At 69.2% G+C, this 115,032-nt stretch carries 89 protein-coding genes, 23 pseudogenes and 2 riboswitches (1 of these 114 only partly in view); of the genes and pseudogenes, 48 read left to right on the top strand and 64 right to left on the bottom strand.

Translation table 11 applies throughout. The features are described from left to right. Positions 1-348: the 5' portion of an AAA family ATPase gene (locus tag ACQY0Z_RS33100; RefSeq protein WP_439813433.1), read on the bottom strand. Its footprint begins 1,173 nt before the window's first position; the window shows 348 of its 1,521 coding nt (coding positions 1-348); the start codon lies at positions 346-348; its stop codon lies beyond the left edge, outside the window. Positions 349-618: 270 nt separating this feature from the next. Between ACQY0Z_RS33100 and ACQY0Z_RS33095 the strand changes: the two genes are divergently transcribed. The 3 genes from ACQY0Z_RS33095 (at position 619) to ACQY0Z_RS33085 (ending at position 3,664) form a co-directional block, all read left to right on the top strand. Then, complete coding sequence (locus ACQY0Z_RS33095; protein WP_189906057.1) at positions 619-1,224, top strand: Rv1733c family protein; 606 nt, start codon at positions 619-621, stop codon at positions 1,222-1,224. 58 nt (positions 1,225-1,282) lie between these two features. After that, entirely contained in the window at positions 1,283-2,635 is a 1,353-nt protein-coding gene (locus tag ACQY0Z_RS33090) for a nicotinate phosphoribosyltransferase (protein ID WP_439813432.1), read from the top strand. Between the two features lie 120 nt (positions 2,636-2,755). Continuing rightward, the gene (locus ACQY0Z_RS33085) at positions 2,756-3,664 is read left to right on the top strand and encodes a pyridoxamine 5'-phosphate oxidase family protein (protein WP_439813431.1); all 909 of its coding nucleotides are present in this window, start codon (positions 2,756-2,758) and stop codon (positions 3,662-3,664) included. On the opposite strand, the gene ACQY0Z_RS33080 is transcribed toward ACQY0Z_RS33085, so the two are convergent. Further along, the gene (locus ACQY0Z_RS33080; protein ID WP_439813430.1) at positions 3,633-4,295 is read right to left on the bottom strand and encodes a CBS domain-containing protein; all 663 of its coding nucleotides are present in this window, start codon (positions 4,293-4,295) and stop codon (positions 3,633-3,635) included. The two genes, ACQY0Z_RS33085 and ACQY0Z_RS33080, sit on opposite strands and share 32 nt — an antisense overlap. 96 nt (positions 4,296-4,391) lie before the next feature. On the opposite strand from ACQY0Z_RS33080, the gene ACQY0Z_RS33075 reads away from it, so the two are divergent. After that, positions 4,392-5,267: a universal stress protein gene (locus tag ACQY0Z_RS33075; protein ID WP_439813548.1), complete on the top strand. Its 876-nt coding sequence runs from the start codon at positions 4,392-4,394 to the stop codon at positions 5,265-5,267. 47 nt (positions 5,268-5,314) lie between these two features. Next, positions 5,315-7,723: a glycoside hydrolase family 65 protein gene (locus ACQY0Z_RS33070; RefSeq protein ID WP_439813429.1), complete on the top strand. Its 2,409-nt coding sequence runs from the start codon at positions 5,315-5,317 to the stop codon at positions 7,721-7,723. On the opposite strand, the gene ACQY0Z_RS33065 is transcribed toward ACQY0Z_RS33070, so the two are convergent. After that, complete coding sequence (locus tag ACQY0Z_RS33065; protein WP_189906044.1) at positions 7,714-8,358, bottom strand: MBL fold metallo-hydrolase; 645 nt, start codon at positions 8,356-8,358, stop codon at positions 7,714-7,716. The two genes, ACQY0Z_RS33070 and ACQY0Z_RS33065, sit on opposite strands and share 10 nt — an antisense overlap. An 81-nt stretch (positions 8,359-8,439) precedes the next feature. Between ACQY0Z_RS33065 and ACQY0Z_RS33060 the strand changes: the two genes are divergently transcribed. The 3 genes from ACQY0Z_RS33060 (at position 8,440) to ACQY0Z_RS33050 (ending at position 12,077) form a co-directional block, all read left to right on the top strand. Next, on the top strand, positions 8,440-8,865 hold the full coding sequence (locus ACQY0Z_RS33060; protein ID WP_439813428.1) for a MarR family winged helix-turn-helix transcriptional regulator: 426 nt from the start codon (positions 8,440-8,442) through the stop codon (positions 8,863-8,865). Between the two features lie 175 nt (positions 8,866-9,040). Then, complete coding sequence (locus tag ACQY0Z_RS33055) at positions 9,041-9,343, top strand: DUF1540 domain-containing protein (protein WP_198427692.1); 303 nt, start codon at positions 9,041-9,043, stop codon at positions 9,341-9,343. Between the two features lie 28 nt (positions 9,344-9,371). After that, positions 9,372-12,077, top strand: coding sequence for a cation-translocating P-type ATPase (locus ACQY0Z_RS33050; protein WP_439813427.1), 2,706 nt, complete (start codon positions 9,372-9,374; stop codon positions 12,075-12,077). Positions 12,078-12,139: 62 nt separating this feature from the next. On the opposite strand, the gene ACQY0Z_RS33045 is transcribed toward ACQY0Z_RS33050, so the two are convergent. The 7 genes from ACQY0Z_RS33045 to ACQY0Z_RS33015 all read right to left on the bottom strand — a co-directional run bounded on the left by ACQY0Z_RS33045 (position 12,140) and on the right by ACQY0Z_RS33015 (position 21,134). Then, complete coding sequence (locus ACQY0Z_RS33045; protein WP_210637602.1) at positions 12,140-12,772, bottom strand: YceI family protein; 633 nt, start codon at positions 12,770-12,772, stop codon at positions 12,140-12,142. A 175-nt stretch (positions 12,773-12,947) separates the two neighbouring features. Further along, positions 12,948-13,862 (bottom strand): YceI family protein, encoded by a 915-nt coding sequence (locus tag ACQY0Z_RS33040; RefSeq protein WP_439813426.1) that lies wholly within the window; start codon positions 13,860-13,862, stop codon positions 12,948-12,950. Between the two features lie 673 nt (positions 13,863-14,535). Continuing rightward, on the bottom strand, positions 14,536-15,867 hold the full coding sequence (locus ACQY0Z_RS33035; RefSeq protein WP_189906034.1) for a PP2C family protein-serine/threonine phosphatase: 1,332 nt from the start codon (positions 15,865-15,867) through the stop codon (positions 14,536-14,538). A 1,151-nt stretch (positions 15,868-17,018) separates the two neighbouring features. After that, positions 17,019-17,171: a hypothetical protein gene (locus ACQY0Z_RS33030; RefSeq protein WP_189906032.1), complete on the bottom strand. Its 153-nt coding sequence runs from the start codon at positions 17,169-17,171 to the stop codon at positions 17,019-17,021. Positions 17,172-17,437: 266 nt separating this feature from the next. After that, positions 17,438-18,301 carry an RNA-binding protein gene (locus tag ACQY0Z_RS33025; RefSeq protein ID WP_439813425.1) on the bottom strand — a complete coding sequence of 288 codons (864 nt, stop codon included), beginning with the start codon at positions 18,299-18,301 and terminating at the stop codon, positions 17,438-17,440. A gap of 652 nt (positions 18,302-18,953) precedes the next feature. Next, a complete protein-coding gene (locus ACQY0Z_RS33020; RefSeq protein WP_189906028.1) occupies positions 18,954-20,312 on the bottom strand; it encodes an MFS transporter in 1,359 nt (452 codons plus the stop codon). A gap of 156 nt (positions 20,313-20,468) precedes the next feature. Continuing rightward, on the bottom strand, positions 20,469-21,134 hold the full coding sequence (locus tag ACQY0Z_RS33015) for a TetR/AcrR family transcriptional regulator (RefSeq protein WP_381729504.1): 666 nt from the start codon (positions 21,132-21,134) through the stop codon (positions 20,469-20,471). Between the two features lie 163 nt (positions 21,135-21,297). Between ACQY0Z_RS33015 and ACQY0Z_RS33010 the strand changes: the two genes are divergently transcribed. From ACQY0Z_RS33010 to ACQY0Z_RS32995, 4 genes are all read left to right on the top strand, one after another. Continuing rightward, positions 21,298-22,173, top strand: coding sequence for a shikimate dehydrogenase (locus ACQY0Z_RS33010; protein WP_439813424.1), 876 nt, complete (start codon positions 21,298-21,300; stop codon positions 22,171-22,173). Positions 22,174-22,187: 14 nt separating this feature from the next. After that, on the top strand, positions 22,188-24,002 hold the full coding sequence (locus ACQY0Z_RS33005; protein ID WP_439813423.1) for a bifunctional sugar phosphate isomerase/epimerase/4-hydroxyphenylpyruvate dioxygenase family protein: 1,815 nt from the start codon (positions 22,188-22,190) through the stop codon (positions 24,000-24,002). Positions 24,003-24,956: 954 nt separating this feature from the next. Further along, the gene (locus tag ACQY0Z_RS33000) at positions 24,957-25,334 is read left to right on the top strand and encodes a DUF2267 domain-containing protein (protein WP_189906021.1); all 378 of its coding nucleotides are present in this window, start codon (positions 24,957-24,959) and stop codon (positions 25,332-25,334) included. A 326-nt stretch (positions 25,335-25,660) separates the two neighbouring features. Further along, on the top strand, positions 25,661-25,867 hold the full coding sequence (locus ACQY0Z_RS32995) for an ATP-dependent DNA ligase (protein WP_381728910.1): 207 nt from the start codon (positions 25,661-25,663) through the stop codon (positions 25,865-25,867). 606 nt (positions 25,868-26,473) lie between these two features. On the opposite strand, the gene ACQY0Z_RS32990 is transcribed toward ACQY0Z_RS32995, so the two are convergent. Continuing rightward, on the bottom strand, positions 26,474-27,457 hold the full coding sequence (locus tag ACQY0Z_RS32990; RefSeq protein ID WP_189906019.1) for an alpha/beta fold hydrolase: 984 nt from the start codon (positions 27,455-27,457) through the stop codon (positions 26,474-26,476). A gap of 472 nt (positions 27,458-27,929) precedes the next feature. Beyond that, positions 27,930-28,322, bottom strand: a pseudogene (locus tag ACQY0Z_RS32985) (telomere-associated protein Tap); the annotation flags it as partial. 265 nt (positions 28,323-28,587) lie between these two features. Beyond that, positions 28,588-28,784, top strand: a riboswitch (cobalamin riboswitch). A 173-nt stretch (positions 28,785-28,957) separates the two neighbouring features. Here ACQY0Z_RS32985 and metE point away from each other — a divergent pair. After that, positions 28,958-31,273, top strand: a complete 2,316-nt coding sequence (metE, locus tag ACQY0Z_RS32980; RefSeq protein WP_439813547.1) for a 5-methyltetrahydropteroyltriglutamate--homocysteine S-methyltransferase — start codon at positions 28,958-28,960, stop codon at positions 31,271-31,273. Between the two features lie 343 nt (positions 31,274-31,616). Here metE and ACQY0Z_RS32975 read toward each other — a convergent pair whose 3' ends face one another. From ACQY0Z_RS32975 to ACQY0Z_RS32915, 13 genes and pseudogenes are all read right to left on the bottom strand, one after another. Beyond that, positions 31,617-31,790: a hypothetical protein gene (locus ACQY0Z_RS32975; protein WP_381728290.1), complete on the bottom strand. Its 174-nt coding sequence runs from the start codon at positions 31,788-31,790 to the stop codon at positions 31,617-31,619. Between the two features lie 210 nt (positions 31,791-32,000). Then, positions 32,001-32,259, bottom strand: a pseudogene (locus tag ACQY0Z_RS32970) (3-oxoadipyl-CoA thiolase); the annotation flags it as partial. Between the two features lie 280 nt (positions 32,260-32,539). Beyond that, positions 32,540-33,616 (bottom strand): MSMEG_0565 family glycosyltransferase, encoded by a 1,077-nt coding sequence (locus ACQY0Z_RS32965; RefSeq protein WP_439813422.1) that lies wholly within the window; start codon positions 33,614-33,616, stop codon positions 32,540-32,542. A 39-nt stretch (positions 33,617-33,655) separates the two neighbouring features. Then, complete coding sequence (locus ACQY0Z_RS32960) at positions 33,656-34,492, bottom strand: carbon-nitrogen hydrolase family protein (RefSeq protein ID WP_189906014.1); 837 nt, start codon at positions 34,490-34,492, stop codon at positions 33,656-33,658. Continuing rightward, a complete protein-coding gene (locus ACQY0Z_RS32955) occupies positions 34,489-35,355 on the bottom strand; it encodes a carbon-nitrogen hydrolase family protein (RefSeq protein ID WP_439813421.1) in 867 nt (288 codons plus the stop codon). The genes ACQY0Z_RS32960 and ACQY0Z_RS32955 overlap by 4 nt, the downstream gene beginning before the upstream one ends. Beyond that, on the bottom strand, positions 35,352-36,797 hold the full coding sequence (locus tag ACQY0Z_RS32950; RefSeq protein WP_439813546.1) for an MSMEG_0567/sll0787 family protein: 1,446 nt from the start codon (positions 36,795-36,797) through the stop codon (positions 35,352-35,354). Before ACQY0Z_RS32950 ends, ACQY0Z_RS32955 begins: the two co-directional genes overlap by 4 nt. A 2-nt stretch (positions 36,798-36,799) precedes the next feature. Further along, complete coding sequence (locus tag ACQY0Z_RS32945; RefSeq protein WP_189906066.1) at positions 36,800-37,858, bottom strand: MSMEG_0568 family radical SAM protein; 1,059 nt, start codon at positions 37,856-37,858, stop codon at positions 36,800-36,802. Positions 37,859-37,925: 67 nt separating this feature from the next. Then, complete coding sequence (locus tag ACQY0Z_RS32940; protein WP_189906010.1) at positions 37,926-38,456, bottom strand: MSMEG_0572/Sll0783 family nitrogen starvation response protein; 531 nt, start codon at positions 38,454-38,456, stop codon at positions 37,926-37,928. Positions 38,457-38,507: 51 nt separating this feature from the next. Beyond that, positions 38,508-39,323: an amidohydrolase family protein gene (locus ACQY0Z_RS32935; protein WP_439813420.1), complete on the bottom strand. Its 816-nt coding sequence runs from the start codon at positions 39,321-39,323 to the stop codon at positions 38,508-38,510. A gap of 14 nt (positions 39,324-39,337) precedes the next feature. Further along, positions 39,338-40,654, bottom strand: a complete 1,317-nt coding sequence (locus tag ACQY0Z_RS32930; protein ID WP_439813419.1) for an MSMEG_0569 family flavin-dependent oxidoreductase — start codon at positions 40,652-40,654, stop codon at positions 39,338-39,340. Beyond that, positions 40,651-40,956, bottom strand: coding sequence for an MSMEG_0570 family nitrogen starvation response protein (locus tag ACQY0Z_RS32925; protein WP_381728301.1), 306 nt, complete (start codon positions 40,954-40,956; stop codon positions 40,651-40,653). Before ACQY0Z_RS32925 ends, ACQY0Z_RS32930 begins: the two co-directional genes overlap by 4 nt. Positions 40,957-41,074: 118 nt before the next feature. Further along, positions 41,075-41,584: pseudogene (locus ACQY0Z_RS32920) on the bottom strand (amidohydrolase family protein); the annotation flags it as partial. Positions 41,585-41,599: 15 nt separating this feature from the next. Continuing rightward, a complete protein-coding gene (locus ACQY0Z_RS32915; protein ID WP_439813418.1) occupies positions 41,600-41,899 on the bottom strand; it encodes a hypothetical protein in 300 nt (99 codons plus the stop codon). A 303-nt stretch (positions 41,900-42,202) separates the two neighbouring features. On the opposite strand from ACQY0Z_RS32915, the pseudogene ACQY0Z_RS32910 reads away from it, so the two are divergent. The 3 genes and pseudogenes from ACQY0Z_RS32910 to ACQY0Z_RS32900 all read left to right on the top strand — a co-directional run. After that, positions 42,203-43,012: pseudogene (locus ACQY0Z_RS32910) on the top strand (IS5 family transposase). A 50-nt stretch (positions 43,013-43,062) separates the two neighbouring features. Beyond that, a protein-coding gene (locus tag ACQY0Z_RS32905; protein WP_439813417.1) for an IS5 family transposase occupies positions 43,063-43,880 on the top strand; the annotation gives its coding sequence in 2 pieces (ribosomal slippage) (positions 43,063-43,405 and positions 43,405-43,880; 819 coding nt in all). Next, positions 43,844-44,388: pseudogene (locus ACQY0Z_RS32900) on the top strand (transposase family protein); the annotation flags it as partial. The gene ACQY0Z_RS32905 and the pseudogene ACQY0Z_RS32900, both read left to right, overlap by 37 nt. Here ACQY0Z_RS32900 and ACQY0Z_RS32895 read toward each other — a convergent pair. Further along, positions 44,372-45,286, bottom strand: coding sequence for an RHS repeat-associated core domain-containing protein (locus ACQY0Z_RS32895; RefSeq protein ID WP_439813545.1), 915 nt, complete (start codon positions 45,284-45,286; stop codon positions 44,372-44,374). The pseudogene ACQY0Z_RS32900 and the gene ACQY0Z_RS32895 overlap by 17 nt on opposite strands. A gap of 391 nt (positions 45,287-45,677) precedes the next feature. Then, positions 45,678-45,941 (bottom strand): hypothetical protein, encoded by a 264-nt coding sequence (locus ACQY0Z_RS32890; protein ID WP_189906000.1) that lies wholly within the window; start codon positions 45,939-45,941, stop codon positions 45,678-45,680. 245 nt (positions 45,942-46,186) lie between these two features. On the opposite strand from ACQY0Z_RS32890, the gene ACQY0Z_RS32885 reads away from it, so the two are divergent. The 6 genes and pseudogenes from ACQY0Z_RS32885 (at position 46,187) to ACQY0Z_RS32860 (ending at position 53,006) form a co-directional block, all read left to right on the top strand. After that, entirely contained in the window at positions 46,187-50,560 is a 4,374-nt protein-coding gene (locus ACQY0Z_RS32885) for a hypothetical protein (RefSeq protein WP_439813416.1), read from the top strand. A gap of 190 nt (positions 50,561-50,750) precedes the next feature. Further along, positions 50,751-50,897 carry a hypothetical protein gene (locus ACQY0Z_RS32880; RefSeq protein WP_189905996.1) on the top strand — a complete coding sequence of 49 codons (147 nt, stop codon included), beginning with the start codon at positions 50,751-50,753 and terminating at the stop codon, positions 50,895-50,897. Then, positions 50,894-51,406 (top strand): hypothetical protein, encoded by a 513-nt coding sequence (locus tag ACQY0Z_RS32875; protein ID WP_189905994.1) that lies wholly within the window; start codon positions 50,894-50,896, stop codon positions 51,404-51,406. The genes ACQY0Z_RS32880 and ACQY0Z_RS32875 overlap by 4 nt, the downstream gene beginning before the upstream one ends. Before the next feature lie 170 nt (positions 51,407-51,576). Beyond that, positions 51,577-51,753, top strand: a pseudogene (locus ACQY0Z_RS32870) (transposase); the annotation flags it as partial. A 129-nt stretch (positions 51,754-51,882) separates the two neighbouring features. Beyond that, positions 51,883-52,398, top strand: coding sequence for an SMI1/KNR4 family protein (locus tag ACQY0Z_RS32865; protein ID WP_189905992.1), 516 nt, complete (start codon positions 51,883-51,885; stop codon positions 52,396-52,398). Positions 52,399-52,489: 91 nt separating this feature from the next. After that, a pseudogene (locus tag ACQY0Z_RS32860) lies at positions 52,490-53,006 on the top strand (hypothetical protein). Here the strand turns inward: ACQY0Z_RS32860 and ACQY0Z_RS32855 are convergent. After that, positions 52,939-53,754, bottom strand: a pseudogene (locus ACQY0Z_RS32855) (IS5 family transposase). The pseudogenes ACQY0Z_RS32860 and ACQY0Z_RS32855 overlap by 68 nt on opposite strands. A 702-nt stretch (positions 53,755-54,456) precedes the next feature. Here ACQY0Z_RS32855 and ACQY0Z_RS32850 point away from each other — a divergent pair. Beyond that, positions 54,457-54,939 (top strand): transposase, encoded by a 483-nt coding sequence (locus tag ACQY0Z_RS32850; RefSeq protein ID WP_210634903.1) that lies wholly within the window; start codon positions 54,457-54,459, stop codon positions 54,937-54,939. An 8-nt stretch (positions 54,940-54,947) separates the two neighbouring features. On the opposite strand, the gene ACQY0Z_RS32845 is transcribed toward ACQY0Z_RS32850, so the two are convergent. Then, the gene (locus ACQY0Z_RS32845; protein WP_210634902.1) at positions 54,948-55,415 is read right to left on the bottom strand and encodes an SUKH-3 domain-containing protein; all 468 of its coding nucleotides are present in this window, start codon (positions 55,413-55,415) and stop codon (positions 54,948-54,950) included. Positions 55,416-55,673: 258 nt separating this feature from the next. Next, positions 55,674-55,759: riboswitch (ZMP/ZTP riboswitch) on the top strand. 21 nt (positions 55,760-55,780) lie between these two features. Here ACQY0Z_RS32845 and ACQY0Z_RS32840 point away from each other — a divergent pair. Next, positions 55,781-56,647, top strand: a complete 867-nt coding sequence (locus ACQY0Z_RS32840) for a bifunctional 5,10-methylenetetrahydrofolate dehydrogenase/5,10-methenyltetrahydrofolate cyclohydrolase (RefSeq protein ID WP_189906969.1) — start codon at positions 55,781-55,783, stop codon at positions 56,645-56,647. A gap of 145 nt (positions 56,648-56,792) precedes the next feature. Then, positions 56,793-57,307 (top strand): annotated as a pseudogene (locus ACQY0Z_RS32835) (transposase); the annotation flags it as partial. 265 nt (positions 57,308-57,572) lie between these two features. Here ACQY0Z_RS32835 and ACQY0Z_RS32830 read toward each other — a convergent pair. From ACQY0Z_RS32830 to ACQY0Z_RS32810, 5 genes are all read right to left on the bottom strand, one after another. Continuing rightward, a protein-coding gene (locus tag ACQY0Z_RS32830; protein WP_439813415.1) for an IS3 family transposase occupies positions 57,573-58,765 on the bottom strand; the annotation gives its coding sequence in 2 pieces (ribosomal slippage) (positions 57,573-58,495 and positions 58,495-58,765; 1,194 coding nt in all). 342 nt (positions 58,766-59,107) lie between these two features. Continuing rightward, positions 59,108-61,201: a TerD family protein gene (locus ACQY0Z_RS32825; RefSeq protein ID WP_210635315.1), complete on the bottom strand. Its 2,094-nt coding sequence runs from the start codon at positions 61,199-61,201 to the stop codon at positions 59,108-59,110. A gap of 343 nt (positions 61,202-61,544) precedes the next feature. After that, a complete protein-coding gene (locus ACQY0Z_RS32820; protein WP_019527507.1) occupies positions 61,545-62,213 on the bottom strand; it encodes a nucleotidyl transferase AbiEii/AbiGii toxin family protein in 669 nt (222 codons plus the stop codon). Positions 62,214-62,218: 5 nt separating this feature from the next. Continuing rightward, entirely contained in the window at positions 62,219-62,611 is a 393-nt protein-coding gene (locus tag ACQY0Z_RS32815; protein WP_189906971.1) for a hypothetical protein, read from the bottom strand. Positions 62,612-63,857: 1,246 nt separating this feature from the next. Continuing rightward, positions 63,858-64,292, bottom strand: coding sequence for an arsenate reductase ArsC (locus tag ACQY0Z_RS32810; protein WP_439813414.1), 435 nt, complete (start codon positions 64,290-64,292; stop codon positions 63,858-63,860). A gap of 91 nt (positions 64,293-64,383) precedes the next feature. On the opposite strand from ACQY0Z_RS32810, the gene ACQY0Z_RS32805 reads away from it, so the two are divergent. The 3 genes and pseudogenes from ACQY0Z_RS32805 to ACQY0Z_RS32795 all read left to right on the top strand — a co-directional run. Beyond that, positions 64,384-64,692 (top strand): ArsR/SmtB family transcription factor, encoded by a 309-nt coding sequence (locus ACQY0Z_RS32805; RefSeq protein WP_210634899.1) that lies wholly within the window; start codon positions 64,384-64,386, stop codon positions 64,690-64,692. Continuing rightward, on the top strand, positions 64,689-65,807 hold the full coding sequence (gene arsB, locus ACQY0Z_RS32800) for an ACR3 family arsenite efflux transporter (RefSeq protein ID WP_439813413.1): 1,119 nt from the start codon (positions 64,689-64,691) through the stop codon (positions 65,805-65,807). The genes ACQY0Z_RS32805 and arsB overlap by 4 nt, the downstream gene beginning before the upstream one ends. 3 nt (positions 65,808-65,810) lie before the next feature. Beyond that, positions 65,811-66,037 (top strand): annotated as a pseudogene (locus ACQY0Z_RS32795) (pyridine nucleotide-disulfide oxidoreductase); the annotation flags it as partial. Here ACQY0Z_RS32795 and ACQY0Z_RS32790 read toward each other — a convergent pair. Further along, positions 66,034-66,943, bottom strand: a pseudogene (locus tag ACQY0Z_RS32790) (IS5 family transposase). The pseudogenes ACQY0Z_RS32795 and ACQY0Z_RS32790 sit on opposite strands and share 4 nt — an antisense overlap. 393 nt (positions 66,944-67,336) lie before the next feature. Here ACQY0Z_RS32790 and ACQY0Z_RS32785 point away from each other — a divergent pair. Further along, positions 67,337-67,633, top strand: coding sequence for a transposase (locus ACQY0Z_RS32785; RefSeq protein ID WP_439813544.1), 297 nt, complete (start codon positions 67,337-67,339; stop codon positions 67,631-67,633). Here ACQY0Z_RS32785 and ACQY0Z_RS32780 read toward each other — a convergent pair. The 9 genes and pseudogenes from ACQY0Z_RS32780 to hxlA (ACQY0Z_RS32740) all read right to left on the bottom strand — a co-directional run bounded on the left by ACQY0Z_RS32780 (position 67,593) and on the right by hxlA (ACQY0Z_RS32740) (position 75,437). Beyond that, on the bottom strand, positions 67,593-68,246 hold the full coding sequence (locus tag ACQY0Z_RS32780) for a GOLPH3/VPS74 family protein (RefSeq protein WP_439813201.1): 654 nt from the start codon (positions 68,244-68,246) through the stop codon (positions 67,593-67,595). The genes ACQY0Z_RS32785 and ACQY0Z_RS32780 overlap by 41 nt on opposite strands. 215 nt (positions 68,247-68,461) lie before the next feature. Continuing rightward, positions 68,462-68,881, bottom strand: coding sequence for a YkvA family protein (locus ACQY0Z_RS32775; protein ID WP_019527501.1), 420 nt, complete (start codon positions 68,879-68,881; stop codon positions 68,462-68,464). Continuing rightward, positions 68,878-69,528 (bottom strand): Chromate resistance protein ChrB, encoded by a 651-nt coding sequence (locus ACQY0Z_RS32770; RefSeq protein ID WP_381728493.1) that lies wholly within the window; start codon positions 69,526-69,528, stop codon positions 68,878-68,880. The genes ACQY0Z_RS32775 and ACQY0Z_RS32770 overlap by 4 nt, the downstream gene beginning before the upstream one ends. A gap of 517 nt (positions 69,529-70,045) precedes the next feature. After that, a pseudogene (locus ACQY0Z_RS32765) lies at positions 70,046-70,861 on the bottom strand (IS5 family transposase); the annotation flags it as partial. A gap of 657 nt (positions 70,862-71,518) precedes the next feature. Further along, positions 71,519-72,372: pseudogene (locus tag ACQY0Z_RS32760) on the bottom strand (formate dehydrogenase accessory sulfurtransferase FdhD). A 571-nt stretch (positions 72,373-72,943) separates the two neighbouring features. Continuing rightward, positions 72,944-73,096, bottom strand: a complete 153-nt coding sequence (locus ACQY0Z_RS32755; RefSeq protein ID WP_019527496.1) for a hypothetical protein — start codon at positions 73,094-73,096, stop codon at positions 72,944-72,946. A 173-nt stretch (positions 73,097-73,269) separates the two neighbouring features. Further along, on the bottom strand, positions 73,270-73,878 hold the full coding sequence (locus ACQY0Z_RS32750; protein WP_189906983.1) for a GPR1/FUN34/YaaH family transporter: 609 nt from the start codon (positions 73,876-73,878) through the stop codon (positions 73,270-73,272). Positions 73,879-74,262: 384 nt separating this feature from the next. Next, the gene (locus ACQY0Z_RS32745; RefSeq protein ID WP_106432553.1) at positions 74,263-74,544 is read right to left on the bottom strand and encodes a hypothetical protein; all 282 of its coding nucleotides are present in this window, start codon (positions 74,542-74,544) and stop codon (positions 74,263-74,265) included. 263 nt (positions 74,545-74,807) lie between these two features. Continuing rightward, positions 74,808-75,437: a 3-hexulose-6-phosphate synthase gene (gene hxlA, locus ACQY0Z_RS32740; protein WP_020700116.1), complete on the bottom strand. Its 630-nt coding sequence runs from the start codon at positions 75,435-75,437 to the stop codon at positions 74,808-74,810. A gap of 245 nt (positions 75,438-75,682) precedes the next feature. Here hxlA (ACQY0Z_RS32740) and rpe point away from each other — a divergent pair, with 245 nt between their 5' ends. Further along, positions 75,683-76,363 (top strand): ribulose-phosphate 3-epimerase, encoded by a 681-nt coding sequence (gene rpe, locus ACQY0Z_RS32735; RefSeq protein ID WP_439813543.1) that lies wholly within the window; start codon positions 75,683-75,685, stop codon positions 76,361-76,363. 585 nt (positions 76,364-76,948) lie between these two features. On the opposite strand, the pseudogene ACQY0Z_RS32730 reads toward rpe, so the two are convergent. The 5 genes and pseudogenes from ACQY0Z_RS32730 to ACQY0Z_RS32710 all read right to left on the bottom strand — a co-directional run. Further along, positions 76,949-77,137 (bottom strand): annotated as a pseudogene (locus ACQY0Z_RS32730) (IS5/IS1182 family transposase); the annotation flags it as partial. A gap of 57 nt (positions 77,138-77,194) precedes the next feature. After that, positions 77,195-77,263: pseudogene (locus ACQY0Z_RS32725) on the bottom strand (hypothetical protein); the annotation flags it as partial. A 191-nt stretch (positions 77,264-77,454) separates the two neighbouring features. Beyond that, positions 77,455-78,105: pseudogene (locus ACQY0Z_RS32720) on the bottom strand (transposase); the annotation flags it as partial. Positions 78,106-78,458: 353 nt separating this feature from the next. Further along, positions 78,459-78,647 (bottom strand): hypothetical protein, encoded by a 189-nt coding sequence (locus ACQY0Z_RS32715; RefSeq protein ID WP_019527355.1) that lies wholly within the window; start codon positions 78,645-78,647, stop codon positions 78,459-78,461. Further along, the gene (locus tag ACQY0Z_RS32710) at positions 78,640-80,088 is read right to left on the bottom strand and encodes a DNA-binding protein (protein ID WP_189906880.1); all 1,449 of its coding nucleotides are present in this window, start codon (positions 80,086-80,088) and stop codon (positions 78,640-78,642) included. Before ACQY0Z_RS32710 ends, ACQY0Z_RS32715 begins: the two co-directional genes overlap by 8 nt. Positions 80,089-81,365: 1,277 nt before the next feature. On the opposite strand from ACQY0Z_RS32710, the gene ACQY0Z_RS32705 reads away from it, so the two are divergent. After that, positions 81,366-81,821 carry an MSMEG_3727 family PQQ-associated protein gene (locus ACQY0Z_RS32705; RefSeq protein ID WP_019527357.1) on the top strand — a complete coding sequence of 152 codons (456 nt, stop codon included), beginning with the start codon at positions 81,366-81,368 and terminating at the stop codon, positions 81,819-81,821. A 16-nt stretch (positions 81,822-81,837) separates the two neighbouring features. Next, on the top strand, positions 81,838-83,517 hold the full coding sequence (locus ACQY0Z_RS32700) for a PQQ-dependent dehydrogenase, methanol/ethanol family (protein ID WP_019527358.1): 1,680 nt from the start codon (positions 81,838-81,840) through the stop codon (positions 83,515-83,517). Positions 83,518-83,922: 405 nt separating this feature from the next. Here the strand turns inward: ACQY0Z_RS32700 and ACQY0Z_RS32695 are convergent, their stop codons facing one another. Then, positions 83,923-84,234, bottom strand: a complete 312-nt coding sequence (locus ACQY0Z_RS32695; protein ID WP_051101727.1) for a hypothetical protein — start codon at positions 84,232-84,234, stop codon at positions 83,923-83,925. Between ACQY0Z_RS32695 and ACQY0Z_RS32690 the strand changes: the two genes are divergently transcribed. After that, positions 84,233-84,733: a helix-turn-helix domain-containing protein gene (locus tag ACQY0Z_RS32690; RefSeq protein WP_439813202.1), complete on the top strand. Its 501-nt coding sequence runs from the start codon at positions 84,233-84,235 to the stop codon at positions 84,731-84,733. The two genes, ACQY0Z_RS32695 and ACQY0Z_RS32690, sit on opposite strands and share 2 nt — an antisense overlap. A 50-nt stretch (positions 84,734-84,783) precedes the next feature. After that, positions 84,784-85,077: a transposase gene (locus tag ACQY0Z_RS32685; protein WP_254588152.1), complete on the top strand. Its 294-nt coding sequence runs from the start codon at positions 84,784-84,786 to the stop codon at positions 85,075-85,077. 53 nt (positions 85,078-85,130) lie between these two features. Here ACQY0Z_RS32685 and ACQY0Z_RS32680 read toward each other — a convergent pair. Next, a pseudogene (locus ACQY0Z_RS32680) lies at positions 85,131-85,513 on the bottom strand (integrase core domain-containing protein); the annotation flags it as partial. A gap of 572 nt (positions 85,514-86,085) precedes the next feature. Between ACQY0Z_RS32680 and ACQY0Z_RS32675 the strand changes: the two are divergent. Next, positions 86,086-86,391 (top strand): annotated as a pseudogene (locus tag ACQY0Z_RS32675) (ATP-binding protein); the annotation flags it as partial. A 91-nt stretch (positions 86,392-86,482) separates the two neighbouring features. On the opposite strand, the gene katG reads toward ACQY0Z_RS32675, so the two are convergent. Next, a complete protein-coding gene (gene katG, locus ACQY0Z_RS32670; RefSeq protein ID WP_439813203.1) occupies positions 86,483-88,720 on the bottom strand; it encodes a catalase/peroxidase HPI in 2,238 nt (745 codons plus the stop codon). Between the two features lie 213 nt (positions 88,721-88,933). Continuing rightward, entirely contained in the window at positions 88,934-89,485 is a 552-nt protein-coding gene (locus ACQY0Z_RS32665) for a manganese efflux pump MntP (RefSeq protein ID WP_026244199.1), read from the bottom strand. A 1,311-nt stretch (positions 89,486-90,796) separates the two neighbouring features. Here ACQY0Z_RS32665 and ACQY0Z_RS32660 point away from each other — a divergent pair. Continuing rightward, a pseudogene (locus tag ACQY0Z_RS32660) lies at positions 90,797-91,107 on the top strand (IS30 family transposase); the annotation flags it as partial. Between the two features lie 275 nt (positions 91,108-91,382). Here ACQY0Z_RS32660 and ACQY0Z_RS32655 read toward each other — a convergent pair. From ACQY0Z_RS32655 to ACQY0Z_RS32625, 7 genes and pseudogenes are all read right to left on the bottom strand, one after another. Continuing rightward, a complete protein-coding gene (locus tag ACQY0Z_RS32655) occupies positions 91,383-91,985 on the bottom strand; it encodes a nitroreductase family protein (RefSeq protein WP_019527362.1) in 603 nt (200 codons plus the stop codon). A 152-nt stretch (positions 91,986-92,137) separates the two neighbouring features. After that, the gene (locus tag ACQY0Z_RS32650; protein WP_019527363.1) at positions 92,138-93,517 is read right to left on the bottom strand and encodes an ATP-dependent 6-phosphofructokinase; all 1,380 of its coding nucleotides are present in this window, start codon (positions 93,515-93,517) and stop codon (positions 92,138-92,140) included. 209 nt (positions 93,518-93,726) lie between these two features. Then, positions 93,727-94,647: a class II fructose-bisphosphatase gene (gene glpX, locus ACQY0Z_RS32645; protein ID WP_205526756.1), complete on the bottom strand. Its 921-nt coding sequence runs from the start codon at positions 94,645-94,647 to the stop codon at positions 93,727-93,729. Positions 94,648-94,873: 226 nt separating this feature from the next. Next, a complete protein-coding gene (gene hxlB / locus ACQY0Z_RS32640; RefSeq protein WP_439813542.1) occupies positions 94,874-95,461 on the bottom strand; it encodes a 6-phospho-3-hexuloisomerase in 588 nt (195 codons plus the stop codon). A 660-nt stretch (positions 95,462-96,121) separates the two neighbouring features. Then, the gene (gene tkt / locus ACQY0Z_RS32635) at positions 96,122-98,191 is read right to left on the bottom strand and encodes a transketolase (protein WP_037954398.1); all 2,070 of its coding nucleotides are present in this window, start codon (positions 98,189-98,191) and stop codon (positions 96,122-96,124) included. A 355-nt stretch (positions 98,192-98,546) separates the two neighbouring features. After that, positions 98,547-99,176, bottom strand: a complete 630-nt coding sequence (gene hxlA, locus ACQY0Z_RS32630; protein ID WP_020700116.1) for a 3-hexulose-6-phosphate synthase — start codon at positions 99,174-99,176, stop codon at positions 98,547-98,549. A 279-nt stretch (positions 99,177-99,455) separates the two neighbouring features. Next, positions 99,456-100,035, bottom strand: a pseudogene (locus ACQY0Z_RS32625) (IS5/IS1182 family transposase). 438 nt (positions 100,036-100,473) lie between these two features. Between ACQY0Z_RS32625 and pqqB the strand changes: the two are divergent. The 6 genes and pseudogenes from pqqB to ACQY0Z_RS32595 form a co-directional block, all read left to right on the top strand. Then, entirely contained in the window at positions 100,474-101,370 is an 897-nt protein-coding gene (pqqB, locus tag ACQY0Z_RS32620; protein WP_439813204.1) for a pyrroloquinoline quinone biosynthesis protein PqqB, read from the top strand. Beyond that, entirely contained in the window at positions 101,367-102,062 is a 696-nt protein-coding gene (pqqC, locus tag ACQY0Z_RS32615; protein WP_019524875.1) for a pyrroloquinoline-quinone synthase PqqC, read from the top strand. The genes pqqB and pqqC overlap by 4 nt, the downstream gene beginning before the upstream one ends. After that, positions 102,062-102,337: a pyrroloquinoline quinone biosynthesis peptide chaperone PqqD gene (pqqD, locus tag ACQY0Z_RS32610; protein ID WP_019524876.1), complete on the top strand. Its 276-nt coding sequence runs from the start codon at positions 102,062-102,064 to the stop codon at positions 102,335-102,337. Before pqqC ends, pqqD begins: the two co-directional genes overlap by 1 nt. Positions 102,338-102,342: 5 nt before the next feature. Continuing rightward, the gene (gene pqqE / locus ACQY0Z_RS32605) at positions 102,343-103,458 is read left to right on the top strand and encodes a pyrroloquinoline quinone biosynthesis protein PqqE (protein WP_439813541.1); all 1,116 of its coding nucleotides are present in this window, start codon (positions 102,343-102,345) and stop codon (positions 103,456-103,458) included. A 24-nt stretch (positions 103,459-103,482) separates the two neighbouring features. Then, positions 103,483-106,005 carry an aminopeptidase N gene (gene pepN, locus ACQY0Z_RS32600; protein WP_205526131.1) on the top strand — a complete coding sequence of 841 codons (2,523 nt, stop codon included), beginning with the start codon at positions 103,483-103,485 and terminating at the stop codon, positions 106,003-106,005. Between the two features lie 112 nt (positions 106,006-106,117). Continuing rightward, positions 106,118-106,921 (top strand): annotated as a pseudogene (locus ACQY0Z_RS32595) (integrase core domain-containing protein); the annotation flags it as partial. Positions 106,922-107,176: 255 nt separating this feature from the next. Here ACQY0Z_RS32595 and ACQY0Z_RS32590 read toward each other — a convergent pair. From ACQY0Z_RS32590 to purU, 3 genes and pseudogenes are all read right to left on the bottom strand, one after another. Next, a complete protein-coding gene (locus tag ACQY0Z_RS32590; protein WP_189906816.1) occupies positions 107,177-107,806 on the bottom strand; it encodes an MBL fold metallo-hydrolase in 630 nt (209 codons plus the stop codon). Continuing rightward, entirely contained in the window at positions 107,806-108,891 is a 1,086-nt protein-coding gene (locus ACQY0Z_RS32585) for an S-(hydroxymethyl)mycothiol dehydrogenase (protein WP_439813205.1), read from the bottom strand. The genes ACQY0Z_RS32590 and ACQY0Z_RS32585 overlap by 1 nt, the downstream gene beginning before the upstream one ends. A 70-nt stretch (positions 108,892-108,961) precedes the next feature. Further along, a pseudogene (gene purU / locus ACQY0Z_RS32580) lies at positions 108,962-109,138 on the bottom strand (formyltetrahydrofolate deformylase); the annotation flags it as partial. 281 nt (positions 109,139-109,419) lie between these two features. Here purU and ACQY0Z_RS32575 point away from each other — a divergent pair. The 3 genes and pseudogenes from ACQY0Z_RS32575 to ACQY0Z_RS32565 all read left to right on the top strand — a co-directional run. Beyond that, positions 109,420-109,665 (top strand): annotated as a pseudogene (locus ACQY0Z_RS32575) (IS5/IS1182 family transposase); the annotation flags it as partial. Between the two features lie 415 nt (positions 109,666-110,080). Then, positions 110,081-111,088 (top strand): LysR substrate-binding domain-containing protein, encoded by a 1,008-nt coding sequence (locus tag ACQY0Z_RS32570; protein ID WP_026243827.1) that lies wholly within the window; start codon positions 110,081-110,083, stop codon positions 111,086-111,088. A 98-nt stretch (positions 111,089-111,186) separates the two neighbouring features. Then, positions 111,187-112,164, top strand: a complete 978-nt coding sequence (locus tag ACQY0Z_RS32565) for a class I fructose-bisphosphate aldolase (RefSeq protein WP_026243828.1) — start codon at positions 111,187-111,189, stop codon at positions 112,162-112,164. A 4-nt stretch (positions 112,165-112,168) separates the two neighbouring features. Here ACQY0Z_RS32565 and ACQY0Z_RS32560 read toward each other — a convergent pair whose 3' ends face one another. After that, on the bottom strand, positions 112,169-112,321 hold the full coding sequence (locus ACQY0Z_RS32560) for a hypothetical protein (RefSeq protein WP_439813206.1): 153 nt from the start codon (positions 112,319-112,321) through the stop codon (positions 112,169-112,171). A gap of 99 nt (positions 112,322-112,420) precedes the next feature. Between ACQY0Z_RS32560 and glpX (ACQY0Z_RS32555) the strand changes: the two genes are divergently transcribed. The 3 genes from glpX (ACQY0Z_RS32555) to ACQY0Z_RS32545 all read left to right on the top strand — a co-directional run. Beyond that, positions 112,421-113,383 (top strand): class II fructose-bisphosphatase, encoded by a 963-nt coding sequence (glpX, locus tag ACQY0Z_RS32555; RefSeq protein WP_439813412.1) that lies wholly within the window; start codon positions 112,421-112,423, stop codon positions 113,381-113,383. Positions 113,384-113,498: 115 nt separating this feature from the next. Beyond that, on the top strand, positions 113,499-114,584 hold the full coding sequence (locus tag ACQY0Z_RS32550) for an HAD-IIA family hydrolase (protein ID WP_439813208.1): 1,086 nt from the start codon (positions 113,499-113,501) through the stop codon (positions 114,582-114,584). 121 nt (positions 114,585-114,705) lie between these two features. Further along, on the top strand, positions 114,706-115,032 hold a 327-nt coding region (locus ACQY0Z_RS32545), incomplete at its 3' end, for an RpiB/LacA/LacB family sugar-phosphate isomerase (RefSeq protein ID WP_439813411.1).

Raw genomic sequence — 115,032 nt, 5'->3', positions numbered from 1 at the left:
GACGACCCGCAGCACGTCGTCGACGTCCGCCCCCTCCCGCACCAGGCGGGACAGACGCCGCTCCGCGGGCATCCGGCGCATCACCACGAGCGGCTCCGGGTCCCGGGCGCCGGGCTCGCGCAGCTCACCGAGGCCCAGATAGACGTCGGGGGAGAAGCGGCGGTTGAGCTCCACCTCCCGCTCGCACGCCGTCCGGCGCGCCGGCACCGTCGTGTAGTCCAGGAAACCGAGGTCGACGGGCTTCTTCAGCTTGTGGACGCGGTCCCCCGCGAAGAACAGGACCGCGGTGTGCGTCTCGCACACCTCCGCACGGGGGCGGTCCGGCCCGGTGGTGACGATGGGCCACATGGCGGTACCCTCCGGCTCGTTCGCTGGCTGGTGGCACGAAGGACGCGGATCCCGCGCGCCTCACCGGCACACGTAACGTCCTCCACTTCGAGAAGTACCGCGGCCCGCCCCCCGCCGCCTACGGGCCCCTCGGCCTCCGCGCCCCGCCGACCGGGGACGGCGAGGCGCCCCGTCCGGGGACCTTCGGCCCTGTGCCCCGTAAGCCCACTTCCCTCAGGCTGGAAGAAGGACGAGGGGGACCGGCCGGCGACGACCTGCTGGAGGCGAGTCATGAGCGCACGCGATCCGCGTCCGTCCTCCGGACCGCCGCCGTCGCACCCGGACCGCACACCCGGGACGGCGAACCCGCTGCGGCGTCGGACCGACCGGCTCGAGTCCTGGCTCAGCTGCGTCCTGCTGCTGATCCTCGCCCTGGGCCTGCCCGCGGCCGCCCTGAGCGCGGGACAGAGCGCCTACCGGTCGGGACTGCGGACCGTGCAGACGCAGTCGGCCGAGCGGCAGCAGGTGGACGCCACGGTGCGGTCGGTCGACGAGAACGTCGGCGCCACGGCGAAGGAACAGGCGCGGATCCGCTGGACCGACGACGACGGCACCGTGCGGACGGGCAGCACCCCGGTGAAGGCCGACACACGCGAAGGCTCCACCGTGCGGGTGTGGGCGACCCGCGACGGCGACGTCACCGGGCCCCCGATGACCAGGAACCAGGCCGTCACCACCGGCTGGTTCGCGGGCGGCGCGGCGGCGGCCGGCGTGGGCGCCGCGGTGTACGTGGCGCACGTGGGCGCGCGCCACGCCCTGGACCGCAGGCGGTACGCGCGGTGGGACGCCGAGTGGGAGCGGGTCGAACCCCTGTGGGCGGGCCGCTTCCACCGGTGACACGAGAACGGCCGCGTCCGGTGAAAGAACCCCCGGACCGGCGGAAGAGGCGATGCACATGTCCGACGCCAGGACCACGGACCTGTACGAGGTCACGATGGCCATGTCCTACCTCCAAGAGGGCATGACCGCACCCGCGACGTTCAGCCTCTTCGCCCGCGACCTGCCGCCCGGACGCGGCTTCCTGGCCGCGGCGGGACTGGAGTCCGCCCTCGACCACCTCTCCGGCCTGCTCGTCGGCCCCGACGACGCGGAGGCGTTCGCCGACGCGCTGCACCGGCCGCTGCGCGACCTCCAGCCCCTGCTGGGCCTCGAGCTCACCGGTGACGTACGGGCCGTCCCCGAGGGCCGGACCGTCCTGGCCGGGGAGCCCCTCCTGGAGGTGACCGCGCCCCTGCCCGAGGCGCAGCTCGTCGAGACGTACGTGCTCAACCAGCTCAACCACCGGACCACCCTCGCGTCCAAGGCCGCACGCTGCGTCCTCGCCGCGGGCGGGCGCCCGGTGGTGGACTTCTCGCTGCGCCGCACGCACGGCACCCGGTCCGGGTTCGAGGCGGCGCGCGCGGGCGCCATGGCCGGCTTCGCCGGCACCAGCAACGTGGCCGCCGCCACCGCCCTCGGCATCCCCGCCGCGGGCACGATGGCCCACTCCTACATCGAGGCGTTCCCCACCGAGGAGGACGCCTTCCGCGCCTTCGCACGCGCCCACCCCGGCCCCGTGACCTTCCTGGTGGACACCTACGACACCGAGGAGGGCGTCCGCACCGCGGCACGCGTCCTGCGGGACCTCGGCCCGGCGGTCCACGACGCCGGTTCCGCGGTACGGCTCGACAGCGGCGACCTCGGCGCCCTCGCTCGACACGCCCGAACCCTGCTCGACGACGCGGACCTGCCCGGCGTACGGATCACCGCGAGCGGAGGCCTGGACGAGTACGCGGTGGACGAACTGGTCGCCTCCGGCGCGCCGATCGACACCTACGCCGTCGGCACCCGCGTCGGCGTGTCGGCCGACGCGCCCTACCTCGACACCGCCTACAAGATGGTCGAGTACGACGGCCGTCCGGTGATGAAACTGTCGTCCGCGAAGGTCACCGCGCCCGCGCCCAAGCAGGTGTTCCGCGGCCCCGGATACGCCGACGTGATCGCCCTGGCCGGCGAACCGGCCCCCGACGGCACGGAACCGCTGCTGGAGACGGTCATGCGCGACGGACGGCGCACCCGCCCCCGCGCCACGCTCGCCCAGTGCCGCGACCGTCTCTCCGCCGACCTGGCCGCACTGCCGCCGGAAGCCCGCCGGATCAGGGAGCCCGTCCCCCCGCGCGCGTCGGTCTCCGGGCAGCTCGGAGACCTCACGGCGCGCGTCCGGCGCGCGCTGGAGGAACGGACCAGGGCGGCCGCCGGCCTGCCGTGACACACACGGGCGGACACGACCCGCCCGCGGGCCACGGCCGTACAGCGGCCGTGCCGTGCGACGGCGTACCGCCCGTGGCACGTTGGAAACAGGACCACTCCGGGAAGAGGGGCAGCGCTCATGCACGCTCACCTCGGCGACCGGCTCGTCGTCGAAAGCCCGACCACCGGCGTCGTCAGGCGCGACGGAGAGATCGTCGGACTCCACCACGAGGACGGAACACCCCCGTACGACGTGCGCTGGTCGGACACGGACGACGTGACGCTCGTGTTCCCCGGCCCCGACGCGCACATCCAGCACCTGGAAGCGGAAGGGGACGAGGCGCCCTCCCGGACCGGCACCGGCGAACAGAACGCCGCGCCCGGCACGCCCAACCCCGGCGACGTCGGCCGCCGCGTGGCGGAGGAACGCCGCCGCCGCGGGCTCAGCCGCGAGGAGACCGCGCGCCGCGCCCGCATCTCGCCCCAGTACCTGGCGTACATCGAGGAACAGCCCGCCGAACCGGCCACGGCGACCCTCCTCGCCCTCGCCGGCGCGCTCGGCACCACCGCCGCCGCGCTCCGCGGGGGAGGCGTCGACCGGCCGCCCGGCCAGGGCCACGCCCTGCTGCACCCGCGGCTGGACGACCTCGACGAGAAGGAGTGCCGGCGGCTGCTGTCCACGCACGGCGTGGGACGCGTCGCCGTGACGGCGCCCGACGGGCACCCCGCGGTCGTCCCGGTCAACTACGAGGTCGTGGACGACGCGATCGTCTTCCGCACCAGGCCCGGTTCCCTGCCCGCCGCGGCGGCCGGGAACGAGGTCGCCTTCCAGGTCGACCACGTCGACGAGGCGATGAGCGAGGGCTGGAGCGTCCTCGCCGTCGGCCCCGCCACCACCGTCACCGACCCCGACGCCGTACGGGGCCTCGCCCGGCGCGCCCACACCGAACCGTGGGCGGGCGGGACACGCGACGAATGGGTGTCCATCAGGCCGACGCGGCTCACCGGCAAGCGCATCACTCCGGCCGGCCGGCCGGCTCACCGGTGAGCCGGGGCTCGACGCCCACGACGCCCTCCACGGCCCGCGCGAGCCGCACGGCGAGGGAGATGAGCGAGGTGTCCCGGATGTGCTCCTCCAGGGTGACGACCCCGTCCCTGACGTGCACACGGACACCGTGGCTGAGGGCCGGGAACAGGGACGACACCACCGTGCGGCGGACCTCCTCCTCGATCTCCTCGTCCGGGCGCAGGAACACCTTCAGCAGGTCCGCGCGGCTCACCACGCCCCGCAGCCTGCCGCCGTCGTCGACCACCGGCAGCCGCTTCACCCGACGGACCGCCATGATCCGGGCCGCCTGCGCCGGTGTGGCGTCCGCGCGGACCGTGACCCCCGGGGCGCTCATCAGGTCACCCGCCGTCACACCCCCGGCGTTCGCCACGCCGTCCGGGCGCCGGCCCTGCTCCACGAGGCGCGGCGCGCTGTCGTGGCACTCCTCCTTCGGCAGCAGGTCGGCCTCGGAGACGACGCCGACGACATGTTCCTCCCGGTCGCGGACCGGCATCGCGCTGGCCTTCCACCGCCGCACGGTCCGCGCGATCTCCTTGAACGAGGTGTCCCACCCCACGGCGACGACCGTCCGGGTCATCACGTCGCTGGCGGTGTGCGGGGTGACCGGCACCGTGTTCCTCCTCGGGCCGGCGTGCCTGCCTGCGGCCGTTCACCTCCACGATCGACCGGAAACGCAGCCGTGCAACCCCGGAAGGCGGTGGTGACCGTGAAGCTCCCCCTGGTGGTGGGCGTCGACGGATCGGGCTCCAGCATGGAGGCGGTCGACTGGGCCGTGGACGAGGCCGCCCGTCTCGGACTGCCCCTGCGGATCGTTCACGCGTCGCTGTGGGAACGGTACGAAACCCGCGTGCCGTCCTTCGCCACCGACCGCCCCGCCGAGAAGATCATGGCCGACGACATCGTGGCGGCCGGCGCCGAGCGCGCCCGCCTGCGCCGCCGGGACCTGGACATGACGGCCGGCGTCGTCGACGAGGACGCGGTGTCGGCGCTCCTGCACGCGGCCCGTGAGGCGTCCGCCCTGGTCACGGGTTCCCGCGGACGCGGCGGCATCGTGGGGATGCTCCTCGGCTCGGTGAGCCTCACGGTGGCCGCCCGTTCCGTCTGCCCGGTGATCGTGGTGCGCGGCGAGGAACGGAACCGCCAGGGCGGTTACGGCCGTGTCGTGGTGGGCGTCGCCGACCCCACGCAGAGCTCGGCCGCCGTACGGTTCGCCCTCCGCGAGGCCGAGGCGCGCGGCTGCGCCCTGGACGCCGTACGCGCCTGGCGCCGCCCGGCCCACGAGCACGTCGACCACCCGCTGGTCGTCGACGACGCGGCGGGCGTACGGGAGGAGCACGCCTCCGCGCTGCTCACCGACGCGCTCGCCGAGGCGGTCCGCGAGCATCCCGGGACCGACGTGAACCGGCGGACGGTCGAAGGCCCCGCCCACCATGTGCTCCAGGAGGTCTCCACCCACGCCGACCTGCTGGTCGTGGGGGCGCGGCGGCGCCACGGCCGTCTCGGGCTGCAGCTCGGCCGGGTGGCCCACGCGCTGCTGCACCACGCCGCGTGCCCCGTGGCCGTCGTCCCCCAACGGAGCTGACCGGTAACGGCGTTGCCGCGCGCCCCGCACAACCGGGGGAGGACAGCATGTCGGAGTGGACCTGGGAGTACGAGGGGTACGTCCCGGGCGGGGAACGGCTGCGGGAGTCGCTCTGCACGCTCGGCAACGGGTGCTTCGCCACCCGGGGCGCCGTGCCCGAGAGCCGGGCGGGCCTGCTGCACTACCCCGGCACCTACGCCGCCGGCGTGTACAACCGCCTCGAGTCCACCGTCGCGGGACGCCAGGTGGTCAACGAGGACATGGTGAACCTCCCCAACTGGCTGCCGCTGCGCTTCCGTCCGCGCTTCCCCGACGGGGCGACGGGCCCCTGGTTCTCCCCGGACACCCGGCACCTGCTCGACCACCGGCACACCCTGGACCTGCGCCGGGCCGTCCTCACCCGCAGATTCCGCTACCAGGCGCACGGGGCGGGCGTGCTGGAGGTGGAGCAGGTCCGCCTGGTGCACATGGTGGACCCGCACCTCGCCGCGCTGCGGACCGTCGTCACGGCCGAGGACTGGACCGGGGAGATCGAGGTGGAGTCGGCCCTCGACGGCGACGTCACCAACAGCAACGTCCGCCGCTACCGGTCGCTGGCCCGCCACCACCTGGTCCGCATGCACACCGGCGCCTCCGCGCCGGACACGGCCTGGCTGAACTGCCGCACGAGCGCCTCCGACATCGGCATCGCCATGGCCGCCCGCACGGTCACCTCCGAACCGGCCACGACGTCGGAGATCCGTCCCTCCCACCGCAGGGTCGTGCACCGGCTGGTCGTGCCGGTCGGCCCCGGCCGGCCCGCCGTCGTCGACAAGAAGGTGGCCCTGCACACCTCCCGCGACCGGGCGATCGCCGGCCCCCTCGGCGCGGCGCTCGACCGCGTGGCCGCGGCCGACGACCTCCCGGCGCTCCTCGCCTCGCACACCACGGCATGGGCGCGCCTGTGGCGCGGCGCCGACATCCGCGTGCCGGGCGAGGCGGGCCGCATCCTGCGACTGCACCTGTTCCACGTTCTGCAGACGCTGTCGCCCAACACCGCCGACCTGGACGTGGGGGTACCCGCACGGGGTCTGCACGGGGAGGCGTACCGGGGGCACGTCTTCTGGGACGAGCTCTTCGTCCTGCCGTACCTCAACCTGCACTTCCCGGAGGTCTCGCGGGCCCTGCTCGACTACCGTCACCGGCGCCTGCCGAGAGCCTGCCGGGCCGCGCGCGCGGCGGGCCGCAGCGGGGCCATGTACCCGTGGCAGTCCGGCAGCGACGGCCGTGAGGAAACTCAGCAGCTGCACCTCAACCCGCGGTCGGGCCGCTGGCTGCCCGACCACTCCCACCTCCAGCACCACGTCGGCTCGGCGATCGCCTACAACGTGTGGCAGTACTGCGAGGCCACCGGCGACACCGAGTACCTGCACACCAAGGGTGCCGAGATGCTGCTGCAGATCGCCCGCTTCTGGGCGGACGGCGCCGAGTACGACCCCGGCACCGGCCGCTACCGCATCCGCGGCGTGGTCGGCCCCGACGAGTACCACGACCGCTATCCGGACGCCGACCGCCCCGGCCTGGACGACAACACGTACACCAACGTCACCGCCGCCTGGGTGCTGTGCCGGGCGCTGGACCTGGTGCGGCGCGTCCCGGCCTGGCGGCGCGAGGAACTCTTCGAACGCATAGGCCTGGACGCCGGTGAACTCCCCGAGTGGGAGGAGGTCTCCCGCAAACTGCGCGTGCCGTTCCACCAGGGTGTCATCAGCCAGTTCGACGGCTACGGCGACCTCGCCGAGCTGGACTGGGACGCCTACCGCGCCCGCTACCCCGGCATCCGGCGTCTCGACCGCATCCTCGAGGCCGAGGGCGACTCCGTGAACCGCTACCAGGCGTCCAAGCAGGCCGACGTCCTGATGCTCGGCCATCTCTTCTCACCCGCCGAACTGCACGGCCTGTTCGAGCGGTTGGGCTATGACCTCGACGACGCGACGTGGCGCAGGACCGTCGACCACTACCTGCGGCGCACCAGCCACGGCTCCACCCTCAGCGGCCTCGTCCACGGCCTCGTCCTCGCCCGCGCCCGACGGGCCGACGCATGGCGCTACGTCCGTGAGGCACTGGAGGCCGACATCGCCGACATCCAGGGTGGCACCACGGGCGAGGGCATCCACCTCGGCGCCATGGCGGGCACCCTCGACCTGGTGCAGCGGGGGCTGACCGGCCTGGAGACCCGCGAGGACGCCCTCCGCCTCGACCCGGTCCCGCTGCCCGCCCTGTCGGAGTACAGCTTCTCCCTGCGCTACCGCGGCCACTGGGGCATCGGCGTGCGCCGCCGCGAGGGGGAGATCGAGATCGAGGTGCCGGAATCGGAGGAGTCACCGATCCGCGTGGTCCTGGCCGGGCGCACGGTGACGGTGGCACCGGGGGAGACCCGGACCCTCACCGAAGACGCGGGGGAGTCTCAGACCTGAACGGTGGCACCGGGCTCAAGGTGCTCGACGGGGATGCCGGTCAGCCCGTTCTCGCCGAGCAGACGGGCGGTGGACTGCCGGCCCAGCTCGCTGAGCATGAGTTCGTGGATCTCGACGACACGCTCGGGCTTGACGGCGCGGACGTAGTCGGCGGCCTCGCCGAGCTTCGTCCAGGGACCGCTGGTCGGCAGCAGCAGGGTGCGCACGGGGGCGTCGGGCACGCAGTAGGCGTCGCCGGGATGGTGGACGGCGCCGTCGTCCAGGAGGTAGCCGACGTTGTCGGGGCACGGGATGTCGGGGTGGATCCGCGCGTGCAGGTGGCCGTGCACGCCGACGGCGACGGACCCGACGCGGAAGGTGTCACCCGCGGCGACGACGTGCACGCGCCCGTCATGGCTGCCGAGGGCGGCCGCGACGGCGGCGGTGCCGTAGACGTGCAGGCCGGGCCGCGCCTCGAGAGCGGCGGCGACGACCTGTTCGTCGAAGTGGTCGAAGTGTTCATGGGTGATCAGCACGGCGTCGGCCTGGGCGACGGCTTCGGCCGCGTCCGGCGTGAACGTGCCGGGGTCGACGACCAGACGGGTGCCGTCCTTCTCGAGGGAGACGCAGGCATGGGCGTGCTTGGTGAGCTTCATGGGGCCTTCCGGACCGTCGTCGGCACATATCTACAACAAGACTGTACAACTCGATTGACATAAACAGGTAAAGTGACGGTCATGGACGACAGACATCTGGCCGAGGAACTCCGCCTGACCGTCGGCCGGCTCGTACGCACGGTGCGTGCCGCCGACACGATGCCGCCAGGCGAGTCCGCCGTCCTCGGCTACTTGGACCGCGGCGGCCCCATGACCACCGCCGAGATCGCACAGCAGCGCGGAGTCACGCACCAGTCGGCCGCCAAGACCGTCAAGGACCTCCTGGCCCAGAACCTCGTACGGACCGAGGCCCACCCCGGCGACGGCCGCAAGCTGCTGCTCCACCTCACGCAGGCGGGCCGAGACCGTCTGGCCGAGGAACGCCGACGGCGCGCCGACTGGCTCGGCGCCGCGATCAGCGACGTCCTCGACGCCGACGAACGCAGGACGCTCGAAGCGGCGCTGCCCCTGCTGTCACGCCTGAGCACCCACCTCGACGGCAAGTAGCCCGCGGGGCTCCGGCCGCCGCCCCTCCTGCGGACGTGCGCACCCCTGCGCCGTCGCGGACAGTGGAAGACAGGAAAGGAGCGCTCCGAGGATGTCGCGAGCGGCCGGCCCGAAGGGATGTCGTGCCGCGAGTCCCCGGACGCTCCGCACGATCTCACGAGAAGGGCGATCCGCCATGGCAGCAGCACCCGTCATGCAACTGCCCGTCATCAGCGAATGCGCGGCCGAGGGCTGCGCCTACAACCACGACCACACGTGCCACGCCGCGGCGATCACCGTCGGGGACCTCGACAGTCCCGTCTGCGACACGTTCATGGGCGCCGACCTCGAGGGCGGTGAACCGTCGACCACCGGCAGGGTCGGCGCGTGCAAGATGGCCGACTGCCGCCACAACGACGGACTCGAGTGCCACGCCCCGGCCATCACCGTGGGCTACGAGGACGAGCAGGTGGACTGCCTGACCTACGCACGGAAGTGAGACCGGCACGTCGGACCACGTGAGGCGCGTGAGCGAGCGGCCGTCCCCTCCGTACGACGGGCCACCGTCGCGCACGCCTCCGGCAGAAGGGCTGTCGTCCGCCGAGGCCGCGCGCCTGCTGACCCGCCACGGCCCGAACGCGCTCCCGGAGGAGCCGCGCACACCCGTGTGGCGGCGGGTGCTGCAGCAGCTGCGCGACCCGCTGATCCTCGTGCTGCTGGTGGCCGCGGTCCTCACGATCGCCACCGGCGACCTCTCCGACGCCGCCGTGATCCTCTTCGTCATCGTGGTCAACACCACGGTGGGCGTCGTGCAGGAGGTCCGGGCGGAACAGGCCGTACGCGCCCTGTCGGCCCTGAGCGCACCGACCGCGAGAGTCGTACGCGACGGCGCGGAACGCTCCCTTCCGGCGGCCGAGGTGGTACCCGGTGACGTCGTCCTGCTGGCCGAGGGTGACATCGTGCCCGCGGACGGCGACGTCGTGCCCGCGGACGGCGACGTCGTGGCCGCGGCGGCCCTGCTGACGGACGAGTCCTCGCTGACGGGCGAGTCCGTTCCGGTGGAGAAAGCGCCGGGCGGGGATGCCGACGGGGATGCGTCGAGGGGCAGGGTGTCGGCGGGCACGGTCGTCGTCCACGGGCGGGGCCGGGTCGTCGTCACGGCCACGGGGTCCGACAGCGCGCTGGGCCGTATCACGGGGCTGATGCGGACCGCGCCCGGTCCGACGCCGCTGCAGCGAAGGCTGGCCCAGTTCGGCCGCGTACTGGCGGCCGTGATCGTGGCGCTGTGCGCGCTGGTTCTGGCCCTGGGCCTGCTACGCGGACAGCCGGTGGAGCTGATGATCGTGGCCGCGATCAGCCTGGCGGTCGCCGCCGTCCCGGAGTCGCTGCCCGCCGTGGTCACGCTCGCGCTCGCCCTGGGGGCGCGGCGGATGGCGGACCGGCACGCGATCGTGCGCCGGCTGCCGGCGGTGGAGACGCTGGGCTCGGTCACGGTGATCGCCACCGACAAGACGGGCACGTTGACCGAGGGCCGTATGGCGGCCGAACGGCTGTGGACGCCGGCCGGGGAGGCCACGGTCTCGGGCACCGGGTACGAGCCGAGGGGCCGGGTCGTCCGGGGCGGCCGCACGGTGACGGCCGGCGACGCCCCCGACCTGGCGGCACTCCTGAGCACGGCGATGCTGTGCAACGACGCGGCGCTGGAGCCGTCGCCGCAGGGACAGCCGGGGGAGGGGCAGCCGGGGGAGGGGGAGTGGAAGGCGCTGGGCGACCCCACCGAGGCGGCCCTGCTCGTGGCGGGAGCACGGCTCGGCCTGGAGCAGGCGGCGCTGCTGCGGGAGTGGCCGCGCATCGCGGAGATCCCGTTCGACAGCGGGCGTAAACGTATGACGACGGTCCACCGCGGGCCCGACGGGACGGTCAGGGTGGCGTGCAAGGGGGCGCCGGAGGCGTTGCTCCGTCCGTCCATCCTGGCGGACGGCCCGGACCTGCTCGCCCGGGCGGCGACCCGGGCGGAGAAGCTGGCGCGGGACGGCTACCGCGTACTCGCGGTGGCCACGGCCGACCACCCGGGCGCACAAGAACCCACCGGCGCCTGGGAATCCGGCCTGACCCTGCTGGGCCTGGTCGGCATCCTGGACCCGCCGCGCACCGCGTCGGAGCCGACGATCACCGCGTGCAGGAACGCCGGCATCGTCCCCGTACTCATCACCGGCGACCATCCGCTGACGGCACGGGCGGTGGCCGCGCGCCTGGGCATCACCACGGGCCGGGACGACGAGATCACGACGGGGCAGCACATCCGGGAGGGCACCGCGGGCGCACTGAGCGACGTCCGCGTGTACGCCCGCACCACGCCGGAGCAGAAGCTGGACATCGTCGAGGCCTGGCGGGGCGCCGGCCAGGTGGTGGCGATGACGGGCGACGGGGTCAACGACGGCCCGGCCCTGCGCCGCGCCGACATCGGGGTCGCGATGGGGCGGCGCGGCACGGAGGTGGCCCGTCAGGCGGCCGACCTGGTCCTGGCCGACGACAACCCGGCCACGATCGTGTCGGCGGTCGAGGAGGGGCGCCGGGTGTACGACAACGTGCGCCGCTTCCTGCTCTACGGCCTGGCCGGCGGCATGGCCGAGATCGTGGTCATGCTCCTGGGCCCGTTCCTGGGCATGCCGCTGCCTCTGCTGCCGGCGCAGATCCTGTGGATCAACCTGCTGACGCACGGCCTGCCGGGCGTGGCCCTGGGCGCGGAGCCGGTCGCTCCCGAGGCGATGCGCCGCCCGCCCCGGCCGCCGGAGGAGAGCGTGCTGGGAGCGGGGCTGTGGCCTCGGGTCCTGCTCCTCGGGGCGTTCATCGCGGTGGTGACGCTGGTGGTCGGAGTCTGGGCGAGGGAGACGGACCGCCCCTGGCAGACGATGATCTTCCTGGTGCTGGGCGCGACCCAGATGGGCGTGGCCCTGGGCTCCCGTGTCCGCCCCGGCACACTGGCCAACCCCTTCCTCCTGGCGGCCGTGGGCACGGCCTTGGCCCTGCAGGTGGCCGGCGTGTACGTGCCGTTCCTGCAGGACCTGCTGGGCACGGAGCCGCTGTCGCCGGGCGACCTGGCGATCGCGTGCGCGCTGTCGGCGCTGGGTTATGCGGTGATGCGTGTGCAGAGGCGTTGGTGGCCGGAGCGTCACGGGGGCGTCACGCGGCCACGGAACGGGCCGTCACGGCACGCGTCCCGCGCGACGTGACCGGCCCGCGTCCCCGACCCCCCTTGAGCGGTCCTGGCGATGCCGGGGCTGCTGATGACTGCTTACGACGCCAACCGGACCGCGGAGATGTCGAACTGAAGGCGCACCTTCTCGCTCACCATGGTGCCGCCCGCCTTGAGACGCTGGTTGTAGACCAGACCCCACTCGGTGCGGTCGATCGTGGTGGTGCCGTCGAAGCCGGTCCGCTCGTAACCGAACGGATCCACGACCGAGCCGAGGTAGTCGAGCTGCAGTTCCACAGGCCGGGTGACGTCGCGGATGGTCAGATCCCCGGTCATGCGGAAGGTTTCCCCGCCCTCGTGGACGGTGGAGGTGCTCCGGAACACCATCTCCGGGTAACGGCGCGCGTCGAAGAAGTCGCGGCCGACGAGGTGCGCGTCCCGTTGTTCCACGCCGGTGTCGACGCTGGCGACCCGGATGACGAGTTCGGCCCGCGACTGGGAGGGCCGCGCCCCGTCGAAGTAGAGCGTGCTGTCGTAGTCGGTGAAGGCGCCTCGAACCGTCGTCACCATGGCGTGCCGCACGGAGAATCCGATTCGGCTGTGCGGGCGATCGATGGTCCAGTGCCCGGTCAGGGCGCGCAGCGCGGGATCGAGCGCGGGCTCCGCGGCGGCGGTGCCGAAGGCCGGGGCCGGCTCGACGACGGCGGACTGGCGACGGCTGAAGATGTTCATGCTCTTGAGCCCTTTCTCATCTGATCGCTCGGTGCTGAGGTCGGCTGTGCGGCTGCGGGACCGACTCGATGCGGGGGGTGCTCTGCGGGATCAGCCCGGAACCGTGCCCCTCTCGGGACCAAGGGGAGGCCAGGGCGGGACCGCAGCGCCCACGTCAGACGCCTCCGTGTGCGGTCTACTCCGGGGGCGTGGGGGTGTCGTGGGTGCGGTACATCGCCTGTACGTCCAGTTCCAGCTGGACGGTGGGGCCGACGACGGCGATGCCGCGGGCCAGCATGGAGCGCCAGTTGAGGGTGAAGTCCTCGCGGTGCAGTTCCGCCTTGGCGAGTGCCGCGCAGCGCAGTTCCTGGTCGTAGCCGCCGTTCACCGTCCCGAGGTAGGTGGTGCCGAGGCCGACGGACCGGCTGGTGCCGTGCATGGTGAGCGTGCCGTGCAGAGTCCACTTGGAGCCGCCGCGGTGAGCGAACCGGGTGCTGGTGAAGTCGATGTACGGGTAGCGCTCGACGTCCAGGAAGTCGGCGGAACGCAGGTGGTTGTCACGGGTGTTGTTGCCCGTGGTGATGCTGGAGGCGTCGATGCGCACCGAGACACGGGAGTCGTCCATGTTCGGCGCGATGCGGATACTGCCCTGGAAACGGGTGAACCGGCCGTGGACATGGGCCATGCCCACGTGCTTGGCGATGAACCGGATCGCGGTGTGCGGAGGGTCGAACAGCCAGGTGCCGGCTGTCGGAAGCTCCAGCTGGCGGGCGTGCTGGAGTGTGACACGCTCCGGCGCCAGGGCCACTCCGGCGGCGATGTCGAGGTTCTGGCGGGAGGGCGACAGGCCCTCGGCCATGGTCATCACGCTGTAGGAGCCCGGGGGCAGCGTCGCCATGAAGTATCCGTAGGGATCCGTGGTGCCATGGGTCACCACCCGGTGGCTGTCCAGCGCGGTCACGGTGACGTCGGCTCCGCCCAGGGGCTGTCCGAAGGGATCGACGACCTCGAAGCCGAACGCGCCCGCGGCAGGCGGCAAGGGGACCGAGAAGCTCGGTCCGGCACCGGAGCCACTGCGGGAGCGCCGCCGTCGGAGCAGGCCGAGAGCCATGGAGTTCACCTTTCTTCATGTGCATCCCCATCGCGCGGCCGGTCAACGGGTTGTGTTCGCGATCGTCAAGGATCACCGGCAACGGGTGGACGGACAGAGCGACGCGAGTCCATAGATGATCATAAAGTCGTCCGCGACCAGGTGACTCGCCCCACTGTCGACGCAGTTCAGCCTCTGGCTGGTCGATGTGGGTGCACAATTCAACACATCGACGGGTCATATCCACCCGCCTCGGCCCTGCTGCTTTGCAGGCACGCTGTGGTGAAGGGCACAACAGATGACAGCGATATTCACAAGGCGTCCGCTGTTCCGTCACGGGCCTGACGCAGGAGGCGGGCAGCGCGTGAAGGTGCCGGCTGGGCAGGCGTGGTGACAGGCGCGGCCGAGCCGGCCCCCGGGCCGCCACGCGCCGGCCCGAAAGACCGTCCACGACCGGGGCCAGGCATGGCAGCCCGAACCAGCGCCACCGGGACGGGAGGGAGGACCGGACGGCGGGTTGGGGCTGGTCCTCAACCCTCAACGCCCGCTGATGGACGCCGCGGTGAACCAGCTGCGTCCGCAAGATTTCGAGGCCCTTCCCCCTCCTCGGTTCGCCCGGTCTCGCCGGCAAGGCGTGGGGGGCGAGCGGCTCGCCCCCCGGCCGGTAGTGCATGTGTGTCCCCCCCGGCGGGGGTCAACTGTGGTCCGGGCTCGGGGAGATGCGGGCGGCGAGGAGTGCGACGTCGTCCTCGAACGTTCCGGCGCGGGCGCTGATGAGGGCGTCGACGAGGTCGGGGAGGGATTCGCCGACACGGGTGGCTGCGATGCCGGCGGCTTCGGCCATGCCGGCGTCGAGGGATGCGCCGCGCTGTTCGACCAGGCCGTCGGTGTGCAGCAGCACGGTGGTTCCAGCAGGGAGGTGCTGTTCGTGGTCGCGGCGGGGGATGTCGGGGTCGACGCCGAGCGGCAGGCCGGTGTCGGCGTGCAGGTAGGAGGCTTCGTGGCCCGGGGTGACCAGGAGAGGAGGAAGGTGGCCGGCGCTGGCCCATCGCAGGCGGCGGCCGGTGCCCTCGGGTTCGAGACGGGCGATGATGACGGTGGCCATCGGGCCGCCGTGCAGTTCGTGCAGGACGGAGTCCAGGCGGTGCAGGATGCGGCTGGGCGGTTGCTGCTGGTCGAAGGCGATGACCCGGAGCATGTTGCTGATCTGGCTCATCGCTGCCGCGGCGGGGACGCCGTGCCCCATGACGTCGCCGAGTATCAGGCACGGCACGCGATCGGGCATCCGGATGAAGTCGTACCAGTCACCCCCGACCCGCGGCGCCTCGGTGGACGGCTGGTAGTACGCGTGCAGCTCCAGGCCGTCCACACTCGGCGTCTGCGGTAGTAGGCGCCGCTGGAAATCCTCGATCCCTCGGCACAGCCGCTCGTACAGGCGTGCGTTCTCGATCGCCACACCGGCCGCACTCGCCAGACCGGTGACGACGGCCTCGTCGTCGTCCGTGAACGCGCCGCCGCCGGCCTTGTCCGTCAGGTAGAGGTTTCCGTAGACCGTGTTGCGGACCCGGATGGGCACCCCCAGCAGGGTGGTCATCCGCGGGTGGCCCTCGGGGAAACCGGCGGCCTGGGGGTGCTTCGCCAGGTCCTGCACGCGCAGCGGCCGGGGATCACGCACCAGGGTGCCGAGCAGACCGGTGCCGTGCGGGAGGGTGCCGCCGAGACAAGCGGTCAGGTCCGCGCCGACCCCGGACGTGAGCAGGTCCGTGAACCCGCCGTCCGGCCCGAGGACGCCCAGGGCCCCGTAGCGGGCGCCGACCAGGCGCCGCGCGGTGCCGATGATTTTGTGCAGGACGAGGTTGAGGTCCAGCTCCCGACTGATCAGAAGGACCGCGTTCAGCAGATCCTGCACCCGCCCGTGCGCTTGGGGGACCTGCTGAAGGTCCTGCGCCAGCTGGTCCAGATTCTTCTCGTTCAGGCCGTTCGTCGGCGGGACGAAGTCGTCATGGCTCTTGTCCTGCGGGCTCATGCGCCGCTCCTTCCTTCGCATACGGGTGAAGCCCTGCCTGCTGCCTTCGCGAGGGCCCGGCCCGCACACGCCACCGCCCGGAACCGTGCCAAGGAGGGAGCGGGTGCGGATCAGGTCTCGCTGCACGGCGATGGGCGACTACGGCAAGATCAATCGCAGCGGTCATGGTCGGCGGCCCGTAGACCACGGCGAGCATCGCCAGACAATCGATGTTGGGTTCCTCCGCCTTCTCGTGCCGGCGGCGGTCCGTGCCACCACTGATCTCCCGCGCTGCGGTGTCGACGGCGGGCCAGTAGCGGCAGTCGCCGTAGCGCAGCCACGGCCCGGACCTTCACACGCCCGCCCCGCGTCAGGTGATCAGGTTCTCCGACACCCGGGAACAGATCGTGACCACGGGGAGGCAGCCGGTCGGCCCCATCGTCGATCACGCATGTCTTTCCTCCTTGGCGACCAGTGCCTTCCACGCGTGTGGAGAAGCCGGCCCCTTCCACGCTGAAGGGTCATACGTCCCGTCGCGGCGAGCAGAGGGGTGTGCGGGTGGACGAGGGCCTGAACCTGGGGCGGCCACGCCATGTCGTGGGCCGCACCGACTGTGATGAGCGCGCCGTTCCCGCTCGGATCGTCCACAGCCCCGGCGGGAAGCGTTTCAGTTGTGATGCCCCGATCCGCCCGCCGGGCCGCGATACTCCTGGACGGCCAGGGGAAACCGGCTCACCCGACCACCGCAGTCGGTGTGCCGACTCCCTGGAAACGCGGAGGAGCCACGCTCATGTTCATCAGTTTCCCCCACCATCCCTCGTGCAGCGACTCACTGCCTCGTGTGGATCTCCGCCGCACGGCGGCTGTACGCGGGGTCGCCGAGGACCGCCGGCTGCGGCCGGCCGGATACGAGTTCTACCGTTTCGGTGGCCGGGAACTCACCCAGCCCCACGCCGAACGGCTGGTGGGGGCACGGCACCGGATGCCTGCCTCCTGGACCGGCGTCATCTCACCGTGGGTTGCTGCGCGGTCGAGGCGAAACATCGGGCGCCCGATGTTTCAGACAGCCGGTGAGGCCCCGCACAGCGCAGAGGGCCCCGGACACCGAAGTGCCCAGGGTCCTCAGTCGCGTGGACGCACAGCTGCCCGGACCGCCGACCATGACCGCAGCCTCATCCGCGCCGCATCTCGACGTCGTACACCGCGAGCAGTTCGACCGATGCCTCAGATGCCTCCAGCCGCCTCGTAGGCGTGACGGGCCGCGCGACAGCTGTCCCGCCGCCCAGCAGCCCGACGCCCGGGCGGATGACGACGGTTGGGTACACGCCCGCGGTGCCGGGGTGGGTGATTTCTTCAAGGCGAAGCCGAGACAGACACGGTGCCGACGGCTCTCTGCCGCGCCAGGGTGGCACTCGCAATAGCCTCGTTCGGCATCTCTCCCTCAGGGATGCGGAGTTCGCTTTTTCTGGGGGCGCGGAGACCGGACGCGTAGGATGCGCCGAACGTCGACACGGCCGTTGCGGTGATGGATCACCCGCGGAGCCAGGCAGCAGCGTTGGGCCGACCCGTGGACAGGACATGGCGAACCAGGTCACCACCTGGCGCGCAGCACGCCGTCACTGTCAGGTAGAGCAACGTGGAACAGGGGGTGACGCTCCTCGACGGCCAGGGGCAGGGTGCAGGCCGCCCTCGCGCCTGCCGCCAAAGTGGTGAGCTGATGGTGGTGGGTCTCATCGACGGTCACATGGCGAATCGTTCCGTTCGCCGCCTCCCAGACGAAGTCCACGGACTCGTCCTCGGGCAGCGCGGCAAGGACTGCATCGACATCAGGGGTGAGGTCGGGCCAGACGGTCAGGAGAGCGCGTGGGCCGAGCGCGGCGCGGACGCTATCGAGGTTGTTCTCGGTGAGACGGTGCCAGCGGGTGGCGTTGCGGAGGTAGGTCTCCTCCACGAGGAGCATCCGCGGTGCGGCCAGTTCAGCGCGTACTCGTTCCCAGAACTCCTCGTCCGCAGCCTGTGTCACCTCTGGTTCCTCAAGGTCTGCGTCGTAGGGCGAGGACGTGATCGGTTCCGCGAACAGGCCCAGCTCGCGGGTCCGGACGACGGCTGCTTCGCACGGCTGGTCGCTGCCGACGTACACATACTGATCCCACCCGACGTGCACGGTGAACGTGCGCTGCTGCTCCAGCCGGCACCAGGCGCCCCGGTCACGGAGCATGGCCCGGACCAGCTCCGGCGCGACCGGCACCGAGACCACGGCACCGTCGTAGTAGCCGGTGAGGCCGTGCGGGAACAGCTCAGCGAGGCCATGCCCGTCAACCGGCGTCTCCAGGCCGAAGTTGACGAAGCCGGTGACCTCCGGTTCACGGATCTCCAGCCGGTCGATGCCCGACTCCTGCGCGAAGGCGGCGATCGCCTCCAAGTAAGACGCCTCGACCGGCCCGTGGTCGCTCACCGTGTCCTCAGCGCCGTTGCAGTGCCCACGCTCGTCGCGGTCGGCAGGGCTGTACTTGGTTGTCCGGAAGGCGAAGGACGGCGGCACGCTGCTCCCTGGACTGTGGGAAGGGGATGTCAGCGTAGTTCGTGACAACGGCCTGCCGGGTTCCTGCCATGACCTCCACCGTCAACCCACTCGGCATGAAGGCGTACGCCTGTCCCGCGTAGTCACGACAGCCGGAGCTTTCGAGCCGGCCTCCGTGAAGCCCGCCCACACATGACCGGGACGCTGACGCACGCGCCAACAGAAGAGCCGGACTGCCTGCACAACGCGGGGACAGAACCGCTCCTCCGGGCCACCGCACGGAGCGTCACCGGCAACTCGCTCGCGAACTGTCGTGCTGCGTCACAGCGCCCCCGGTGCCCGCCTCGCCTCGCCGGCGTGTTTGAACCAGCGCTCCGCCGTCGCGGTGGCTCGAAACGCCCGGCGCACCCCTCGGTCGCCGAGCGCGCGGCGGCCGGTTCCGTCGTCGCCGGACCCCGCACGTACGATCCACTCCGCTCGGTCCGCACGCCCGGGCCCTGACGACTGTCGCCCGCGAGGTCGGCAGACCCCAGGGCGACCGCCTGAGCCCGGCCGCCGACTCGAGCCGGCGGCCGGGCGGACGGCGTCAGGCCGTCACGGTCTCCGGCTCTGCCGCGTTCCGGCGGGCCGGCTTGCCAAGCTCCTCCGTGGAGACCTTGTGGGTTTCGCGGGCCGAGAGCGCGGCGATCACCGGCGGGACGCACAGCGCCGCCGTGAACAGCGCCACCGCGAGCCAGTTGTCGCCGTCCGGACCCGCGATCTGCGCGGCGAAGGTGACCGCGAACCCGGCCACCGCGAAGCCGATCTGCGTGCCGATCGCCACGCCGGACAGCCTGACCCGGGTGGAGAACATCTCCCCGTAGAAGGCGGGCCACACGCCGTTCGCGGCGCTGTAGACGACGCCGAAGGCGACGATGCCGGTCAGGAACGTCAGCGGGTAGGAGCCGGTGGAGATCGCCCACAGGTACAGGAACATCGTCACCGCGCTGCCGACCGCGCCGATCAGGTACACCGGACGCCGGCCGATCCGGTCGGACAGCATCGCCCACAGCGGAATCGCGGCGAGCGCGGCGACGTTGGCGAGGGCGCCCACCCACAGCATCGCCGTACGGGACATGCCGACCGTGTCACTCGTGGCGTACGCCAGTGCCCACACCGTGAAAATCGTGCTGACCGAGGCGATGAGCGCACCCGCGACCACCCGCAGGACGTCCGCCCAGTGATCGCGCGCCAGCACGGCCAGCGGCATCTTCGCGACACCCTCCGTGACGGCCTGCTGGGCGAAGGCCGGCGTCTCGTCGAGCTTGCGGCGGATGACGTAACCGACGATCGCGACCAGGACGCTCAGCCAGAACGGCACGCGCCAGCCCCAGGCCAGCAGGTGCTCCTCCGGAAGAGCGGCGACGGGCAGGAAGACCAGGGTGGCGAGCAGTTGGCCGCCCTGCGTGCCGCTGAGGGTGAAGCTGGTGTAGAAGCCGCGTTTGTGCGCCGGAGCGTGTTCCAGGGTCATGGAGTTGGCGCTGGCCTGCTCGCCGGCCGCTGATATGCCCTGCAGGACACGGCACAGCACCAGCAGGACCGGGGCCAGGGTGCCGACCTGGTCGCGGGTGGGCAGACAGCCGATGACGAAGGTCGACACGCCCATGAGGATCAGCGTGAACACCATGATCTTCTTGCGGCCCATGCGGTCGCCGATGTGGCCGAGGAAGAACGCGCCGACCGGGCGGGCGGCATACGCGACTCCGAAGGTGGCCAGCGACAGCAGGGTCGCGGTGGCCGGGTCGGACTCGTCGAAGAAGACGTCGGGAAAGATCAGCGCGGCCGCGCTGCCGTAGATGAAGAAGTCGTAGTACTCGAGCGCGCTGCCGATCCAGGCGGCCAGTGCCGCCTTCTTCGGCTGACCGGGCGGTGCGGCGTCGTGGGGCGCGGAGGCGGGGACTGACACGCCGTGCTCCTTCGGGGGGCTCCACCGTGGGTGGAGAGAGCGGAGGGTTGAGGCACGCTAATTAACCCACTGGGTAGTTAGTCGCGGCTGGGAAGGGATGTTGCGCGTAGGTTTCCCACCTGTCAAGAGGTCCCGCCGCCCCCGCTGCCGGGCTGCTCAGACCGCCGTACGCTCCGCCGTCAGGTAGGCGATCACCATGTCGCCCAGCATCGCCCGGTAGTGATCCCGCTGCTCCGGGGCGACCAGATCGCGGCCGAACAGGGCACCGAAGGTGTGCCGGTTGGCGACGCGGAAGAAGCAGAAGGAGCTGATCATGGCGTGCAGGTCGACCGCGTCGACGTCGGCCCTGAAAAGGCCGGTGCGCTGCCCCTCCTCCAGGATGCGGCGGATCACGTCAAGTGCCGGGGAGCCGATGCTGGCCAGCATCTCCGAGGATGCGATGTGCGCGGCGTCGTGGATGTTCTCGATGCTGACCAGGCGGATGAAGTCGGGGTGCCGCTCATGGTGGTCGAAGGTCAGTTCGGCCAGGCGCCGGATGGCGGCCACCGGGTCCAGGTGGTCGACGTCGAGTTCCTGCTCGGCTTCCCGGATCACGCCGTACGCCCGCTCCAGCACGGCCGTGAACAGTTGTTCTTTGCCGCCGAAGTAGTAGTAGATCATCCGTTTCGTGGTGCGGGTCTGTGCGGCGATCTCGTCGACACGGGCCCCGTCGTAGCCGGCCCGGGCGAACTCCCGCGTCGCGACGTCGAGGATCTCGGCCTGGGTGCGGGCGGCGTCGCGTGTGCGCGCGCCGGTTCGTGCCGGTTCGTCGACGCTGGTCATCAGGTTCCTTCGGCTGCGGGCGGGGCCTGTCGGTGATTGTAGAAGGCTCCTACTTTTCCCTGCCTTCTTCCCGTCGGATGCGACCTCCTGATATGACTAACGTACTGGTTCGTACATTAACCGCCCGGGTGCCAGCCCGAGCCGTTCAGGAGGTCGTTCCCCGGTGGCCAAGGACTCGTATCTCGTCGGACTGATCGGTTCCGGCATCGGCCCGTCGCTCAGCCCCGCACTGCACGAGCGGGAGGCCGACCGGCAGGGTCTGCGCTACGTGTACCGGCTGATCGACATCGACGCCCTCGTTGTCCCGCCCGAAGCCGTGGGCGACCTGCTGCGCGCCGCCCGGGACCTGGGCTTCGACGGCCTGAACATCACCCACCCGTGCAAGCAGCACGTCATCGGGCACCTGGACGCCCTCGCTCCGCAGGCGGAGGCGCTCGGAGCCGTCAATACCGTCGTCTTCGACGACGACGGCCGCACCACCGGCCACAACACCGACGTCACCGGCTTCGCCGCGTCCTTCGCCCGCGGACTGCCCGACGCACCCCTGGAGCGGATCGTGCAGCTCGGTGCGGGCGGCGCGGGCGCGGCCGTCGCCCACGCCACGCTCAACCTCGGCGCCGGCCACGTCACCGTCGTCGATGCCGTGCCCGACCGGGCCGCCGGCCTCGCCGCCTCGCTGAACCGGCACTTCGGACACGGCCGCGCCGCCCACGCCGCCGCCGACCGGCTCCCCGGGCTGCTGACCACCGCCGACGGCATCGTCCACGCCACCCCCACCGGCATGGCCGCACACCCCGGGCTGCCGCTGCCCGCCGAACTTCTCCATCCCGGGCTGTGGGTCGCCGAGGTCGTCTACCGCCCACTGGAGACCGAACTGCTGCGCACCGCACGCGCCCGGGGCTGCAGGACGCTCGACGGCGGCGGCATGGCCGTCTTCCAGGCCGCGGACGCGTTCCAGCTCTTCACCGGGCGGGAAGCGGACGCCGCTCGGATGCTCGCCGACATCACCGACCTGACCGGCGCCGTGGGCGCGAAGTAGGAAGAGGCACCGACATGCGCACGTCCATCGCCACCGTCTCCCTCAGCGGCTCCCTCACCGAAAAGCTCACGGCCGCCTCCCGGGCCGGCTTCGACGGCGTCGAGATCTTCGAGAACGACCTGCTGGCCTCCTCCCTCACGCCTGAGGAGATCCGCGCCCGCTGCGCCGACCTCGGACTCACCATCGACCTCTACCAGCCCATGCGGGACGTCGAGGCACTGCCCGAGGAGGACTTCGCCCGCGCCCTGCGCCGCGCCCGGCACAAGTTCGAGCTGATGGGCAGGCTCGGCGCGGACACCGTCCTGGTGTGCTCCAGCGTCTCCCCGCAAGCCCTGGACGACGACGCCCTCGCCGCCGAGCAACTCGGCAGGCTGGCCGACCTGGCCCAGGACCACGGCATCCGCGTCGCCTACGAGGCGCTCGCATGGGGCCGGCACATCAACACCTACGACCATGCCTGGCGCGTCGTCGAGGCCGCCGGGCACCCTTCGCTCGGCACCTGCCTGGACAGCTTCCACATCCTGTCCCGGTACGGCGACCCGAAGGACATCGAGGGGATCGAGGACATCCCCGGCGACAAGATCTTCTTCCTCCAGCTGGCCGACGCCCCGCTGCTGGGAATGGACCTCCTGCAGTGGAGCCGCCACTACCGCTGCTTCCCCGGCCAGGGCGGCTTCGACCTCGCCGGACTGCTGCGGCACGTCCTGCGCGCCGGGTACACAGGGCCCCTCTCCCTGGAAGTCTTCAACGACGTCTTCCGGCAGTCCGACGCCGGGCCCACCGCCGTGGACGCCCGGCGCTCCCTGCTGGTCCTCCAGGAACAGGTCGGCATCGCCGCACCGCCCGCACCCACCACGCCCACCGGGGTCGCCTTCGCCGAACTGGTCACGCCCGACGCCGCCCCCGTCTCGGCCGTGCTCGGCGCGCTGGGCTTCGCCCGGACCGCCCGGCACCGGAGCAAGCCCGTCGACCTGTGGCAGCGGGGCGACGCCCGCATCCTGGTCAACACCGGACCGGCCGAGCGCCGCGAGGGCACCCGGCTGGCCGCCGTCGGCCTGGAGACACCCGATCCCGCCGCCACGGCCCACCGCGCCGAGGCCCTGCTGGCACCGGTGCTGCCACGCCGCCGGAGTCCCGAGGACGCCCCGCTGGAAGCGGTCGCCGCACCCGACGGCACGGAGCTGTTCTTCTGCGCCACCGGACACCCCCGACTGCCCGACTGGCGAGCGGACTTCGGATACGTCGAGGGTGCCGGGTCCACTCCCGACGATGACGCCCGGTGGCGCGTCGACCATCTCTCCCTCACCCAGCCCTGGCACCAGTTCGACGAAGCGGTGCTCTTCCACCGCGCCGTCCTCGGGCTGCGGCCGCAGGAGAGCGTGGACGTCGCCGACCCCTACGGCCTGCTGCGCAGCCGCGCCGTCACCACCGACGACGGCGCCGTCCGCATCGTGCTGACCGTCGGCGCGGCACCCGTCGACGACACCGCGCACGCTCAGCACATCGCGCTGGCCACCGATGACGTGGTCGGCGCCGCCCGCGCCTACCGTGCGGCCGGGGGCAGGCTGCTGCCGATCCCCGACAACTACTACGCCGACCTCGCGGCCCGCTTCGAGTTCGCCGACGGCGAGCTGGAGACGTACCAGGAGCTGGGCATCCTCTACGACCGCGACGCGCAGGGCACCTTCCGTCACTGCTACACGCACACCGTCGGCCGGGTCTTCTTCGAGCTCGTCCAGCGGGAAGGCGCCTACCGGGGTTACGGCGCCCCGAACGCACCGGTGCGGCTGGCCGCGCAACACGCGGCACGCGGATTCACCGGAGCCTGAAGACGCCGCCCACCGGGCGTTGATCGCATCCACCGGGCTCCGTAAGCCCAGTCAGGCAGCCACGGTTGCGGGCCGGCCGGGCATCCTCGCGCCCCCTTCTGTCCCACCTGGCAGCTCCACCCACACCCGCCGCGAGCTACCCGGGCCGTGGTGCTCGCAGCCCTCAGGCCCGGGCGGCGCGCAGCGGCTCGCCCCACTTCCGCACGGCCACCTTGTCGCAGTGTTCGCACAGCGGGGAGCGGGCGCCGTGGCCGTACCAGTCGGCGCACGATCTGGTTCCTCGTTCCGCACGCCACCACCACGTTTATGCGGTCGCTCCGTCCGTGACGCCACGCTCGGCGCCGACAAGATCGCGCCGCCGAAGTCTTCCCACTTGCTCCAAGTGCCCATACTTCCAGGGCGTCCCCTTGTTGTGCTGTCTGCCGGCACGGTGTGCCACCGGGGTCCCGGTCGTGGACCCCGCACAGCAAGGCTGCGCAGTGCACAGCGGGGCCAGGCACACAAGTGGAGCGGTCGATTCAGATGAGTGAACATGCCAGTAAAACGAGCACCAGCCGCGCAGCCCCCACCGCCCGGGCGGCTGCGCGCAGGTCCGCCGCGATCTCGGGGAGCGTCGCCGGGACCCGGGAGGGCCGCCACGCCGGCCGCCGCATGCATGCCGGCCGAGGGAACAACGGCACAGCGCCCTGACGCGCATCAGGCAGACCGCCGACGGTGCCCCCTGTGTCGTGGCGGAAACCGTCTGCCTTGTGCTCGGAGGTCCATGGAGCCCACCGCATTTCCGCCCGTCGGGAGCAGGCAGGGTGCGGCCCGCATCCGGAGCATGGAAATGGCTTCTGCTGAGACGCACGCACCGCGTGACGCGCGTCAGCCCTCCACGCACGACGCACCCCTTCAGCGGCTGCCTCAGGTCCCACGCCAGGGAGTTGAAAAGCTTCGGAAAGGGAACGGCATATGGACTACAACACCTTCATCGACACCATCCACCGGCGTGCCCCTGTCCCCCCGGAGAAGGCGGAGCGCCTCACCCGGGCCACCCTGGAAACCCTGGCCGAGCGGCTCACCCGGGGTGAGGCGGAGGACCTCGCGTCCGAACTGCCCAAGCCGCTGCAGGAACCGCTGGTCTCTCCCACTCCGCAGGCCGAGTCCTTCGGACTCGAAGAGTTCATCAATCGCGTGAGCAGCCGAGCAGACGTGAGCCCGCACGAGGCCCGCGAGGGCGTACGGGCGGAACTGAACACCCTGAGGGACGCGGTCAGTGATGGCGAGTTCCGCCAGGTGATGTCCCAACTGCCCCGGGACTTCGAGGCTCTCGTCGACGCACCTGGCTAGCAGGAGCCGTGACCGACGAGGTCGGCGCCCGGGCCTGCTCGGCTCGCTGCGCCGGGCTCAGCCCGAGGTCGGAGCCCCCTTCCACGGGGTGTGGCCGTGTGGCTAGCACATCGCAGAATCGAATGATGAGCGATGTCAAGGGGTCGTCGCGTCTCGCGCTGCTCCGCTTCCTGGAGGAGGTCGTGCCCGCACTGCCGCCCGGACTCCGAACTCGGCTATGTGGACGGCTGACCCCCTGCGGGGAAGCGCGCGCTCATGTGGACCCTGCCTGAGCCGATGCTCGCCGCCGCCCCGGCCCCACCGTTCCCCCGGAATGGGCGGCCGAGGTGAAGTTCGACGGATGGCGCGCGCAGTTGTCCTGGAACCGCGGAAACCTCGTCCCGCGCTCCCGGCAGGGCACACCGCTCGCCGACGCGTTCCCCGAACTGCGCGCGGCCGCCGCGCAGCTCCCGGACCGTACAGTCCTCGACGGGGAGCTCATCGTCTGGGAAGGCGGACGGCTGGCGTTCGAGCGGCTCCTCGACCGACCCTAGGGCCCCGTGCGACATGGAGGTTTCGGCGTTCCAGGTCGTTCCGCTGAGGCCGGGGCCGTGCCGGATTGCTGTCCTCGTCCTGGAGAGGCAACGCTGAAAGCGCTCACTGTTCGAACGGTGGCGCCTCGCCCGGGGGGCGACGTCGGGGCGCGCCCGGTGGCCGCGCGCGGCGTGCCTCCACCGGCCGCCGCTGTCGCGGGCGACGTCGACGCCGACCACCACCAGCTCCGGCTCCACCATGTTCACGTTCAGCGTCTCGTTGGTCCCCCACCCGGCGGGAGACTCAGTCGTGGCTTCTACGGGCCGGGCACACAGTTGTCCAAGCCCACAGTGGACGAGTACAAGGAAGTCAACCGTCGGCATGGAACCTGAACGGAAGGCTGCTGGATCGGCCCGGTCACGGCGTGCTGCAATGAACGGATACACCCCTCGACGGAGAACAACCCACGGGGTGATCTCGCAGAATGATGGGGCAACTGGTCCCGGCCTACGCCCCACCCACCCACACCAGATCATCGTGGGCGGTGTCCCGGCGGGTACGAACCGTCACCCGCGGGACCCCGCTTACCCGTTCAGGGCTTTTAGCACCGCTGTCGTCCGTGGTCCTCAGGTGCGGCGGGCGCGGATCACGATGGCCGTGCCAGCGGCGACGGTGAGCAGCGCGGCACCTCCGAGGAGCGCGGTCCGCCCGTTGGTACCGGTCTGGGCAAGGCTCGGCCGAGCGTCGCCAGAGGCCTGGAGGATCAGCTTGGTGACGTCGTCCGGGTTGGTCTCCATGACGGCGTGCGGTGCGTTGACCTCGACGGTGGTGGCCTTGGCCCGCTTCGCCATGAAACGCAGATTGTCGGTGCCTATGGTGCGGTCGTCGGTGGCGACGAGATACCAGGACGGGATGGTCTTCCACGCGACGGACTGCGTGGGCTCGTTGCCGGAGGCGGCGGTCGCGGGCCGCTGGGTGGCGGCGAGTACCTGTGAGCGGCTGGCGTCGAGCCGGTTGCTCAGGAAGACGTCAGCGAATTTCTCCGGTTTGAGATACAGGTCCACGTTCGTGGGGTCGCCGCCGAGCGGTACGGCATTCAGGGCGGTCGGCACCGGGGCGTTCGGGTCGTCGGTCACCCGGCTGCCCGGGTACTTGGCAGCGAGCTGGAAGGCCGTCTCGCCTTTGTCGGGCGCGAACCCTGCGATGTAGACGAGGGACTCGACGTTGGGGTTGCCGGCGGCCGCGTTGGTGATCACGGCTCCTCCGTAGGAGTGGCCGACCAGGACGATGGGGCCCTCGATCGCCTTCAGCTGGGCGGCAAGGTAGTCGGCGTCGCCGGAGAGGCTGCGTAGAGGGTTGGCGGTGGCCACCACGGGATAGCCCTGGTTCTGCAGTGCCTGGACGATCCGGTCCCAGCCGGAGGCGTCCGCCCAATAGCCGTGCACCAGTACAACTGTCGGTTTGGCACCTGTGGACGTAGCGCCCGTGGGAGTCGTACCGCCTCCGCTCTCGGACGCCAGGCAGGGACCGGCGGTCATCAAGGCGGCCGCGGGGAGCAGGACGGCCAGGGGGAGGGCCCTCCGGGCAGCTGTGCGTCGTATGTGCTTCATGACCCTTCTTCCTCTGAGGTGAGGGGAGAGACTCCTGCCCACACTGCATTCGAGTGAAGAACGCGGCACCACGGCGTAGCCATGCGAGTGAATAACAGTCACACATAGTGAATGAGGGGCCTGGCGGCGCTGACTGCGGGCCGCCTTCGCCCGGAAACCGTTCCGCCGAGAGATAGAGGGCACCGGTGCAGTCGGCATGCTCCCGGTGACTCGTCAGCTCCCGCATCCGGCCGTCGTCTCCGGGGAGGAAGCCCAGACCGGCGTCGGGAACACCGCAGACGGCATCGGATCGGCCGGACATGCCTCGAGCGCGGTACGACCGGACAGTGTCCGGGGCCGGTGCTCGCGGTTCCACCCGCGTGTGCGGAAAGGCTCCAGGGCCTCCGCGCGCGGCTGGAGGCGGTCCGGCATCCGATCCCTCTCCACGCCAGCCGCGGGCGGCGGGTGCCGGGGGTGGTGTGGGCGGCCACGGTTACTCGCCTTCGTCAAGCACGGCGTTGCCGCCCTTGATGTGGCGGGCGGGGTTGAGGCCCTGCTTCATCAGGTCGACCGCCCACTGCATCGACTGGACGCCCTCCAGCTTCGCCAGGCCGGGCGTGGGCCCGAGGCGGAAGGCTCCGGGGATGGGCTTGCCGGACTCCGCGTAGGGCAGGAAGTCCAGCGGGCTCGGGCCGGGTGAGGGGTAGACGACGTAGTCGGAGAGCACCGCCAGCGGGTACAGGCCGGTGAACTCCGCCATCTTCAGCATCTTACGGTGCATGTTGACCCGGGCCTTGGAGATGACGGCGGCGCGGATGTCCGGGCGCCAGGTCGGGCGCTGCATGGCTGGCCACAGCTCGCCGTCCTTGTAGCCCTTGCCCTGCGGGTTCTAGAACAGCTTCCCAATTCTGCCGGCCGAGGGCCCGAGCACGCGGCCTCCGCCTCCGCTGTTCCAGCGGATGGTCGCGACATAGGCTGAGGGGCCCGCACCGCTGCTGGGGTGCCCGCGCGGCGCGATGGAGAGAGGGGCGGGAAGCATGAGTGCGGCACTTCCAGCCCCTCGCTGTGGTTCCTTCGACGAGCTCTCCCTCACTTTCGCATTCTGGACGGTGTTCTTCTGTACATGGCGCTACCCCGTAGGCTGGCCGCAGCAGCTGGTTCGCCCCGTCCGCCAGGCGGGATGCGTCGTAAGAGGGAACCCGGTGGGAATCCGGGACTGCCCCGCAGCGGTGAGCGGGAACGACCGCCGTCATACGCACTGGGTCCGACGTACGGGTCTGGGAAGCGACGGCCAGTAGGTGTCCTCCGGCAGGAGGACGTGCCCGCAAGTCCGAAGACCTGCCAACTGCCCGCGCGCAGACCGATCCGTGCGCGGACATCCCGGTGACCTCGAGGGCGGGCCGGCGTACACACCGGACGGAACGACCGTGCCAACCACGCGGGCCGTTGCCGGACGGTTCGTCATCCCCTTCGCGCTTTCGTCCCGTCTCCGGGATCTCAGGGAATAATCTCGCGAAGGAGATCTCCGTGACATCAGCCGCTGCAGCACGAGCCACCGTGTACGGTTACCCCCGCCAGGGCCCCGACCGGGAGCTGAAGAAGGCCATCGAGGGTTACTGGAAGGGCCGCGTCACCGCTGACGCCCTCCATGCCACCGCCGCCGAAATCCGCCGCAGCAACTGGCGGCAGCTCGCCGATGCTGGCGTCAACGAGGTGCCCACCGGCGACTTCTCGTACTACGACCACGTCCTCGACACCACCGTCATGGTTGGCGCGATCCCAGAACGGCACCGCGCCGCCGTCGACGCCAACGCGATCGACGGCTACTTCGCCATGGCCCGCGGCACCCAGGATGTCGCACCACTGGAGATGACCAAGTGGTTCGACACCAACTATCACTACCTGGTCCCCGAACTGGGCCCCAACACCGTCTTCGCGGCCGACTCCACCAAGCAGGTTGCCGAACTGAAAGAAGCCCTCGCCCATGGCCTCGCGGCCCGGCCTGTACTCGTCGGCCCCGTCACCTACCTCCTGCTCGCCAAGCCCGCCCCCGGCGTGCCCGCCGACTTCCAGCCGCTGACCCTCCTGGACCGGCTGCTGCCCGCATACGCGGAAGTGCTCGCCGACCTGCGCGCGGCCGGCGCCGAGTGGGTGCAGCTCGACGAGCCCGCCCTCGTCCAGGACCGCACCCCGGCCGACCTGAACGCCGCCGAGCGCGCCTACCGCGACCTGGGCGCCCTCACCGACCGGCCCAAGCTGCTCGTCGCCTCCTACTTCGACCGCCTCGGCGATGCCCTGCCGATCCTGGCCAAGGCTCCGGTCGAAGGTCTCGCCCTGGACTTCACCGAGGCCGCTACCGCCAACCTGGACGCCCTGGCCTCCGTCGGCGGACTGCCCGGCAAGCGGCTGCTCGCCGGCGTGGTCAACGGCCGCAACATCTGGATCAACGACCTCCAGAAGTCGTTGTCCACTCTCGGCACACTCCTCGGGCTCGCGGACCGGGTCGATGTCGCCGCCTCCTGTTCCCTGCTCCACGTTCCGCTGGACGTCACGGCCGAGCGGGACATTGACCCGCAGATCCTGCGCTGGCTGGCCTTCGCCCGGCAGAAGACCGCCGAGATCGTCACCCTCGCCAAGGGCCTCTCCCGGGGCATCCACACCATCACTGGCGAACTCACCGCAAACCGCGCCGCACTCGCCTCCCGAGCCGCCTCACCGATCACCCGCGACCCGGCCTTGCGGGCCCGCACCGAGGCCGTGACGGACGCCGACGCTCGCCGGTCCCAGCCGTACGCCGAACGCGCCGCGGCCCAGCGCGCCCGCCTCGGCCTGCCGCTGTTGCCCACTACGACCATCGGCTCCTTCCCGCAGACCGGCGAGCTGCGCACCGCCCGTGCCGACCTGCGCGCAGGCCGCATCGACACCGCCGACTACGAGGAGCGCATCAAGGCCGAGATCCGGGAGGTGATCTCCTTCCAGGAGAAGACCGGCATCGACGTCCTGGTGCACGGCGAACCTGAACGCAACGACATGGTCCAGTACTTCGCCGAGCAGCTCACCGGCTACCTCGCCACCCAGCACGGCTGGGTCCAGTCCTACGGAACCCGCTACGTCCGTCCGCCCATCCTCGCCGGCGACATCTCCCGCCCCGAGCCGATGACGGTGCGCTGGACCAGGTATGCCCAGTCGCTCACCGAGAAGCCGGTCAAGGGCATGCTCACCGGCCCGGTCACCATGCTCGCCTGGTCCTTCGTCCGCGACGACCAGCCGCTCGGCGACACCGCCCGGCAGGTCGCCCTCGCCCTGCGCGACGAGGTACACGACCTGGAGGCCGCCGGCGTCTCGGTCATCCAGGTCGACGAACCCGCCCTCCGCGAGACCCTGCCCCTGGGGGCCGCCGACCGCCCGGCCTACCTGGCGTGGGCCACGAAGGCGTTCCGGCTCACCACCGCCGTCGTACGGCCGGACACCCAGATCCACACCCACATGTGCTACGCCGAGTTCGGCGACATCATCCAGGCCATCGACGACCTCGACGCCGACGTCATCAGCCTGGAAGCCGCCCGCTCCCATATGCAGGTCGCCCGCGAACTCGCTACTCGCGGCTACCCACGCGAAGTCGGGCCGGGGGTCTACGACATCCACTCCCCCCGCGTGCCGAGCGTTGAGGAGGCTGCAGAACTGCTGCGCACCGGCTTGAAAGCCATTCCCGCTGAACGGCTCTGGGTCAACCCCGACTGCGGCCTGAAGACCCGCTCCTGGCCCGAGACCCGAGCCTCCCTGGAGAACCTGGTCGCCGCCGCCCGCACCGTCCGGAGCGAGCTGTCCGCCTCCTGACAGAGGAACGCGGCGGGCCGGGACGCCACAAGCGTCCCGGCCCCGACCCACAGCACCGCCATGACCAAGGCGCGCCTCAGCCTCCGTCCGTCCGTCGGGCGGGCGCAGGCAGAGCGGCACCTCACTGCGGCGCCCCTCAGACCAGCCAGCAGTCACCGCACTTCGAGCCGCCTGGCGCACGGCAAGTTCGGAGCGGGTGAGTACACCTGTGCCCGCCGGGCGTCCGGTGTTCAGCAGCTCGGTCGTGAGGTCGGCGAGCGGTCCGCGTTCGGCGGGATGGAGTGCGTGCCCGACGGGCGCCGCCTTTGCGAAGCACCGACGCCGAATTGCCGTTCGGGATGGGTCAGATCAGGCGCTCCATCCAGACGAAGGCGAGGCCGATCACCCCCGTTCCGACGCCGTAGCATGCGCCGCGCAGCAGATGCGCCAGGGCGACGCGCCGTCGGTGGGTGATCCAGTGCAGGGCTACGGTGAACCGTTCCCGGCCCGTGCGGGCCTTGTGGGGGCTAGGGTTCATGGCAGACGTCCCTTTCGTGATGGCGTCGGTGTGGGGAGCCTCCTGGCCGGTGGCCTCGGAACCGGTGGCCAGGTGGCTCTCCTGCTGTCCTCCCGTGCGGGGCTCGGGGCTGTGCGGCTACGCCCTGCGGGTGCGGCCAGCCACAGTCGGCTGGCGGTATGCGCTCCGGACTTCCAGCGGAGTGCTCAAGGTTCGACGAGGAGGGCGAGGCCCCTGGCGGACGCCGATGCAGAGGGTGGCGACGCCGATGCCGCCGCCCTTGCGGGCGAGCTGTGGCCACGGTGCCGGCGAGGCGGGCGCCGGAGGCGCCGAGCGGTTGGCCGAGGGCAATCACGCCGTCCTGCAGGTTGAGAATTGCCGGGTCGAACTCGGGCCATTCGGCCACGCAGCCCAGCACGTGGGCGGCGAAGGCCTCGTTCAGGTCCAGGACTGACAGCTCGTCGAATTCCTTGCCCGCCTTGGCGAGAGCACCCTCGCGCGGTGCGCTGGCCACCTTCCTGTACGGCGGTGACAAGAAGTGGGAGTCCAAGTGAGTCCGGGAACGCGGCATCCGCCGCCACCGCGTCCAGCTGAACGTGCGCCCTTTTGGTCGCTTGGCCGTCACTTTCCACCGCCCACCGCCGTGCCTCCCGGACCACGTCGGACGTTCCGCACATCGTGCGGCGCGTTAGCAGTCCCGCGCGACGGCGCATCCCTCCACCCGGCACACATCTCGCGTTCCGAGCATGAGGCGTTGGTCGTCCGGCCGTTCAGCGCAGCGTGCGGTAGAAGTTCAGGTGGCGCTGGGCCGCGGCGGCCCAGGTGTGACCTGCGGCGAGCTCTCGGCCCGCCGTGCGGCGTACGGGGTCGCCGTTCGTGAGCGCCGTGCCGAGCTCGTCGGCCAGGTCCCGGGGGGTGTCGGCGAAGCGGGCGGAAGCGCCGAACACCTCACGCAGGACGGGCAGGTCGCGGACCACCAGAGGAACCCCCGCGGCGAGGGCCTCCATCGCGGCCAGGCCGAAGCCTTCCTTGACGGAGGGGAACGCGAACGCATCTGCGGCGCCGACGAGCGGCGGGAGATCGTCCTCCGGGACCTGGCCCAGGACGACCGGTTCGAGGCCGAGTTCGGCGGCGCGCTCCTCCCAGCGGGCGCGGTAGTCGCGGTAGTCGAAGAGGGTCTCGCCGCCCGCGATCACCAGCCGCACGTCCGGGTGGTCGGCACGCAGGAGCGCGTACGCCTCCAGGAGGTCCAAGGAGCCCTTGCGGGGTTCGATGCCGCCGACGGTGAGGACGTAGCGGCCGATGCGGGTTCGCCAGGCAGCGCGGGCCGCCGGGTCGGTGACGGCGAAGCGGTCATACGCCACGCCGTTGGGTATGACCTCCGCCTTCAGGCCCCAGCCCTGGGCGAGTTCGTCGGCGACCGAACGCGAGACGCAGACGTGGGCGTACGGCTCGACGATGGCGCGCTCGTGGCAGGCCGCCAGCTCGGGCGTGGTGAAGTGGTCGACGTGGTGCACGGTGCGGACGCAGCGGCCGGCCGCGTTGGCGCTGATGCAGTCCTGGGCGTGGATGACGTCGTACGGGGTGGGGTCGAAGGCGTCGCGGAGGGCGGCGATGGAGCGCAGGATGCGTTCCCCGACGGTCTCCGCCGCGGGTCCGTCGGGGAACGGCACGATCCGTACGCGCACATCCGGGTCGACCGCGCGGAAGAAGCCGTCGTCGCCGCCCCTGCCCAGGGACCAGACCGTGACGTCCTGCCCGGTGGCGGCGAGGGCCTCGGCGAGGGCGAGAGTGTGGACGACGCCACCACGGGGCTTGGTGGAGTAGCTCAGCAGGGCGATCTTCACGAAGGGTCCTCCCGGCACGGCATGAGGGGGTCCGGTACGTCATGAGGGGTTCTCCCGGTAGGCCGCCGGGCGGCGCTCGTCGAGATGGCGCAGGATGCGGCGGGCGCGGTCGATCTCCTCGGACACGTCCACCTCCGCGACGGCGAGGCCGGCCTTGGCCCAGGTGCGGGCGAGGATGTCGCCGCCGGGGCCGACGACCTTGGACTGGCCGAGGAAGCGCATGCCGCCCATGGCGCCGGTCTGGTTGGAGGAGGCGAGGACGACCTGGTTCTCGGCGGCGCGTGCCTGGTCGTACAGGTCGAAGAGCTTGGCCTGGCGGTCCTGGGCCATGCGCGGGGCGCGGTTGGTGATGCTGGTGGGCCAGGCGGAGAGGCAGGCGAGGATCTCGGCGCTGTCCAGGGCGAGGGAGCGGGCCGACTCGGGGAAGGTCTTATCGTAGTCGATGAGCATGCCGATGCGGCCGACGGGTGTGTCGAAGGCGTCGAAGCGGTCGCCGGGGGTGTAGGCGGCGGTTTCCCCGGCGGGCAGGTGGACCTTGCGGTGGCGGCCGAGGATGCCGTCGCCGCTGACGCAGACGGCCGCGTTGTAGCGCTCGTCGCCGCCGTCCTCGCAGTAGCCGACGCAGACCACCATCTCGGCGGCCAGCCGGGCGACCTCCAGGATCAGCGGATCGTCGGGCTTGAGGGCCGGGGGAAGCGCCTCCGGGTCGGGGTGGCGCAGATCGGCGAGATAGCCGCCGAGGGCCGCGTCGGGCAGCACGAGCAGCCCGGCGCCCGACTTGCGGGCGTCATCGATGAGTTTGGCGACACGGGCCAGGTCGAACTCCAGGTCGCGGCCGAAGTGGGCGGCGGCGGCCGCGATCCGGATCGTGCTCATGCGCTGACTGCTCCTGCGTACGTGTAGGTTTCCGGGCGCCGGTCGCGCAGGTGGCCCATGGAGCGGCGAGCGGTCTCCAGGGCCTGGGCGACGTCGAGTTCGGCGACCGCCAGGCCCGCGCCGACACCGGTGTCCGCGAGTATGTCACCGCCGGGGTCGACGACCTTGGCGCTGCCGACGAAGCGTAGCGACCCGAACGTGCCGGCCTGGTTGGCGGAGACCCATACGATCTGGTTTTCCAGGGCGCGGGCCCTGTCGAACAGGTCGAAGCGCCGCTTCCAGCGGTCATCGGTGAGATCGGTGGTGGGGTTGGTGCGCGCGGCCGGCCAGGCCGAGACGACCACGCCGATCTCCGCACCGTCCAGCGCGAGGGCGCGCGCCGACTCCGGGAACGCCTTGTCGTAGCAGATCATCATGCCGATCCGGCCGACCGGTGTGTCGAAGGCGTGGAAGCGGTCGCCGGAGGCGTAGCTGGCGTCCTCGCTGAGCGGCTGGTGAACCTTGCGGTGGTTGCCGAGGACGCCGTCGCCGTTGACGCACACCACGCTGTTGTAGCGCCGTCCGTCCACGCCGGCCTCGCAGTAACCGGCGACGACGGTCATCTCGCCCGCCAGCGCGGCCAGTCGCCGGACCTCGGGGCCATCGAGGGCGAGCGCGGGCGGACCCTCGTCGAGTTCCCCCGCCTGGGCTGGCGCGGTGTTGTCGAGGCTGAGCAGATAGCCGCCGAGACAGGCTTCGGGCAGGGCGAGCAGGCGTACGCCGTCGGCCCGGGCCTCCTTGATCAGCCGCTCGGTGATCGCGAAGTCCTCTTCGAGGTCGCGGCCGAACTCGGCGGCGACGGCGGCCATGCGCAGGGTGGTCATGCGGTCCCCATTCCGGTCACGGTGGCCGCGACCGCTTCGGTGATCTCTCCGTCGGGCCAGCGCAGCCCGACGCCTTGTCCTTGGGTCAGTTCCCCGCACACGGCCCCCGTGGCGGGTCCGGCGGGCAGCGGTGGGGCGCCCGGCTCGTCGGCCGTCAGCATGGCGAAGCCGGGGAAGCAGGTGAGCCAGTCGCCCATGGGCACGGCCCTCGGGCGGGGTACGGCGGCCACGTCGAGGACGGCGCGGCATCCGCTCGCCTCGGCGAGCATGCCGAGGGTGCCGGCGATGCCGGCCATCGACACGTCCTTCGCCGCGGCGGGTCGGGCGGCGGCCACCGCGCCGGTCATGGCGCGCAGTTCGTCCGTACGGCGGTGGGTGGACGAATCCCACTGGCGGCCCTGGTAGCCCGTGCGCCAGCCGCCGCCCAGGTCGGCGGTGAGCCGTACCGCGTGTCCGGGCCGTCCGCCGCCGCCGGGCACCGGGTGGTCCGTCCGGCCCAGCGCGGTCACGGACAGTGCCGCGGGGACACCGAGTTGGGTGTGCCCGCCCAGCACCGGCACACCGTACGCCTGTGCCGCGCGCCCGAGCCCGTCGAGGACCCGTGCGGCATGCGCTGTGTCCTTGGCGCCCACGGCGTCGAGCAGGCCGATCGGCGAAGCACCCATCGCGGCAAGGTCGTTGATGTTGACGAGGACCGAGCACCAGCCCGCCCATCCCGGGTCGCGTTCGACCATCGACGGCACGATCGCGTCGCACGCGGCGATCACGTCGGTGCCGGGGAGGGGGGCGCCGTCGTCGCCGACGAACCCGGCGCCGCCGAGGGCGGCCGGTGCGCGGAGGGCTGCGAGGAGCGGCCCGAGTGCGGACTTGGCGGCCGCTGCCTGTGCCGCGATCCGGCCGATCGGCCAGCGCATCAGCATGTGCAGCGCGCCCGCGGCCTCGATCTCGCGCACGGAGCGCCAGCCGAGCCGCTTGAAGAGGACTTCGCCCTGGGCCTGGACGGTCGCGTCGAAGCGCAGGACGCCTTCGGCCTCCGCGCGGGCGCAGGCCGCGCGGACCAGTGCCGCACCGATGCCGTGCGGGCCGCGGGCCCGGCGGGCCACGACGAGGCGGCCGCCCTGCCACCAGCCGATGTCGGGGCCGTCGCCGACCGGTCCGAGGCGTACACCGCCCACCACGGTGGCGTCCTGGTCCTTGGCGACCAGGACGAGGGTGCGGGGATCGGTGTCCCGGTCGTCCAGGTCATGGCCGGTGAAAAGCCCCTGTTCGTGGACGAATGCCTCCCGGCGCAGGCGCCGGTAGTCGGACAACTCGGCTGCGGAACACGCCTGTTCGATGTGGAAGCGGGATTGGCGCGCCAGGGTGCTGCGGTCTCCGAGCAGTGCCAGGACGTCGACCGGACGGTCGGCCGCCGTCGGTGCGCTGGATCCGTCGAGGTACATCGTCACCCCCCTGCCGTTTTCAGCACGCTGCATGCCCCGCAGGCCGCGCAGCCGGCCTTCTGGTCGGCGCCGCTCATCCCGGCCGCGCGCAGCTTTGCGGCGACGCCTTCGGTGACGTACCGCAGCAGTTCCGCGCTCGGGGCCTCGACCCCGTCGCGGGCGGCCAGCGTTCCCCGCATCGGCCGGAACGGGACGACGAACGGGTACACCCCGCGGTCGATCAACTTCCCCACGCCCGCGATGAGTTCATCCGGGTCCTCGCCGAGCCCGACCAGCAGGTACGTGGAGACCCGGTTGGGCCCGAAGACCCGAACCGCCTCGTCCCACGCGGCCTCGTACTCGGCCATCGGGACTCTCGACTTGCCGGGCATCCAGCGCCGCCGTACCTCGTCGTCGAGGGACTCGACATGGATGCCGATGGCGGTGGCGCCGGCGTCGTACAACTCACGGATCCACGCGAGGTCCCCCGGCGGCTCGCACTGGACCTGAATGGGCAGTCCGGGCACCGCTTCGAGAACGGCGCGCACCGAACGGACGAGATTGCGGGCACCCCGGTCCGGACCGGTGGTCGTGCCTGTGGTCATCACCATCTGCCGGACACTGTCCAGCCGGACCGCCGCTTCGGCGACTTCGGCGAGCTGCGTCGGGGTTTTGGCGGCGACGGTGGCGCCCGAGCGCAGGGACTCCTCGATGGTGCAGAAGCGGCAGCGGTCGGCCTCGGCGTAGCGGATGCAGGTCTGCACGACGGTGGTGGCCAGGACGTCGGAGCCGTGCAGGCGGGCGATCTGCTCGTAGCGGGTGCCGTCGGCCGTCGTCAGGTCGTAGAACCTGGGCCGTCGTACGGGGGTGAGGGAGAGCCCGGTGTCGGTGAGGCCTCCGGTCTCGTCGCCGAGCCAGACCTTGCCGTCGCGGACTGTGTAGGGGCTGTCGGGGTTGCGGGGCAGGGCGGCGTTGGCACCGTCGACGAGGACGTGTCCGTCGTCGCTGGGGCCCGCACCGTCCGGCCGTTGGACCTCAACGTCCTGACGGATTCCGCGCAGGGCGAGTTCGGCGCGGGTCATGATCCGCACGTCCACGGCCGTACGCTCTGTCACTGTCGGCTCGGTGCCAACGCTCACGGCGTGCCCCTTACAGCTGGTAGGTGGAGTTGATGATGGCGCCCTTGCGCGCGTAGTGGATCAGCGCGTCCTGGACGTCGAGGGGGTGGGTGGGGATGACGCCCTCGATGAGGTCTTCCTCGCGGGCGCCGTGCAGGGACAGTCCGAAGCGGCAGCAGTAGACCTTGCCGCCCTCGGCGATGAACGTCTTGAGCTGGTTGTTGATGTTGTGCTCGCCCGGGAAGGCGGAGTTGCCGGTGGTCGGGAAGCCTCGGGTGGCAAGGCAGTTGAGGGAGCCGGGGCCGTAGAAGTAGATGGCGGTCTCGAAGCCCTTGCGCAGGGCCCGGGTGGCCTGGAGGACGGCGACGAAGGAGACCGAGGACTCGTGGGCGATGCCGTGTACGAGGGTGAAGTAGGTCTCGCCGTTCTCGGCCTGGTAGTCGGGGAAGACCTTGGTGGAGCCGTAGATGCTGGAGCCCTCGGGCAGGGAGGGGTGCGGGATCTCGTTGAGGGACTTCTGCTCGACCTCGGAGAGCTCGGCGGTGACGACGGATTCGGACATGGCTGTCTCCTTGCTTGGTGGCTGCTTGGTACGGAAACCGGGTGGGGCGGGTCAGTCGTAGAGCGCGGCGAAGGTGTCCCTGAAGACGAGTTCGCCGAGTTCGCCGCCGCCGGTCGCTTCGGCGAGGCGGGCGTACTCGCCTGTGAAGTCGCCCCACGGCTGGTCGCTGGCAAAGAGCACCCGGTCGTGGCCGATGCCGCGGCGCTCGATCTCCTGGGCCAGCCAGCGAGGCGTGAAGCCGATGGCCCAAGAAAGGTCGGTGTAGACGCGCTTGCCGGACTCGATCCAGTCGAAGAAGCGAGAGCCGACGAGCTTGATGTGACCGCTCATTCCGCCGCCGAAGTGCACGAGATGGACGGGAACTTGACCGGCGTACCAGTCGACGAGGTGGCCGACCTCGTCGATGTCGGACGCGGCACCCGGGGAGGTGTGGACATGAACGACCAGCCCGTGCTCCTGTGCCGCCTTGAAGATCCGGTCCAGTCGCGGGCGGCAGGCCGGGTCCGTGGGGCGGCCGCCGAGCAGGAAGCTGAGCTTCAGGGCTCGTACGCCCTCCTCTCCCGCCAGGGCGAGGGCCTGCTCGGTGCGTTCGGCGTCCTCGGGGCGGGGGGACACCCACAGGCCGGCTCGGATGCGGTCGTCGCTCTGGGCCGCCTCGATCGCAAGCTCGTTGAAGGAGAAGGCGATGGCGGGGTTGGGGACGCCGTAGTTGGGGATGACGAGGGCGCGTTCGGTGCCCTCGTCATCGAGGTCGGCGACGAGCTGCTTGACGGTGGCGCGGGCGGTGGTGTCCGGGTTGACGGGCGGTCCGCCGTAGAACGGGTAGGCGGGCAGGACGCCGATGTGGCGGTGTGCGTCGTAGACCATGACTGTGGTTCCTGTCAGCCCAGGGGAAGGGCGGAGGCGACGGAGGCCGGTGCTCCGGTGAGCGCGCCGCACACGTCGGCGAGGCGGCGGCTGGTGTCGATGTGGCCGGCGAGGAACTCGGCGTCCCGGCCCACCGCTTCGAAGCGGCCGGAGCCCCACGAGTACTGCCAGGGCAGACCAAGGAAGTACAGGCCGGGTGTGCTCGTCGCGCCGCGCCAGTGCATGGGGTAGCCGCGGCCGTCGAAGACGGGTATCTCGATCCACCGGTGGTCGCGGGTGAAGCCCGTGGCCCAGACGACGGAGGTGACACCCGCCTCGGCCAGATCGAGTTCGGCCACGTGCCCGGGGGGCTCCCACACCGGTACGTACCGTGCCTCGGCGGGGGCCTCGATCCCCTGCGCCGCGATGTGGGCGTCGATGGCGTCCTTGATGCCCTCGGCCACCGCGTCCGCCCGGTCCAGGTTGACCTTCAGGTCGTCGGCGAACTCCAGCGTCGCGCCGTCGATCCCGGTCAGCCGCCCGTACAGGCGCATGCCGTCCCGGGCGAAGGCCCGCAGGTCGATGTCGCGCCCGCCGTCGCGCCCGGTGACGTAGTGGTTGACCCGCATCCGGACGGCATCGGCGTCGTCGAACTCGTCTATGTTCTTCGCGTAGTGGCCCATGTCGTCGAGCCAGGCCACACAGTCCCGGCCGCGGTAGAAGCGGGCGACGCGGGGCGCGCTGCCGACGGCCAGGTGGACCTGCCGCCCGGCCAGATGTAGGTCTTCGGCGATCTGGCAGCCGGACTGACCGGTGCCGACGACCAGGACGCCCCCCTCGGGGAGCTGGTCCGCGTTGCGGTAGCGGGAGGAGTGGATCTGCTCGACGTGGGAGGGCAGCCGCTCGGCCAACCGCGGGATGGACGGGGCGTGGTACGAACCGGTGGCCACCACCACCTGATCGGCGGTGAACTCCCCGTCCATGGTGGCCACTTCGAAGCGGCCGTCCGCGGCGCGCCGCAGCCGGGTCACCGATACGCCCTCCACCAGCGGCGGCCGGAAGAAGGCCACGTAGTCCTGGAGATACTGAATGATCTCGTCCCGGACCATGAACCCGTCCGGATCGTCGCCCTGGTAGGGGAAACCCGGCAGTCGGCACTGCCAGTTCGGGGTCACCAGGCAAAAGGAGTCCCAGCGGCGCTCGCGCCACTCGTGGCCGACCCGGTTCGCCTCGACCACGACGTGGTCGATACCTCGTTGCCGTAGGCAGTAGCTGACCGACAGACCAGCCTGTCCGCCGCCGATCACGGCCACCGAGTAGTGGGCGCCGGCCAGCCCGACCGTGGGGCTCATCGCGTACTCCCGTTAGCGTTGACCAGGGACTCGACGGTGACCTTGGCTCCGTCGACGACCGCGAAGGCGGCGGCGGTCCGCTCGATCTGGGCGAGTTGGTCATAGGCGCCGGTGCAGTAGATACCGAACTTCTCCTTCACCCGCTCACCGGCGATACCGAGCGCAGTGCGGCTGCGCTCAACGAAGTCGGTGAGTTCGTACTCGTGGCCCGCCATGAGGTAGTCCTCGACTACCGTGGAGGGGGAGTAGCAGCGCTGGGTCACACCATCGGGCCAGCGCACATGGAAATAGATCTCAGGCATGAAGTCCTCCATGCGAGACGCCGAGGCATTGACACCTCGCCGCTGCTTGTGAGGACAACTTCAGCCAGGAGCGATTACCGAACCGAGGCATCCGGAATAAGGCGGCGTTACATGATCCTCACGTCATGTGAGTAGTCGTGCACGCACCGTTGCCTCTGAGGCAAATACACGAAGGCGCAGCTGCAGCTGCTGACTGCAGGTGTGGCTGCGCCTCGACGGGCCGGTCCTCGCCCACGAAGGCGAGTGCCGCGATCCGGCCGACGAGGGCCGGAAGCGCGGCGCCCGCGTGCGGGTCGACGAAGCGGATGGCCGGGTACCGCTGGAGGACGCCCTTCAGGACCAGGTTGGCCACCGCGCGTGTGCTCTCCAACAGGAACCCCAACGTCGGTCGCGGTCGCACCACGGTGGTTGCCTCCCAGCACGGCGGCGAGGCCGGGTGCAGTAGGACGACCACAGAGAAGCGGTCGAGTTCGGCCATCAGCGGCTCGTAGTACGGGTCGCCGAGGTGACGGCCGGAGTAGGAGGTGAGCAAGGTGATGCCGTCGACGCCCAGGTCCTCGAACGCGTACCGGGTTTCGGCCAGCGCAGCCGGCAGATCCGGCAGGGGGAGGGAGGCCAGCAACCCGAAGCGACTGGAGTGGGATCAGACCAAGGCCGCTCCCTCGTCGTTGACCGCGCGGGCCAGTTCACGGGCGGCGTGGTCGTCGCCGTAGTGCACTCCAGGTGAGGACACCGACAGCAGGGCCGCGGCAATGCCCTTCCGGTCCATCACGGCCAGCGCCGCCTCGGGCTCCAGTCGGGCACCTCGGGCATGCCATCCGGCTGGCCGTGGCCCCGCCTCCTCCATCGCGGCGCACAGTCGCGCGGTGAGGAAGTGGGCGTGCACGTCGATGGCTCTGCCGAGCGGTGGGCCCTCGTGCACGGTGTCGGCCGGGGCTGTCATGCAGGGGTCCTCCGGGCCCGACGGCCGGCGCCCAACCGGGTGTAGAAGTCGATGATTTCGGGGTTGTCGACGGCTCCGGGATTGACGACCTGGTCGGCCGGGGCGCCCTAACGAGCTCGTGCACGGTAGGCGGTGAGGCGTTCGTCTTCTGATCGTCGATCATGGTCGTGTGGTGGGGAACGCGTCTCGTGCAGCGATCATCAGCGACCGGAGGATCACGGGCCTGTCGGCCGACGTGATCGCTGAACTCGTTGCAGAGCTTAGACGCCGTTTCTGATGGCGTGATCGTTCGTTGAGCAGTGCATGACGGATCTGGTTGAGCGGTTGGTGCCGGACGAGTTGTGGGCGCTGTTCCGGCGGGTGGTCCCGCCGACGGAGGTCATACGTCCGCAGGGTGGCGGCAAACGGAGGGCCGGTGACCGCGAATGCCTGGCAGCGATCATCTTCGTGGCCACCTCGGGCTGCACCTGGCGGCAGCTGCCGCCGGTGTTCGGGCCGGCCTGGCCCACCGTTTACCGGCGCTTCGCCCAGTGGAGCCAGGCCAGGGTGTGGGCCAGGCTCCACCGGGTCGTCCTCGACGAACTCGGTGCGCGGGGCGAGCTGGACTGGTCGCCGGTGCGCGATCGATTCGGTCAGCGTCCGGGCGGCAAAAGGGGGCCTCTGACCGGACCGAATCCGACCGACCGTGGCAAGAGCGGATCGAAAATCCACCTCATCACCGACCGCAACGGCGTGCCGCTGTAGCTGGGCATCTCCGGCGCCAACATGCACGACAGCCTTGGCCTGCAGCCGCTCGTGCGCGGGATTCCGCCCATCCGCTCCCGCCGCGGACCGCGCCGCCGGCGTCCTGCCAAGCTCCACGCCGACAAGGGCTACGACTACGACCACCTGCGGAAATGGCTTCGCGAGCGTCGCATCCGCCACCGCATCGCCCGCAAGGGCACCGAGTCTTCCACCCGACTGGCCCGACACCGCTGGGTCGTCGAAAGAACGGTCTCCTGGCTGGCCGGATGCCGAAGGCTGCACCGCCGCTACGAGCGAAAGGCCGAACACTTCCTCGCCTTCGTCGGCATCGCCGCAGCCCTCATCGCCCACCGCCGACTCACCAAGTGAAACGACGTCTTAGACCGTGTCCTACGTGGTGAGGCGTCGTTGTTTCGTTCATGGGGCGGGGTACGTGGAGTTGGATTGTTCCGGACGGGTTGTGGGAGATCGCGAAGCCGCTGATCCCGCCGTCGAAGGTGCGGCCGCAGGGCGGCGGAACACAGGACACGCCTGATGAGACGCTGTTCGCCGCGATCATCTACGTCCTGGTGTCCGGCTGCGCCTGGCGGGCGTTGCCGCCCTGCTTCGGCGTCTCGAAGTCGACCGCCCATCGGCGGTTCCTGATCTGGTCGAGAGCCGGTGTCTGGGGGCGGTTGCACGAGGCCGTGCTGCATCGGCTCGACGACGCCGGCCTCATCGACGTCACCCGCGTCGTCCTCGACACCGCCCACGTGAGGGCGAAAAAGGGGGCGAACACACAGGTCCGAGCCCCGTGGATCGGGGCAAGCCGGGTTCCAAGATGCACATCCTGTCGGACACGAACGGCCTGCCCCTCCTCGTCGGAGTCTCCGCCGGCAACATCCACGACAGCGAAGGTCTGAAGCCGATGGTGGAGGGTCACCAAACGAGACACGACCCCTACCGCGGCCGGTACTTCAAGCCCCAGCGCCTGCATGCGGACAAAGCCTACGACCGGGCCGACCTGCGCAGATGGCTCCGGGGCAAGCGGATCGGCGTGCGCATCGCCCGCAAGGGCATCGAGTCCAGCGAACGATTAGGGCGTCGCCGCTGGGTCATCGAGCGGACGATGTCCTGGCTGTCCGGCTACCGCCGCCTGAGTCCTCGCTACGAGCGAGATCCCCGCAACTACCTGGCCTTTCTCGGCCTCGCCGCCGCCCTGTGCTGCTACAAGCGGCTCGTCCGCCTCACCACGTAGGACACGGTCTTAGACCGTTGTGGCACGAACGGCACCAGGCCAGGCTTGCGTCCCGTCCGCGGAAGCGCGCTGTGGGCGCCGGAGCGAAGCACCGGTTGGTGTTCGTCGACCGGCTTCTGGCCACGCTCGTGCACCTCCGGCATGCCACCACGCACGACGTGCTCGCCTGCTGGTTCGGTGTCGACCGCTCCACCATCACCCGGGCCATCGCAGAGGTGCGGCCCTTACTCGCCGAGCGAGGGTGCACCATCAGCCCCGGAGTGCGGCTGCGGACCCTCGCCGAGGTCATCACCACCTCGGTACCGACGGGAAGACCGGGATCATCGACGGCACCGAGATCCGGGTCCGCCGCCCGGCCGCCGGACGCAAGGACCGCGACAAATTCATCTCCGGCAAGAACAAGCAGAACGCGGTCAAGACCATGGTCGTCACGGACGGGGACGGCCGCATGCTCTTCTGCAGCCCGACCAGGCCCGGCAGCTGCGCAGACATTACCCACGCCCGCCGGGCCCGTAGCGCCTCAGACTGCCAGCTTCTCCGGGATACTGACTGATGTCCGGCTCGACCGCAGCCCGCCGCCACCCCGTGAGACCGCCGATCCCCACGACAGCGATCTGTTGGGCGAGTTCGTCCGCCGCGTCGGCGTAGAGATCTGCGAGGGCGTCGCAGCCCTGCTGGCGGAGCATGGACTCGGCGCGGTAGAGCCGGTAGGCGGGGCGGACGGGCAGGTACTTGTCGATGAAGGCTCCGGCGCCGCCATTCTCACCTGTGACGGCATCCTGGGCGTCGCCGAGGAATTCGAAGGGCGCCTTCAGGCCCTGAAGGTAACCGTTCCCGAAGATCTTCAGGCCTTCGCCGAGGTTGTCGACCTTCCCGTTGCCGTTGTCGCCCGGCACTGGTGTCATGCCGCTCGGGTCGGTGTACAGCGTGGGTGTGTTGTTGGCGTAGGCGTACGCCGACACGTAGGGGCTGCTGCGATCGGGAACCGCCGGGTCGGGCCGGTTGAATCGGCCGGTGCTGGTGTTGTACTGGCGCGCGTGCAGGTCGAGGTTGCCGGTGGTGGTCTCGTAGCGGGCGCCTGTGTACGACGGGGTGCTCGCGGGAGCGCCGGTGGTGACCGTGTCCGAGACTCTGAAGCTTCCCCTTGATCGTGGACACCTGGAGACTGGGATCCTGAGGTTCCAGAGGAAGTAGCACCAGGTGGGAAGCAAGTGAAGCGGTACACCGAGGAGTTCAAGCGGGACGCGATCGCGCTCGTCGATGGGCGGGGTTTGGGACAGACTGCCCACCGTGGCGTGTGAGGGCGGCGGCAGCGTGGCGGTCACGATGGACGACCAGCGGGGGCGGGTAGCCGTCTTGGCGGTGGATTGTCCCGCCGACCGTGTTGGCGTGGGCTCGGTGACCATGGACACCGGAGTGGTGGCGCCGGGCTCGTTCATCGTCGGCGTGGACGCCTCGAACGACATCATCCGCTGGTCCCTGACGGTGCCCAGCCCGAGTAAGTCCCCGCACCGGGGCCCGGCTTCGGCCTCCTCGCCTGCCGTTGGCACGGAGCAGTCCGGTTGGGACCGGTCCCCCAGGGACTGGTGCCGCCTTCCCTCCCGAGGTGCCGTGTTGCTGAGATTTCGCAGTGCTGCTCTCCGCTCGACCTCACCGGCGCTCCGACTGGTAACCGGTTCGCGATCGCCCTCCGGGAGCCGGAGGGCGATCGCGTACGGCGCCCGCCGCTGGTGGGCTCCGGCTCTTATCCGGCGTCGACGCGGAGCCCTCCTCGTGCTGAGGCCCGGCCCGTGGGTGTCAGTTCCTGTGCCTCAGGCGCGCGTACCAGGCCTGGACGCGTGCCCGGACCAGGGAGGCGACGACGAGCACGGTGAGCCGGAAGCACTTGTCCAACAGGAGGTCCGTCACCAGCTTGGCAACGGGGTGAGCCCACAGCTCGGCGAGGGCCGGAGCGTGGTCCAGCAGGTGGCGCAGAGCGGACGGCAGCGGCGAGCCGTAGACGGTGAGTCGACGGAGGTACCCCGCGCATGCGGAGAGGACGGATTGAAACGGACGGAACATGAGTACCTCACCAGGTGTCGATCGGCGAGGCGTGGCCACACCCCGGTGGAAGCCGGCGTGTGACCGATGCTGCTGAGGGCGTCGCCGCGGGCGAAGCGATCCGGGGTGACCTTCAAAGGAGAGGAGAAACCCGCTGGTCAGGGCGGGGAGGACCGAATGGGATTGAGGTCCGGCGCAAACGGGAGGGCGCCGCGCGGCGGTTATGCTGCTCTACCCTGGCGTTCCGTATTGCGTGGGGGGGCTCGATGGCATCAGGGGGCACACGGCGTACACCGCGGTCGGCCGGCCGGGACAGCGGCCCCGGCACCGCACCCGGCGTCAGGGCGGCACGGCTGCTGAAGGAGCTGATCGGCCACCAGTTGCTGCTGTTGCGCACCAAGCAGCAACTGGACGAGCAACAGGCGTCGGACGCCTGGCGGGAACTGGTCCGCTGGCAGCTCAGGAAGGACCGCGAGGACCGCAAACGAAAGGGCCAGCCCCGGCTGCCCGGCCGGATGACGGTCGTCCACCCCGTGACGCTCCAGCGGCTGTACTCGGAACTCGAACAACCGGAGGCGGAACTGGGCAGTGACCGTCAGGCACTCGTCGAAGCCGTGGCCCACCTGTGCGTGGAACCACCCTTCCGCGGCTACATCCCGGGTTCCCTGGCCGGTGAGCTGAAGAAGGCCGGCCAGCTGCTGCCGCCGTCCCGCACCGCGGGTGGCGGCGGCTGGGCAGGTAAAAAGGAGCTGGAGGCGGCCACTTCGGCGGCGCTGAGAGCGGCCGACCGGCTCAATGACGAAGCCGACGTCAGCCTGAGCCAGGTCTACATCACCCGGGGCTGTGAGGAGCGCCTCGCCCGGAGACTGCTCACCGGCCTGGCGCGAGCGAACCGGGCGCCCCGCGTGGAACTCGTGCTGGGCGAACCCGGCACCGGTAAGACCAGCCTGCTGTGGAACCTCACCACGCGGCTCACCGGTCGCTCTTCCCTTCCGGATCCTCAGGGCGGAGAGGACGGCGAGACCCGGGACGGCGCACCGCGCGTGCACTGCCAACCGCTGCTGCTCCGCGCCGACGACCTGCTGCTGTCCCGCGAGACGACGGACCTGCTGACCTCCTTCGACGGACTGCTGCACCAGCCGACGTACCGCGCCTCGGTGATCGTCCTCCTCGACAGCGCGGACGTGCTGCTGGCCGACGACCACGGGCGGGCCGTGTGCCGCGAACTGGTCGACTGCTGCGCGGAGCACGGGGTGCCGCTGGTGATCTCCTGCCGCACTCGTGACCAGGACCTCCTGTACGACGTCCTCGGCACGACACCGTCCGCCGTGCAGGAGCTGGGCGACTTCCGCTTCGGCGGAGAGGCCGAGCACGCCGTCGACGCGTACTGCGCGCACTACTACCGCGATCAGCCGGCGGCACGCCGCCGCGAGGCGTACGACGCGGTCATCGGTGCCGCCGTCCGTGGCCTGCCGATGCGGGAGGTCGTGGCCCGGCCACTGACCCTGCGCATGCTGTTCGAGGTCTACGCCCCCCAGGTGCCGACCACGGAGATCGACGCCGCGGGCCTGTACGACGCCTACTGGACGAAACGCGTGGCCGGTGACCGTCGCCACGGCAGCGTCGGCATCGTCGATGCCGACGATCTGTCACCGGCGGCCGAGGGCGTGGCGAGGATCATGCTCCGGGACGGTGGTGTCGCCGTCACCTCGGCGTACGCCGTCCGGCTGCTCTGCACCGCGGCCCCGCGCCCGCTTCCCGTCACCGCCGCCGCCGCTCTCACCGCTCTGCACCGGCGCAACGTCCTGACAGGGAGCGAGGGCCACGACGGGTCGAGCGCCCGCTTCTTCCACCAGACGCTGTACGAGTACGCGGCCGGGCGCTGTCTGGTCTCCCTGGTGAACGCCCGTCACCAGCCGGAGATCTTCGAGCAGCTGGGCCGGCGGCTGGAGGCCACCCCGGACGACTTCCTGCGTTCCGTGATCGCGGAGCAGGCCATCGTGCAAGGCGTCCGGGACCAACGGGCGGCCCGCCCGGCGGCCGCCGACCTCATAAAGCAGCTCCTCACCAGCGACAACCACTACCTCCGGTACACCGCCCTGCGCGCCTACGCCCTGCTCCCCTCCGTACCGCACGCGGTCAAGGGGGTGGTGCACCGTTTCCTGTCCGAGGCGCCGCTCGCGCTCGTCACCACGATGATGGAGCTGCTGCCCACTCGCCACCACACCGACCCCCGACGCGTCACCGAGGACATCTTCGTCATCCTCCAGCAGCATCAGCTGCCGAAGGTTCGGCGCAAGGCACTCGACTTGTTGTGCCGGTTCGCGGGCATGGACGGGAAGGACGACGGACGCGGGGCGGCCACCGCGGTCAGAGACCTACTGAGGGACCTGTGCACCCGTCCCCAGGTGTGCGCCGACCACGCGCCTGGCTCGGGTGTGCCTCGGGGCTGCTGCTCTGAGCAGACCTGCCTGTGGTCCTGGCTGGTGGGGCTGCGCGTGCAGGAGGCCACCAGCCACGGCAACCACGCCGTGCGCCTCGTCACGGCGATGGCCTCGGCCGAGCCGGACTGGGCTGCCGCGCGCATGGCCGAGTTGCTTGACCTCGCCGAGCACCACCGTTCCGCGCGCTGGCTGTGGCAGTGCATTCCGCCCATCAGCGCCCATCGCCACCTCAGCGGCTGGGACGCGCTCATCGAACGTGCCGCTGTGCTGGCGGAGAAGCTCGGCAATCCGGACCGGATCCGTCGCCAGAACCGCCCCGCGGCATTCGTCCGCAAGGCCGGCACCGCCGCCGGTACCGTGCTGGCGGGCCCGAGCTGGGAGGCCAACGGCGAGAGCTACGAGAGTGAGGAGCGCGAGCGGCAGGAGGCCCATGTCCTGCTCGCCGCCCACTGGGCCGAGACCCTCGCCGATGAGCCGCCCGTCACCGTGTTCGACCAACTCGTGGAAGCGGGCGGCGTCTTCAGCGGCCCGCAGATGCGGATCCGGGCGCGCGTCGCCGCTCTCGGCGCCCGCCTGCGCACCGCCGAGAACGGGGTGCCCGAGTTCCTGGACCATGCCGTGGCACGCTGCGGGGTCAGCGACCAGATCGACGACGTCGCGGAGACCCTGCTGCCCGAACTGCTCCGCTCACCGGGCGACGAGCCCGGGACCCGCTCCGCCCGGCACTGGTGCGCGCGGCAGCTGAAGGAGATGGGCGAGCGGGCGCCGGGCACGCGCCCGCACCGTGCGGCCCGCTTCGCCGCCAGCGGCCTGCACCCCCTGCCCGCCGCCGAGATCCGGGAAGTCGTCAAGGACGCCTGGGACGGGGGCCGGGGCTGGCAACCGGACCGCCTGGACCGCGCGTTCCTCGTGCGTGACAGCGCCACCCGCCTCCTCGCGCCGATGGCGGCCACCGACACCACCGGCCGCGGGCGGGAGTCGAAGGCCCTACGACGATGGCGGGCCCTGGAACAGGAACGCACCCGGCAGCTGTCCCGCGGGGCCAACGACTGGCCGTCCTACGGCGACGGCGGCACCTGGGGCAAGCCGGAGCGCAACGCGGTCAACTCCATCCTGCACGCCTCTCTGCGCGACCACGCCCCGGCCCAGCCCGACCTCGTGGCGCACGCCCTGGACGAGAAAGTCGCACTGGCCGACATCCCCTGGCTGGCCAAGCTGGTCAGCCAGGCCGCCGACCACCCCCACGTCGACATCGCCCACACTCTGCTGATGCGGCATGGTCCCGAGCTGGCCGACTGGTGCGAGCGGTTGTGGACCGGACAACAAGCCCTCCCCGACGACGAGACCAAGAAGGCGGCGCTCCGGCTGTGGAGTGGCCTGGTCTGGATGCGGGCTGCCGAGCGGCCGTCCCTCACCGCACAGGCCGACCTGCTGACCGAGTACCTCAACCCGACGCAGTGGAGGTCGGGCCTGGAGGCCCTGGCCCGGTGGAACGCCCACGGCGTCAGCGAACTCGCCGGCCCGGAGGGCGAGGACGGCTGGGAGAGGCTGGACGCGGCGCTGGCGCCGATCGCCGAGCTCCCCGCCGGCCATTCCCAGGCCGGTCGCGCACCCGCCGCTGCCGCGCTGCGCTTCCACTGCCTGTGCCGCTTCGCACCCATCGGCGAGACGGTCGAACGCGCACACATGATCGAGAGGGCCACGGAAGCCGTCCGCGTCGCCGACACCACGACCGCGATCTCAACCACCGGCTTCCTCGTGGAACGCCTGTGCCTGGTGGAACCCTCCGCCGCGGTCACCCTCACCACCCTGGTCGCCGCCAGAACGGCACAGCAGGGCAAGCACGAAGGCCACCACGTCAAGAGCATGGTGCATCGCTGGCCTCATCCCCTCAGACACCTGGTCCGCGCCACCGACTACGCCGACCTCGAGCGGCTCGTACGGGGGCTGTCGGGGGGCCCGGAGCGCATGCTCCTCAACGTCCTCGACCTGGCCGTGGCCCATCGCCGCCACGACCCCGTACGCGACGACGCGCTCCGGTGGCTCGCGGACAGCGCCTACCTGGCCCAGGCGACCATGCAGCTCCGTAACTCGGCCGTACGACACCGCCGGACCCCACTGGCCGACCCCGCCTGGCCCGAGGCACTGCCCGGCGCCGACGACCCGGAGTACGCGGATGGCACCCTCGACCGGTGAGGTCCGGCAGCACCCACGGTGATGGCATTGGTCATACGGAGACCGCTACTGGGTCCTGGAAACGCGAGCGGCGGTTGCCCACTCGGACCCCAGGAACTCGACCGATCACAATGGCAGGGGCTGGGTCTACGAGATCAAGGAGAGCGAGGCCCTCGCCAACGGGCTCGACAAGAAGGTCAGGTACGTCCGTGTGATGGACCCGGTCACGAAGGGCAACTACCAGTACCCGAACGGATACGTGATCTACATGAACGGGAGCGGCCAGACGATGAACCCGATTACGGGCCAGGTCGGTATCCCCAAGAGCGACCCCTACAACCACATCCCGATCGCATGACCTCCATCGAAGACCTCTTCCGAGGCGAACAGAACGGCACGTCGGCGGATCCCGTCGACTGGGACCCGCTGCTGGAGGCCGACGCGTTGCAGGAGGCCGGCCTGCTCGACTGCAGGGTGTGCCCTCTCACCGGGCGGGCGGGGCTGCTCCTCGACATGCGTACGGCCCTGCAGTACCGCACAGGCGACGCCGCCCTGCTCGTGGTCCGCGGTCTGGCGTTGTTCCGGTGGAGCGAGGAGCCGCTGGAGCGCGACCTGACATCCTTCGCGATCATGTCGAGCACGCCGTCGGCGTCCCGGAGGGGGTGGCGGATGGACCTCGGTCTCTTCCCGGACGGTCGGCTGTCCGTTGCCGGCGTGGCGGCCGAGTTCAACCTGCTCGCGGCCGCGGGGGTCCCTCCCGCTCCGCCGGACTACACGGACCGCACGCTGAGCGAGATCCGTGAGGACCTCCCGTGGTGGGACTCCGAGTGCACGGTGCTGCAGTCGGCCACCACGGGTGGTACGTGACGCACACGAGTGGTAGGTGACACAACAGTGTGACCGAAGCGGCCCGTCGGGGTTCTTCCCCGGCGGGCCGCTTCGCTGAGCCGGAAGCTGCGGCGCGCGGCAGGGGGTCTTCCACGGGACTTCGGTGAACGTGGGAGGGACGGAGCGGTCGGTCACTCCCGCCCTCTTGCACCCTCCACGGCACCGGACTGGGCACCTACCGCTGGGTTGTGGAGAGGAGTTTTGCCTGGCTGCACGGCTTCCGACGCCTGCGCATCCGCTGGGAACGGCGAGCCGACATCCACGAGGCGTTCCTCAAACTCGCCTGCTGTCTCATCACCCATCGGCAACTCAGGGCATTGTGCTGACACCGGAAACGCTGGGCACCCCCTGGATGTCCATGGCTCATGCCATGATCCGGCCTCATGAGTGACCGATCGCTTTCACCTGCCTGGCTGGCCTCGTGGACAGACAGAGTTTCCGGGATTCTCACGGCCATGACAGGCGAGTTCGAGTATCGGCACGGCTTCCCACCTGGGACCAACCAGGTCCGGCCAGCCGACCACGACGATCAAGCCGCGGCTCGCACGCTTGCCCAAGTCACCCCTACAACAGCTGACCTGGTCACCTTCTACGAATGCATCGGCGATGTCACCTGGGCGGACGTCGGCAACGGTCACTTCCTCGATCCGGCCGGTGACGTCCTGCTGCGGCTCCAGGAGTACGGCGTTGTCGACGTCGGCACGGACCGCAAGGCCCAAGGCCTGGTCATCGGCTCGAACGGCGGCGGCCTGATCTATGTCGCGGGGCCTGATGGGACCGTCTACCGGACGCGGACGGCGTCGCTGGACGAACCGGAGCTCGACAAGGTGGCCGATGACCTACGACAGTTTTTGGAGCTGCTGGAGCGCTCCCTGACAAGGTTCAAAACCGACTGTGATCCGGGATACCTGCAAGCACAGGCCCCAGCGCCCATTTTGTTAGAGGCCGTTCTCTTTCCGAACTTCGTGTGACGTATTGGCTGGGCAGGCATGAAGTAGCTGCTGCTGCGAAAGCCTCGGCTTGTTGCCGGGCGAGAGGTCGTGGGGGTGGCGGATGCCGTCGATGCGGGCGGTTCTGGAAGCGCGGCAGAAGGCCGCGGCCGCGCAGGTGAGGGAACTCGAACCCGAGTTGGAACGGGTGCGGGCGGCTCTGGCGGACCGCCGAGGAGGTGCACCGGTGCCGGGTGATCGGCCTGGAGCAGTATCTGGAGGCGCTGGCCGAGGAGGAGGCGTCCGCCGACGTGGCCGGCGAGGCGCCGAGGGGGAAGCCGGTCGGACCGCGCCGGGCGGTGCCTCACCGGCGACACGCGAGTGAGGTGGCGGAGTTGTCGCCGGACTATCAGGCGTTGATGGCCGCCGCAGTCGATGCGGGAGGCGACGGGCTGGGTGCCGGGCGGGCGGCGGTGGTGCTGGGTTGGGACAGTGCATCCGCCTCCCGCGTCGAAGGAGCCAGGGCACGGCTGAAGCGACTGGTGGAACGGGGCTGGCTGGTCGAGGCGAAGCCGGGCAGGTTCACGCTGCCCCTGTCGCTGCCGGGGCAAGACGCTGCTGGTGCTGGACGGCCAGGCGGCGGCTCATGAGCATGGTCATCGACCACAAAATGACGGCTTCGCTGGTATCGGTGCGGCGTTCGTAGTCCCGGACCAGACGCCGGCTGCGCAGGCACCAGGCGAAAGATCTTTCCACGACCCAGCGGCGGGGCAGCACCTCGAAGCCGCGGGTGTCGTCGCTGCGGCGGACGATGTCCAGGACGACGCCGAGTTGCGTGGCACTCCAGTCGACGAGGTGGCCGGTGTATCCGCCGTCGGCCCAGACTCGTGCCAGTCGCCCGAAGCGTCCCTGGGCCGCTGGCAGGAGGATGCGGGCGGCGTCCCGGCCGGTGGTCGAGGCCGGGGTGACCACACGTCCAGCAGCAGCCCGAGCGTGTCGGTGAGCAGGTGCCGCTTGCGTCCGTTGATCTTCTTCCCGGCGTCGAAACCTCGCGAGCCGTGGGTGACGGTGGCGTCTGCCTTCACCGACTGCGAGTCGATGATCGCCGCAGTCGGTTCCGGATCACGGCCTTCGGCATCGCGGACGAATCTCGCGCAGCCGGTCGTGCAGCTCGGCCACGAGTCCCGCATCCCGCCAGCGGGCGAAGAAGGCGTATACCCGTGGCCAGGGCGGGAAGTCCGAGGGCATCGACCGCCGCTTGATGCCGTTGCCGACGAGGTAGCGAATCGCGTCGGGCATCTGTCGGTGGCAGTAGCCCTCCGGCCGTCCGCCCCGGCCGGTCAGCCATTCCGGAACCGGCAGCAAGTCCCGCACCACGGCCCACTCGTCATCGCTCATGTCCGAGTCGTACCGGGGCCGGCGCCCTGGCCGGTCGGCTGCGTGCCCGAACCTGTGGGCGAGGCAGTCACACTCAGGAGTGGACCAACTGGACCCGGCAACCGTGACTACGCGACACTTCGACAACAGGGCCTCTTGCTTCTCGCTGGACTCGACATCCGCGAGCTACCAAGAGGCCCTTCTTCCATGCATCCGCACCTGCAGACTCACCCAGACCAGACCCCTGTTCGAACCCCACCGACCACCCGAGCGGATAGAGAACAGCCAGTCAGGCGGTCCAAGTTGCTGATCGGTGGCACCTTTGGCACAACCTCGGGGAGGCCGCTGAACGGTGCGTCGCCGATCACCGAGCTTGCCTACGGGGCACGGCGCCCGGGCCCCCCGCCCGGTTGAGCCCGATGCCCCCACGGACAGCTCTGGCTCGCCGTGGCCCACCGGCCACCGGTTCGCCGACCGGACTCGGGCCAACCACGCGGCCGTCCACGCGCTGCTCGCCGCCGGCCACAGCCGCCGCGCGATCCAACGCCAACTCGGCATGACGTACCGCACCGTCAAGCTCCACGCCGACGCCACCGCGCCCGAGGATCTCTTCCCCGGCCAATGGCAGGGGCGCCCTTCCGTACTCGATGAGTACAAGCCCTACCTGGACGATCGTTGGAACCAAGGCTGCACCAACGCCTGGAAGGCACATGGGAGGAGATCATGCCGCTCGGCTACAAGGGCAGTTACCAGCGAGTTCGCGCCTACTTCCGCGCCAAGCGGCTCTCGACGGATCCGGTCACTGCACCGCCGCCTTCACCTCGCACGGTCGCTGGCTGGATCCTCCGCCACCCCGACACCCTCACCGAGGCGGAACAGCTCCGCCTCAAGGCCGTCCTGGTCCACTGCCCCGAACTGGATGCACTCACCGGACATGTCCGGTCCTTCGCCAAGATCCTCACCGAGCGGCATGGCCAGCGGCTGCCCGAGTGGCTCGACGCCGTCCGCAAGGACAACCTGCCCGGCCTCCACACCCTCGCCGCCGGTATCGACCGCGACCGCGACGCTGTCATCGCCGGTCTCACCCTGCCCTGGAACTCGGGCGTCGTAGAGGGGCATGTCAACCGGATTAAGATGCTCAAACGGCAGATGTTCGGCCGAGCCGGATTCCTGCTCCTCCGAAAGCGAGTACTGCTCTACAGGTGACCGACGCGTCAGGACGGATGTCCCGCTGGCTCGTACCCCTCATCGATTCGGCGAGGAGCCACGCCGAGAACCAAGTTCTCCATGGCGTGAGGCACCGCTCCGAAGCTGGCAATCCAGGTCTCGACGAGATAGATCACGCCCTCTTCGTCGATACCCAGGAAGAACCGGCCGTGGTCCAGCTCACCGAGCGGGTAGAGATGGCGCCCGATCGCTTCGCCCCACTCCGTGAATCGATCATCCTCGCCCCAGGCCAGCTCGGGGTCCAGCTCGAACGGCGTGCGTGCACAGCTGATCCCTGGTCCGCTGACGTTAACAGTCAAACCGGCGAACTCTTGCAGGAAGGCTTCCGCAGCGTCGTGCATGGCGAGGCCGACTCCTTCGAACATGGATCGCCAGCGGGCCGTGTCTACCTTCCGTCCAGGCGTCCAGCCCGACGCCTCCAACACCTCATCTACCTCTGGCGACCAGCTACTCATCTGGGGCCCCGACTCCTCAGCTAGGGGTGAGCAGTGATCATCTCAGCGGCCGACGTCACTGAACAGAGTGTGACCAGTTCACGGAAAGCGAGCCAGAACCCGAGAATTGACGTCAGTGCAGAGGAGGGTGAGGGTCGTCGTACGGCTTGACGCCGCCCGCAGCTGCGACGACGGCGGCGCCGGGCTCGGACTCAAAGTCGCTTCCTGGCCGAGGACGCTGATCGATGCCTGGCGAGGATCCAGCGTCTACTACAGTGCAGCGTGGGCCGTGACTGGCGCTGAGGTGGAGCACCACCGGGGAGCGGTCTGACGAGACGTCGATGCCGTGCGCCTGGGCGAGTGGTCAGCAACGCCTGGAGGCAACGATGTCCTCGACGCAGACGGCTCAGCTCATGGACGGCACGGGCCTCGCCAAACGCATCGTCGAAGAAGCTGCAGTGAAGGCGGCGGAGATCTCACAGCGCACGGGTACCAGTCCCTGTCTGGCGACGGTGCTGGTGGGAGAGGATCGCGCATCGGTCACGTATGTCCGCATGAAGCGGGCACGGTGCGCGAAAGCAGGCATCCAGTCCCGGCACATCGGTCTGCCGGCCGCCACCACGACCGCCGAACTGATCGACACCCTTGCTGGCCTGTCCGGTGATCCGGAAGTCCACGGAATCCTGCTTCAGCATCCTTGCGGCCCGCACATCGACGAACGAGCGGCGTTCGAGGCCATTGCCCCGGAGAAGGATGTCGACGGGGTCACGATGCATTCCTTCGCCGCGATGAGCTTCGCGCTGCCAGGCTTCGTGTCCTGCACTCCCGGCGGGATCATGCAGCTGTTGGAGGCATACGACGTCGACCTCGCTGGCAAGCATGCGGTCGTGGTGGGCCGCAGCGCGATTCTTGGCAAACCGGTGGGGATGCTCCTTCTCGCGAAGGACGCAACGGTGACGTACTGCCACTCGCGCACAGCGGACCTGTCCGCAATCGTCCGGGAAGCAGACGTCGTGGTAGCGGCCGTAGGGCGACCCCGGCTCATCCGAGGTGAAGACATCAAACCCGGCGCGGTGGTGATCGACGCCGGGTACAACCCGGGCAACGTCGGTGACGTGGACTTCGATACCGCCCTCACCCGCGCCCGTCTGATCACTCCAGTGCCCGGCGGCGTTGGACCGATGACCATCGCCGTCTTGCTCGCGCAGACCGTGGAAGCCGCCGCGAACCAACTCGGCATCTGGGAGCGATGAAGCTTTTTCGCTCAACGGGAAACCACGTGTCGGGTCGGCTGATCTTCTGGTGACGGCTCGCCGCCCGTGAGGGCGGTGAGCCCTCACGGGCGCCGAGCCCGCGGATCTGTCAGCTGGCCGTGGCGGGCGCTTCGGCTCGTGCCCGGGTACTGGCGAGGCGGTGGAGACCGTCTGGCCCCGGACGATCGTGCAAACCTACGTGGTGCATCTGCTGCGGAACTCCTTCCGCTATGCCGCCCGCCAGGACTGGGACTAGATCGCCAAGCTTCTCAAGCCCGTCTACACCGCTCCCACCGAAGAGGCCGCCCTGGACCGGTTCGCCGAGTTCGCCGATGCCTGGGGCCGTAAGTGTCCGGCGATCGTGAAACTGTGGGAGAACGCCTGGGAGGAGTTCACCCCGTTCCTGCGGTTCGACACCGAGATCCGCCGCATCGTCTGCACGACGAACGCGATCGAGTCGGTGAACGCCCGTATCCGCCGGGCGGTAAGGCCCGCGGGCACTTCCCCAGCGAGCAGGCCGCCCTGAAATGCGTCTACATGGCGGTCATGTCCCTCGACCCCACTGGCAAGGGACAGGCCCGCTGGACCATGCGCTGGAAGACCGCACTGAACGCCTTCGACATCGCCTTCGACGGCCGCCTCTCCGCAGCCCGTCAGTAACTTCAACACCCAGTTACACCGCTCGTTTGGCATACCCCCTTGTGGGCGACCCCGTACCGTGCCCGCCGGAGCGGTTGTTCCACGCTGGCTCCGTTTGGGTGCGGTTGTCTGCGGGGGCGTTCGGCCACCACTCCAGGGAGCCCGCTTGCGGTCGGTGGGAGGGGCACAGCTGGTTCCTGACAAGTCGACCAGCCACCTGTCCCTGGTCTTCGTCGAGGACCTCGAATGAGCTGTCCCGAGTTTCGTAGAGTCCGGTGATCTTGTTTCAGGCGGACTGCGGGGTGGCTTCCTGTTGTCGCCACCAGTCGCGTTCGTACTCGGCGGGCGGTACGTAGTCGAGGGCGGAGTGGAGCCGTTCATCGTTGTACCAGGTGACCCACTGGAAGATCGCCCGTTCGACCTGGTCGACGTCCTTCCAGGGACCCTGCATCTCGATCAGCTCGGCCTTGAAGGTGCCGTTCAGCGCCTCGGCCATCGCATTGTCATACGAGTCCGCGACCGAGCCGACGGACGCGGAGGCACCGATCTCGGTGAGCCGGTCGGTGTAGCGGATGGATACGTATTGCGAGCCGCGGTCGCTGTGGTGGATCAGCCCGGAGTCCTTCTTGATCTTCCGTCTCCACAGGGCCATCTCCAGCGCGTCCAGCGGGAGTTCGGTCCGCATATGGTTCGCGACCTGCCAGCCGACGATCACCCGGGAGAAGACGTCCAGGACGAACGCCACGTACGCCCAGCCGGACCAGGTGCGGACATAGGTCATATCGGCCACCCAGAGCTGGTCGGGCCGGCTCGCGGTGAAGTCGCGGTCGACCAGGTCCGGCGGCCTGGGTGCCGACGGCTCCGGCACGGTGGTGCGGCGTCGCTGACCACGGATGACGCCCTCGATACCCAGCTCGGCCATCAGCCGCTCGACGGTGCAGCGGGCCACTTGCACACCCTTGCGCCGCAGCGCGCGGGTGATCCGGCGGACGCCGTAGGTGCCGCCGGACTCGGCATGGACCTGTTCGATCAGCGGCATGAGCTGCTCGTCACGCAGCCGGCGGGCCGACTTCGGCCGCTTCTTGCGCGCGTAGTACGCCGACTCCGACAGCCCCAGCACCCGGCAGGTGAACCCGACCCCGAGGCCCTTGTCCCTGAGGTGCTCGATCACCTGGTCGGCCTCGTCCGGGGACGGTCGAGCTCCGCCGCAAAAAACGCGCTCGCGGCCTTAAGGATCTCGTTCGCCCGCCTCAACTCCGCGTTCTCCCGACGGAGCTGCCTCAGCTCTTCCCGCTCGGCGGTGGTCAGCCGGTCGTCGCGTTCGCCGGTGTCCGCCTCGGCCTGGCGGACCCAGCCGCGCAGGGCCTCCTTGTGGATGCCCAGGTCCTTTGCGACATGCGCGATCGGACGGCCGGTGGTACGAACCTCGCGGACGGCTCGCTCCCGGAGCTCGTCCGGGTACTTACGTGGTGCTGGCACTGCTCGTGGTTCTCCTTCGGGCCAGGATCATAAGCCTGGCTTCAGGGACTCCACGAAACCGGGGGCAGCTCAGAACGAGTCCTGGCCGACCGTCTGGACGGCGTCCTTGAGGCGACTCATGAACGTCGCTTCCGCTGGTTGGGAACGGCTCTCACATGTTCCCCCAGGGTTCGGCAGTCTGTGCTGCAGCGAGTTGGGTTCGCCGGGGGATCTTCGACCGGCCAGTGGGTGCAGAGCGATGTTGGGAGCCTGGGCACATCTCGCGTGGTGGCCCCCTCCCGGTGCGTGTTGCCGTGTCGTGTGCGCCGTACGCACGCCGCGCACACGACACGGCTCGTCGCGTCACCCGGAGGCTGACGCCGCCGCGTTCTGCTTGGCGGGCCGGCGGCGTCCCGCGGGCGCGTCCAGGTGGACGACGACGGTGGTGTAGAAGCGGTGCACGGCATCGTCGACGCTGCGGATGAAACCGGTCTCGGCGTTGCCGCGACCACTGCCCATGCCCTTGATCAGGGACAGCCGGAACCCGGTGATCCTTGTGGCGCTGTCCTTGGGGAGGAGGTCCGCCGGTTCGGGGCGCAGCCGTTCCAGGGTGCCGCGCGGACCCGGCCCGGCGCCGTCGACGAGAGTTTCGACGTGGAGGTCGGCCGGTGCCTGTTCCAGACGCCGGACGAGCCGCTTGGTCCAGCTCAGCGGATAGCCCTGTTCGGGGGCGGGGACGTCGATGGCGGTGCGCAGCTTGCCGGTCCGCAGGTCCGCGCTGACGATGAGGACGCCGGGAGTGCCGTCGATACGCAACTCGGCCTGTAGACGTCCTTCGAGGCAGAGTTGGTCGGCGAGGCGGTCGCGGCGCTCCTTGGGATCCGTTCCCCGCTTGGCGCGCTGAACGGGCAGAACTTTTTGCCCGAGTTCACCGCCCAGCCTGAGGCAGACCTGGCGGATGAGCCGCTCCCAGTTCTCGACGACCTCGAGCGCCCGTGCGTCGCCCTGGCAGAGGGTCTCGTCGTCGATGCCGTTACGCACCGGGGCCCAGGAGGGCCCCATGTTCTGGAAGCCGTGGCAGCCGGAGTTCTCGTGCTGCAGGTAGTGCAGCAGTTCCTGCAGCAACCAGGCGTGCGCGGCGTTGCCCACTCCCTCATGCCGGATCAGCATCTGCGCCTGATGGGCGACTTCCGCCCAGGACAGGTGCCACAGGGCGACCTTGTGCTTGCGCCGCCGGTCGATCTTGACGTCGACGAGCGGGCTGCCCTCCAGGGCGACGTCGTTGGTCAGCGTGATCACGGCCTCGTAGCCGCGACGTGCGGCGATGTCCATGTACGCCTGCACCTGTTCGGCCTTGAGCACGTTGCCGTTGGTCTTCGTCTCCACCAGGGCCGTCCACAGCTTCCCGGCCCGCTCTACGCGAATGACGCCGTCCGGGCGGCGCGGGCTGTCGCCGTGGGGGAGGGAGACCTCCGTGAATGTCTCCAGACGGCCCGCCGGGGCACCGAATGCCGCAGTGAGCCGTCGGCTGAACTCCGGAACTTGCGCCATCACCGACAGCAGCACGGAGGTGGCCCGCATCTCCCGGTCCCGGTCGCTCTTGAGCACGGACACGGGGAACAGTCTGGCCGTTTTCCAGGAGTCGTTCTCTGCCAGGGTGTTCTTCACCGTCGCGGGAAGGGTGACCTTCTTCTTCGCGGTGCGAGGGCGGGCGGCCCGCTTCTTCACCCCCTCTGCCTGACTGTCGGGCCGACGGGGAGCCGGAACGGCGTTCATCAGCCCCTGCCCGGCGGGCACAGGCGCCGCCGCGTCCGTCTGCCTCTCGGGGCCGGCCTGCGTACCGCTGCCGGCGGGCACGGTTCCCGCCTCCGCCTCCGCGTCCGCTCCCGCCTCCATGTCCGCTTGGGCTTCCGCGGCCGCGTCGTCCTCGATGTCGACGCCGAAGTCGGTGGCCAGCCCGGCGAGCCCGGTGGCGTACCCCTGCCCGACGGCGCGGAACTTCCATGCCTCACCCCGCCGGTACAGCTCACCGAAGATGACCGCCGTCACCGAGTCGGCGTCGTCGACGGCGAACCGCAGCAGCCCCTCCCCGGCCGCATCGGCCAACGTGATCCTCACGTCGTCCAGTTCACCGAAACTGGAGCCCTCGTACCTGCTCGCGGCGACGACGATCCGCTCGACCTCGCCCGGCACTGCAGACAGATCGAAACTGATCCGGTCCTCGCTGCCGTTCGCCGTCGGCGTCTTCCCCAGCAGTTGCACGCTTCCGTCGGCAGCCACCGGGTGGTTGTAGAAGTAGAAGTCGCCGTCGCTGCGTACCTTGCCGCTCGAGTCGAGCAGCAGCACCGACACATCAGCGTCGCCCTCGCCGGTGGGGCTGGCCCAGCCGAGACTGACGATCACCGAACCGACATCATCACTCAGGTCCGTCAGGGTTGCGTTCGCGCCCTTGACCATCTGCTGCACAAAGCCCCCCACGGCGTACCTTGGGCACACGGATACATTCCGGCCCATAGATCTATTTCACGGCACAAGCTGACGAGCCGCGCGGAGAAAACTGTAATACGCGCGAGAATCTTGCGTGGAAATTCCGTAAAGTCCCGGCAGGTTGTCGGCCGCCGCATCCGCTGCAGTTGAACCGATGCGCGCGGGCCGGTGCCCCTGCCATGGCAGTGGGTGTTGCGAGTCGCTCCCACTTCGTGTCTGAGTGGCTGGTCCGCCGCGCCGCACTGGACGGCGTCGAGGGGCCATCCCCGCGGGTGCGGGGAGCAGCCTGCTCTTCATCGGCACCCGGACGTGATCAGTCAATGTCCGGATTGCTGGACTCTTCGAGCAGGCGGGTCGCGAGATCGTCGGCCCACTCCAAGGCCCAGGTACGAAGAGCGGTGATGGCGGCCTCGTCCAGGCCGTAGGCGGCGAAGGCTTCGTCGTCGGTCCACTCGGCGCCGGTGAGATTTGCCTGCAGGTCTTCGCTCTCGAAGCGGCCGCGGGCGTGGCGGCGGCCGAATTCTTCGAGGTCGGTAGTGCTCCAGCGGAGGGAGGCTGCGAACACGTCGATCAGGTCACGCGGGGCTCCGCGGTCGGCGAGGGCGCGGACCTTGGTCCCGATCACGTCCTCTTCCGCGAGGACTGGCCCGTAGGGGCTGTGTGTGACCGGCCGCCAGAGGTTCTCCTTGAGGATGTCGACCTCGCATTCCTGTCCGGTGGCCGGCTCGGTCACGGTGAATCGGGCGGACAGCGGAGCGGTCTCCAGCGAGTGCACTCTCCAGCCGCGGGCTTCCAGGCCGGCGCGCAGCGTAGCCGCAATCTCGGTCATGGGCGCGGGATTCTCAGTGGCGACATCAAGGTCTTGGCTGGGGCGGTTTACCAGGCGGTGTGCCCGGACGGCATAGCCGCCAGTGAGGACCAGGGGGTAGGGGGAGCCGACGGCGATCACATCTGCCAGGAGCCGCGTGTGCAGCTCCGGCATATCCGTCACGCGGCTGCCTGGGTGCGGGAGCTGAGCTGGGGGAAGGCGTCTTCCCATACCGTGCGCACCGTGCGTCCGACGAGGGTGCGCAGCACCGGCCACAGCTCAAGGAGCAGGTCCCGGTTGAGGTAGCGGGGCAGGTCCTCGCGCAGGCCCTCGTGCAGGATGGTGCGGTACAGGCCCATACGCTGGCGTGGCTTGTCCAAGTCGTACGTGGTCAGCCCGGACCAGGCCATGTGCAGCGGCAGCTCGACGACCCCCTTGGCTGGGCCGTGCAACTCTTCCAGCGACTCCGGCAGACGGCCTCGGAACTTCTCCCGGTAAAGCGCGAGGTCCTCGGCGTCCGCGCCCGAGAGCTTCCTCGGCGCGGGTGCGGGGCGGTGTGGGCTAGAGGGCATGTCCCCATTATGGCGGCTGTAGAGGGGGGTGCGGGTCATCCTGTGAGGGGTGACGTCCGTAGCGATTTTGGCGCGGGTCTTCAGGAGCCGCAGGTGCGGGGAGCAGCGACGGAGATGCGGCGGCCGTAGATGGCCACCGGTGCCATCCCTGCGGGTGCGAGGGCGGCGAGTGCGGGTCTCGTCTGCTGGGAGCACTGGGACCATCCTTGCCGGTACGGGAAGCAGGATCGCCGGATTGTCTGAATCGTCCCGGTATGAAACTATCCCCGATGCGGGGAGCGGGACGCTCAGGCCACCAGGTTCCTGTCCGGACGGCTCCCCAACCAGCCCATGAGCTACCCCCGCGGGTGCGGGGAGCAGCGCAGCGCACCGGAGTTGAGACCATCCCCTCGGGCGCGGGGAGCAGGCGCCCGAGGGCGAGGGAAAGCCCGTCTGCCGGGACCATCTCTGCGGGCGCAGTGTGCATCGATCGGCCGGGTACCCGCATCTGATCTGTGCGGCCAGGTGTTCTACCGTGGGCCACGGCGCGTTGAGCGGGTCGTCCGGCAGAGGTCGGCCGATGTGGCGCACTGTGCCGGTCAGATGTGTGTCGTGAATATTCGCATCCGAGGATGCCTGATGCCGCCGGCCTGTCATAGGCGTGCATGTTCTGCTGTCATTTCGAAGGTCAGCGGTCCCAGCCGGTAGGGGCGGTCCTTGGGTGTGTTGTTTGGGGGCGTCGGTTGATTGACCGGTGGGTACGGCACCGGCCGGCCGTAGGCTGCGTAGCGTGTGGTGTCTTCCTGATCCACTCGGGCTTTGAGTCATGGCGTGGAACGGTGCTGGCCGTACGGGTAGGAGCGGGTGGGGGTGGCGCGGGCGGTTGTGACGGTGGGGCGCGTCGAGGGTGCTGCGGCGGGCCTGGGGCGGCGGTCGGTCCAGGGGGGGGGAGTGGGCCTTGCGGGAACGGTGGGCGCGGATCGTGGCGGGCATGGTGGGAGTCCTCCGGGGGCGGAGCGGGGGGAGGGAACGGCCGGCCCTGTGGGAGGCGTGCAGTTGCGTCACGGCTCTGGGGGAATGATGTATGGGTCGGTCACCGCTGGGGCGTGCTGGGCCTCAGGGGCGGTATCGGCTGGGAGATCGCCGCGGCGTACCGGCCCGGCGCGAACACGGTGAACAGCAGTCGCAGTGCGACGGCCGCCCCGTGTGCCGGCGGGGCCCTTCGGCGCGAGGGCTGTGCGCCGCGATGAGGATGTCGCGTTTGCCTCTACGCCGTCGCTTCCGGCTCGGAGGGGGCGATGTCGGCGATCAGGGTCTCGACCAGGGTCTTGATCTGGTCGCGGATCGGGCGGAGCGCGTCGACGCCCTGTCCGGCCGGGTCGTCCAGCTTCCAGTCCAGGTGGCGTTTGCCGGGGAAGACGGGGCAGGTGTCGCCGCAGCCCATGGTGATGCACACGTCGGACTCCCTCACCGCGTCCACGGTAAGGATCTTCGGGACCTCGGCGGAGATGTCGATGCCGACCTCGGCCATCGCGGCGACGGCGGCCGGGTTGACCTGTTCGCCCGGGGCGGAGCCGGCGGAGCGCACCTCGACGCGGTCCCCGGCGAGGTGGGTCAGCCAGGCAGCGGCCATCTGCGAGCGGCCTGCGTTGTGGATGCAGACGAACAGGACGGACGGCTTCCTGCCGGCGCTCTCGGGCATGAAGGGCTCTTTCGTCTCGAGGCGGCTGCACGCCACCCATGACATCGGCATCCGCTCCTGTCGGCGGACAGTGATGTGACAGTATCAGTGCATGCTGACTTCAGTTGATCCTGATGTGATCCGGGCGCTGGGCGATCCGCTCCGGCTGCGGATCGTGACGCTGCTGGCGCGCGAGACGCTGTGCACCACGCACCTGGTGGAGGAGACCGGGGCCAGGCAGACCAACCTGTCCAACCACATGAAGGTGCTGCGCGAGGCCGGGCTGGTGGAGACCGAGCCGTGCGGCCGCTTCACCTACTACAAGCTCACGGCCGACGTCCTGGCCGGTCTCTCGGAGCGGTTCGCCGAGCTCGCCGAATCCGCCCGCACCGCCGCCGAGAACAAGAGGGCCTGCCCGTGACCTCCGCCGATCCCGCTACCGCCCGCGCCCGGAGCACCGATGCGGCCGGGGACGAGTCGATCGTCAAGAAGCTTTCCACCCTCGACCGTTACCTCGCGGTGTGGATCCTGCTCGCCATGGCCCTCGGGCTCGGACTCGGCAGGCTCGTCCCAGGGCTGAACGACGCGCTGGCGAAGGTGGAGACGGGCGGGGTCTCGCTGCCGATCGCGCTCGGCCTGCTGATCATGATGTATCCGGTGCTGGCGAAGGTGCGCTACGACCGGCTCGACGCCGTCACCGGCGACCGCAGACTGATGGTCTCCTCGCTGGTCGTCAACTGGATCGTCGGCCCGGCGGTCATGTTCGCGCTCGCCTGGATCTTCCTGCCGGACCTGCCCGAGTACCGCACCGGCCTGATCGTCGTCGGCCTGGCCCGCTGCATCGCCATGGTCATCATCTGGAACGACCTCGCCTGCGGCGACCGCGAGGCCGCCGCCGTCCTCGTCGCCCTGAACTCCGTCTTCCAGGTCCTCGCCTTCGGCCTGCTCGGCTGGTTCTACCTCGACCTGCTGCCCGGCTGGCTCGGCCTCGGCGACGGCGAGCACCTCGACATCTCCATGGGGAAGATCGCGCTCAACGTCGTCGTCTTCCTCGGCGTCCCGCTCGCAGCAGGCTTCCTCACCCGCCGCCTGGGCGAGAAGAAGCTCGGCCGCACCGACTACGAGCAGCGGTTCCTGCCGAAGATCGGCCCGTGGGCGCTGTACGGGCTGCTGTTCACGATCGTCATCCTCTTCGCGTTGCAGGGGAAGACCATCACGTCGCAGCCGCTGGACGTCGTCCGGATCGCGCTGCCGCTCCTGGTGTACTTCGCCGTCATGTTCTTCGGCGCCTTCCTCCTCGGCAAGGGCCTGGGCCTGGCCTACGACCGCACCGCGACGCTCGCCTTCACCGCGGCGGGCAACAACTTCGAGCTGGCCATCGCGGTCGCCGTCGCCACCTTCGGCGTCACCTCGGGCCAGGCCCTGTCCGGTGTCGTCGGCCCGCTCATCGAAGTGCCGGTGCTGATCGGCCTGGTCCACGTCGCGCTCGCCTGGCGAAGGAGGTTCGCGGCCGACACGGTCACGACGGCCCCGTGACCCGGCTTCCGCCCGGCACTGGCACATCTCGCCCCGCTGGACCTGCGGGGCCCGCGCGGACACATCCCACCGACGGACACGGGCTCTCGGCGAGCCGTGACTGCACCTGCTCGGCTACGGCGACTGGACCCACCCGGTGTCGGCCACCCTCATGGGCGTCGGCCACCCTCATCGGCGTCGGCCGCACCGCCCGGGACGCCGCCCGCGACGTCGCCGGCCTGCTCTCCTAGGACCTGTCTGACAAACGATCTTGGATGGGTTCGCGAAGCCAGAGGATGAGTGCGGCAAGGTGGACGCCGGCCTTGTAGCGGGTGGCGAGTTTGTCGAACCGGGTGGCGATCGCGCGGAACTGCTTGAGGCGGTTGAAGCAGCGTTCGACCACGTTGCGGGCTTTGTAGAGCTCACGGTCGAAGGCCGGCGGTCTGCCACCGGCCTTCCCTCGTCGCAGGCGGTTGGCCTTCTGGTCGGCCCGTTCTGGGATCACGGCCTGGATGCCTCGCCTGCGCAGGACCTGGCGGATCGCCCGGGACGAGTACGCCTTGTCCGCGATGACTGCGTCGGGCCTGCGGCGGGGCCGCCCGGCACCGGTCCGGGGCACCCTCAGCTCGTCCATGACCGTTTCGAAGACGGTGGAGTCGTTGACGTTGCCGGGCGTGACGACGACAGCCAGGGGCAGGCCCCGGCCGTCGCAGGCGAGATGGACCTTGGTGGTCAGCCCGCCGCGGGACCGGCCCAGCGCCTGGCCAGCCGACGGACGTGCCGGATCTTCCAGTTCGTCCCCTGCCGTCGCCCCTTTTTGCGGGCGCCGGCGGCGTGCTGATGGGCCCGGCTGATCGTGGAGTCGACCGACACGGTCCACTCCACGGCTCCGACGGAGTCGTCGCGGACCTGGACCTGTTCGAGCAGACGAGCCCAGGTACCGTCCGCCTCCCAGCGGGCGAACCGTTCATAGGCGGTCTGCCACGGCCCGTAGCGTTCCGGCAGGTCACGCCACGGGGCACCGGTCCTCAACCGCCACAACACCCCGTTGATCACCTGCCGGTGATCCCGCCACGGCCGCCCACGACCGTCAACACCAGGCAGCAGGGGCGCATCCGCTCCCACGCCTCATCCGTCAGCTCACCACGACCCACCACAAGATCAATTATCAGACAGGTCCTAGGCGCCGGAGCGGCTGCTGCACTGTCATTGCCCCGTTGGCGTGAGTCGCTGCGTTCGGCGGATGGTCTTGGGTTTGTTCGTGGGGTCGTCGAGCGGTTGTTGTAGGAAGTGATCGAGGCCGAGGGGGTGTGAGGTTGGGTGCCGAATTGGGGCGAGCACGCCGGCGCCCGCGTCACCTGGCGCAGTGGTTATTGGGGGAGGGGGGTGACCCAGTGGGGGTGGCGGTGTTGAGCTGGCGCTCGCGAAGCTGCGGGCCGGGAGCTTCTTCCCCGGTCTGGTGGGGCGTCGAAGGCGCATCGGCCGGGCCTTTCTGCGTGGTCGTCATGGGGGCCTAGGGGCACGGCGTTTCCGTCCGCTCGGTCGGTGACCTGGTCAAGGCCCTGGGCTGCGACGCCGGCATCTCCCAGAGCGAGGTCTCCCGGATGTGCGCGGACCTGGGCGGACAGTTGGACGCCTTCCGGACGCGCCCGTTGGACCACATCCGGCTTCCCGGCCTGTTCTTCGGCGTGTGGGTGCTTCGAAGGCAAGATGATGCAGTTGAGTACACGATTTCGATGTCCGCGGGCTTCTGTGTCACCGCATCCTCGGCGGGGCCGTCAGTGGGGATGCTGCTTTGTGTGGGGTTCAGTCCCAGGTGTACTTCAGCGGCTGTATGCAGTCGGTGACGGCGTTGAGTATCTGGCGGCAGGTGGGGCTGAGGGATTGCAGTTGTGCTTCGGGTTCGCTGTGTTCCTGGCCGCCCGGTGTGGCTTCGCATGCGCTTGCCAGTGCGGCCAGTGCGGCCGGTGCGGCCGGTGCGGCCGGCGCGGCCGGTGCGGTGGAGTGGTCGGAGTGGTCGGAGGGGTCGTTCAGGGAGCGGAGGGCGGCGTCCCGCCGGGTGGGTTGGAGGAGGTTGTAGCGACGGGCCGGCCGGGTGGGCAACGGGAGGCGTCTGGGTGCGCGAGCTAGGACGCCGTGGGTGATCAAGCCGGCCGAGAGTTGTTTGTGGGCGCTGACGCTCAGGGTTTTGACCCATTCCGATGTTCTGCGGGGTGTGCGGGAGGACCGGATCCGGGTGAGGACCTCGCGGAGTGCGGGGTCACGCGGGTCTGTGCCGTGGTCGGCGACGATGTATCCGTCGGCGGTGTGGATGAAGCCGCCCAGGGCGAGTTCCATCAGCAGCGCCGCGCTCAGACCGAAGTCGAGGCCGGTGCGGTAGTGGGGTACACGGCCTTGTCCGTCCAGGTACACAGCCAGCAGGAAGTCTTCGGCAAGGCCTGAGCCGGCATCAGTCTGCATTCTTGTTCGCTCCATACCGGACTTCGCCTTCGGTTCCTGGTCCTTGCCGTCCGAGTGGTCGTATCAGGTCCGAAAATCGTTCCCAGCACTATGGGGGATCTTGAGGTCAATTGCCGGACGTTGTCCCTGGCGTGGGCTGTTTGCCGCTGAAAGCGCGGCGGTGTCGGAGACGGCCGCGGCTGCTGTACTGGCGGTCGGTGTTGTCTCCACGGCTTTTACGGGTTCGTCATGGCGGGCAGGCCGGCGAGGCGGCGCACGGCGGCGAGGCCGTCGTCGGTGCCGGGCCAGTGGCGGTTGAGGGCCTGTGGGCCGGTGCGGCGGACGATCGCGCGCAGGACGGCGGCGACCACGATGACGTCGTCGGCGTGGCCCAGGACGGGGATGAAGTCGGGCACCAGGTCGATGGGCATCGCGAGGTAGGCCAGCAGGAGCCACAGCCGGACCCGCACCCCGCGCGGCAGGCTCGGGTCGCGGGCCAGGCGGGGGATGAGCCGCAGCAGGTCGGGCAGCAGCCGGACGGCCTCGGTGAGCAGGCTGCCGCGCGGCCGGACGGTCAGCAGGGCGGCGATGACGAGCAGCCAGGCCAGCAGCAGGCCGCCGGCGGCGGCGAGGGCGATGGAGAGCCAGGTGTTCACGGGCGGTGTCCTTGTCGTTCGGCGGCGTCCGGCTGGAGCGCGCCGTGCCCGGTGCCGGTGTGGGGAGCCGTCTCGGCGGCGAGGGCGGCGGCCTCGAACGCCTTCATGGCCTTGCGGGCGCGGTCGAGTTCGGCGCGGACCTCGGCGCCGATGGGGGCGGCGAAGTAGTCGCGGGCCTCGATCTTGGCTACCCATGCCTCGAAGCGGGCCAGGTCGGCCTCGGATTCTTCGACCTCGGCGAAGGTGGTGTGTCCCTTGGCGGTCTCGGTCTCGATCTCGGTGAAGAAGGCAGGCAGGCGTTGCAGGACCTCGCTGTACTCGGCGGTGACGGATGCACGGAACTCGCCGATCAGCTCGCCGCGCTCGACCGGGTCGGTCAGGGTCAGGTGCAGGCAGCGGGCGGTGCCGCCGCCGGCACGTACCTTGTCCGCCAGCTTGCGTACAGTTGCGGCGACCGGCGGGCGGTCGGGCAGCAGGCACACCGACTGTTGCACGTACACCGCCCCCAGCCCGCGCAGCTTGCGCCACACGTGCACGCGCAGGGAATCCGCGCCGCCTGCGGTGCTCACCGCCACCAGCAGCCAGGCATCCTCGGCTGCCGTTTCTTTCCGCTGCGGACCCGGCCTGTTGTCTTCGTCACCCGTCACGCCCGCAATGATACGTCCGTAACAGCCGCACCGGAGGCGTCTCCTCGCCATTCGGGCCTGTACGGCGTGAAATTCCCGGCACCGAGTGAGGGCCGGCGTGTGACTGCCGTTACGGGTGTAACATGCCGACCGGTCGGTGGGGTCGCGCTCTCCATACGTCCTGACGGACGCCTGGCCGCGTAATGACGCCCCGTCCGGCCGGTTCATCGCGCGCCCGGGCTCGACCGGTCACACCTGCCCGGTGGCACGGGACACTGCCGTCGATGCCGGAGGCAGGTCGCCGTCTGGGCCTTGGCGGCGAGGGTCTCGGGGGTGTTGCCGGCCGAGGCGGCGGCTTCCTCGCGGCAGGGCCTGCACAGGACGTCCCCGAGGACGCGACCGGTCAGAAAGATCCGCCTGCCGCCGTCACCGCCATAGCCCCGCGGCGGACCATGGGTTCCCGTGTCGTCGGAACCACGACAGGACCCTGGATCAGGTCGTCCAACTCGCAGGCGGTTAAGAGGAGCTGACACCATGCTCGGACGCGTCTGTAGGTGATCACGCAGCAGGCCAGCTTGAGGAACGCCTCATGGATGTCATCCCGGATGTCCCACCCGGATCCGAAGCCGTCGGAATCCGTGGATCCATGCGTTCGTGCGCTCCGCCGCCCACCGCACCGTGCCCAGACCGGAGCCGTGTGGCACACCCCGGCGGGCGATCACGGGTTTGATGCCGCGCTTCCACAGCAGTCGGCGGCACTTGTCGTAGTCGTAGTCGTGGGCGTACGACTGCCTGGGTCGGCGGCGCGGGCGGCCGGTCGCCCCTCGTATGTGGGGAATGGCGTCCAGCAGGGCATCAGTTGGGCGTCGTGGCGGTTGCCGCCGGTCAACGTGACGGTGAGCGGGGTGCCGTGAGCGTCGTTGATGACATGGTGCTTCGAGCCGGGCCGGGTGCGGTCGACCGGGCTCGGCCCGGTCTTGGGCCGCCCCGACGGGCCTGGCGGTGCGAGCCGTCGATCACCGCCCGGGACCAGTCGAGCTTCCCGGCGCGGTGCAGCTCGGTCAGCAGTACCTGGTGCAGCTGGTCCCACACGCCGACCTCGTGCGCCAGTCCCGCAGCCGACGCCAGCAGGTCATCCCGGGGCCGAAGCCGAGCTCCTGTGGCAGCCACTCCCACTGGATCCCGGTGTGCAGCACGAACAGGATGCCCTGCAGGCAGCGGCGATCATCCAGCGGCAGCCGTCCAGCATTGCGTGCGCGGCGCTGCCTGACCGGCAGCAGCGGCCCGATTCGCCCCCACAGGTCATCCGACACCACCCACGGCGGACCGTTCCCCTTCCCCAGGCCTCGTTCAACGAGCGCTCAAGGAAGGGGACATGGCTTCAGCGGGGCCTTCTGTCAGCTCCTCCACGGCACCCGACTGGGCCGTGACGGATTGCGTGTTCGGGGCACAGGCCCCTGCTCGATGCGCGGGGCACGTTGCCGGGCCGCGGCACGGCCGGCGGCGGCTTCGACGTACACGTCGCACCTGGGGCCGGTTGGCCGCATCGTCCCGGACGCGCAGTCCAGGTGCCCGCAGCCCCCGCCGCGGCAGCGCCGCCCCGAGCAGCCGCCGGCCCGGGTCGCGGATGTCTGAAGTGCATCACGCCGGCGAACCGGGCGGTTCGGCCGGTGACAAAGCCGCCCAGGGGCATGCCTGGACGCAGACGACGGCCCGCCTCACGGGCGGTCTTCCGCGCGGCGATGCGTTGTCCACCCGCTCAAGACGCAGGCACACCGGCTTCAGCACGGCGTAGATCTGCGCGCTCATGGCCAACCGCGGTCCGTTGTACGGCGGCCGGGCGGAGCCCTCGTTCCTGCTGCCGCGCTCTGTGTTCCGCATCGGCAGCCGACTCCGCCTCGGTCAGCGCGATGCCTCGCTTCCTCGGCACAGGCGATGAGCGCGTACGTGCGCGGCTGCCGGGGCGTGAGGTCTCCCGCGGCCGCCGCCTCCGGCCACACGAACGCCTCCATCAGCGGTGCTGCTCAAGCGCGTCTGCTCGTGCGGCGAGAACGCGTTCGTGGCCCGCGTATACGTTCACGGACGTGCCGCGCAGGAAGCCGGCGAGTGCCGGCCCGCTCTCGGCTGCGAGAGCGACGGCCGGCGAGGAGGGGGCCCAGACTGCGGCCAGCAGCGCGATGCCCGCCGTCACGGCCTTCCTACCAGTTCGAAGGAAACGGCCGCTCACCATGAGGACCCTTCCGCGTAGCGGCAGCATGCCGGAGCGCAGGCCGTGGCCGACGACCCTTGTCGACGGCGTTGTGGCGGCCGGTGTCCTGCCTGAGGCACCACAGCGCGCCCTCGGTGGTGAAGAGAGCCGGCGGTGTGCAGCCCGCCGCTGGTGCCCGGATACGCGCTGCGCCGCCCGCAGGCGTTGGGGTGGAACGGCCGGCGTCTGACGGCTCGGTGCACCGGGCTGTCAACGGCCACGCTCCAGGCGGCGGTGGTGCGCACGGGGCCGGGGCCGGCCCTTGCCGCACAGGCCACAGGAGGACGCGGTGGAGAAGTTCCGCTCCAGTGAGGTGTCGGGAGGTGCGGCCCGTGGGGCCAGGACGGCGTCGACGCTGGTGCAGGTGGTGGCGCCGTCCGCCGCGGCACCTGGGCGGCGGACTTTGGTGCGCTCTGCCGCCGGTACCACGCCTTCGCTCAATCAGGGAACCGGCCGCGAGGTCGAAGTCGTCGCCGGGGGTGCGCAGGGTCACCACGCGCGGGCGGTCGGCGGCCGGTATCTCCATCGGCTCTTCCACGGCCGAGGTGTCCGGGCGGTACGCGGTCTTCCCGCCCCGGGCGCGCAGGGACGCGACGCCGAGCTGTCACCCGGCCCATGCCCCGTCCGCTCCCGTACAGGCTCCGGACGCACGATGACACTCTGAGGCGGGGGGTGTTGCTGGTGTCGGCGACGCTGTCGAGGGGAACCAGGACGTTGGTGGTCTTCGGGTAGCAGGCGGCGGCGGAGCCGGGCGGCGGCGTGGGGTACGAGACGACCGAAAGGCCCGGGGCGAGGCGTTCCACCGCCGAGAACCGTCCGCCTGGTTGACGTTCAGCAGCGTCAGCGCTGTGCGCCGCACCGAGGTCTGCCCCAGTGACTGCTGGATCGCGTGTGTGACGGCGGGTATGCCGGGCGCACACGCCCTGGGCGGCGTGACGGACGGGCGCTCGTCACCAGGGTCTTCGGGTCGCGCTCACCGCTGCGGCCGCTTGCTCCGCCACGTGTGTGAACCTGCTGATGACCGGGTCGGGGCGGAACCGGGAACCGGTGGTAGGGGGGTCCTCAACCGCATGGGGAGGGGCTCCGCTTTCTCCGCCACGTGTGTGAACCTGCTGATGACCGGGTCGGGGGGGAACCGGGAACCGGTGGTAGGGGGGTCTCAACCGCATGGGGGAGGGGCTTTGCTGGTCATGAGTGTGAGGTTTCGACCGGGCGGATCCACAGCCGCTGTCCGAGGGCGGCGGCCTGCTGAACGATACGGCTGACGGAGGCGGCGTCCACGACGGTGGTTTCCACGGGTGTGCCGTCGACGTCGTCGAGCCGCACGATTTCGAAGCGCATGGCCTTTTCCCTTCGTCTGCTCATCCCTCTCGCAAGAGATGCACCGGGCGGGTGACCCATGGCCCTGTTCTGCTGTCAACGAGGTGTGAACGACGACTTCACGACCCTCACGGGCCTGCGTCGACCGTGCCGGGCTGCTTGCGGGCAACCTGAGCCGCCCACCCGGTGTCCGCTCAGCTCAGCACCGGACGGCCCAGCGGCAGCGGCCTGCCGCCCGTCGCGGCAAACAGCGCGCCGGCGAACATGTACACCCCCACCGCGGTGAACGCGAACACGACGTACCCGCCCGCGGCGGCGGCAGCCGCGGAGGCGCTCACCGTGCCGTACAGCACGAGCGCGAGCGCGATGTCGATCAACGTGAACAGCAGTGTGAACGCGGCGGGCAACCGCAGGGTGGCCAGCGTCAGCACGACGATCGTGACGAGCCAGGAGATCAGGAACAGGCCCTGCGTGGCGACCGCCGCGTCGCCGGAGATGCCGAACCAGCCGTGGATCAGGCCGAGTACAAGTGCCGCGTAGCTGAGCCAGAACCCGCTGAACACGCCGAAGACGGCGGCGGTGGCGTTCTGGCCCAGTGCCGCTGCCCACACCGCGGCGACGAGTTGGCCCAGGCCGGTCGCGGGCAGGATGATCGCGACCGAGGCACCGACGGCGCCGGCCGGAACGTACCCGGTCAGCACCAGGCCGAGCGCGACCGCCCCGACGACGAAGGTGGGCACGCCGATCAGGGCGGGGTCGCCCGCGAGCGCGGGCCGGGCGGGGGCTTCAGCGGCAGCGGTCATCGTGTGCTCCTCGTCGAGCTGCGAGTGATTCCCAGTGCTGTCAACTGGGCGGCGGTCCTTTATCGGCCGGTTGTTGGTGGAAGCAAGGGGACGCCACGGCACCACCCGCTTTCCGCGCCGAGCTCGCTCACCAGCGCAGGGCCGAAGCGAGGGACATGGCTGCAGCCGGCGTCAAGAACGCCCTCGCCCCGCGACGTGAGACCACCTGCGATGCGAGCAGGTGCCTGGGGGTGTCCGGCGAGAGCGTCGTCGCCGCAGTCATGACCGGCCGTCTCGTTCACTTCGCCCGGGGCGGTCTTCGTGAGGGAAGACAGCCACCGTATCGATCCGAGGTCTCAGCCACGGCCACCGGCCCGTGCGTGCCCGGTGAGACCTGCGACCGCCCTACCGGGTGGGCCACATTCCTGACAACTCAGGATGGTCGTCGTCAACCAGGCGATGCGCCAGGGCGATCGCCTCATCCGGATCGATCTGGTCAAAGGCGGAATGCCCCTCGGCGACACCCTCCAAGACGTTTGCCAGCCGGTCTGCCGCGGCCGGGGACAGACCGGTGTCTCGGCTGAAATGCGCGGAGCGCATCCGCAGTACTCCCGCGGCCAGCCGCAGGAGGGAACAGTTGGCCTCGTGCACCCGATCGGACCGCGCACATGACTCATGGGGTTTCACGCCGACTCCCTTTTCCCTCTTCAAGTCTCCCGAAGCGGCTCACCAGAGCCTCATGAACGGCGACCATTTCCGGCTGCCGGCAGGCCGGACAGCTGAAGACTGGTCTTGCTCCATGGCCGCAACCAGATCCAAAAACACCACGAATCAATCGAATCAGAACGGTGCGGAACACGACGCGCCCTGGGCCGTGAAGCCGGGATGCTCAGACCGGTCCGGCACGTTGTGTGCCGGGTTACTGCCCGGCACACAACGTGCCGGTCGTGTCAGGCGGTTGCGCGCTTCTTGAGTTCGTAGGCGGCCGCGGCCGGGTCCGGGGCGTTGTAGATCGCTCCGCCGGCCACGGCCACGGTGGCCCCGGCTTCCCGGACGGAGGCGATGGTGCCGATGCCGACACCGCCGGCGATCGAGAAGGGGACGCCGGCCCGGCGGCCGTCCTCGAGCAGGGTGTCGATCGTGTAGCCGGGCCGGGCCTGCTCGTCGAGGCCGGCGTGGATCTCGACGAACGTCACGCCCAGCTCGGCCACTTCGCGGATCCGCTCCACCCGGCCGTCCACCACGGCGATCATGTCGGCGACGACGCTCTTGCCGTACTTGCGGCCGGCCGACACCGCCCCGCGCACGGTGTCGTCGTCGGCCGCGCCCATCACCGTGATGAGGTCCGCTCCCGCCTCGAACGCAAGAGTGGCCTCCAGCTCGCCGGCGTCGGCCGTCTTCAGGTCGGCGAACACCAGCTTGTCCGGGTGCGCGGCCTTGATCGCGCTCACCGCGCCGATGCCCACGGACTTCACCAGGGGCGTCCCCAGCTCGAGGATGTCCACGTGCTCGGACACCTGATTCGCCAGAGTCAGCGCCGAGGGAAGGTCAAGGACATCCAGCGCAACCTGCAACTGCATTACATTCTCCTCATCGGTGAAGACGGTGCTCCGCACACGTCGGTACACACCTCGGGCTAAGGGCATGGACATCCGCACACCCGCCACCGAGCACAAGATCGGTTACCAACCCTCACAACAATTGCCCACCGCCCAAAACCCGGCAACACCCCGCGTCATGCGAAAGCACAATCCCGTGATGCGCACAATAAATAACCACCCGTCACCGCCGGAGCTTTAGGCTTGGCGTCGTGTCGAACCAACCGTTGATCGCTCCGTCCATACTCTCCGCCGACTTCGCACGGCTCGCCGACGAGGTGGCTGCCGTGAAAGGACCACCAGGTCGAGGAGCGGATTGGCTGCACGTAGATGTCATGGACGCGCATTTCGTGCCGAACCTGACCCTGGGGCTGCCGGTCGTTCAGTCGCTGCTGGCAACCACTGACCTACCGTTGGACTGCCACCTGATGATCGAGAACCCGGATCGCTGGGCGACCGGTTACGCGGAAGCGGGTGCCTACAACGTCACGGTGCACGTCGAGGCCGCCGACGATCCGGTCATGCTCGCGAAGAACCTGCGGGCCGCAGGCTCCAAGGCCGGGTTGGCGATCAAGCCGAACACGCCCCTGGAGCCCTACGTCGATGTCCTCAGACACTACGACACCCTGCTGGTGATGTCCGTGGAGCCCGGTTTCGGCGGCCAGAAATTCATCGCCGAGGTCCTCGGCAAGGTACGCAAGGCCCGAACGATGGTCGACACCGGCCATCTGAACCTGGTGGTGGAGATCGACGGCGGCATCAACACCGACACGATCGAGCAGGCGGCCGAGGCCGGTGTCGACTGCTTCGTGGCCGGGTCGGCCGTCTACGCCGCCAAGGATCCGGCACAGGCCGTGGAACGGCTGCGCAGCCAGGTGGAGGCCCTTGCCGCGCGTACCAAGCGTTGACTGTCATCGATACGGCAGCCGCAGACAGACACTGCTGAGTCATGCCCTCGATCCGTCAGCGACGGGCGATCGCTGACCAAACCGGCGGGGCGCCCGTCATGTCCGAAAAGATCGCGAGGCCGCCGCTTTCCTGCTCCTTGCCGGGGACGACGCCGGCCGTCAGGTGACGGCCGGCAGCTGGGTGAGCCGTCCGCAGCGGACGGTGGACGCCGCTGCCCAGGGCCAGGTCCGCACCATGCGCAGACAGTGACCTCCAGCCTGGCAGGCCACACGGGCAGGCAGGCGGCACAGGCGCACACGCATGGTTTCGGTGCGACGTTCGCCAAGTCCTTGTTGTCGTGCCGAAGGCAGCAGGCGGAGCCGGGCTGGGAGACCGGCCCGGAGGTTCGCGGCGAGCATCGGAGCCATATCGATGTGCCATGACTGCCGGGGGGAAGGTTGTGCCGCCCCATGGCCGTGGCGGTGCGGATGCAGTTGCCGCCCCCGGCGGATGATCAGCCGCATCCCCCAGCCGGCCCCCACGGGCGTTCGGACCGGTGAACTCAGCGATGCGGCAACCATCTTGAAGCCTGCCGTCCTGTATCAACGAGCCCGGCAGGAGGTGCCCACCGTGCCGCCGGCACCTCGGTACGCCTTGTCCGCCGAGCACTTGACGCCGGCCTCGGCGAGCGCGTCGACGATGCCGTGTTCGCGGGCCGCACGGACGTCATGGACGGCACCGGGCAAGGCCGGCGAGGCCCCCAGCAGCCGACCGAAAAGATCTGTGAGGACCTGGCACACCTTGCGGATCGCTGTGACCGGGCCGCTGTGGCCGTCTGAGATGACCAGTCGGACGCCGCACAGCCCGTGTTCGCGCAGGAACTGGGCCCAGAACCCTTCGGTCTCGCTGTCGCCGGCCATGACACCGGCAACCTCGCGGCTGCCGTCCTGGGCGGCCCCCGGCGGCGATGACGATCGCCTGGGGGGCGTTGCGGTGGTCGACACGGGCCTTGACGTAAGTGGCGTCGAGGAACAGGCCGGGAAGCCGGGGTGTGGTCCAGCGGGCGCGTCCGGAAGGTGTCGAGCTGTTCGTCCAGGTCCGCGCAGCTCCGGGAGACCTCGCTCTGGGAGATGCCGGTGTCGCAGCCCAGGGCTTTGACCAGGTCACCGACCGAGCGGGCGGAGACGCCGTGCCCGTAGGCCTCCATGACGACCGCGCAGAGAACCCGGCCGATGCGCCGCCGGCGCTCCAGCAGGCTGGGAGAGGAAGCTCCCGGCCCGCAGCTTCGGGATCGCGAACTCGAGGCAGCCGCCCCTGCGTGGGTCACGGTCTTCTCCCGGTGCCCGTTGCGCCAGGTGGTGCCGGTGGCGGTGTGCTCGTTCCACTGGGCACCGAACCTCACACCCGCCTCGGCCTCGATCAGTTCCTGCAGCAACCGCTCGGCGGCCCCGCGGACGAGTTCAAGACCATCTGCCCAACGCAGCGGCTCACGCAGGCGAAGCAGGTCGTGCTGGGACAAGGCCACCGTGCCCCCTGGAGCGAACTGCCCGTCCACCCCGGACAGTTGCGCGGTGGCCTGCCAGTTGAGCAGACAGCAGACACCAGCAGACGGTGCACCCCAGGGAGCAGAAACCCGCGCACTCACGTGCTGCCGCGGACGAGCGGCCAGGAAGCGCAGGGCAGAGCCGGCACCTCGATGCCCGAGGGGTGGACAAGCAGGCGAAGCCTCTGGTGGAGACGGTTCTCCTGGTCGAAAACCCATCTACCAGGGGCTTCACCACGTTGTCAGTCCAACCACCGAGCTGCCGCACCAGGTTGGGAAGAACTCATTGCGGGGGAGCGGTTAGGGCGGACCAGCAGTACTGATGTCCCTGCATCCGGTTCCGCCCGTCGGGGCAGCGGTAGTTGCCTCGGTCATTGCCCAGTCGTACGTCGCGTAAGCCCTTGTGCCCGTGCCGTCTCCGCATCCGGTGCAAGGCCGACTTCGGCAGCCGGGCGGCGGCTTGATCACGCTCAGCTTCGTGGGCTGGTGACCTGATGGGTGGATGCGGCGTGGGGTAGGTCCGCCGCGAGGCGCGGCTTGGCCGCGGGGGCACAGCTCGTCGGGGACACCGGTCAGTGGTGTTCCTCGTTGCCGGCCCGCTCCTTGGTGAAGTACGGGCGCCGGCCGATCAGGCTCTGCCCGGTGGACGAGGTGAAGGCGAAGTGCACGGCGACCTGGTTCAGGCCCGTGCCGCCGGCCGAGCCCGAGTACTCGAAGTCCGGCTGGAGTAACCGGACACCGAGACCGGGGGGGTCACACACCGAGCATGCGCCTGAGTTCCGGAGCGTGGCGCCGCGAAACGGGAACGACCTCATGGGAACGAGCATTCATGATGAGGAAGAGCTCACCCTTGATGCCCCGCTCCAGTTCTGCCACACGGCGAAGGTTGACCAGAAAACGCCGGTGTACTCGACGAAATCCGTAAGACGTCAGCAACCGCTCGACATTGTCGAGACCGCGGGTCGCAGCTTGGATCCTCCCCCTTTCCGTGATCAGCCACACGATGTTCCGGTCCGCCTCGGCATAGCGGATCTCCGACGGAGCGAGCAGGACCAGCCGATCATTGCGCATTCCGATGACGCGCTGAGGAAGCGGGTTGACCGATGCTTCCGGACTGCCCACGTAAGGTTCACCCTCTTGCACCCCCAGAAAACACAGCATGCCCATCACGTGATTCGAGTCGACGATGGGCCGCATGGTCAGGGGAGTGGCCTCCCCTCCCGGGGACACCGGCAGACACGCGTAGCCGCTCCACTGTTCGCTTCCTTGCGCCTGGTCCATGGCCCACCGCAGCACGTCAGGAAGCCCTGAAATGTCCAGGGTCCAGCGCTGTGCCGGTTCGATCGCAGCCGCGACAACGGAGGGCTCGTCAGTCAGCCCGAGCAGTCTGACAGCTGCTTCGTTTGCAGCTATCACATTCCCTCCACGGTCCATCGCGATAAATGGACCAGTGACCCGGGAGCATTTTTTCCTGAACTCGGAGAATACTTTGTCCGCCTCGTAGACGGCGCGCCGGTAAATCTCCTGTTCGATGCACGCGACTGATTTCGTCAGCCACGATGCAATGGACGTGGGGAGCGGTGCGTTCCATCGCGAGATGTTGATCGACGCGACCGGCGAGCCGGTCACCACGTCGCGTATGGAAATGCCCGCGCAGGACCACTGGTGGAAGGCTTCGCACCAGTGCTCCGGCCCCGTCACAGTCACCGGGCCGGACACCTCGAACGAGGTTCCCATTCCGTTCGTGCCGGTGCACTCCTCCGACCACGACGACCATGGGGCGAGATTGTGCAACTCTGCCCGCCGCTGTGTGGTAGGGTCGCCCCATGCCCCAAGGACTCGCCCGTCCCCGTCCGTAACGGTGACGACGGCGTCGTCCCGTTCCACTTGCTTGCCGGCCATGGCGCCGAGGCCGCCGAGCGCAGTGAAGATCACGCCTGTGTCGGTTCGGTGGACGTCGGCCGGCGCCGCCGGTGCGGCATCCAACTTGCGGTCCACTTCGTACTGGTCACGGCATCGGTACCACGAAGCGAGGATCTCAGGCCGGACGCCCGTTTCAATGTCTTCACCCGCGGCGAAGCGTTCCCATGCACGAGCTACTTCTCTCGCCGATGAGGTAGCCACCAGAGGGCCATCCGCCATACGGCAGTCCTCACTGGGCCGGCTCGGTGCGATCGCCAGCGGTGGCACTGTCCCGGTCATGTGACTCCTTGTTGCCCGGCGTAGCGGTTCCCAACCACTGAGCAGGAAACCGTATGGCGCACGACATCTCAAGACGTGTGTGCGGTCTTCATCGTGTGTATGGGCAGGTCGTGAGAGTGCGGAGGCCTGGACGGCGCGGCTGGCCGGGATGAACGGAACGTGCGGCGCGCAGTGCCCGCCAGGACCTCGATCCGGCGGGGGCACGAGTGCGCGGCGGCCCGGCAGGGGGGGGGCGGACGGCGGTGCCGGGGCGGGCCCGGCCGACCGGGATCAGAACCTGCCACGGGCCAGGCATGCCCGCCAGACGCCGTGGGCGCCGGCTGCGGTCAGGTCGTGGGCGCGTCCTGTGTACCGCACGGGATGACGGTGCCCGTTCGCCGACGAAGCCGCCCTCGTCCGTACCGGCAGGGCTGCTTCATGGGGACTCGGCCCCCCAAGCGGCCAGGGCCTCGAGTCTCTCGTCCACATGCCGCCGGACCGTCGGCTCCGAGACGCCGAAACCCGCCCCTGCCTGCGCGCGAGCCTCACGTGCTTGCGCAGGCAGGGGCACGAATCAACGGGCCTGCTTGTAGCAGCCGGCCGCCAAGTCACAAAGGCGGACAACTCATTTAACGCCTGACCAATCGTCAAAACATCGGCCAGAACAACCTCAAGCCGACGCGAAGGCATGTCGACCGCTCGTGGGTGGATGCCCACCGATGATCTCCGCTTCACGACCGTTCGTAGGTTGTTCGCGCGCACTCATCCCGCTCTGCTTGTCCTCAAAGCGAGGGCCAGTTTAATTTACGTCAAAGGTCAAGCAACGCGGCCCGGCCCGATACGTACAGCACACGAGCGATCATCGGCACCAAACGCCTGTGTGCCGTCCGGGTTGGCAACAGACCAAAGGCGGTCCTACATGGCACAGGTACGCTGGCTCGACCCGGCCTCTCGCAGTCATGGCGAGGCAACGCTGCACAGGGCGTGGGAGCGGTATGCGGGGTGAAGGTGGCCTCCGTGGCCTACCCCCCGAGACAGCGATTTGCCGCCATAGGTCTGACCGCACCAGGGATTAAACCTGGACCCAGGCACAGGATTGACACGAACGGTATCTCCTGCCGGGGGAACGGCGGGCTCGGGCTGGCCGTGGCGACGAATATCGGAATGGCGTGCCGGGGTGGCGTAGCGCTTGAAAGTTTCCGACGTTGCCGTCAACGAGCCGACGCTTTCCGTTGGTGACATGTCCCGTGAAAACCCGTCAGAATTTTCATTTCTTGCTCACGAGGAGGTGAAGTCCGATGACGACTGCCCAGGAACAAGCCGATCTCCTGGCCGAAATCGGCGGACAGAACAAGGCGACCATGGGTGCCCTGCTCGGGACCGGCTCAATCGCCAAGGCAACCGAGCGTGCCGACGGGACGATGGAGGCGACCATCCGCATCCCGGAGGATGCGATGGCGTGGGAGCCCGCGGTCCTGGTGCTGCCGCACGCCGGCACCGTCGAGCTGACGATCATCAACGACGACAAGAACACCCACGCCTGCCTGCTGCCCAGTAACGGCGACAGGAAGTTCATCGGTCTGGTGAACCACTCGAAGGGCCGCGCGACGCTCGAACTGGACGGCCCCGGCTACTACTGGTACGGCTCGCCGGCCGGCAACGACGAGGGCAGGGGACTGACCGCCGCCATCGTCGTGACCGGCGAAGTACCGCCGGAAGCCAAGCTCGACCGACCCGCCCAGCCTCGGCCGTAGAAAGGTAGGAACCACCATGACCGTCGAATACGTCGACGCCGGCGAGGCGTTCAACCACAGCAAGCTCTCCAACATGCCGCACAGCGCTCCGGACGTGACGCGCGGCATCAACTACGAGCGCATCCTCCAGGCGCGCAGCGAACCGCAGAACTGGATCACCTACTACGGCGACTACGACGGCAAGCGGCACAGCCTGCTCGACCAGATCAACGCCGAGAACGTCAAAAACCTGAAGGTCGCCTGGATCCACCAGGCGAGCGCGACCGGCATGATGGCCTCCACCTCGACCTACGCGTTCGAGGCCTGTCCGCTGGTCGTCGACGGCGTCATGTTCGTCACCGGCTGGGACGGCTGGCTCTGGGCGCTCGACGCGACGACCGGCGAGCAGCTGTGGCGTTACAAGCACGCGATTCCCTTCGACGTGACGCTGTGCTGCGCCAACGTCAACCGCGGCTGTGCGGTGGCCAACGGCAAGGTCTACATGGTGACCCAGAACGCCCAGCTGGTGGCGATCGACGCCACCAACGGCCAGAAGGTCTGGCAGAAGACCATCGGCGACGTGCGGGCGGGCGAGAGCGCTTCGATCGCTCCGCTGGTCATCAAGGACACGCTCATCACCGGTTCCGCCGGCGGCGAGTACGGCGTCCGTGGCCACATCGACTGCTGGGACCTGGAGACCGGTGAGCATCGCTGGCGCACCTACACCGTGCCCAAGCCGGGTGAGCCCGGCTCGGAGACCTGGCCCGCCGACGGGGAGGCCTGGCAGCGCGGAGGCGCGAACCACTGGGTCACCGGAACCTACGACCCGGAGCTGAACCTCTACTACGCAGGCACCGGCAACCCGGCTCCCGACTTCGACGGCGAGGTCCGTGAGGGGGACAACCTCTACAGCGACAGCGTGGTCGCGCTGGATGTCGACACCGGCGAGATCAAGTGGCACTACCAGTTCACCCCCCACGACCTGTGGGACTACGACTCCACCATGGAGATGACCCTGTTCGAGCGGGACGGCAAGAAGCTGCTCGCCCACTTCGACAAGAACGGGTACATGTTCGTCCTCGACCGCACCAACGGCGAGCTGCAGCACGTCACGCCGTTCGTCGACCGGATCGACTGGGGCGTCATCACCCGTGACGGCAAGGTGACCCCGCGGAAGTACCCGGACAAGGAAGGCGAGCCCGTCCACTTCTTCCCCGGCCCCGCCGGTGCGAAGGAATGGACGCACGCGTCGTACAACCCGGACCACGATCTGTTCTACGTTCCGGTGGCCGACGTGGGTGCTACCGCCACCCGACGCCGTCGCGAGTTCAAGGAAGGCATGCCCTACTGGGGCGCCGCCGTCGAGGTCGACATCGACAACATGGCCGGGTCGGTCAGCGCGTTCGACTCGCACGGTGAAGAGAAGTGGCGCTACCGGCTCGACATGCCGATGGCCGCGTCGACCCTCAGCACCGCGGGCAACGTGGTGTTCGCGGGAACACCCGCGGGCGAGTTCATGGCGCTCCATGCCGAGACCGGAGAGAAGCTCTGGAGCTTCCAGTGCGGTAGCGGTCACCACAGCAGCCCGAGTACCTACATGGTCGACGGCAAGCAGTACATCACGGTGCCGGTCGGCTGGGGTGGCTGGCTCGAAGGCATCGTGCCCGGCCTGTCCGGTCAGGGCCACGGTGCCGCGGTGATCACGTTCTCCCTGTGACAGGGCGGTGCCACTGACGTGGCACGGACGCGAGACACGAGGTAACTCCCCGGTGGTTTCCCCACTCACCCGCCCGGTGATCGAGTCGTCCCGGTGACGTCGCGATCACCGGGCCAGTGTTTTCGCACCGACGGGCGAGGAGAACGGCTACGCCAGGTCCGCCGTAGTCTCGCCGGTGGTGGATGTTGCGCCCCGCACCTCGGCCGTGGGGAAGCCAAGTTGAGGAAACAAAAGGTGATCTGATGAACCAGCCGCCGGTGCCCCAGCAGGACACTGCCGAGCGTGGGCCGTGCCACTACTGCGGAGAGGCCTACGAACCCGGCGATCACGCGCGGCACACCGAACCGGTGCACTGCGGGCCCTGTATCACGTGCGTCGACAAGCCCCCGTGCTTCAGCTGCCGTCTCATGTACTGCGTGTGCGACGTGCACAGGTATCGAGGCTGAAAAGCCCCCGCAGCCTGCAGCAAGCCGGCTGTGCCGAGCCGTACGTCCCATGCACGGAGAAGGTTCCGGAGAAGAACTGCCTTCCCACCGGGCGGGTGACGGCGGCCGCGGAAAGCCCCCTGACGAGCTCGTGCACGGTAGGCCGTGAGGCGTCGAGTTCCTGATCGTCGACCATCGCCGTGTGGCCGACGAACGCGTCTCGTGCAGCGATCGCGATCATCAGCGACCGGAGGATCACGGGCCTCTCGGCCGGCGCGATCGCCGAACTCATGACCGACCTGGGCCCGTTGTGGCACGAACGGCACCAGGCCAGACTTGCGTCCCGGCCACGGAAGCCGGCGATCGGTGCCGGCACGAAGCACCGGCTGCTCCTCGTCGACGGGCTCCTGGCCACGCTCGTGCACCTCCGTCACGGGCCCCCGCACGACGTGCTCGCCTGCGGGTTCGGCGCAGACCGCTCCACCATCACCCGTGCCATCGGCGCAGTGCGGCCCCTGCTCGCCGAGCGAGGCTGCACCGTCAGTCCCGGCGTGCGGTTGCGGACGCCGGCCGAGGTCGTCGACCACCTCGGCTCCAGGGGGAGGACCGGGATCGTCGACGCCATCGAGATCCCGCCTCCGGGCGCAAGAACCGGGACAGGTTCATCTCCGGCAGGAGCAAGCAGAACGCCGCCAAGACCATGGGTGCTCACGGACGGGGACGGCCGGGTGCTGTTCTGCAGCCCGACCAAGCCCGGAAGCTGCGCGGACATCACCCACGCCCGCCGGTGAGGGCCGGTCAAGCTCCTGGCCCACGGGCCCGCCGTGGAAACTTCTCGCCGATGCCGGCTACCAGGGCCCGGGCGGCGCAGACCAGCGGTCGGGTGCTGACACCGCCGCACCGCAAGTTCAAGAAGAACACCCCCGACTGGTACAAGGAGATACGCGAGCGGCAGCGGAAGGCACAATCCTCACGACGCATCCGCCTCGAGCACAGCATCGCCCACCTGAAGAACTGGCGAGCTCTGACCCGCCGCCTCGGCCGCCGCGAGCACACCAGCGACACCGACCAGACCGTCGCCGGTCTGCTGTTCCACCAGCAGAGCGGGGACCTGACGTCGGCGCGGCAGAGGTGAACACCGAGCCCCCGCCGCCATCGACGCCTCACCGCCTACCGTGCACGAGCCCGCTAGGCGTACTGAGCCGTGAGGTGGGGGACGCGGCTGGCGGGTGGTCGGCTTGCAGGGCGGTGTGCCGCGGTGGTGATTGCAGGTGTGCAGCCACTGCGGGAACCCTTGGCGGCGTTCGGCTTCTGACCGGCAGGGGCGGGCGTAGGCCCACTCGTCGAGCGGGGTGCGGTGGAAGCGTTCGACCTTGCCGTTGGCTGGCGGGCGGTAGGGCCGGGTGCGCTGGTGGGTGATCCCGGCCGCTGCGAGGGTGTCGCGCCAGTCGTGTGAGCGGTAGCAGGCGCCGTTGTCGGTCAGTACCCGTTCAACGGTGATCCCGGCCTGGGTGAAGAACGCTTGGGCACGGCTCCCATAAGCCGGTGGCGGTTTCCTTCCTCTCGTCCGTGTGATCTCGCTGCAGGCGAGGCAGCAGTGGCCGCCTCGGAGGCCCCCCGAGACCGGCACCGGCACCGGGATTGGGCGATCGGCCTTGTCACCGCCGTCGGCACGGACGGCAACGCCACCCAGGCCGCCGGCACCGCGCGGCACGTCCATGTCCGCGCGCTCGGGGTAGCGCTCGGCGGCGATGACGTGGGGATCCGGCGCGGTGAGCGCATCCCGCAAGCCACCAGCGGCGCCGAGGCCGCGTTCTTGACGATGACCCCGATGCCGCGACCTGGCTCATCGCCGGCCGCAGCCTCCAGCACTCACCGAGTCAAGGCGGCCAAGACGGCCGAGGACGTCACCTTGTCAAAGCCGCACCCCGAGCAGCAGTTGACCGCGTGCCGCGCACGCCGCGGTCACCGGCCTCCTCCCCGAGAGGGCATGCCGCTCGTCCTGGACTACCAGGCCGACCTGAACACCGCCGAGCCGACCCCAGCGAGTGACACCCACAGCCTGCAGCCCGGCACCTCCACGGGCCACACCCGGCCTCGCCCCACCCCTGTATCCGACACCGGCACCGCGAACAGGACCGATCTGGTAATCCCGCTCCGCCAGGTCCACCGCTCCGCCGGCGACCCGCTGGCCGAGGCGATCGCCCTCACCCGCCGCGTGACATCCCCTCACATCCGCCGCATCTCGCCGGGCGATCCCCACCGTGAAGGTCCGACGCCGGGACCCGGCCGAGGCCGTGCGCATCCAGCAGGCCGAAGGGGCCGCTGGACGCGACCGCGTCAACCTGCACACCACGCCGCCACAAGCGCGCCGGGTTCCCGTCCCGGGAAGACCTTCGGCGACCGGGACGAACAGGTGTCCTCCGTGCCGCGCGCAACCCGCAGGGCCCAAACGCGCCGGTCACGCAGGCCGCGCACATCCCGCCCCTGCCCCACGTACACACTCGACCCCCGGTCAAGGCGGCTTCGCCCGTCTTCCCCTAGCGCAGGTCGAAGCGGTCGAGTTCCATGACTTTCACCCACGCGGCGACGAAGTCCTGGACGAACTTCTCGCCCGCGTCCTCGCTCGCGTAGACCTCCGCGAGCGCCCTCAGCTCGGAGTGCGAACCGAAGAGGAGGTCGACCCGGCTCGCGGTCCATTTCACCTCGCCGGTGTCCCGGTCGCGGCCCTCGTAGATCGTCGTCCAGACGTGCCCGTTCTGCCTCGGCGCCCACACCGTCCCCATGTCCAGCAGGTTGACGAAGAAATCGTTCGTCAACGACCCCGGCGCCGAGGTCAACACACCCAGGGAGGAACCTCTGTAATTGGCTCCGAGTACCCGCAGCCCGCCGAGCAGCACGGTCATCTCAGGCGCGCTCAGGGTCAGCAGGCTGGCCCGGTCGACCAGCATGTGCTCCGGCGGCATCCGGAAGCCTTTGCCAAGGTAGTTGCGGAAGGCGTCCGCCGTGGGCTGCAACGCGTCGAACGACTCGACGTCGGTCCACTCCTGGGTGGCGTCGGTGCGCCCGGGGCGGAACGGAACGGCGACCTCATGGCCGCTGGCCGCGGCGGCCTTTTCCACCGCGGCACAGCCGCCGAGCACGATCAAGTCGGCCATCGAGATCCGCTTGTCTCCCCGTTGGGAGGCGTTGAAGCGCTCTTGGACCGCCTCAAGTGAGGACAGGACGACAGCCAGCTGCTCAGGTTCGTTGACCGGCCAGCTGCGTTGCGGTTCGAGCCGGATCCGCGCCCCGTTCGCCCCACCGCGCTTGTCGCTGTCGCGGTACGTCGAAGCCGACGCCCACGCCGTGGAGACGAGCTGCGCGACTGTCAGCCCCGATCCGAGGATCTCGCGCTTGAGGGCGGCGACGTCGTCGGGGTCCACGAGCCCGTGGTCCAGCTCGGGCACCGGGTCCTGCCAGATCAGCCGTTCGGCCGGGACGAGCGGCCCCAGGTAGCGCTGGATCGGTCCCATGTCGATGTGAGTCAGCTTGAACCAAGCCCGTGCGAACGCGTCCTGGAACTGGTCCGGGTGCTCCAGGAACCGCCGCGCGATCGCGTCGTAACTCGGGTCCTGCTGCAAAGACAGGTCGGTGGTGAGCATGACCGGGTGGTGTTTCTTGTCCGGGTCGAAGGGGTCCGGCACGGTGCCCTCGCCCTGGCCGTCGCTCGGGACCCACTGCCACAGGCCCGCCGGGCTGAGCTCGACGTCCCACTTGTACTCGTACAACGTTTCGAGGAAGGTGTGGTCCCACTGGACGGGCGTGCGCGTCCACATCCCTTCCAGCCCGGTGGTGACCGTGTCCGCCCCGTTGCCGCTGCCGTACCCGCCGAGCCAGCCCAGGCCCTGCGCGGTGAGGGGCGCTGCCTCGGGCTCGGGGCCGCCGGTCACGTTCGGGTCCGCCGGACCATGTGTCTTGCCGAAGGTGTGCCCGCCCGCGATGAGCGCCACCGTTTCCTCGTCGTTCAGCCCCATCCGTTTGAAGGTCTCCCGGATGTCGCGGGCGGCGAGGACCGGGTCGGGATTGGTGGCCGGGCCCTGCGGATCGACGTAGATCAGGCCCATTTCGGTGGCCGCCAGCGGCTCGTCGAGTTCGTGCAGACCGCTGTACCGTTCTTCGGCCAACCACTTGCGTTCCGGACCCCAGTACGTCTCGTCGGGCTCCCATACCTCGGCACGGCCGCCGCCGAACCCGAACGTTTTGAAGCCCATCGACTCCAGTGCCCGGTTGCCGGCGAAGATCATCAGATCCGCCCAGGATATCTTGCGCCCGTACTTCTTTTTCACCGGCCAGAGCAACCGGCGCGCCTTGTCCAGGTTGCGGTTGTCCGGCCAGCTGTTCAGCGGGGCGAAACGTTGCATCCCGGCGCTGGCACCGCCCCGGCCGTCGCTGACGCGGTACGTACCCGCGGCATGCCACGCCATGCGCAGCATGAGGGGACCGTAGTGACCGAAGTCGGCGGGCCACCAGTCCTGCGAGGTCGTCATCACCTCGTCGAGATCACGCGCCAGCTCGTCGAGATCCAGGGTATTGAATTGCTCGGCGTAGTCGAAGTCCGCGTCCAGAGGGTTGCCTGCGGGTTGGTTCCGGTGCAACGCCTTCAGGTTGACCCGGTCCGGCCACCAGTCGTTGGGATTTCCACTGGCCGTCGGATGATTCCGCCGCCGCGCCGGCTGCCCCTCGTTCAAGACCTTGTCGTAGGTGCGGTAGACGTGGGTGTCGGGATTCTCGGGCATGGAAGTCCTCCCAGGTGTTGCCGAGCCTGAGATGTCGGTGCCTGGGCGCATCGCGTCGGGAGACCGGCACCGCGGCCACGGTTCGCCCGGCCGCCCGCGGCCGACGATTCGCCCTTGTAGATGCTGAACAGGGATGTCGCCCTGACCGGGCGCTTCAGCACCCGGTCAGGGCGAACCCGGAGAACGGGCCGGCGCGGCGGTGGCGCCCGCCGTTCAGCCGTTGAAGGCCAGTGGCAGCAGGATCGCTGCCCCGACGAGTGAGATACCGCTGAACAAGTCGGAACGGATCCGGACAACTTTGGCGGCCATCCGCCCCACGAACAGTCCGGTCAACGACATGACCACCGTCATGGCACCGAAAGTCAGCATCGGGACCACGAGAGAAAACCCGGCGATCCCCAGACCGGTGCCTGCGAGGAAATTGTCGATGCTCAGTGTGAGCGGCATGCCGAAGAGCGTCACCCACGGATGGTCCATCTCTTTCGGCTCCGGATTCCGGATCGCGCTGACAAGGAAGCACAGACCGTACACCCCCAGCGCGGCCGCCCCGATGTATTCCGCCCAGTCACCCAGAAAACCACCCAGGTAGTGGCCGACCAGTCCTCCCAATAGCGGGCCCACAGTGTCAAATATCCCGAAGATGAGGGATATCTGCACGGCGCGGCGCCAGCCGAACGGAATGGTCCCTATGGCGATCGCCGAGCGAAAATTGTCAAGACTGAGCCCAAAAGCGAGCGTTACCAGCGGAATAAATTCGAGAGCCATCTGAACCACCCCAAAGATTCAACGACAATCCAGATTGTTTCGGTAGCCAGAACTCACTTGCTGCTGGGGTGTGCTCGCTCTTCCCGGCCGGAACCCCGGCCACGTGCGGCATTGCTGCGGGGCACCCCGCCTGAGCCCTGCACCTTCGCGGATCCGATCACGGATGCGATTGGCGTTAGAACGTGGCACGTCGAACCCGCTTCCAGCGAATGACGCAAGGCCCCTGGGCTGTCGATGCTCCGGGGCCTTGCGCCAACGCAGACGTAGTCCCGTCGCAGGGTTCAGTCACCTGCCGCGACTACGGGAAATCGGGCAGGACGGCCCGTTGAGTCCGGCTGTCAGCCCCGGTAAAAGTATCCGCTGGCCTCAGCGCAAACCTCGATGACCGTGTATTCCGGAGTCTCCCACGTCATAACTTCCTCCTCTTGCTGGCTGTACCCGAAGACTGGGCGAAAATCGGGCAACGTGATCCGCGCAATTTCGAGGACCGCGTCTCGAAATTCCGCGTTTTCGAAACCGTATCTTTGATTTAACAGAGTTACAACTTGCGTTCCACTAGCGGGCGGTAACCGGTGTCGAACGGCACCCTGGAGCCTACGAACGGGAACCGACGGCACACGGCGCGCGCAGGTCGATTCCAGTGGTCGTCGCAACACCTGGTCGCGGAGGTGTTGCGTGAGAAGACCGACAGGGTGGGCGACGGCAGTGGCGCATGCCGTCGGTCAAGCGCAGCCCGTCATCGGGCCGGTACCTGTCATTCGAGGAGCGCGAGAAGAGCGCGTGGCTCAACGCCCAGGAGGTAGGGGGCGGGAGATCGCGCGCAGGCCGAGCCGGTCGCCGTCGACCGTCTCCCGGCGGTCGGAACTGGCGGTCATCGTTGACACCTGGGGCTCCGGTCACTGCAGAGATCCACAAGCCGACGTCCCCTCCCACCACTCCGCCGCTTGGCCATGAGGCCGAGCGGCGCCTGGCGGCGGTACGCCACGTCCAAGAAGTCAGCGGGAACCGCGCCGGGTCCCTGTCCGCCTTCTGCCGGCACGCTCTCGACAAGGGCATCGCCCGCACCCTGCACCAAGCCCCGCACTCCGCGGCTGAACGGCAAGGTCGAACGCTCTCACCGCATCGACGCCGAGGAGTTCTACCGGCTGCTCGACGGACGTCGTCATCGACGACGCCGAGTCCTCGACGAGAAGCTGCGCGAGGGGAGGACTGCGGCAACTACCCCGCCCCCACGGGGGCCCCGGCGGCAGGGCCCCCTACGAACGCCTCGAGCAGAAGACCACGGCTTTGGCGTAATCGGTCAACGTCAGTGGCACGCTCAAGCGCGAGCTGGTCGCCTGCCTGTGCACCGGGCGTATGCCGCGGTCCCGCGGGCGCCCGGCGGCGCCCCAACGGTCACGCCACATCCGAGGTGATGATCAACGAGCGGCCTGCCGAGGATCGCGCGGTCCCAGGACACGGGGAGGACGACCTGATAACAGGCACCGGCCGGTCCGCGGGCGGTGCGCTCGTGGAGCGCACGACGCGGTTCGCCATGCTGCTGCACCTGCCGCGGATGGACGGCCACGGCGTCGAGCCATGCGTCAAGAAGGCCCGCCGTGGCCGGCCGCGGCGCCGAGGCAGCCGGCCCGCACCCTGTTGCAGAAGTCCGCGATCCACGTCGCGATCTTGAGCCTCGCCTCGCCCGCGTGGCGAAGGTGCGTCGGCCGACGTACTCGACCTCGAGAACCGAGGGGAACGGCTCCACGGCGGCGTTGTCCGGCGCCGGCCCGAGCTGCACCACGCCCCAGCGGCCGGCGGGCCGCTGGGATGCCTGCGATGTGTGTCGCCTGGGACAGCGCGGAATACGGCGTTGGTGGTCGAAGGGGGATACGCGGGCACGGGCAGGGGGCGAGGTTCAGGGCCCGACGGGAAGCGGATTGCCCCAGCTCTGTGCGAAGAAGGTTTCCGCAGGAGGGCGCCGCTCACGGGCGGCGGTTTCGCGGTCCCGCAGTTCCTGCGGGAGGAGTTCCGGCGCGGCCAGGGCTCCTATCGCGGTGATGGAAAGAGGCTGGTAGCCGTCCGGAACACCCAGCGACGTGCGCAGCCGCTCAGGGTCGAAGCCGCCCATCTGGTGGGCGTGCAGCCCCAATGCGCGGGCCTGCAGCGACAGTTGGGCCACCGCCAGCCCGGTGTCGTATGCGGCGCCGGGGTGCGGCGTGCCGCTCTCGAGGCGCTCCGCCGCGACCGCCGCGACCAGCAGCGAGCTGTTGCCTGCCCACAGCCGGTTGCCGGGCGCGAGGGTGGCGAAGATGCGCCGGTACGTCGTGTCGCCACGCCGCCCGACCAGGAAACGCCACGGCTGCGAGTTGCGGGCGGAGGGTGCCCACCGGGCCGCCTCCAGCAAAGACACCAGCTCTTCGTCGGTGATCGTGTGGGTCGCGTCGAACGAGCGCGGGCTCCAGCGCTCGGCGAGAAGCGGGTGGACGGCCACGGCCGTGTTCGCGGTGCGAGGCGACATGCGTCCTGTCCTTCTTCGATTCATGGGGCGCGTACACACCGAGGGACGTCTCCACTCCGCCCCCGGCTGCGTAGCCCGCCGAGTACGGATGCGACTACTGCGAAGCCTGCCAGGAAGACCTGCGCACCGCCTGGACCACGGCCCGCGCCGTCTTACGAAACCCGGTGCAGCTCACCACGGTCTGGCGCCGGACCGAATCTGGCCGGCTGGCAGGTGGTTTCGAGCACGGACATCCACAGGTCACCGTCCGGGTCGACCTGGTTGCGACGGCTGGTCATCAGCGACAACGGGACATGCACGAAGCGTCGCCGCCAGCGCGCGACAGCGGCTTCGGTACGCCCCGACATGGCAGCGTGCACCGCGGCATGGGCCAGACGCAGGCAGTAGACACTGTCATAAGCGTTGGCGGCGACGCTGCGGATTGCGTAACTCGGGTCGATGTAGCGCATCGAGGGGGCAAGGCCGACCGCAGTCAGGTGGGCCGTGATGCTCTCTTTGAGCAGCTCCCCGATGTTGCCGAGTTTGACGTTGCCTGAGGCATCGGTTCCGCGACCGTTGTACTGATGCAGGCCGTGCTTTTCGAAAAGGTCTTGGCCTGCCCCCTCGGCGAGGACGATGACCACGAAGCCCTTGGACCGCACGTGCTGCTCGACGTGGGCCAACAGGCCGTCAGCTCCCCCAAGGGCGAAGGGGATTTCAGGGATCAGGACGATGTCTGCGGAATTGGCGGCCAGCGCAGCGTAGCTTGCGATGAACCCGGAGTGGCGACCCATCAGCTTCACGATCCCGACGCCGTTCGGGCTGGCTGCAGCTTCGACGGAGACCGAGGATATGAAGTCGGTGGCCCGCGCGAACGCGCTTTGGAACCCGAACGACTGATCAGTGAAGGGCAGGTCGTTGTCGATCGTCTTCGGCACCCCGATGACAGCAATGTCGAGACCGCGCATCCTGATCGCCTTGCTGAGGAACGTCGCGGCGCGCATCCCCCCGTCGCCACCGATGACGAACAGGATGTCGACGCCTCGCATGACGAGGCTGTCGACCATCTCGTCGGCGTCCTGGCCACCGCGTGAGCTGCCCAGAATGGTGCCGCCGGCGTTGTGGATGTCGCGAACTCGATCAGGCGTCAATTCGATGGTGTCATTGCGGTGTTCGGCCGTCAGGCCCTTGAGGCCATTCCGGAACCCTAGAATCCGCTTGACCTTGTAATGTACAGAGAGTTCTTGGACGAGACCGCGGATGACATTATTGAGGCCGGGACACAGCCCTCCGCACGTGACGATGCCGGCGGTCACGTTCGCGGGGTCGAAATAGATCTTCCGGCGCGGCCCGGCTGCTTCGAAACTCGGAACGCGGTCGGGAGGAAGGCTGTGCTCGGTAAGCATGGAAACCGTGTCCTCGAGCAGGACGCGGTCACCTTCCGCAACGTAATGCGGAGAGGTCTGCTTGGTGGAGAGCACCTCGGAGAACGGCGAATCGTAACGGCACTCGCCCAGGCGGCGCACGCGAAGGTCGTCCAGGTGCAACGTCACCGAATCTCCTCAATCGTGATGGTGTATGTGCGGCAGCTGCAGAAAGTCGTGGCTGAGCTTCCTTGATCACGGTGCAGTGCCGGCGTCTGTGTGCCCCGCCCTCAAGCCGATGAACAGCGGCGAATGAGCACGGCACGGCTATCTGCAGCGACTTGGTACGTGTCCGCTCGGGAATGGACGCCACGGAGAACCGGAAACCGCAGCGCGCACTATGCGGGAAACGCTTCGAAGGTGGTGTGTGTTACATGGCGAACCTGCCCCTTGGAGATCAGGAGCGACTCGGCGATTGTCGTGCCGTCACATTCCCGAGGACGTCCGAGAAGGGGTCCTCCGCTGACGCCGGTGGCAACGAAGAAGGCATCGCCGGCTACGAGCTCGTCACAGCGATAGACGCGGTCGACAGACATGCCCGCCGCGCGGATGGCCTCCGCTTCCTCGTCACGCTGAGGGGCCAAGCGGCCCACCATGCCGCCACCCAGGGCACGGACCGCCGCGGCGGTCATCACTCCCTCGGGCGTTCCGCCGACTCCGAGGAGCAGGTCAACGTCGAGCGTCGGCAGGAGCACCGCCAGGCTCCCCCCGACATCGCCTCCTGCCGGCGTCTGCACGGCCGCGCCCGCCCGGAGCACCCGTGCGATCAGCTCCTTGTGCCGCGGCTTGTCCATGATGACAACACGGAGCTCGCTGACCTTCTTTCCGAGAGCCTCGGCGACCTTGACCAAGGTGCGCTCGGGAGGGTCGCTCAGATCGATGACGTCCTTCGCCCGGGGAGGCACCACGATCTTGTCCATGTAGAAGCCGGGACCAGGTGACCACAGAGTTCCTGGTTCGCCGAACGCGATCGTGGCCAGGGCACCGGGCAGGTCCTTCGCGCAGAACGAGGTTCCCTCCAGGGGATCGACGGCGATGTCGAAGTCCGGGCCGTGCCCATTGCCCACGACTTCACCGTTGAACAACATCGGGGCGTCGTCCTTCTCTCCCTCCCCGATGACCACCGTTCCTCGCCCAGGTGCATCGGCCAACGCCTCGCGCATGGCCGTCGTCGCCGCTGCATCGGCGGCTTTTTGGTCGTGCCGGCCTACCCAGGCGTAGCTGGCCACCGCAGCGCTGCGGGTAGCCGCCAGAGCCACCGCCTCCAAAGTATGGATATCGACGCAGGCTCGCGGTGCGACCTCACTCCCACACTGCATTTTGGGCTCCCATTCTTGTGTGTAGCTTCAGGACAGAGAGATCGCGGCACATACTCGATTGATCCAAACCGTGCGACCAGCTCGATGAACCGCCTGCTCCTTCTTCCATGCGCCGAGCGCGAATCACACCGTTCCTTCAGCGCCGGCCTCACAGAGTGCGTAGCGGTTACTCGAGATTCGCGTGAAGGCGCCACAGCTCGCGGGCCCGGGTCCCGCTGGTCTTCCACAGCGTGTGAAAAAGCGCGTCAGTGATCAGCAGGACAGACTGTTCGAACAGGCTGCCGGCGTACTGGACGGAGGCAGTACCGTCGAAGTCCTGCTTGTCCGCAGCCGGAATGATGAGTATTTCGGTTGCGGTTTCAGCCAGCGCCGAATCGGCCGCCGTGGTCAGCGCAATCACGTCCGCGCCCTGATCACGAGCAGTCTGAGCCGCCCGCACCACCCGGGCCGTCGACCCCGAGCCCGATGCCGCCACCAGGACGTCCCCCGAGCCGATCGCCGGAGCAGTCGTCTCACCGACGACGTGGGTGGACAGTCCGAGGTGCATGAACCGCATCGCGGCCATCTGCAGGGCGAGCCCGCTCCGCCCGGTGCCGATGGTGAACACCTTCGGCGCCTTGAGCAGCAATTCGCCGGCACGGATCCAGGACGGGGAGTGCACCCCCACACGCACCTTTTCCACCTCGGCGACAACAGCACGCGTTGCATCCACGAAATGACCGACTTCGAGTTCCTTTGATATTGACTGCGTCAACGAGATCGTCCTCCACTTGCGGGGCGGATGGCATTCGTTGGTCACTTGCGCTGCCACGGATCCGGATCCTCCAGAGAGGACCCTTTGCCCGCTGCGGCCAGGACAGCCATCGCACGGATCGTCTGAGAGACACACCGCACCTTCTCCATGGACGGAGTTCCTGCTTCAGCAGGAGACCCGCGGGCCAGAGTGCGGATAATCTACGTGGGCAAAATAATTGTCCATCTGCGTACTGACCGGCAAGGCTTGCGACATTGAGAAACATTATCCTGTGATTAGGATAATGAATGACGGTCGGCATCATTGCTGGTGCTCCGTCTTGCGGGTCGGCGAAGGTGGGGTATGTGCGGGCGCAGCTGCAACAGCATGCTGTGCCCCCCTGCGAAGGCCCCGGCAGCCAGGTGAGGCCAACCCGGCCCAGGACGCCATCGAGGGCGGTCACCGTGCCGTTCACCGACGCTTCGAGGACCGCCGGCCCACCGCCAACCGTTCGCAAGAACCTATTCGCAGGCGATGCGGCCGGGAGCAGACCGGGAAGAGGAAGCGGCCCCGGCTTCTCGCCGGGGCCGCTGGTGCAACCGCTGTCCAGGAGATCCCATCAGCCTCGTCCAGCAGGTTCCGGACTGATCACGGACACCTCCTGCCGCCTGCGGCCGGGCATCAACTCGGCTGCACGGACCGCACACTTCGTCGCGCCGCTTCGACCACGGCCTCGGTGGTGATGCCGAACTGGCTGAACAGGGTCTTGTAGTCTGCCGAAGCACCGAACCGATCCAACGACACGATCTCGCCCGCGTCCCCGACGATCCGGTGCCACGGCTGCGCCGTACCCGCTTCGACGGCGACCCGGGCGCGCACCGACGGAGGCAGCACCTGTTCCCGGTAGGACCGGTCCTGCCGGTCGAACCACTCCATGCAGGGCATCGACACCACTCGGGTGGCAACCCCTTCGGACTCGAGGATCTTCCTGGCCTGAACGGCCAGCTGGACCTCGGAACCGGTGCCGACGAGCACCACCTCGGGGCTGCCCGAGGACGCCTCGGCGAGTACGTAGCCGCCGCGGGCCACCCCCTCGGCGGAGGTGCCCTCCAGTGTCGGCACGTCCTGCCGGGTAAGCGCCAGCCCGGCCGGGCCGCTGGTGTCCTCCAGCACGGCCTTCCAAGCGTGCGCGGTCTCGTTCGCGTCGGCGGGGCGCACCACCGACATTCCGGGGATGGCACGCAGCGAGGCCAAGTGCTCGACGGGCTGGTGGGTCGGGCCGTCCTCACCGAGGCCGATCGAGTCGTGCGTCCACACGTAGATGACCGGCAGCCGCATCAGCGCGGCCAGGCGTACCGCCGGGCGCATGTAGTCGCTGAAGACGAGGAAGGTGCCGCCGTACGGGCGGGTTCCGCCGTGCAGCGCGATGCCGTTGAGGATCGAGCCCATCGCGTGCTCGCGGATACCGAAGTGCAGCGTGCGACCGTAGGGATGGGCCTTCCACGCGTTGGTGGAAATCTCGGCCGGGCCGAAGGAGTCCGCACCCTTGATCGTGGTGTTGTTGCTCTCGGCAAGGTCCGCCGACCCGCCCCAGAGCTCGGGCAGCACCTCGCCGAGCCTGGCCAGTACCGCGGCCGACGCCTTGCGGGTGGCGACTGCCTGGGCGCCGGCCTCCCAGGCGGGCAGACCGTCGGCCCAGCCGGGGGGCAGCTCACGCTTGCTGATCCGGTCCAGCAGCGCCTTACGCTCCGGGTTGTCCTTCGCCCAGGCATCGAACTCCAGTTGCCACTTCTCGTGGTCGGCCCTCCCGCGCTCGGCCACCTGGCGGGCATGGCGCAGGACCTCGTCGTCGACCTGGAAACTCTGCTCCGGGTCGAACCCGACGGCGCGCTTGACCGCGGCGAGTTCCTCGGCGCCCAGCGCGGCACCGTGCACCTTGCCGGAATTCATCTTGGTCGGCGCCGGGTAGCCGATCACGGTGCGCAGCACGATCAGGGTCGGGCGGGTGGTCTCGGCCTTGGCCTGCTCAACCGCGTCCAGGAACCCTGCCACGTCCTCGCCGCCGTGCACCGTGAGGACGTGCCAGCCATAGGCTTCGTAGCGCTTGGCGGTGTCCTCGGACAGCGCGATGCGGGTGTCGTCCTCGATGGAGATCTCGTTGCTGTCGTAGATCACCGTGAGGTTGCCGAGTTGCTGGGTGCCGGCCAACGACGAAGCCTCCGAGGTGACGCCCTCCTCGATGTCGCCGTCCGAGGCGATCACGTAGATCTGATGGTCGAACACGCTCCTGCCCTGCTCGGCGTCCGGGTCCAGCAGGCCACGCTCGCGGCGGGCGGCCATGGCCATACCGACCGCGTTGGCCAGGCCCTGGCCGAGTGGGCCGGTGGTGGTCTCCACGCCCACGGTGTGCCCGTACTCGGGATGACCAGGAGTCAGCGAACCCCACTTCCGCAAGGCCTTCAGGTCATCGAGCTCCAGGCCGTAACCGGACAGGAACAGCTGAATGTACAGGGTGAGGCTCGAATGGCCGGCTGAGAGCACGAACCGGTCGCGCCCCAGCCATTGCGCGTCGTTGGGGTCATGCCGCATGACCCGCTGGAACAGCGCGTAGGCGACGGGCGCGAGGCTCATGGCCGTGCCGGGGTGTCCGCTCCCACAGTGCTCGACCGCGTCAGCGGCCAGCACGCGGGCGGTGTCCACCGCGCGCTGGTCCAACTCGGTCCAGTCCTCGGGGAGTCGCTTGGTAGTCAAGCGAACAACCTCGTCAGTTGATTCGATCGCGTGGTCACTGGAGATCGATTCGTTCGCTGCCATAGACGCGCACTCCTGAATAATTTCGGTTTTTCTCGAATTCGTACCGAGGGGAATCCGTCATGACGGCCGCCAGCAACCGCCCTTTTCGATCGGGCCTGCAAAGGGCGGGGCAAGACCCTGGGAAATGCGCTCAAGCAGATCAAGGACGGCCTGGCGTCGCAGGCACCGCCCCGACGCCGCCGCAGACAGCGCGCCAAGGACCGAAGTCACGATTCAGCTCGAGACTCACTCGGCGCATTCCGGTCAAATTCGAAACTACATGGAATGGGATGCGGTGTTGGGGCGGGTCGTGTCAGGCGGTTGCGCGCTTCTTGAGTTCGTAGGCGGCCGCGGCCGGGTCCGGGGCGTTGTAGATCGCTCCGCCGGCCACGGCCACGGTGGCCCCGGCTTCCCGGACGGAGGCGATGGTGCCGATGCCGACACCGCCGGCGATCGAGAAGGGGACGCCGGCCCGGCGGCCGTCCTCGAGCAGGGTGTCGATCGTGTAGCCGGGCCGGGCCTGCTCGTCGAGGCCGGCGTGGATCTCGACGAACGTCACGCCCAGCTCGGCCACTTCGCGGATCCGCTCCACCCGGCCGTCCACCACGGCGATCATGTCGGCGACGACGCTCTTGCCGTACTTGCGGCCGGCCGACACCGCCCCGCGCACGGTGTCGTCGTCGGCCGCGCCCATCACCGTGATGAGGTCCGCTCCCGCCTCGAACGCAAGAGTGGCCTCCAGCTCGCCGGCGTCGGCCGTCTTCAGGTCGGCGAACACCAGCTTGTCCGGGTGCGCGGCCTTGATCGCGCTCACCGCGCCGATGCCCACGGACTTCACCAGGGGCGTCCCCAGCTCGAGGATGTCCACGTGCTCGGACACCTGATTCGCCAGAGTCAGCGCCGAGGGAAGGTCAAGGACATCCAGCGCAACCTGCAACTGCATTACATTCTCCTCATCGGTGAAGACGGTGCTCCGCACACGTCGGTACACACCTCGGGCTAAGGGCATGGACATCCGCACACCCGCCACCGAGCACAAGATCGGTTACCAACCCTCACAACAATTGCCCACCGCCCAAAACCCGGCAACACCCCGCGTCATGCGAAAGCACAATCCCGTGATGCGCACAATAAATAACCACCCGTCACCGCCGGTTGAGTTTTCCGTTTGGATCGCGTGCGGCCGCAGGGCGGGGGAGCGCAGCGTGTCGTATACCGGAAGTCAGCGCTCCTGCGATGAGCCTTGTCCAGCGTTGTGCCTGTGCAGGGTGGGGACGGCGTTGGCGATGACGGTTGTGCGGTCACCGGCTGATGCGGGGCGGGCTTCGGGCCGTGCCGTGCCGCGTTCGACGGGGCGCTCGGTCCTGGGCCAGTGCGCGGTCGACGGCTGTGGTGTGTGGGGTGGTTCGCCGCCGGGTGGCCGTTCGAGCCCGGTGGTGACCTGGGGCCGGCGCCCTGTCCGGCGCGGTCGGGCCAGGCGGGGACGTCCTGTTGCTCGTGTATCCGGTTGATCCGGGCCGCGGGCCGCGGGCCGTGGTCGGGCCACGGGTGCGGCCCGGCCGGGTCGGCGAGAGCCACAGAAGCCGGCCCTCGGGGTCGGTGACGGCCTGGAGGCGGATATGCCGACCCCGGCGGCGATCTGCCCAAGCGTGTCGTGACGGCGCAGGTGGACCAGGCCGACGAGGGCATGCTGGGGCGGCGGGAGCCTGCAGCGCCGCACCACCCTCACTGGTGACGACGAGCCTTGTGACCCACTTGACCAGCGCATGCGACAGGTCGAGTGCGGCAAACCAGGGGACCAACCAGGCTCCCGGGCCAACAGATTGAGGCTTCGAACCCCGCACCCGTCGGTGTGGGAGCCGCCCTGTGCGTTGCGGGCACCGTGGTCATCACCCGATTCGGTGGCCACGCTGAAAACGCTCAGTGTTTGCAGCAGTCCGCTCGTGGCGGCACGGCAGCCGTCCGTCAGCGGTTCGGTGCCGTTCGTTCGCAGTCGGTTGTCAGGTGGGCGAGGACGAATAAGCTGTGAAAAGAAAAGGTGAGTTCAGGACGACTGTAACTGATGGTCGCCCTGACCAAACCCTCGACAGGCAACGGTGCCTGTTGTTGTACGGCCATTGTCGATGGTCGAACTTGAGGAGGACGCCATGAGGTGGGAAACGCCTGTTCTTTCGGTGGTCGAGGCGTACTCTGAAGCTGGCGACCGCCTGCGCCGGCGTTAACAGATTGTTTTTCATACTGTGTTTATTCATTGCCTCGGGGCGGCGGCAGGCGGAGGTTATCCGCAGTGGAATTGCGCTTGCGCGGGGTGCCGAAAGGCCCGCGTCAAGCCTGAAGTCGCGACGACACACGCAGGGATTGCGGTTTCCGGAGACGGCGAGCGGTGGCTTCTGTTGAATGCCACGCCGGACGTCCATCATCAGATAGCGGCGGATCCTTCTTTGCATCCGGGTCCCGGTATTCGGACGACGCCGGTTGCCGGTGTGCTGCTGACGGACGCAGAGTTCGATCACACGATCGGCTTGCTGATGCTGCGTGAGGAGTCGTCGCTGACGGTGTACGGGACGAACCCCGTGCTGGAGGCGCTGACCCGGCGGTTCCCGGTTCGGGAGTTGCTGAGCGACTACGCGGATCTCTCATGGTGTCCGGTTGACATCGGCAAGCCGGTTGACCTGGACGATCGGTTGCGCGCGACTGCCTTTCTGACGGGATCCAAGCCGCCTCGCTACGTAGGAGGTTCAGGGCTTGGCGGGTCGGAGTGGGAGGTGGGCTTCCGCTTGGAGGACAAGGTGACCGGCGGGACCCTGGTGTACGCGCCGACGCTGCCCCGGTGGGACGAGGAGTTCACCGAGCAGGTTGCGTCGGCTGACTGCGTCTTCCTGGACGGCACGTTCTGGACGGACGACGAAATGTCCCGCCAAGGGGCAGGAAGTCGCACCGGACGTTCCATGGGGCACATGCCCATCAGTGGCGAGGACGGTTCTGCCCGCGCTCTGGCTGCGCTTCCTGCGAAACGGAAGATCTACACCCACATCAACAACACGAACCCTATCCTCGACGAAGATTCCAAGGAGCGGCGCTGGCTGACGGGCTTGGGTATCGAGGTTGGTCGAGCCGGCTTGGAGGTGGAAATATGAACGCTTGGTCTGCTGAGGAGTTCGAAGCGCAGCTGCGGTCGATCGGGGAAAAGCGGTACCACCATCTGCACCCGTTCAACGAGCGAATGCACGCGGGCTTGCTGACCGAGGAGGAGTTCCGAGGTTGGGTGCGGAATCGCTTCTATTATCAGGTGAACCTGCCGGTGAAGGACGCTTTCATCCTGACCAAGCTTCCTGGTCGGGAGGACAGGCGCCAGTGGATTCAGCGCATCATCGATCATGACGGGCGGACGGGAGACGAAGGCGGTATCGAAAAGTGGGTCCGCCTCGGTGAAGCTGTCGGATTGACCCGTCGAGAATTGTTCGACGGCGACTCGGTGCTGCCCGGAGTGCGGTTCGCCGTGGACGCCTACGTCGATTTTTGTCACCGGAAGCCGTGGCTGGAGGCCGTGGCATCGGCCCTGACCGAGCTGTTCGCGCCGGATCTGCTCAGCCGTAGGATTGCCGACGTCCAGCAGCACTACCCGTGGATCGCAACGGAAGGTTTGGAGTACTTCCGTGCGCGACTCACCCAGCAGCCCAAAGACATTGCGCATCTGCTCGACCTGGTGATCAACCACGCGAAGTCCAGGGAGCAGCAGGACGCCTGCGTACGAGCGCTGGAGTTCAAGTGTGATGTCCTCTGGAGCCTGCTTGACTCCGTGCAGCTCGCGTACAGCAAGAAGCCGTGATGGACGAATCCGAGCTGACGGCCATTCCTCGGCTGGCGACCAAGGCGATGCTCAGACACGACAGCGTCCGAGGCGTGGAGTTGCTGTTGCTGCCGGAGAGGGTCGTTCTCCTGAACAAGTCTGGGGCAGCGATCCTGGGGTTGTGCGACGGCAGCCGAACCGTGCGGCAGGTGGTCACCCAGCTTGAGCAAGATTTCGAGGTTGCCGATCTCACGAACGACGTAATGACATTCCTTCATGATGCGCGTGAACGGGGCTGGGTGGTGGTCACATGAACGGTATGCCGCATCCGTACGCCCTGCTGGCCGAAGTCACGCACCAGTGTCCGTTGCACTGCGTCTACTGCTCGAACCCGTTGGCGTTGCTCGGTCGGCAGGACGAGCTCGCGACCGAAGACTGGTTGCGGGTGATCCGCGATGCAGCCGGCCTCGGGGTCGTACAGGTGCACTTTTCAGGCGGTGAACCGCTCGTTCGCGGCGATCTGGAGACGCTGGTCGCCGAGTGCCGTCGCCTCGGCCTGTACACGAACCTGATCACCAGCGGCCTCGGGCTTACGGAGAGCCGTGCGAGGTCGCTCGTTTCGGCGGGGCTCAACAGCGCCCAGCTGAGCATTCAGGGCGACGCCGCTGAGTCGACGAACTTGGTGGCAGCGAGCAAGCGATTCGACAAAAAGGAGCAAGCTGCGCGCATCATCCGCGAGGCCGGACTGCCGTTGAACATGAATGTGGTTCTGCACCGGATGAACCTGCCTCGTCTGGACGCGATCATCGACGTCTGTGTGGCGTGGGGCGCCGAGCGACTGGAGCTCGCCAACACCCAGTATTACGGCTGGGCTCTTCGCAACCGCGACCTGCTGCTGCCGACCAAGGCACAGCTGGAGGAGGCTGTGGGCGTCTACAAACGCCGGAAGGCCGAGCTGGGGGAGCGCATGGAACTCCTCTGGATCCTCCCTGACTACTACGAGCCCTATCCGAAGCCGTGCATGGGCGGATGGGCGCAGACGGCACTGACCGTCGCACCCGACGGCACCGTGTATCCGTGTCCGGTGGCTGCGGAGATCACGACGATGAACTTCTCCTCGGTTCGCGACCACGACCTCGCGTGGATCTGGTCGAAGTCCGACGCGTTCGAGGCATTCCGGGGAACCGAGTGGATGGCTGATCCGTGCCGTAGCTGTCCTCGCAAGGAGATGGATTTCGGCGGATGCCGGTGCCAGGCCTTCGCCTTGACCGGCGATCCGGCGCGCACCGATCCGGTTTGCATGCACTCACCCGACCACCACTTGGTGCAGGACGCTCTCGTTCGCGCCCATCAGGCGGATGTCGCGGCAGACGGCGAAACGATCCGCGAGGAGCTCGTCTACCGCCGCCCGCACGGGTCGGCGCGCGGTAACTGACGTATGCCGGGCGAAGGCCGCGCCGTGTCCAGAAACGTGCTGACGAAGGGAGAGGCGGCAGCGCGTTCGGCCGAGATCTCCGACGTCCACTACGCGGTGGAACTCGACCTGACCGTGGGTGACCGGAAGTTCGCGACGAGTACTGTGGCTCGCTTCCAGGCCTGTTCGGGGGATGCGTTCATCTTTCTCGACTTCGCGGGGGAGGTCGAATCGGTCGAGTGCAACGGCCGTGCGCTCGGGCCGGACGCGCACGACGGGACGCGTGTCCGGCTCGACGTGCGCCCCGGTGAGAACACGGTTCGAGTGGTCGGTTCCGCTTCATATTCGCGAACGGGTGAAGGGCTGCACCGTTTCCGCGACCCGCTTGACGGACAGGTCTACGTACACACCAAATTCGAACCTTTCGCGGCGCACACGGTGTACGCCTGTTTCGACCAGCCCGATCTCAAGGCAACGGTCGACCTGACCGTCACCGCTGACACCCACTGGGTCGTGGTTGCCAACACCGACCACGAGGAGCCGCCGTCGCCCGCAGGCGAGGAGCGTTCGACGTGGCGCTTCGGACGCACGCCACCGCTGCCGCCGTATCTGGTGGCCTTCGCCGCCGGCCCGTTCCGGCGACTGCGTTCCCGTCACAGCGGAGTGCCGCTGGCGCTGTACGCGCGGAACTCGCTCTTCGAGGAGCTCGCCGGCGAAGCGCCCGAACTGTTCGACGTGATCAGCCGTGGCCTCGACCACTACAGCGAGTTGTTCGACCTTCCGTACCCGTTCACCAAGTACGACCACGTCTTCGCCCCCGAGTACGCCTTCGGAGGAATGGAACATCCGGGCTGTGTGACGCTCAACGAGGGACTCCTGTTCCGGCATCGTGTCACTGAGGACGCGCGGCGAAGACGAGCCGACGTCTTGCTGCACGAGATGGCGCACATGTGGTTCGGCGACTACGTGACGATGCGCTGGTGGGACGATCTGTGGCTGAATGAGGCCTTCGCGACGATGATGGCGGTCGTCGCACAGGCTGAAACGACGCGGTACGGGGAAGGCTGGACCGCCTTCGCACACCACGCCCTGCCAGTAGCTCGACATGCCGACCAGCTGCCCACCAGCCACGCGATCCGGGTGGAAACCGCCGACACCGATGCTGCGCGGTCGAATCTCGGCCCGATCGTCTACCTGAGAGGCGCAGCGGTGCTGCATGACCTCGCGGAGCGCTTGGGCTGGGAATCTTTCGTCGCCGGTGTGCGGACATATCTGCGGACGCATGCGTGGGGAAACGCCGGCCTCGATGACTTTGTGGCGGCGCTGCGACAGGTGTCGAACGAAGACGTGGACCGGTGGGTGGACGAATGGCTGCTGCGCCGCGGTGTCAACACGGTGGAGGTGGTCCGCCATGCGGGTGGCGACCGGGTGGCGCAGTGTCCCGATCCCGATGTTCCGCCGCGTCACCTGAATCTGCGGATCGCCGCGTTCGACGACCACGATGCCAAGTTGGTGCTGCGGCAACGCACGCATGTGTCGCTCAGTCCCCGTAGACGCGAAGGTGAACTCGCCGTCTTCGACGCGAGCCCGGACCTGCTGGTGCCCAATGACGATGCGGTGAGTCATGTCAAGATCAGGCTGGACCCACGATCTCGACGGACGGCCTTGTGCAGCCTGTCCGCACTGGATGATCGACGAACGCGGGCAGTCGTCTGGGGAGCATTGTGGGACGACGTGCTCGACGCACGCTTGCCCGCGCGGACTTACGCAGCCGCGGTTCTCACGCATGGAGTGCTGGAGAGCGACGTCGGCGTCCTGCAAGTGCTCCTGGAGCGGGCGGTGCGGGCGGTGCAGGTCTACGGAGACCCCATCAGCAGTTGCCGAATGCTCGCGGTCCTGGCGCGCCACGTACGTGAGCAGTTGGACGGCGCCGCTGCGGGCACCGATCACCAACTGGTCCTTGCCCGCATCCTCGCGGGTGTCCTCCAGGCCGACGGCCACGCTCTGCTGAGCGACATAGTGTGTGGGCGGTCCCCCTGGGCAGGACTCGAGGTCGACCGAGATCTGCGGTGGCGGGCACTGCTCCGCCTCGCGTCGACCGGAGGCGACATCGACGGGCTCTTGCACGTCGCGATGGAAGCCGACCCGGGGGACAGCGGCCGCCGGAACGCCTTGATGGTGGAAGCCGCACGCCCCACCCGTGCCGCCAAAGAAGAAGCGTGGACCCGGCTGTTCAGCGATGGATTTTCCCTTGCAGAACGGAAAGCCATCATGGCGGGGCTGCGGCAACCGGCACAGGAGGCGTTGCTCACTCCGTACACGGACCGCTACTTGCGGGCGTTGCAGAGCATGGCAGGAACCGCCGCGCCCGAGTTCGTGTTGGCGTTCGCCCGCGCGCTCTATCCTCATTTCACCAACGATGAGCAAAGCGTGCTGGCGGGCACGGACGACCTGCTGGACACCAAGCTGCTCTCCGCAAACGTGCTGAAGGCCGTCAGAGAGGAGCGAACCGAGCTCCTCATCATGCAGGCAGCACGAGCGTGCGACGCGGCGCACAGAACGGGCTAGGCGTGGTGTGCCGGGACGTCGGTGACACGCGTGCCGGATGCTGGAACGGGTGAGGGCATTTCCGGGGCCGGTGTGGATGGCGACACCTGCAACCGGCCTCCAGAAGGCCCCCATGTGCCGTCGCAATGCCCCGCTGACGCCGACCGGCCGACCACGTCTGGCCCGGCGTGTCGTGGACGACGGCCGGCCGCTGCGCCAGCCAGCGGAACGCTTCCAGGTCAGCCGCACGACCGCGGCCCGCTGAACGGACCGTTACCGGCAGCTGGGCACCGAGGGCATGCACGACCGTTTCAGCCGTCCGCACCACCATCCCGCGCCGCGCCCCGGCCGCCGTGGAGCCACGGGTCGTACACCTGCGGCGCGAGCACCGCACCGGACCTGCGCGGCCGGCGGCCCGTGCCGGTGTCGCATCCTCCACCGCCTACCGCATCCTGCGCCGCCACGGCCTGCCTGCGCCTGCCGTGCCGGACCGGGCCACCGGCAACCCCGTCGACGTCGACGCTACGAACGCGCCCGCCCCGGCGAGCCGGTCCACATCGACGTCAAAAAGCCCGGCCGCATCCCCGACGGCGGCGGCCACAAGGTCCTCGGCCACCAGGCGGGTCGCGCCAACCGGAAGCCGTCCATGGCAGGCTACGTCTGCCTTCCTTCCCCACCCGCGCCACGGCCTGGTTCGCCGACCAGGGCATCAGCCCTCACTGGACCCGGCCCTGGCGGCCGCAGACCAACGGCAAGGCGAACGTTCCCACCGCACCTGCTCGAGGAACGGGCCCACCAGCGGCCCTACACCTCAAAGACCGAACGGCAGACAGCGGTTCCTGACCGGCTGGACCGGTACAACCACCACCGGCCCCGCACCGGCATCGACAGCCAGACCCCAGCCGGCCACGTCACCAACCTGTCCGGACAACACACCCAGGGCCGGCTGCCACCGGCAGGCGACGCCGGCCTTACGAACAGCAACAACACCGCTATGTCACGGTGTCACCCTCTGTTTCTGCTCGCCGGGCCCCTGCCCGGACGGGCCCACCGGCCAACCCGCGTGCCTGCCAGACGTGGCCTCGCCGCCGCCTCACCCTGCTCCAGGAAGCTCGCGATTCGCCACGTGAGACATCTTCGTACCGGGTCCCGCACGGACGGGCCCGCCCCCCCCGGCACGGGAGGGGCTCGGTCAGGAGCCCTTGGCGAGCAGCTCCCTCAGGTGGGGCGCCTCGGCGGCGAGTGTGGTCGTGTCGCCATGACCCGTGTGGACGACGGTCTCTCCCGGCAACGGCATCAGCCGGTCCCGGATGGAGGCCAGGATGGTGTCGTAGTCGCTGTAGGAGCGGCCCGTGGCTCCGGGACCGCCCTGGAAGAGGGTGTCGCCGGAGAAGAGGGCGCGCAGCGCGGGCGCGTACAGGCAGACGGCGCCGGGTGCGTGGCCCGGGGTGTGGATGACCGTGAGAGCGGTGCCGGCCACCTCCAAGACGTCGCCGTCGGCCAGGGCGCGATCGGCGGGGCGGTCGGGGTGGGTCATGCGCCACAGCACCTCGTCCTGGGGGTGGAGGTGGACCGGGGCGCCGGTGAGGTCGGCGAGGGCGGGGGCGGCGTTGACGTGGTCGTTGTGGCCGTGGGTGGCGACGATGGCGGTCACCCGACGGCCGCCGATGGCCTTCTGGACGGCCTGCGCGTCGTGGGCCGGGTCGATGACCAGGACCTCGTCGTCGTCGCCGATGATCCAGACGTTGTTGTCGACGTCCCAGGTGCCGCCGTCGAGGCTGAAGGTGCCGGAGGTGACGAGGCGTTCGATGCGGGCGGTCATCACAGCACCACCACCGAGCGCAGCACGTCGCCGTCGTGCATCTTCTCGAACGCCTTCTCCACCTCGTCCAACTTGATGGTCTCGGTGACGAAGGCGTCCAGGTCGAGCCGGCCCTGCTGGTAGAGGTCGATGAGCATGGGGAAGTCGCGGGAGGGCAGGCAGTCGCCGTACCAGGAGGACTTCAGCGCGCCCCCGCGTCCGAAGACGTCCAGCAGCGGCAGTTCCAGCTTCATCTCCGGGGTGGGTACGCCGACGAGGACGACGGTGCCGGCCAGGTCGCGGGCGTAGAAGGCCTGCTCGTAGGTCTGAGGGCGGCCGACGGCGTCGATGACGACGTTGGCGCCGAAGCCGCCGGTCAGCTCCCTGATGGCCTCGACCGGGTCGGTCTGGCGGGAGTTGACGGTGTGGGTGGCGCCGAAGCCCTTGGCCCAGTTCAGCTTTCTCTCCTCCACGTCGACAGCGATGATCTTCGCCGCGCCGGCGAGGCGGGCGCCGGCGATGGCCGCGTTGCCGACACCGCCGCAACCGATCACGGCAACGGAGTCGCCGCGGCCGACGTTGCCGGTGTTGATCGCCGCTCCGAGGCCGGCCATCACGCCGCAGCCGAGCAGGCCGGCGGCCGTCGGCGCGGCGCTCGGGTCTACCTTGGTGCACTGGCCGGCGGCGACCAGGGTCTTCTCCGCGAAGGCGCCGATGCCCAGGGCCGGCTCCAGCTCGGTGCCGTCCTCAAGGGTCATCTTCTGTGTCGCGTTCCGGGTGCTGAAGCAGTACTGCGGGCGTCCGCGCTTGCAGGCGCGGCACTGGCCGCACACGGCGCGCCAGTTGAGGATGACGTAGTCGCCGGGAGCCACCTCGTCGACGCCCTCGCCGACGGCCTCCACGACCCCGGCCGCCTCATGGCCCAGCAGGAAGGGGAAGGCGTCGTTGATTCCGCCCTCCCGGTAGTGCAGGTCGGTGTGGCACACCCCGCAAGCCTGGACCTTCACCAGCGCCTCGCCGGGACCGGGGTCGGGGACCAGGATCGTCTCCAGCGACACCGGCGCCTTCTTGCTCCGGGCGACGACGCCGCGCACCTCGTGAGTCATGTCGGAGTTCCCTCTTTCGCGTGTTATGTCGGGTACGGTCAGCGGAGGACGACCGTACCGGTGCCTTGCGCAGTACCCGGTGTCCCACGTGCCACTGCACGGCGTGGGCCAATGCCACAGACTCCGCGTCACGGCCGGCGGCGGCCGTCTCCTCGAAACCGAGGGCGTGGTCCATCCGGACCATCTCCTGCTCGGTGATGGGCCCTTCGTCGAGATCCGCGGTGACATGGTGCGGCGTGGCGCCGATAGGTTCCCGAATGCCTGCGGGCATGAGGCGAGGGTGCCCAAGGTCCCTTGTATGGACGCGCTTGATTACCCTCGTAACCGCACTGTACTCGCAGTATCGGGCGCGGACGTGCCGTGTTGCAGAAGCCGAGCAAAATCCGCGCGACGGCCGGGCACGGCAACTCCGGGTGGCTCAGCCGCGGTGGAGGGTGGCCGGCGGTGTGGCGTCCACCGCACCGGCGTGCGCCGGACGCTCCGGTCCACCTGCGCCGTCACGACACCCTCGCGCGCGACGCGGGCCGGCCGGGCCGCACCCGTGGCCCGGCCACGGCCCGGATCATCCGGGTCTGCGGGCAACAGGGCGTCCCCGCCTGGCCCGACCGCGCCGGACAGGGCGCCGGCCCCAGGTCACCACCGGGCTCAAACGGCCACCCGGCGGCTACCCACCCCACACACCACAAACCGTCGACCGTGCACTGGCCCAGGACCGAGCGCCCCGTCGAACGCGGCACGGCACGGCCCGAAGTCCGGGCCCGCATCAGCCGGTGACCGCACAACCGTCATCACCAGGCCCCCGTCGCCACCCTGCACAGGTACAACGCTGAACAAGGGCTTATGGCCCGCAGGTAACCATGTGGACACCGTTCATACGCGCTCGGCGCGCGTTCGTGGCCAAGAGATTGACCACTCATTGAGGTCCGTTGCAGGCTTCTTGCACACCGCCTCAGGTGCAGCCGACAACTGTGAGCTCGAGACGGGGAAGGCATAGCAAGCGGATTCATGCGCTTGGCGCGACCAGTTGTGCTGCTGCAGCAATGCGGCACAGCTGTACTCAACCGGTAGACCGACAGTGTCGTCCGGCTTTTCCTTGCGGGACTTGAAGCGTCGCGGGACGCCTGCTTCCGGCACGCTTCGCACGCCGCGCATGCTGACGACAGGTCAGTCTGGAGCGAGAGGTGAAAACATGGTGCTTCCATCAAAGATGCCTCAGCTCGCCGACCTCGATTTGCTGCTGTCGGTCGAGAGCTATGGCAGCGTAGGAAAGGCAGCTCAAGCGCATAACCTTTCACAGCCGGCCGCCAGTATTCGGATCAGAGCGATGGAACGTCGCCTTGGTCTTCGGCTGCTGGACCGCTCTCCTGCCGGTTCGAAGCTCACCGAGGAAGGAGAAATGCTGGCCAAGTACGCCCGTAATCTGATGCATGCGGCACGAGAACTGCTGGAATTTGGGCCCGGGTCCCATTCCTCCGATGTGAAACGTCTACGGATTGCGGCCAGCCCGGCTGTCTCGGAGCACTTGATCCCTGAATGGTTGAACCGTTCCGGGTTCTCGTTCGGCGAGGCACGTGTCGAGGTGCAGACCGGCAGTGTCGACACGCTTCACCAGCTGATCCTTGCGAGCCATGTCGACCTCGCGTTCATCGACGGCTGGTGTCAGGCCGGAAGCCAGGTGCAGAAGAGCTATCGCGAAGACCTGGTCACCCGGTACATATGCGACGACAAGCTGGCCGTGGTGGTCGGCTCGAGGCACCCGTGGGCCATGAGGCCCAGTCCCCTGTCGGTGCAGGAGTTGGCAGACGCTCAACTTGTCCTGCGCGAGCGCGGCTCAGGACTCCGGGAGTTCACAGACGAGCTACTGGGAGCTGCACGCGCCCCGCGAAATTACATTGAGCTTCCCTCTAACGCTGCGATCAAGCAGGCAGTTGCTACAAGCCAGCGGGTGACAGTGCTGAATATTTCCACCGTGAGGTCCGAACTCGCGGAAGGCCGGCTGCATCAGGTGGCCGTTGACCAAGAGATGCCGGCAAAACCCATTTATGCGGCTTGGAGTGAACGCCGGGGTCTCCCGGAGTATGCGCGGGAACTTGTGGAGACTGCAGCGTCGAAGGGTAGTCCGATGCGAGTCGTCAAGACTGGACAGAAAGTCCAGGGTGCTCAACTCGCGGAGGCGAACGTCGCCACAGCGATCTAGCGTCACGGTCTGTTCCCAGCGCGTCGATGACCGGATTGTCGAACCCATCACGAACATGCCACACCGTTCGGTGCCGAGCACAGGAGGATTAACGACAGATGTCAGCTCTGAATGAAATTGCGCGTACACTTGTCTCCAACAGGCGCGGAATCCTTGCTGCCGATGAGAGTATCGGGACGATGTCCTCCAGGCTGGAGAAGGTGGGGGTCGCGGCAACGGAGGAAAATCGTCGGGTGTACCGTGAGCTGATTGTTACGACCCCTCGGCTCTCGGAATCGATCAGCGGCATCATTCTCGCGGACGAGACGTTCCGTCAGAAGGTGTCCAACGGGCGCACGTTTCCAGAGTTCCTCGCCGATCTCGGGATTCTCACCGGAATCAAGGTCGACACCGGAGCGAAGCCGCTGGCGGGAGCCCCGAACGAGACGATCACCGAGGGTCTCGACGGGCTGCGCGAGCGAGTGAAGGATTATGTGCGCCTCGGCGCGACGTTCGCCAAGTGGCGCGCGGTGATCAAGATCGGTGACAATCTGCCGTCGGACCGTGCAGTGCGAGCGAACGTGCACGCGCTGGCGCGGTATGCCGGCCTCTGCCAGGAAGGAGGCCTGGTGCCCATCGTGGAGCCCGAGGTGCTGATGGACGGTGCCCACTCGCTGGCGCAGTGCCAGAAGGTGACGACTGCCGTGCTGGAGTCGCTGTTCGACGAGCTCGACCTGATGCAGGTGCAGCTCGACGGCATCGTCCTCAAGCCCAACATGGTGGTTGCCGGGACCGACAGCTCGGAGCAGCCCTCGGTGACAGACGTCGCCCGGGCCACGGTGGACGCCCTGCGGGAGACGGTGCCGGCGTCCGTGCCGGGCATCGCCTTCCTTTCCGGTGGACAGAGTCCGGAAGTAGCGACGAAGCACCTCGGGGCGATGCAGGGTCTCAGTCCGCTTCCCTGGGAGCTCACCTACTCGTTCGGAAGGGCGCTGGTCGGGCCGGCTCTGGAGACATGGCGGGGCGACAACGCCAACTGGGATGCCGCCCAGAAGGCGCTCTCCGAGCGAGCCATCGCGAACGCCGCCGCCCGCTGACGGGTCAGCCGGCCCGATGCTGCCGGCTCCGTTCTTCGAGCCGGCAGCCCGTCGATGCCTGTTGCTGCACTTCGCCGGCGGCCTGCGTCTCGATGAAGAGGGCGACCGGATCGGCCACGTGAGTCGCCGGTCCGGTCGCCCGCGGCTTGATGTCCATGGTCGTCGTGGCCGAGTGCGTTGCAGACCCTTCGCACAGTCTCGTGCCGTTGCTCGTCCGGTGGAATGGATGCCGATGAGGACTCCAGAATGTGGCGCAGTGTCATCCGCCGGCACCTCGGGACCCGATCACACTCTTGCTCTCGAACTCGTACGTGTCACCGAGGCCGCCGCGATCGCGGCCGACAGGTGGGCCGGACGCGGCGCCAGGAACAGCGGCAAGGCCGCTGCCATCGATGCGATGCACAGACTCATCATGCCGGTGCCGATGCGCGGCGTTGTGGTGATTGGCGAGGGCGAGAAGAAAGATACGCCTGTCCTGTTCAAGGGGGAGCGCGTCGGCGATGGGGACGGGCCGGCATGCGACATCGGGATCAGCGCAGACGACGGCACCCTTTCGATGGCCGCGGCAGCCGAGCGCGGTGCCCTGTACGACCCGTCGCCGGTTCTCCACATGGAGAAGCTGGCCGTCGGCCCCGACTACGTCGACGTCGTCGACATCAGCCGTCCGGTCGTGGAGAACCTGCGAGCGGTTGCCACGGTCAAGGGCGTTCGAGTGCCGGATGTCATCGTTGCCGTTCTCAACCGGCCCCGGCATCACGAGCTCGTGCGCGAAATCCGCGAGGCAGGTGCGCGGGTCCACTTGATGGAGGGAGGCGACGTCGCGGGCGCGATTGCCGCGGCGTGTCCCGAGAGCCAGGTGGACATGCTGTGGGGCACAGGGGGAGCAGCGGAGGGAGTCATCGCCGCGGCTGCCCTGTTCTGCATGGGTGGATCGTTGCAGGCCCGGCTACGGCCCCACGGCTTCGAGCAAGGCGGAAAGAAGCCCGCAGCCGGCCATGACGCCGACACCGTTCTCTGCACCGGCGACCTGGTGCGCGGAGAGAACGTCTTGTTCTGCGCCACCGGAGTGACCGGCAGCGAACTGCTCAGCGGTGTACAGCACCACTCGGGCCGCACCACTACACAGTCCCTTGTGATGTGTTCGAGTCCGCACACAATGCGGTTCGTCAAGTCCGAACACCGGCAGGTGGCGCGAGCACCTCGGGATGGATTCGGGTGAGTGGAAAAGGCCGGCTTCCCGCACTTCTTCCCCGGAAGCCGAGTAGCTACCACCCCGACGATGGCGAGGCTGACGAAAACCGCAAACGCACTCAAGAGGAGCACCGATTCGAATGATGGGTGAGACCACCACGACGTCCGTCCGGGCCGAACCCGTCATCACGCGCTACCGCGGACTGATCTGTGATCTCGACGGTGTGGTCTACCGCGGCGCCACGGCTGTTCCTCATGCGGTGGAGACCTTGAACCGGGTGACGGCGCACGGCGTACCGGTCGTGTTCGCGACCAACAATGCATCCCGCTCTCCCCGGAGCGTGGGCGACCACCTCCGCGGGCTGGGCATCGCACAGCAGGGCTGGTCGGTGGTCACTAGTTCCCAGGCGGCCGCGGCACACCTGGCGGAGCGTCTGGCTCAAGGAGCGCCGGTGTGTGCGGTGGGAGGGCCGGGTGTCGCTGAGGCACTCACCGAAGCCGGGTTGACCCCGGTCCGCGTCGCGGATCTGGGCGACACGCCGGTCGAGGCAGTCGTTCAGGGACTGGGAACCGACGTCACCTGGAGCGAGCTCACGGCGGTGGGCTACCTCGTCGAAGCCGGAACCATCTGGGTAGCAACCAACGTCGACCTCACGTTGCCCACGCCGTACGGGCAAGCGCCTGGCAACGGTGCGCTGGTCGCGCTGGTGCAGACGGCGACCAGCGCATCACCGCACGTGGTCGGCAAGCCGCAGGCAGCCTTGTTCGACCTGGCACGTTCCCGGCTCGGCACCGCTCAGCCGGAGACCCTTGTGTGCGGGGACAGGCTGGACACCGACATCAAGGGCGCCAACTCGGCCGGCCTCGACTCGCTCTTCGTCCTGAGCGGGGCCTCCCGCCTGCGGGACCTGGCATTCGCCGAGCGGTCTTCGCGTCCAACCTATGTCGCCGCCGACCTGAGCGGACTGCTCGCGCCCGGACTGCCACTGCACACCACCTCACCCGACCACCTCGTCGAACTCGGGCCGGACGCCGTACCACGTGTGCCGAGTGTCGGCGACAACGGCACACGGCTGCAATCCGTTGTCACCATGGCGTGGGCCGCTCGCGACGAGGGTCGTGCGGTCTCCGACCATGCCGGCCTGTGGGCAACGATCGAACGACAGCTCGGACTTGTCCAGCCGAAACAAGCCACGCAACAGACGAGCCGATCAGTAGCCGGACATTGAGGCGTGCGGTGCCATCCCGTGAGCCTGAATCAGGACCCCGACACCCCCAGTAGTCCCGACCTGCTTCCCACGCCAATCCACCGAACACCCACCGATCCGCGAAATGAGGAGCACTGTCAGCGTGCGCATCTACCTTGGCTCTGATCATGCCGGATTCGAACTCAAGAACCACCTCGTCAGTAGGCTTTCCGACCTCGGCTACGAGGTGACCGACGTCGGTCCCACCGTCTACGACGCGGACGACGACTACCCACCGTTCTGCGTCGAGGCGGCACGGCGCGTTGTGGCGGACAAGGGCAGCCTCGGTCTCGTCATCGGCGGCTCCGGCAACGGGGAACAGATCGCCGCGAACAAGGTCCCCGGCGCCCGCGCCGCGCTCATTTGGAGCGTGAACACCGCCAGACTGGCCCGCCAGCACAACAACGCACTCCTGGCAGGTATCGGCGGA

The sequence above is a fragment of the Streptomyces sp. P9-2 genome, from assembly GCF_051903975.1.
Taxonomy (GTDB): Bacteria; Actinomycetota; Actinomycetes; order Streptomycetales; family Streptomycetaceae; genus Streptomyces; species Streptomyces cellulosae.
Note: the sequence above shows the minus strand (reverse complement) of the source record. Positions and strands in the feature narration are given on the sequence as shown.

Coding starts and splice junctions, on each gene's coding strand:
- ACQY0Z_RS32590 (WP_189906816.1), bottom strand. CDS start 107,806: ATGACCGCCCGCATCGAACGCCTCGTCACCTCCGGCACCTTCAGCCTC.
- ACQY0Z_RS32890 (WP_189906000.1), bottom strand. CDS start 45,941: ATGTTCCGTCCGTTTCAATCCGTCCTCTCCGCATGCGCGGGGTACCTC.
- pqqC (WP_019524875.1), top strand. CDS start 101,367: ATGAACGCTTGGTCTGCTGAGGAGTTCGAAGCGCAGCTGCGGTCGATC.
- ACQY0Z_RS32665 (WP_026244199.1), bottom strand. CDS start 89,485: ATGGCTCTCGAATTTATTCCGCTGGTAACGCTCGCTTTTGGGCTCAGT.
- ACQY0Z_RS32925 (WP_381728301.1), bottom strand. CDS start 40,956: ATGCCTGAGATCTATTTCCATGTGCGCTGGCCCGATGGTGTGACCCAG.
- ACQY0Z_RS32820 (WP_019527507.1), bottom strand. CDS start 62,213: ATGCCGGAGCTGCACACGCGGCTCCTGGCAGATGTGATCGCCGTCGGC.
- ACQY0Z_RS32990 (WP_189906019.1), bottom strand. CDS start 27,457: ATGAAGCACATACGACGCACAGCTGCCCGGAGGGCCCTCCCCCTGGCC.
- ACQY0Z_RS33090 (WP_439813432.1), top strand. CDS start 1,283: ATGTCCGACGCCAGGACCACGGACCTGTACGAGGTCACGATGGCCATG.
- ACQY0Z_RS32975 (WP_381728290.1), bottom strand. CDS start 31,790: ATGAACCCTAGCCCCCACAAGGCCCGCACGGGCCGGGAACGGTTCACC.
- ACQY0Z_RS32690 (WP_439813202.1), top strand. CDS start 84,233: ATGACCGACCTGGGCCCGTTGTGGCACGAACGGCACCAGGCCAGACTT.
- ACQY0Z_RS33055 (WP_198427692.1), top strand. CDS start 9,041: ATGGCAGCAGCACCCGTCATGCAACTGCCCGTCATCAGCGAATGCGCG.
- pqqD (WP_019524876.1), top strand. CDS start 102,062: ATGGACGAATCCGAGCTGACGGCCATTCCTCGGCTGGCGACCAAGGCG.
- ACQY0Z_RS32940 (WP_189906010.1), bottom strand. CDS start 38,456: ATGTCCGAATCCGTCGTCACCGCCGAGCTCTCCGAGGTCGAGCAGAAG.
- ACQY0Z_RS32865 (WP_189905992.1), top strand. CDS start 51,883: ATGACAGGCGAGTTCGAGTATCGGCACGGCTTCCCACCTGGGACCAAC.
- ACQY0Z_RS33000 (WP_189906021.1), top strand. CDS start 24,957: ATGGACTACAACACCTTCATCGACACCATCCACCGGCGTGCCCCTGTC.
- ACQY0Z_RS32945 (WP_189906066.1), bottom strand. CDS start 37,858: ATGACCCGCGCCGAACTCGCCCTGCGCGGAATCCGTCAGGACGTTGAG.
- ACQY0Z_RS32780 (WP_439813201.1), bottom strand. CDS start 68,246: ATGCAGACTGATGCCGGCTCAGGCCTTGCCGAAGACTTCCTGCTGGCT.
- hxlA (WP_020700116.1), bottom strand. CDS start 99,176: ATGCAGTTGCAGGTTGCGCTGGATGTCCTTGACCTTCCCTCGGCGCTG.
- ACQY0Z_RS33005 (WP_439813423.1), top strand. CDS start 22,188: ATGCGCACGTCCATCGCCACCGTCTCCCTCAGCGGCTCCCTCACCGAA.
- ACQY0Z_RS32935 (WP_439813420.1), bottom strand. CDS start 39,323: ATGGTCTACGACGCACACCGCCACATCGGCGTCCTGCCCGCCTACCCG.
- ACQY0Z_RS33070 (WP_439813429.1), top strand. CDS start 5,315: ATGTCGGAGTGGACCTGGGAGTACGAGGGGTACGTCCCGGGCGGGGAA.
- ACQY0Z_RS33060 (WP_439813428.1), top strand. CDS start 8,440: ATGGACGACAGACATCTGGCCGAGGAACTCCGCCTGACCGTCGGCCGG.
- ACQY0Z_RS32705 (WP_019527357.1), top strand. CDS start 81,366: ATGACGACTGCCCAGGAACAAGCCGATCTCCTGGCCGAAATCGGCGGA.
- ACQY0Z_RS32805 (WP_210634899.1), top strand. CDS start 64,384: ATGCTGACTTCAGTTGATCCTGATGTGATCCGGGCGCTGGGCGATCCG.
- ACQY0Z_RS33095 (WP_189906057.1), top strand. CDS start 619: ATGAGCGCACGCGATCCGCGTCCGTCCTCCGGACCGCCGCCGTCGCAC.
- ACQY0Z_RS32585 (WP_439813205.1), bottom strand. CDS start 108,891: ATGACTCACGAGGTGCGCGGCGTCGTCGCCCGGAGCAAGAAGGCGCCG.
- ACQY0Z_RS32755 (WP_019527496.1), bottom strand. CDS start 73,096: ATGCGCTTCGAAATCGTGCGGCTCGACGACGTCGACGGCACACCCGTG.
- ACQY0Z_RS32960 (WP_189906014.1), bottom strand. CDS start 34,492: ATGAGCACGATCCGGATCGCGGCCGCCGCCGCCCACTTCGGCCGCGAC.
- ACQY0Z_RS33035 (WP_189906034.1), bottom strand. CDS start 15,867: ATGAGCCCGCAGGACAAGAGCCATGACGACTTCGTCCCGCCGACGAAC.
- ACQY0Z_RS32710 (WP_189906880.1), bottom strand. CDS start 80,088: ATGACCGGGACAGTGCCACCGCTGGCGATCGCACCGAGCCGGCCCAGT.
- ACQY0Z_RS32840 (WP_189906969.1), top strand. CDS start 55,781: ATGTCCTCGACGCAGACGGCTCAGCTCATGGACGGCACGGGCCTCGCC.
- ACQY0Z_RS32695 (WP_051101727.1), bottom strand. CDS start 84,234: ATGAGTTCGGCGATCGCGCCGGCCGAGAGGCCCGTGATCCTCCGGTCG.
- ACQY0Z_RS32655 (WP_019527362.1), bottom strand. CDS start 91,985: ATGTCGCCTCGCACCGCGAACACGGCCGTGGCCGTCCACCCGCTTCTC.
- ACQY0Z_RS32570 (WP_026243827.1), top strand. CDS start 110,081: ATGGTGCTTCCATCAAAGATGCCTCAGCTCGCCGACCTCGATTTGCTG.
- ACQY0Z_RS33065 (WP_189906044.1), bottom strand. CDS start 8,358: ATGAAGCTCACCAAGCACGCCCATGCCTGCGTCTCCCTCGAGAAGGAC.
- ACQY0Z_RS32750 (WP_189906983.1), bottom strand. CDS start 73,878: ATGACCGCTGCCGCTGAAGCCCCCGCCCGGCCCGCGCTCGCGGGCGAC.
- ACQY0Z_RS33015 (WP_381729504.1), bottom strand. CDS start 21,134: ATGACCAGCGTCGACGAACCGGCACGAACCGGCGCGCGCACACGCGAC.
- ACQY0Z_RS33040 (WP_439813426.1), bottom strand. CDS start 13,862: ATGGCTCTCGGCCTGCTCCGACGGCGGCGCTCCCGCAGTGGCTCCGGT.
- pqqE (WP_439813541.1), top strand. CDS start 102,343: ATGCCGCATCCGTACGCCCTGCTGGCCGAAGTCACGCACCAGTGTCCG.
- katG (WP_439813203.1), bottom strand. CDS start 88,720: ATGCCCGAGAATCCCGACACCCACGTCTACCGCACCTACGACAAGGTC.
- ACQY0Z_RS32955 (WP_439813421.1), bottom strand. CDS start 35,355: ATGACCACCCTGCGCATGGCCGCCGTCGCCGCCGAGTTCGGCCGCGAC.
- ACQY0Z_RS32565 (WP_026243828.1), top strand. CDS start 111,187: ATGTCAGCTCTGAATGAAATTGCGCGTACACTTGTCTCCAACAGGCGC.
- ACQY0Z_RS32950 (WP_439813546.1), bottom strand. CDS start 36,797: ATGTACCTCGACGGATCCAGCGCACCGACGGCGGCCGACCGTCCGGTC.
- ACQY0Z_RS32850 (WP_210634903.1), top strand. CDS start 54,457: ATGCCGCTCGGCTACAAGGGCAGTTACCAGCGAGTTCGCGCCTACTTC.
- ACQY0Z_RS32845 (WP_210634902.1), bottom strand. CDS start 55,415: ATGAGTAGCTGGTCGCCAGAGGTAGATGAGGTGTTGGAGGCGTCGGGC.
- ACQY0Z_RS33045 (WP_210637602.1), bottom strand. CDS start 12,772: ATGAACATCTTCAGCCGTCGCCAGTCCGCCGTCGTCGAGCCGGCCCCG.
- ACQY0Z_RS32875 (WP_189905994.1), top strand. CDS start 50,894: ATGACCTCCATCGAAGACCTCTTCCGAGGCGAACAGAACGGCACGTCG.
- ACQY0Z_RS32810 (WP_439813414.1), bottom strand. CDS start 64,292: ATGCCCGAGAGCGCCGGCAGGAAGCCGTCCGTCCTGTTCGTCTGCATC.
- ACQY0Z_RS32560 (WP_439813206.1), bottom strand. CDS start 112,321: ATGGACATCAAGCCGCGGGCGACCGGACCGGCGACTCACGTGGCCGAT.
- ACQY0Z_RS32895 (WP_439813545.1), bottom strand. CDS start 45,286: ATGGTCACCGAGCCCACGCCAACACGGTCGGCGGGACAATCCACCGCC.
- ACQY0Z_RS32815 (WP_189906971.1), bottom strand. CDS start 62,611: ATGCCCTCTAGCCCACACCGCCCCGCACCCGCGCCGAGGAAGCTCTCG.
- ACQY0Z_RS32685 (WP_254588152.1), top strand. CDS start 84,784: ATGCCGGCTACCAGGGCCCGGGCGGCGCAGACCAGCGGTCGGGTGCTG.
- ACQY0Z_RS32885 (WP_439813416.1), top strand. CDS start 46,187: ATGGCATCAGGGGGCACACGGCGTACACCGCGGTCGGCCGGCCGGGAC.
- ACQY0Z_RS32915 (WP_439813418.1), bottom strand. CDS start 41,899: ATGACAGCCCCGGCCGACACCGTGCACGAGGGCCCACCGCTCGGCAGA.
- ACQY0Z_RS33085 (WP_439813431.1), top strand. CDS start 2,756: ATGCACGCTCACCTCGGCGACCGGCTCGTCGTCGAAAGCCCGACCACC.
- ACQY0Z_RS32930 (WP_439813419.1), bottom strand. CDS start 40,654: ATGAGCCCCACGGTCGGGCTGGCCGGCGCCCACTACTCGGTGGCCGTG.
- ACQY0Z_RS32700 (WP_019527358.1), top strand. CDS start 81,838: ATGACCGTCGAATACGTCGACGCCGGCGAGGCGTTCAACCACAGCAAG.
- ACQY0Z_RS32550 (WP_439813208.1), top strand. CDS start 113,499: ATGGGTGAGACCACCACGACGTCCGTCCGGGCCGAACCCGTCATCACG.
- ACQY0Z_RS32825 (WP_210635315.1), bottom strand. CDS start 61,201: ATGGTCAAGGGCGCGAACGCAACCCTGACGGACCTGAGTGATGATGTC.
- hxlA (WP_020700116.1), bottom strand. CDS start 75,437: ATGCAGTTGCAGGTTGCGCTGGATGTCCTTGACCTTCCCTCGGCGCTG.